This window comes from Pseudomonas sp. HP_14 (assembly GCF_055283875.1).
This window is the reverse complement of record NZ_JBTOQI010000014.1, coordinates 1-84,231: the sequence shown is the minus strand read 5'-3', so window position 1 is coordinate 84,231 and position 84,231 is coordinate 1. Positions and strand designations below refer to the sequence as shown.

Sequence of the window (84,231 nt, the reverse complement as noted above, 5' to 3'; positions counted from 1 at the left end):
CCCTCGTCCTCCTGTTTCCCTTTGCTCGGCCCGGCGGGCGGCCCGCCCGCCCGTTGCGCCTCACCCAGTAGCAACCACCCGACCCCCCCCCCCCCCCCCCCCCCCCCCCCCCCCGCTCCTACCGATAGAAAAACACTGCAGGTCCATCATTGATGTGATGCCCGCCTCGTGCAGCAAGTGGGATATCTAGCCTATCGAGGTCAAGAGACTCGTGACTCCGAGGGTTTATATCTATCGCACGCCGCCCACAAAAAAGCCCCCGGCCACAGGCTTGGGGGCTTTCTCTATGCCTGCACCTTACAGGCTATTTCTCCAACGGCTTACCCGCTGTCTCTCTGGCGCAGATCAGCGCAATCAACGTAATGCTCAGCGCTGCACACACATACAACGAAACAGCCAGTGTCGAGTTGTAAGACTTGTACAGGCTGGCGATGATCAGCGGAGCGAAGCCACCGCCGATGATGCCCGCCAGAGTGTAGGCCAGCGACGAACCGGCGTAGCGCACCCGGGTCGGAAACTGTTCGGTTACGAACGCGGCTTGCGGGCCGTACATCGCGGCGTGAATGACCAGGCCCACGACGACTGCGATGCAAATCGACAGAGGCTCGGCTGTGTTCATCAGTTTGAAGAATACAAAAGCCCAGACCATCGCACACAGCGCGCCGCCGATGTAAACGGGACGGCGGCCGATCTTGTCGGAGAGAATGCCGAACAGCGGCACACAAATCGCGTTCAGCCCCGCGCCAATCATCGTTGCGGTGAGCGCCAGAGGTCGCGGCAAATGCAAAACCGTCGTCACGTAGGTCAGCGTGAACACTACAACCAGTGCGTAAAGAACATCCGACCCGACACGTGCACCGCCTGCCAGCAGGAGTCGACGCCAGTGGTTACTGAAGACTTCCTTGATCGGCGTTTTTGCCGTTGCGTTGTGTGCTTCGATCTCCTTGAAAACCGGGGTTTCTTCCACCCCGCGACGCAGCCAGAGGCCAAAGATCACCAGTGCGACACTGGACAGGAACGGAATGCGCCAGCCCCACGACTGGAAGTCTTCGGGGCTCAGCCCCCAGGAAACCAACGCAATGAAGCCGGTGCCCAGCAACGTACCGCACGAAGGGCCTACCTGCGTAAAGGACGCATTACGACCACGCTGATGCTGCGCACCATGCTCCATGGAGAGCAAAACCGCGCCCGCCCATTCGCCGCCAATCGCCGCGCCCTGCACGAAGCGCAATGCCACCAGCAGAATCGGACTCCAGATCCCCCACGCGGCGTAAGTGGGCAACAAGCCCATCAGGCCTGTGGCCACGCCCATCAATACCAGCGTGGTGACCAGCACAAAACGACGGCCGAGCTTATCGCCCAGATGACCAAAGACAATGCCACCGAGAGGTCGTGAGATGTAACCGACGGCATAGGTTGAAAACGCGAGAATGGTGCCGGTGAGCGGATCGAAAGAGGGAAAGAAGATCGCATTGAAGACCAGCGCCGCCATCAGGTTGTAGACCGTGAAGTCATACCACTCCAGCGTCGTGCCGATCGTACTGGCAGCCGCCAGGCGGCTCATTTTCTTGCCCGAGGCAACAGGCGCTGAAGATGCAACAGGTGCCGAGTCGGACAGCGCCTGTGTAGTTTGCGTCGTACTCATCATGTTCTCCATTGATCAAGAATGAAGAAATGATCCGTCGACACGCCAAGGTGTGACAAACGGGTTTTTTACACCGCAACGATCAGTTTTTCTTGTGCAAAACGACCTGCGCACCAATCAAGTGCCAACGATGATCCACCCTGGCGCAAATGGGCAGATTCCGCGCCTGATCAGACTCATTTCGGCTTCGCGTTGATCCGCACAAGTTCGAGGAAATAATCCAGAACTGCCGACGACTTGCGGGCGTTCCACACTACGGCGATCCCGCTGGACAGCTCGCTCGCCTGATTCTTGAGGGGGCGAAAGACCACACCGCGCCGTGTGACATTCTGGAGTGAGGCGGAAACGAACGCGATGCCCTGCCCCTCGGCAATCAGGCCGAGCAGGATGTGATGGTCGTCGGGTTCAGGAATCGTGCGCGGCTTGAAGTTGTGTCGCTCAAAAACCGCCTGACAATGATCATAAAACCCGGGGTTCAGTCGCCGCTCGAAGCGGAATATCGCCTCGTCAGCCAGGTCTGAAAAGTCCAGCCTGCGCTTGCGGGCAAGGGGGTGGCTGGCGGGCAGTGCAACCACCACTGGCTCTTCCAGCAGTGTCTCGACATTCAGGCCTTTGGTCTCGGTGTGCAAGCCGATGAAAGCCACATCTATTACGCCATTGCTGATGTCCCGCACGAGGCTGATCGAGTGCTTGCCCGCCATGGTCATTCGCACGCCCGGATAGCGCACGTATAGCGGCCCGGACACATCGGGAATGACGCTGCGATCAAACACCGTGGTGTATCCCACCCGCAATTGATCGCACTCATCCTCAATCGTCGCTTGAGCAATCGCCACCGCTTTCGCGGCCTGTGCCAGTGTTCGTTTGGCCTCTGGCACGAACGCCAGGCCCGCCTGGGTCAGGGTGACGCCGGTTGTGGTCCGCACGAACAAATCGACGCCGAGCAGGGTTTCCAGCTGGCGGATTTGTCGACTTAGCGGTGGCTGGGAAATATTCAGGCGCGTCGCGGCACGCCCAAAGTTGAGTTCCTCGCTGAGGGCAAGGAAGTACCGGAACTGCCGCAGATCGATGGCTTCATTCATACCGAAAAGGTATCACCGAAAGAGTATTGGATCAAAAGCCAAGGCCCCGCCTAAGGTGCCAGTCACAGTTCATCTCAGGAGAGACCCATGGAAAACCAACGTTATGTCAGAGGCTTGGCGAAGCTTAAAGAGATCGATGGTCAGGCGGGTGAAAATGTCATTGAGAGCCTGAAGGATATTGCTCCGGATTTCGCACGACTGCTTATCGAGTTTCCGTTTGGCGATATTTACTCAAGGCCAGGTCTGGACCTCAAGACCCGAGAGCTTGCCGTTGTCGCGGCGCTCACGGCATTGGGCAATGCAGCGCCACAGCTCAAGGTACACATCCACGGTGCACGTAATGTTGGCTGCTCCGAGCAGGAGATTGTCGAAATCATCATCCAGATGGCTGTGTATGCAGGTTTCCCCGCCGCGCTTAACGGGCTGTTTGCGGCCAAAGAAGTGTTTTCGCAGATAGCTGAATGATACGTCCATACCTGCGTGCTGTGGCCCGGGAAACCACTGACCTGTAGGCGCTCACCGAGGTTACGAGGCCAGCGATGGCGGTGTATGAGACAGGTCGCCATCGCGGCCTCGCGTTGCTCGTGCGCTCCTACAGGACAAATGTTCGCGTCGCGACGGCGCGGGTTGATCGCCTGGAACATGCACCCCGGTTCAAGGGAGTGCATGTTGTTCGATAGAAGCCATACGCTTCTGGAATTACACAAAACCTAGGACAGGCGCCTCGCCCTTTCGAGGCCATCCACCAATGGACTGCTCTCCGTATTGGGATAAGCCGCCACATTCTCAGGCTGTCTAACAGGCTTCGTGTCCTCGGGTTCACCATTAAGCGCTTTGTTCATCTTCACCGTGTCCAGCGCGCCTACCCATTTGGCGATGGCCATGGTGCCGACGCCGTTGCCAATGGTGTTGGTGATCGCCCGTGCCTCGGACATGAACCGATCAACACCCAGCAACAAGACCATCCCCGCCACCGGAATCGTGCCCAGCGAAGACAGCGTCGCCGCCAAAATGATAAAGCCAGAACCGGTAACGCCCGCAGATCCTTTGGACGTAAACATCAATACGGCCAGGACAATCAACTGGTCGGTCAGCGTCAACGGCGTGTTGGTCGCCTGAGCAATAAAGATCGCCGCGATGGTGTAATAGATCGCCTGTCCATCAGGGTTGAAGGTCAGGCTGGACGGGATAATCATGCCGGCCACGGGTTTCGACACACCGGCTTTTTCCATCTTCGAGATCATCTGCGGCAGCACCGACTCAGACGAACTGGTGCCCAGCACGGTAAACAGCTCCTCCTTGATGAACTTGAGAAACTTCCACAGGCTAAACCCGCTGTAGCGGCAGATAGGCCCCAGCACGAAGATCACGAACACGATGCAGGTCAGGTAAACGCAGGCCATTAATTTGCCCAGCGAAAACAGCGAGCCAAAGCCGTATTTACCAATGGTAAAGGCGATGGCACCAAACGCACCGACAGGCGCCAGACGCATGACCATGTTGACGATGCGAAACATGCCCTGCATCAGGCTGTCGAGCATGTCGACAAAGGGTTTGCCACGCGGCCCGACGTGAGCCAGCGCGACACCCAGCAGTATTGAAAACAGCAGGATTTGCAGCACATTGCCTTTGGCGAAGGCATCGACGATGGTGTCTGGAATGATGTTCATGAAGAAATCCATGAACGTCGTGTGTTTCGCCGCTGTGGTGTAGTTGGCCAGACTGGAGGCATCCAGCGTGGCGACGTCGATGTTCATGCCGGCGCCTGGCTTGAACACATCCACGACCACCAGACCAACCACCAGCGCCAGGGTCGACACCACTTCAAAATAAATAAGGGCGCGAAAACCGACGCGGCCCAGCTCTTTCATGTTTTCCATCTTGGCGATGCCCGTCACTACCGTGAGGAAGATCACCGGAGCCAGGAGCATTTTGATCAGTTTGATGAACGCATCACCCAACGGTTTGAGCGCGGTACCGGTTTCCGGAACCAGCACGCCCACCAGCGCGCCGAGGATGACGGCTATGAGCACTTGCACGTACAGCTTGCCAAATATTCTTTTCATGACAGGGCCCTGATTTTTATTGTTGTCAGGAAATGCCGAGGGGTCAGCTCCAGTGAACTGCCCCTTGGCGTTGTGCCGCAGTACTACTTTGAATCAGCGCTTGATCAGCGCGATCACCGCATCGGTGATCTGCCGGGTAGTGGCGGTGCCGCCGAGGTCTGGAGTGTGCAAGGCACTTTCGGTTACCGCTTCGATGGCCGACATCAATTGCTTGGCGGCTGCGGGCTCACCCAGATGTTCAAGCATCATTGCGGCGGTCCAGAACGTCGCGATCGGATTCGCCACGCCTTTGCCCGTGATGTCGAATGCCGAGCCGTGAATCGGCTCGAACATTGAAGGGAATTTCCGTGATGGGTTGAGGTTCGCAGTCGGTGCAATGCCCAGGCTACCGGACAAGGCAGCGGCAAGGTCCGAGAGAATGTCGGCATGCAGATTGGTGGCGACGATGACGTCCAGCGTCGACGGTTTCAGCACCATTCGCGTGGTCACTGCGTCGACCAGTTCTTTATCGATTTTGACGTCCGGGAAGTCCTTGGCAACTTCATAGAAAATCTCGTCCCAGAGCACCATGCCATGTCGCTGGGCGTTGGACTTGGTGACCATGGTCAGGTGTTTGCGCGGTCGACTTTGCGCCAGCTCGAACGCAAAGCGATGAATGCGCTCTACCCCTGCACGGGTAAATACCGACACTTCAGTGGCGACTTCTTCAGGCAAACCACGGTGAACACGGCCACCGTTACCGGAGTATTCACCCTCCGAGTTTTCCCGCACCACCACCCAGTCGATCTGCTCGCCGTTATGCAGCGGGCTTTTAACCCCCGGCAGCACTCGCGCCGGACGTACGTTGGCGTACTGATCAAAGCCCTGACAGATGGGCAGACGCAGGCCCCAAAGGGAAATATGGTCTGGCACGTTGAGTGCGCCGACCGCACCGAAGAAAATCGCATCGAAGGTTTTCAGCTCTTCCAGGCCGCCCTCGGGAATGTAGTAACCGTTTTTCAGGTAGTTGTCGGAATTCCAGTCGAAGTGTTTGAAAGCCAGTTCGAAGCCGGATTTTTCAGACAGGGCCTGCAGCACTTCAACGCCTGCCGCGATGACTTCCACACCGATGCCGTCACCTGGAACTGCAGCAATTTTGTATGCGCTCATCGTCAACTCCACTCTCGTCACGTTCTTGTTATTCCCGTCGAACCAGACTGTCCAAACGGGGTGTGACCGGAGTATATGTAGTGAATCAAGAGGCATGAGTTACTCCAAATCACTACATAAATAACTTTGAGTTACGAATGAGCCAGACCCTGGATTTGTCTTTTTTCCACTTGTTGGCCAACAAGGGCAGCCTTGCTGCGACAGCGCGTGAGCTGGGCGTTACCCCGCCAGCAGTGAGTAAGCGATTGACCGCACTGGAAGCGCGGCTAGGCATCCGCCTGGTCAACCGTACGACGCGATCAATGAGCCTGACCTCGGAGGGCGAACTGTATTTCTCTCATGCGGCGCGCATCCTGACCCAGATCGACGATCTTGAGCAGTTGATGAGCAGCAGCCGTGCGACGCCTAAAGGCTTGATCCGCGTCAACGCATCCCTGGGCTTCGGCCGTCGGCATGTTGGCCCCGCCCTCGCCGCGTTCTTTGCCCTGTACCCCGAAGTCGAAATCCAGCTGGAAATCAGTGACCATCCTCTGGATCTGGCAGCACACGGTTTCGATTTGGGCATTCGTTTCGGAACCCTGCCGGACGCCGCCTTTCATGCACGAAAGATTGCCTCCAACCGGCGCTTGCTGTGTGCCTCGCCCCTGTACCTCGAGAAATACGGCACACCGCAGAAGCTCAGTGAACTGCAGAACCATAATTGCATTTTCATTCGCCAGAACGAGTCACCTCACGGGGTGTGGAGCTTTACCAATGGCGGGCGCACGGACAACGTGAAGGTGCATGGCGCACTGGGTTGTAATGACGGCGAAGTCGCCCTGAACTGGGCGCTGGAGGGCTTCGGCATACTGCTCAGGGCCGAATGGGACATAGCCCGTTATGTGCGTAGTGGCCGTCTGCGGCTGGTGCTTGAGGACCAGACGCCAACCCGCGCTGACGTGTATGCGGTGTATCCGCAACAACTGCATTTGTCCGCGCGGGTGCGCAGCCTGATCGACTTTCTGATCGAGCGTTTCAAGCACATTGATAACGTCGAGGATAACTAGGGTCTCGTGTGCCCCAGTTGCCAGACGCGGGCGACATCCCTGGCGCTCTGCTGCAACAAGCGCGGGGCGTCCTGACAGGCATCAGTCAGACTCATGGGACCTGAAACCACCGAAAACGCGGCGGTAATGCCGTGCTGATAAAGCGCTTCATAACCTTCACCCAGGGTGCCGGCGAGAATCAGCACCGGAACGTCATGCTTTTGTGCGATCCGGGCGACCCCCATAGGGGTTTTGCCCCTCAGGGTCTGGAAGTCGCAACTGCCCTCCCCACTGACCACAAAGTCTGCGCCCTGGACTTTCTCTGCCAGGCCGACCAACTCGGCAACCACTTCAACACCCGGTCGAAAACCCGCCTTCAGAAACGCTTTTGCGGCAAAGCCCATGCCTCCCGCAGCTCCCGCGCCGGGTTCGTCCCGCACATCGTGCTCAAGCACGGCGGCGCAGCAGTCCGCATAGTGGGCCAGTGCGTGGTCCAGTGATTGTATTTGCTCAGGGCTCGCGCCTTTTTGTCGGCCAAAGGTGAATGACGCACCATGGGGCCCGCACAGCGGGTTATCGACATCAGCGGCAATTTCGAAACTGACGGACTGCAAACGCGGGTCCAGGCCTTTCAGCTCGATGCGCGCCAGACCGGCCAGCGCCAAACCACCGGGCTGCACTTCATTTTCTTGCGCGTCATAAAAACGCACACCCAGCGCAGTGAGCATGCCCGCACCGCCGTCATTGGTTGCGCTGCCGCCGATGGTCAAGACGATTTTCTCAGCGCCAGCATCAAGGGCTTCAACGATCAGCTGGCCGGTACCCACAGTAGAGGTGATACACGCATTCCGTTGCGCCACCGCCACCAGTTGCAAGCCACTGGCCTCGGCCATTTCAATGATTGCGGTACGCGACTCGGGTAACCAGCCCCAGTAGGCCGTAACTTCAGTGCCGAGTGGTCCGGTGACGACAGCCTGACGGCGTTCGCCGTCGAGTACCGCCAGGACTGCATCCACGGTGCCCTCGCCGCCATCGGCCATGGGGCATTGAACAAGTTCGGCCTGGGGAAAGACTTCCGCCAGACCTAGCGCAATCGCTTGAGCAACACCGGCTGCGCTCAGGCTGTCTTTAAACGAATCAGGTGCTATGACAATCTTCATCGACGCTCTCCGGCGATCTATTTGTTGTGTCTTCAGGCTGACAGCCTATGCATCTAATACGCTTCGGTCTTCAGAACAATAAATTAATTGTTTTATTGGTCGCCCGCACAAGCCAGTGAAATTCCCGGAAGCAACTGCACACCGAGGTACAACGTCATCACGTCATCGAGCCTGCTCAGGTCAAGACCGGTGATTTCCGCGATACGGTCCATCCGATAGCGCAGGCTGTTGCGGTGCAAGCCCAGCGCTGCTGCGCACTGTTGAACCTGTCCGCTATGTTCACACCAACTGCGCAGGGTCTGCATCAACTGGCCATTGCTGTCGCTGGCACGGACCTTCTCGATAATCGCCAGTAGTTCGTCCGTCGCGCCCTCTTCCCGATGCGCCCACAACATCACCGGCAAGCGATAGCGGGTCAGGTGCAAAACTTTTTCGTGTGTCATCACCGCCAGGCCATAAGCGGCGAGCGTCTTCACCCGGGTGCAGACTTTGCGCAGTTGCACGATGTCCTGCGCAGGCACTCCGATTGCCAGGCGGTCTGCGAGCCAACCCTGGGTCTGCATTTTCTGCTGGAGCTTTTCCGGGTCGATAACCGCGGTCGAGGGATGGCACCAGAGCAGTGTTCTAGAAGAGTAACTCAGGCACCAACTGTCCGCGGTTCGTCCTTGCAACCATTCACACACTGCTGCAATCGCGTGATCCGAGGCCAGTTCAATCCATATCGGTGTGCGTGCAAGCTGAGGTTTGAGGCCCATTCGTTGCGCCTCATCCAGCAGCCGGGCCGGTTCGCCAGTTTCGCTCAGCAGCAGTGACAGGAGTTCATCAATACGCAGTTTGCGCCACTGGCGCTCATCCTCCCGATGGCGCTGAGCGACGAGCATTTCAGCGGTCATGCGCAACAACTGCGCGTAGGTGCCCAGCGCTTGCGGATCCCCCGTCAGCCCCAGTACGCCAATCAATCGCCCGTCATGCATGAGCGGTACGTTGATACCCGGTTGAACGCCTTTCAGGCCTGACACGTGATGAATGTCGATGGACACGGTTTGCTGAGTGGCCAAAACCTGCTGCGCACCCTCGTGGCGGATATTGATACGCCCGACTTCACCGCTGCCCAGGATCAATCCCTGGCTGTCCATGACGTTGACATTGCACGGCAGGATGGCCATCGCCCGGTCGACTATCTCCTGTGCCAGCGCGTAGTCCAGTTCAAACATCTTGTTGTCCTTTTGCCCTGCGAGTGTGCTTGAAAGTGCTCGGGCCGGATCAACGCCCGCTGATCATCATGAAGGTCACATCATCGGTTTTACAAGCGCGTCCGATGCCGCATTCACTTGTCTGGAAAAATACGATTGGTCAGTCCAATCCAGCTTGTCTTTATATTGGTCTTGCCAATGTAATGTGTGGCGTGTAGTTTTCAGCCGTGATCATCCGAGCGGGCACTTGTCCGACTACAACAAAAAGAGATCCCACTGATGAATAGATTCCCCACCCGCAGCACGTTCGGTGTCCTTCCCTATTACCAAGGAGCATCAGCATGCTGACTGTCATCTGTAACGAACCTGGATCGTTGACCGCCATTGAACGTGACAAACCGGTCCGGCAACCCGGAGAGGTCCTGATCCGTGTCAAACGCGTTGGCGTCTGCGGCACTGACCTGCATATCTACACCGGTAACCAGCCTTACCTCGATTACCCGCGCGTGATGGGCCATGAATTCTCCGGGGTTGTCGAAGACGCTGACGGCACCAGCGGGCTGGCTGTTGGCGATGTGGTTTACGTCATGCCTTACCTTTCCTGCGGGACCTGCATCGCCTGCCGTCAGGGAAAAACCAACTGCTGCACCCGTATCCAGGTGCTGGGGGTTCACTGCGATGGAGCCTTCACCGAATACCTGAGTATCCCGCAGGCGTTCGTGCACAAAGCAATGGGGGTGTCCCTCGATCAGGCCGCCATGATCGAATTCCTGTCGATCGGCGCACACGCGGTGCGGCGCTCAAATGTGCAGGCCGACAAGCGCGTGCTGGTGGTCGGTACCGGCCCGATTGGCATGGCAGCGGCGATCTTCGCCAACCTGCGCGGGGCGCAGGTCACGGTGCTGGACACCCGGGATGATCGACTGGCGTTCTGTTCGCAGCATTTGAATATCCATGCGGCCGTAAAAATCGGCGAAGGCGACAAGCAGGCCCTGTCTGACCTCACAGAGGGTGATTTCTTCGACGTGGTATTCGATGCCACCGGCAATGCCCGGGCCATGGAACGCGGCTTCGAGTTCATCGCGCACGGCGGCACTTACGTGATGATTTCGGTGGTCAGGGATTCCATTACCTTTTCCGACCCTGAGTTTCACAAGCGTGAAGCCACGTTAATGGGCAGCCGTAACGCCACCAAAGAAGACTTTCACTACGTGGAAGAATGCTTGCGCAACGGCTTGATTCCAGACGCAGCGTTGAACACCCACCGGCTGACACTCAAGAATGTGGCCGAGTCGTTCACCACCTTGCTCGACCCGAAACAGGGCGTCGTCAAAGCAATCATCGAGTGCTGAAAAGCCGTTGAAGAGGACGCACCATGAACCAGCCCTCCTTGCTTGTTTTGACACCCGGAGATGATGTCGCTGTGGCCCGGGGCGACATCGCCGAAGGCCAGCCGTTGAGCGCTGACGGCATCCAGCTTATCTCTCGGCAGTCGATTCCGTCTGGCCACAAGATTGCGCTGCGCAGCGTGGCTGTCGGGCAGCAGGTACTCAAATATGGCCAGACTATCGGCCAGGCGACCCAGCGCATCGAGCCCGGCGACTATGTGCACGTGCATAACCTCGCGATGCCGACCGCCACGACCGAACACAGCGTGCAAAACGCTTACGTGCCCACAGCATTGAGCCATGAGCAGGTCACATTCGAAGGTTACCTGCGCGACGATGGACGCGTCGGTACCCGCAATTACATCGGGATTATTTCCAGCGTCAATTGCTCCGCGACTGCCTGCAAACACATCGCCCAGGCGTTCTCTGCCGAACGCCTGAAAGACTTCCCCAATGTCGACGGCGTGGTTGCCATCACCCATGGCAGCGGCTGCGGCATGGGCGCCAAAGGCGAAGGCATCGACATTCTTAAACGGACGCTAAGCGGCTACGCGAATCACGCCAACTTCGCCGGCGTGCTGTTGATTGGACTCGGTTGTGAGGTTAACCAGCTCACGCCGCTACTGAATGAGCTGGATGATCGATCCGCACTGCTCAAGGCCAGTCTGATCATTCAGGACGCGGGCGGCACGCGCGAAACCGTGCAACGCGGCATCGCCCACATAGAAGCGATGTTGCCGGTCATTAACAGCTTCAAGCGCACAACCGTCCCCGCCAGTCATCTGTGCGTTGGTTTGCAATGCGGTGGTTCGGACGGCTACTCGGGGATCACCGCCAACCCGGCACTGGGCGCAGCGGTGGATCTGCTGGCCAAACAAGGCGGCACCGCGATTCTTTCGGAAACCCCGGAGATTTATGGCGCTGAACACCTGCTGACAGCCCGCGCCGCCGCCCCCGACATCGCAGCTAAATTGATGGAGCGGATTCGCTGGTGGGAAGCCTACGTGCAGCACAACGACGGCGACATGAACAACAACCCCTCGCCTGGCAACAAGGCCGGTGGCATCACGACCATTCTGGAAAAATCCCTGGGCGCTGTGGCCAAGGCAGGCGCTACCGGCTTGATGGGGGTTTACCAATACGCGGAAACCATTAAGGCTCGCGGGCTGGTGTTCATGGACACGCCCGGCTACGACCCGGTGTCTGCTACCGGCCAGGTCGCGGGCGGCGCGAACCTGATCTGTTTTACTACCGGCCGGGGTTCGACCTATGGCTGCAAACCTACCCCGTCGCTGAAGATCGCTACCAATACCGGTCTGTTCCAGCGCATGGAACTGGACATGGATTTCAATGCCGGTGGGATTGTCGATGGCCTGGAATCAGTGGCAGAGTCCGGCCGGCGCTTGTTCCAGTTGATGCTCGATACCGCTTCCGGACGGCAAACCTGCAGTGAAGAAAATGGTTTGGGGGATAACGAGTTCTTGCCGTGGCAGATCGGCGCGGTGATGTGATGACGCCCTGAACCTCTATTGCATGGACCGCTTCAGCAGCAGCGCCGTAATCGGTCGCTATGGTAGCCTTCGCCAACTTTCCGATGGACGCCGATGCCATGGTTTCACCGATCAACGCCGCTGACCGAAAGCCGTACCAGAAAATTGCCGATCAACTGCGCAATTACATCGCGCAGGCGGATTTTAAAACCGGCTCAAGGCTGCCTCCCGAACGGGATCTGACACGTCTGCTGGGTGTGTCCAGACCCTCACTACGCGAAGCGCTGATTGCGCTGGAAATCGAAGGCACCGTTGAAATCAAGATGGGCTCCGGCGTTTATGTGCGCGCCAACCCCAAGGACGTTGGCGGTAAGGCTGTCACTTTGGGCGAGAGCCCATCGGAGCTGATGCAGGCCCGTGCGCTGATCGAAGGCGAGAGTGTGATTCTGGCCTGTTTACATGGCAAGAAAAGCGATTACCGTTATTTGCAGGACTGCATCGACGCGATGCGTGAAAGCATTGCCAACGGCCTGCCGCCCCTTGAGCATGACCGTAAGTTTCATCAGCGGCTGGCTAAAATGAGCGGCAACTCGGCCCTGGTGCGGATCATTACGGCGCTGTTTGATGAGCGACATAATCCGATTTCAGCCCACCTCAGCAAGCATTCAGAGAATGCTTCGACCTGGGAGGCCGCGGTCATCGAGCATGAGGCGATTCTGCGCGCGGTTGCCACCAAGGACGTCCTCGGCGCCCAGACATCAATGCGCCAGCATTTGAGCCATTCGGAAGGCCGTTGGCTGCAAGCGCTGGAGCCTGAGGATGCGGGGCGTTAGTGATGGTGGCGCCTGTATCGTCCGGATGCGGCCCAGACCAAGCCCGGCTCCCACATAAGATCGAATTCCCCCTGTGAGAGCGGTGCTTGCCCGCGATATAGGCGCTGAGGTCTTTCAATCCAATTGATGCCGCACAATCAATTCCATACGGTGGATTTCCGCCAAGCCTTGGGTTGACTTGATATATGAGGCGCCTAAATCGCGGGCAAGCCCGGCTCCCACATGAGATCGGGGTCTCATGTGGGAGCCGGGCTTGGTCTGGGCCGCATCCGGACGATCAGGCGCTACGGTCTTTCAGCCCAACTGCTGCCGCACTGCCAACTCCACCCCGCGAATCTCTGCCAGCCCTTTGAGTCGACCAATCAGCGAGTAGCCAGGGTTGCTCTTGCGGTGCTGATCGTCCAGTAATTGGTGACCGTGATCCGGACGCAGTGGCAATCGCGGGCCGCCTTCACGTTCGCGTCTGCGCTCCTCGGTGACCAGTTCACGGATGACGCCGACCATGTCCACGTCACCGTCCAGGTGGTGGGCTTCGTGGAAGCTGCGCGGGTCGGCTTCGCGGCGGGTTGAGCGCAGGTGCGTGAAGTAGATGTACGGCGCAAAGTGCTTCGCCATCGCCACAAGATCGTTATCTTCGCGCACGCCATAGGACCCGGTGCAGAACGTCAATCCATTGGCCTGGCTAGGCGCGGCGTCCAGTAACCACTGAGCATCGGCCGCAGTAGAGAGGATACGCGGCAGACCGAGCAGCGCACGGGGCGGATCGTCCGGATGGATAGCCATGCGCACGCCGACTTCTTCTGCTACGGGAATCAATGCACGCAGGAAGTAGCCCAGATGCTCACGCAATCTGGTTTCGTCGATATCCGCGTAAGTGCGCAGCAAGGCGCGGAAATCTTCCAGCGTGTAATGTTCTTCAGCGCCTGGCAGGCCTGCGATCAGCGTATTGACCAGCGCCTGGGTCTGGCTGTCGCTCAGCCCGTCGAAATAGGCCTTGGCTTGCCGAACATCTTCGTCGCTGTACTCGGCTTGCGCCCCTGGGCGCTTGAGGATGAACAGATCGAACGCGGCAAATGCAGTCTGATCAAAACGCAGCGCCCAGCCTCCATCCGCCAGTTCCCACGCCAGGTCAGTACGCGTCCAGTCCAGCACCGGCATGAAGTTGTAGCAGACGATATCGATGCCGCAGCTGGCCAGGTTACGCACGCTCTGCTGGTAGTTGGCGATGTACTCGTCCCGTCGGCCGCAGCCGCGCTTGATGTCTTCGTGTACCGGGATGCTCTCCACAACCGACCAGGTCAGGCCAGCCGCTTCAATCATCTGTTTACGCGCGGCGATGGCTTCTACTGGCCACACCTCGCCATTAGGAACTTCGTGCAGCGCAGTGACGATGCCGGTCGCGCCAGTTTGCCGGACGTCTGCCAGAGAAATCGGGTCTTTGGGGCCGAACCAGCGCCATGTCTGTTCCATGTGCTTCTCCTTTCTTGTTAGTGATGAGCAGCAAAGCGTTGCAACACGGTGTTTAAGCCGTCGCCTGTCAGCGAGGCATAAGCTTGATGCACGGCGTCGCGAAAGGCCGCGCGCTTCGACAGCACGGTCGGGAAGACTTCATCCAGTGCCAGAAACGCGTCCACCAGTGATGCGCCTTCGTATCGCCCCGCCAGATCAGCAAAGGTGGCGCTCAACGGGTCATCAATCACTTGCCCCGTCGGTTGTGTGCAATAACGAATCCAGGCGGCAATGCCCAGCGCGGAGCTGGAAATGTCGCGACCGTCGTCGAGCAGTTGCTGTGCACCCAGCAACCAGCGTTGCGGCAGTTTCTGCGAACCGTCCATGGCGATCTGTCGCAGCCGATGTTGAAGGCTGTCATTGGCAAAGCGCGCTTTAAGATCGCGGGCATAGAGTGCAAGGTCGATACCCGCTGGCATGTTCAGGGTGGGCGCCGCTTCTTGGGTCATATAGTGCTCGATAAGTCCCGCCAGGCGCGGGTCGCTGACCGCCTCGAATACCGTTTCATGACCTGCCAGCACGCCCACGTAAGCCAACAGCGAATGGCTGCCGTTGAGCATGCGCAGCTTCATCGTTTCGAAGGGTTGCACGTCCTCGACCATCTGCACGCCTTCCACTTCCCAGTCCGGGCGACCCAGCGGAAAGTTGTCCTCGATGACCCACTGGCTAAAGCTTTCACACACAATTGCTGCCGGGTCATGGCAGTCCAGTTGCTGCTCCAGCCGACTGAAAGACTCGGCGGTCATGGCCGGGACAATCCGATCGACCATACAGCTGGGAAACGCTACGTGCTGATCGATCCACTGCGCCAGCTCCTGGTCCTGCTCTGCCGCCAGTCCGCGGACCGCCTGCCGGGTACGCTGGCCGTTATCAGGCATGTTGTCGCAACACAGCACCGTGAACGCCGGAATCCCGGCAGCACGACGGCGGCGCAAGGCTTCGAGGACTATGCCCGGTGCCGAACGTGGCGTTTGCGGATGAGCAATGTCATGGGCAATCGTCGGGTCCTCAAGGCGTAGTAGCCCTGTGGATGGGCTCAGGCAATAACCTTTTTCAGTGATGGTGAGCGTGACAATCCGCGTTTGCGGCGCGGCCATGCGCTGCAACAGCAACTCCAGGTCATCACCGCCCTCACCCGCATATAACGCTTCGCGCAGGACAGCAATTTCACGCAGCGTCACCTGTTCGCGGTCGCTGTACTCGGCAACGTGGTAACGAAAGTCCTGTTCACGCAAAAGATCAACCACTGCACGATTGGAGCGCAGGTTGGCGCTGCACACTCCCCAGTCGCTCTGGCCATGACGATTGAGGTGACGTTGCAGGTAGACCGCCTGATGGGCGCGATGAAACGCCCCCAGGCCCAGATGCACAATTCCAATGACCGCTTCTGGTTCTGACGCAGTGCCGGTAGCGGGCACGCGGTTCACAATAGGCATCGACACACTCCTTATGTTCTGGGATGGCTCAAGGCCGAATCATGTTGCGGTGCCTGCACAGCCGCTTCACCCGTGTCTGCAGCGCTTAGCGGTTTGACGTAGCGCGCCACACAGACCGCGCCGATGACGGTCAACAGCCCTGCCAGCAGGAATGCACTGGTAAACGAACCGGTGAATTGCACCAGAAAACCGGTCAGGGTCGGACCAATGATGCCCGAGGTGTTCGCCAGGAAATGCATGAAGCCGCTGACGCCACCAACCCGGGCAGCAGGCACGGTGTCCTGGATGATCGCCCAGTAGATGGCGCCGGTCAGGTACAGGAAGAACACCGCCAGTGCGACGAGAATGACCGCCGGATAAAGCGTTTTGACGATCCCCGCTACCGCAATGCAGGCTGCACACGCCAATAGGCAGGTCACCAGTACGACTTTGCGCGAGAACATCATCCGCCCGGTCTTCTTGAACACGAAGTCAGAGATGAAACCGCCCAGCGCCAGCCCCAGGAAACCCAGCAGCCACGGAATGACGGTGGCAATGCTCATGTCCTTGACGTTCAAGCCGTGAGCCATGGTCAGGTAGCTTGGGAACCAGGTCAGGAAGAAGAACAGCGTGTAGTTATAGGAAAAGAACGCCAGTGAAGTGAACAACACAGTGGGTTGTTTAAGGTAATAACGCAGCGGATGCACCGGCAACGAAGCCACTTCGCTCGTGCCTTCGGCGCGCTGGATTTCCTCGGCAACCTTGCCTTCAGGTTTGTCCTTGACGAACTTGTACCAGACCGCAGCCCAGATCAGGCCCACGATCATGATGATAATGAATGAGACCTTCCAGCCGTAGCTGATGGCGATAAAGCCCACGACAGGCCCGGAGATCGCACCGCCCAGCGGCGTGCCGGACATCGACGAACCCAGCGCCCGAGCCCGCTGTTTTGGCGTGTACCAGTTGTTGACCATCTTGCTCGTGGTAACGCTCAGTGGTCCTTCACCCATGCCGAACAGAATGCGGATCAGCACCAGAGAAGCAAAGCCTACGGTCAGCACAGTGAGGCCGCTGAACAGAGACCACAGCACCATCGCCAACAGCAGTGTGGTTTTCGCGCCGTAGCGGTCAGCCGCCCAGCCACCAATAAAGTTGAACGCCGCGTAGCCGACGAAAAAACTACTGAAGATCATGCCCATTTCACCCGTCGTCAGACCGTAGTCCTTCTGGATGAAAGGGGCTGCCACGGACAATGCCGAGCGATCCAGGTAGTTAATGACGCCTGCCAGGAACAGCATGATGATAATTAATGTACGACCTTGACCAAACATTGGAACCTCCCGCTTTTTATGTTTATTCGGTGAGGGTGCCCAAAGGGGCACTCGTATCTACATCGGACTAGTGACGCGCTTCACTCAACTGCACAAGCACCTTGCGGGTCTGTTCAGGATGGTTTTCGATCAGGTCGATGGCCGCTGGCATCTCGTCGAAAGACACTTGATGGCTGACCAGTTCCTGCACCTGCAATTTGCCGCTGGCAATCAGTTCGATCACCCTGGGGAACTTGCGGTTGTTCAGGCGCGAGCCCACCAGCGTCAGCTCCTTCTTGATCATTTCCAGTTGCACCAGATCACTCGGCGTTGCATTGAAGCCCAGCAAGCCGATACGTCCGGCTGGTGAGGCCAGCCGGACCATTTGCGGCATCAAGGACGGAATGCACGCGGCGTCGACAATCAGCGGCACACCTTCCCCGTGAGTCAACTTGCGCATCGTGGCTTCAACGTCGACCTCCTGACCATTGAGGGTGCGACTGGCGCCCAGGGCTTTGGCGGTTTCCAGACGCGCATCAATGACATCGGTGACAGTAATGTCGGTCAACCCCAGCGCCCGGGCCATCTGCACCAGGGTCAGGCCAATCACGCCTGCGCCGTAGATCAACAGACTGTCGCCCGGATGAACGTGCATGCGATCCAGCACATTGAGCGCAATCGAGTAAGGTTCCACCAGCGCCGCGTGGCTCAGGGACATTGAGTCAGGCAGCCGATGGGCGTTACTGGCCGGGACGCAGACCTGCTCGCTGAAACCACCGTCACGGTGCACACCAATCACTTGCAGTTTTGTGCAGACGTTGGGGCGATTGATTCTGCACGGGTAGCACGTACCGCAACTGATGACCGGGTCGATGCACACGCGGTCGCCCGCCTTGAGGTGTTCAACGCCCTCGCCCACTTCGCGTACCACGCCGGAGAACTCGTGGCCGGTGACTCGAGGGAAACGCACGAAAGCGTTCTGACCGTGAATGATGTGCATGTCCGAGCCGCAGATACCGGCGTAGGCGACGTCCACCTTGACTTCGCCGGGTGCGACTTGCGGCACCTCGACGTGGGCCAGGCCGAACTCAAAAGGTGCTCTTACTTGAAAGGCTTTCATCGGGTAACTCCTGTCAGGGCGGCCGCCGCCTGATGTTTTTGTTGTGATGATTCGATTGTCTTACCAATGCCAGAGCGTGCCGTCTTCCAGGCGGTTGACCGGCAGGCTGGCGCGTTTGTAGGGGTATTTCGCAGCGAGGTTCTCATCGATGTCGACGCCATGGCCCGGGGTTTCGCCAGGGGTGAAATGGCCGTCTTCAAAGCGATAAGCGTGAGGGAAGACTTCGTCAATACGTTCGTCGTGGGGCATGTGTTCCTGAATACCGAAGTTGGGCACCCAGGTATCGAAATGCAGCGCGGCGCCCATGCACACAGGCGACAGGTCGGTGGCACCGTGAAAGCCGGTGCGCACCTGAAACAGCGCCGCAAAATCGGCAATCCGTCGCACATGGGTAATGCCACCTGCATGCACCAGGGTGGCACGGATGTAGTCGATCAACTGCTCCTGAATCAGCTCGCGGCAGTCATGAATCGAGTTGAACACTTCACCCACCGCCAACGGCGTGGTGGTGTGCTGGCGGATCAGGCGAAACGCCTCCTGATTTTCAGCCGGGGTGCAGTCCTCAAGCCAGAACAGGTTGAAGGGCTCGACGGATTTGCCCAGCCGGCCTGCTTCGATAGGCGTGAGGCGATGATGGACGTCATGAAGGATGTGCAGGTCATCACCAAAGCGCTCGCGAACGGCCGCAAACAGCTTGGGCACGTAGTTGAGGTATTTGGCGGTGTCCCACATGTGCTCGGCAGGCAGATCGCTGTCGGCCGGTTCATACCGCTCGCCGCTGCGCTTGGCCACGCCGTAGGTGGTGGCGATGCCGGGAATCCCGCATTGTACGCGCACCGCCTTGTAACCCAGTTCGACATGGCGGGCGACTTCGTCGAGGCAGCCTTCGATGTCTTTACCCGTAGCATGCCCGTAGACCATCACCCGCTCGCGGCTTTTGCCGCCCAGCAATTGATACAACGGCATGTTGGCCGCCTTGGCTTTTATGTCCCACAACGCGATGTCCACTGCAGCAATCGCGGTCATGGTCACCGGGCCACGGCGCCAGTAAGCCCCGCGGTACAAGTATTGCCAGATGTCTTCGATGCGATGGGCGTCGCGCCCGATCAGCGCGGGCAGCACGTGCTCTTCAAGGTACGCGACCACTGCCAGTTCACGGCCGTTTAAGGTGGCGTCGCCGATGCCGTAAATGCCGGCGTCCGTGACGATTTTAAGGGTGATCAGGTTACGACCCGGGCAGGTCACGATCACGCGGGCTTCAATAATTTTCATCAGTTACGGGCCTCTGCGGCAAAGGAAAACGAGGGCTTGTCCAGGCAAGGCATCGCGGCGCTGGGGATCAATGCCCCACGGTGCTGGACGACTTGAGCGGCCAGTCGATGTCCGCACTGGGCAGCCAGCTCCGGCTCGCCACCTTGTAGGCGACACGAGAGATAACCGGCGCTGAAGGAATCACCCGCCGCTGTGGTGTCGACGATGTTGTGTACTGCTTCGGCCGGGACCTCAAAGCGGTCACCGGCGCAGTCGATCAGGCAAGACGCCGCGCCGCGTTTGAGGACGACTTCGCCCACGCCAAAGCTGGCGTAGGCCCGGAACAAGGCCTCGACATCGGTGTATCCAAACAGGGCTTCGTCGTCTTCCCAGGTAATCAGGGCCAGATCGGTCAGGCGCAGAATGTCGCTATAGGCCTTGCGCGCTGCGTCAGCGTCGGGCCACAGGTGAGGACGGAAGTTGTTATCGAAGACAATCCGGGTACCGGATTCGCGGGCTTGAGCTACAGCCTGCAGCAGGCGCTCGCGGCCTTGAGGCGTGAGGATCGCCAGGCTGATCCCGCTGAGGTAAAGCACATCGTAATTGGCCAGAGCCTGCAGCATTTCATCTGCTTCAGGCCCGTCGAACATGCGCCGCGCTGCAGCCTGAGCGCGCCAATAGACAAAGCGCCGTTCGCCACGGGGATCAGTCTGAATAACGTACAGGCCTGGCAATGCATCCTTGATCACCCGCACATGCTGGTTGCCAACTCTCTCGTCACACCACAACTGGCGCATAGCGTCGCTGAAGCTGTCTGCACCGATGGCGGTCACGTACTCCACCGCAATGCGTGAGACTGGATTCAGCCGGGCCAGGTAGACAGCGGTATTGAGCGTGTCACCGCCAAAGGTCTGACTGAAGTCCGAGGCTGATTCGGCGCGCATCTCGATCATGCACTCACCCACAAGGGCGACCTTGACGGGTTCGTGTGAAACGGATTGCGGCCGTTGTCTTGGAATCACATTCATCATTACGCGCCTTTATTATTTTTAAAACGGCGTTTCATTTGCAGCTTGCGACGGAGTTTTGATCAGATTCTCCAGCTCGTCAAGCAAAATGAAACAGCGTTTTGATCCGCAAGCGTATATCCTTGGGTTTTCCGTTCCCGTTGGAGCCTTCATGGACAACAGCACTCTCCAGAACAATGAACTGGTCTCCGCAGTAGGCCGGACCATGGCGGTACTAGAGGCATTGGCAGAACATCCCGAGGAAAGCGGCGTATCGGAAATCGCGCAGAAACTGGACATGTCCAAAAGCACGGTTTACCGATTTTTGCAGTCGCTCAAGGCCCGCGGCTATGTGGTTCAGGATGCCGAAGACCGCTACCGGCTCAGCGTTCGGCTATTTGAACTGGGCGCACAAGCCCTGCCCCATCTGGACATCGTCCGCGAGGCTGAACCGGGTATGCGCCGTATCAACGAGCTGACCGGTGAGACCGTGCATTTGGGGATTCTTGACGAAGGCAGCATCGTTTACGTGCACAAGATCGACTCCAAATACAACCTGCGCATGTACTCGCGCATCGGTCGACGCGCACCGCTGTATTGCACCGGGATCGGCAAAGTGTTGATGGCCTGGCTGGAGCAGCCTGAGTTGCTCGCGCACTTACAGGAGGAAAGTTTCGAACGCCGCACGGCCAATACCTTGACGACGGTCGACGCTTATTTGCAGGAGCTTCAAGTGGTTCGCGAACAGGGCTACGCCGAAGACCATGAGGAGTTCGAGGACAATATGCGCTGCCTGGCGGCGCCGATTCGCGACCGTTTTGGCCATGTGATCGGCGGGATGAGCGTGTCATTCCCCTGCTTCCGCTTTCGCGAAGAACTCAAGCAGGATTACGTCAAGCAGCTCGTGGCAGCCACCCAGCGTATTTCCAGGCAATTGGGCTGGCACGCCTAATAATCGGGATTAAACCGCCTCTTCGATGACTCGCCGAAACGACTCAAGAAAAACCGTCTCGGCGCGGTTCATGCGTTGATCGCGGTTCCACATCAGGAACATGTCGACATCCACCACACCCTCCGCTGGTGGCAAACGCCAGATCAGACCGTTGTGTAAATCGTTGTCCACCAAGTGTTCTGGCAAACAACCAATACCGTAACCGGCGATGATCAAACGGCGGATCTCTTCGAAACTGGGCGATGAGGCGACGATTTTCCCGGTGAAGCCCTGCTGATCACGGAACACGGTCAAAGGCGAAAGATTGCCGCCGAGCTGGTCGCTGGTGAAGCTGACAAACTTCTCACCCTGCAGTGCATCGAGCGCCAACCCGCGTTTGCCGAACAACCGATGTCGCTTACCGCAGAAAAACGCATAGCGCTGGCGCATCAACAGCACGCGCTCCAGTTTCGCCTGAGGGAAGCGACACAAGCCAATGCCCAGACTGGCTGTTTTCTGGTTCAGAGAGCTCTGAATATCCGAGCTGCGCATGACCTCCAGTTCAAGTTCAACGCGCGGATGCAGCAAATGAAAGTCAGCAAGAAAGTCATCATAGAGCGGGGACTGCACATGGCTGATGGAGAGCACGCGTACTTTACCGACAACCTCCTCCTCGGCGTCTTCAACGGCCGTGCCCAGGCGTGAAACGTTGCCGTACATCTCTTGAGCAATACCAAACACTTCCTCTCCCGCGTGAGTCAGGTCGAAGCGCGGCCCTTTGCGAACGATCAACGCGCAATCGAGCTGTTCTTCAAGGCGTTTGAGTGACTGGCTGACCGCTGATTGCGTGACGAAAAGCCTGGCCGCCGCGCGGCTGATACTGCGTTCTTCTCCAATCGCCAGATAGGTACGCAGCAGATTCCAGTCGAGGCGATCATTCAGGAATCGCCGACCTTGCCATTTGCCTTGAGCCCCGCCCGATTCGATATCGCTCATTCCCACACCATTAGTAGCCTGACTAATACATGAAATAAGTATTAGCAAATTGATTAATTATAGGCTGCGAGCGATAAAGCATGGAAGCGCCCTTAGAGCGCCACGTAATCAGCCTCGACCCCTGCCATAACGCCAAAACCAAAAGGGCCTTGCATGCGAACCTCATCGAACCAGCCTCGCCGGGCGGCTGCCGCCGCATTCGTCGGGACGACCATCGAATTCTACGATTTCTACATCTATGCCACTGCCGCTGCGCTGATCCTTGGCCAGGTGTTTTTCCCTAGCGATACGCCGGGCCTGAGCACCCTCGCAGCGTTTGGCACCTTTGCAGTCGGATTTATCGCGCGGCCTATGGCCGGGATGGTCTTCGGTCACCTCGGTGATCGTCTTGGGCGCAAGAAGATGTTGTTGTTCACCATGCTCTTGATGGGCCTCGCGACGACAGGTATCGGCCTACTGCCGACCTACGCCACTGCCGGTATCTGGGCACCTATCGGCCTGGTAGTGCTGCGTATCGTTCAAGGCATTTCCGTCGGCGGCGAATGGGGCGGCGCGGTACTGATGGCCAGCGAGCACGCACCGAAGGGCCGCAAAACCTTCTATGCCTCCTTCGCCCAGTTAGGTAGCCCGGCGGGTTTGCTGCTGGCGCTGATCGCCTTCAGGCTGGTGACGTCTCTAGAGCCTGCCGAATTCGCCGACTGGGGGTGGCGCCTGCCGTTTCTGGCCAGCGGTGTACTGATGATGATTGGCCTGGCGATCCGCTTTGGTGTTGAAGAGTCGCCGGAATTCAAAGATGTGGCCGCGAAAGGCGAAACCGCCAAGTACCCGGTGCTGGACGTGCTGCGCACCTGCTGGCGGCAGATTTTCTTTGCAGCCTGCGCGGTAACCATCGGCTCGGCAGGCTTCTTTTTCACCAACACCTTTATGATTACTTACGTCACGCAGTACCAAGGCATCTCCCGGGCAACGATTCTGGATTGCCTGTTCATCGTGACCATCCTGCAGTTCATTTCACAACCCATCAGCGCATTGCTGGCCGAGCGCATCGGTGAAGGCCGCTTCCTGATGCTGGCCGCCCTGCTCTCGATGGTCATGCCCTATCCAATGTTTTTGCTGGTCGGCACCCAGAACCTGGCGCTGATGACTCTGGGCATTGCCATGGCCGTGATCACCCTTTCGGCGTTGTACGCGGTCATTGCTGGTTACATGGCGCAAGCCTTCCCGGCGCATCTGCGCTACAGCGGGATTTCCATCGCCTACCAGCTGATTTGCGCGATTGCCGGGGGCAGCACGCCGGTCATCGGCACTTTGCTGGCTACGCACTACGCCGGGCAATGGCTGCCTCTGGCGATTTTCTTCAGCGTACTGGCAGGTATTTCGCTGTTCGGCGTCTGTGGTCTGGCCCGTTTGCGAGGTGACACCAGCGCGGCGGCACAGCCAGCCTTCAACAAGGAGCTTTCATGAACACCCCTTACTCTATCGACGCCGTGGAATGGCAGGCACGCTGCGAGCTGGCGGCTCTGTACCGGCTGATTGCACACTTTCGCATGACCGACTTGATCGACACCCACATCAGCCTGCGCATTCCGGGCCCGGAGCATCACTTCCTGATCAACCGCTACGGCGTGATCTTCGACCGGATGAAAGCCAGTGATCTGGTGCGCATCGATCAGCATGGTCAGGTCGTCAATGGCGACACGGAAAACAGTCGGGTCAATGCTGCCGGGTTCATTGTTCACTCAGCGATCCACATGGCGCGTGAGGACCTCAACTGCGTGATTCACACCCATACGGCAGCCGGTATGGCCGTCGCGGCACAGGAGCACGGTTTGTTGCCGATCACCCAGCATGCGCTGAAGTTCTACGGCAAGCTCGGGTATCACACCTATGAAGGGATCGCCCTGTCGCTGGAAGAACGCAAGCGCCTGGTGGCCGATCTTGGCCCTCATAAAGCGATGATTCTGCGCAATCACGGCTTGTTGGCAGCGGGAGGCAGCGTTGCCCAGGCCTTTCACGAAATTCATTTTCTGGAGCGTGCCTGTCAGGCGCAGATTCAGGCCCTGTCCGGTAACAGCAAGCTGCTGCAACCCAGCGAAGAAGTCTGCCGGCTGACCGCGCAGCAATTTGATCGCGACGAGGCGGCGGAAATTATCCAGCTGAGCTGGAATGCCGCGCTGACCCTGATAGAAGACCAGCGCGAGTCGTACTGCTCATGACCACTGTCGTTCTATTGAGTCGCGACACTGCCCTGCTCGGCCAACTGCAAGCGGCATTTGCCCGTCAGGCTCCGGAGCTACAGGTCGTACTGGCTGACGATCCGGCCGCTGCTCAGGCGCAAGTCGCCGCCTGCTGGTACCCACCCGCCAACAGCATGGCCCGGTTGCACAATCTGCAACTGGTGCACTCGGTGGCTGCGGGCGTCGATCATTTACAGACCGACCCAAGCTGCCCTGACGTGCCTGCTTGCCGGGTGGTCGACCCTGACCATCGTCAGGGGATGACCGAATACGTTCGCTGGGCAGTGCTGCATTTTCACCGGGACTTTGATCGCGTCATCACCCAGCAACGTGAGAATCACTGGTTGCGTCACCCTCAACGGCCTGCCAGTCAGTTCAGGGTCGGTGTGATGGGCCTCGGTTCGCTGGGCGCGGCCATTGCGACGGATCTGACCGAAGCCGGTTACGCGGTACGCGGCTGGGCCCGCAGCCCGCGGCAGTTGCCGGGCGTAACCTGCCATCACGGTAACGAGCAATTCGCTGAATTTCTCGACGGCCTGGACATGCTGATCAACCTGCTGCCACTGACCGACGCCACGCGCGGTATTTTGTGTGCAAACACCTTTGCCGCCCTGGCCCCTGGCGCCGTCATCGTAAACGCGGGTCGCGGCCAGCACTTGCGGGTTGATGACCTGCAGCAGGCACTGGCTTGCGGGCAACTGCGCGGCGCCGTGCTTGATGTATTCGAGCACGAACCGTTAACACGCGATGACCCTCTGTGGCAGATGCCGGGCGTAATCGTCACGCCCCACATGGCGTCCGCCGCCTCTCATGATTGCATCGCGCTACAGGTAGCGGAAAACGCGCGCCGCCTGATCAGTGGTGAACCCCTGAACAATCTGGTGGACCCGACGCTGGGCTACTGAAGAAACACGCAAGAGGTTGGTAATGAAAGTATATCAATGCAACGGCGACCGCCTGTGGGGCAGCCTGATGGACATGGCCAAAATCGGCGCGACGGTCAAAGGTGGCAACTGCCGCCTTGCCTTGTCAGCAGAAGATAAAGCCGGTCGCGAACTGTTCATGAGTTGGTGCCGTGCAGAAGGCATGACCCTGAGCTTCGACGCCATCGGCAACCTGTTTGCACGACGTGCCGGGCTGGATAACAGCCTTGCGCCAGTCGTCATGGGCAGCCATCTGGACACCCAGCCCAAAGGCGGCCGCTTTGATGGGATCTATGGCGTATTAAGCGGACTGGAAGTGGTTCGCTGCCTTAATGAACAGGGTATTCAAAGTCAGCGGCCCGTCGAAATAGCAGTCTGGACCAATGAAGAAGGCGCGCGCTTCACCCCTGCCATGTTCGGTTCGGCGGTGTTTACCGGAAGCCTGGACTTACAAACCGCTCTGGACGCCTGCGATGCAGAGGGTATCAGTGTCGCCCAGGCGCTGGACGCCACCGGGCATGTGGGTGAGCAACCGTTCAAACGCCCTTTCGATGCGTATTTCGAAGCGCACATCGAACAAGGTCCGATTCTCGAAGATAACGGCATTCCGGTGGGCGTCGTGACCGGCGGCCAGGCCATTTGCTGGCTCGATGTGCAGGTCCAGGGCCAGAGCGCACATGCCGGTACAACGCCGATGAAGCTGCGCAAGGACGCCTTGTTCGGCGTGGCGCAGATGGCCGCGCAGCTTGAAGCACTGGCCGAGGAATTCGCCCCTCAGGGTCTGGTGACCATCGGCCAGGTGAGCATCGCCAAATCATCGCGCAACACCATCGCTGGCAACGTGAGCTTCACCGTCGATCTGCGTCACCATCACGACGAGCAGATTGCTCTGATGGAGCAACAGGTACAGCAGCGCTTCGAGCAAATTGCCAATACCCGGGGGCTGACGCTGAACATCCAGCGTCACTGGCTCAGCCCGGCCACGCCGTTCGACAGTAATTGCGTAGCGGCTGTACGGCGCGCGGTCGAGGCACTCGGTTATCCGCATCAGGACATTGTCAGTGGTGCCGGTCACGACGCAATTCTGCTGGCGCGGCACTGCCCAACCACCATGGTATTCATTCCCTGCGTGGGCGGACTGAGCCACAACGAGGCCGAAGATGTCTTCCCTGAAGATGCACGCATGGGGTGTGACGTGTTGCTGAATGCGATTGTTGAACGAATTCAGGCATAGAGGCTTCGGTAAGTCGGCCAGCGCTGAAAAAGTGTCGCCACAGGAAAACTGCGGCGACATCTGGATGTTAACGACCTGTTGGATAGCAGGTTGTCTTTATAAAATAGGCTTGCCACCGGTTACGCCATACCGCGAGCCGGAGATGTAGCTGCCTTCGTCGGAGGCCAGCAGTACGTAAATCGGCGCAACCTCAACAGGTTGCCCGGGGCGACCCAGCGGGGTTTGCGCGCCGAACTCTTTAACCTCCTCCTCGGGCATAGTCGACACGATCAGAGGCGTCCAGATTGGGCCTGGGGCTACGCTGTTCACGCGAATCGCGCGTTCGCCAAGCATTTGAGCCAGTCCCGCCGTAAAGTTGGCAATGGCCCCTTTGGTCGTTGCGTAGGCCAAAAGCGTGGGCTTGGGCATGTCTGAATTCACCGAACTGGTGTTGATGATCGAACTGCCCGCCGCCATGGAAGGCAGAGCCGCCTTGCAGATCCTGAACATGGCCGTGATGTTCAGATCAAAAGTCTTGACCCATTCTTCATCTGAAATCTCTTCCAGCGTCTCCCGGCTCATCTGGAACGCTGCGTTGTTCACCAGGATGTCGATGCGCCCGAACTTTTCGACCGTCTGGTCTACGATCGCGGAGCATTGAGCTTTTTGCGTGAGATCACCCGGCAACAACAGACACTGTCTGCCCGCCTCCTCCACCCAGCGTGCGGTTTCACGCGCGTCTTCATGTTCGTCGAGGTAAGAGATCGCCACATCCGCGCCTTCCCTTGCAAATGCAATGGCGACCGCACGGCCTATACCGCTATCACCGCCAGTAATCAGTGCGATCTTGTTTGCCAAACGTCCCGAACCTTTGTAGCTGATTTCACCACAATCAGGGATTGGCTGCATTTTTTGCTGGCTACCCGGCACGGTTTGCTGCTGGCCCGCAAAAGGTGGCGTTGGATAATCAGTCATTGTGGCCCCTCCAGTATCATTGAACGTTGATGCACTGAGGGTGGACTGCGACCCTTTCCGTGAGTTCGCACTTTCATGACGACCGTTATCGAGGTGGGAATTACTACTTCTGTATCAACTATCGAGTATGGGCCGTCGCCGTTCTGGATTGAGGTGCTTGAACATTCAAACGCCATTAATGCAGACGATACCTGCCCGTCCGAATAATTCTAAAAAATCGACCCCAAAAAAGGCTGAACCTTTAATCAATCGCTTACCTCACAGGTCCAGTAACAGGCGTGACAGTGCCTGGTCATTAAAATAAACAAACGGAATATAAAATGTCTCTATTAGTTCGTAATACTGCACTGGCTATTATCTTGGCGACTTCTAGCCATGGCGCTTTCGCCGCACAGGATAACGACGATTTTGTCGAAGACGCGTCAGCCAAAGGCGTCGCTGAAGTGGAGGCTGGCAAACTTGCTCAGGGAAAAAGCACCTCCGCCGATGTCAAAGCGTTCGCGGACATGATGGTCAAGGATCACACCAAAGCGAATGAAGAACTGGCGAAAATCGCGGCAAGCAAAAAACTTGAAGTGTCCGATCAGGCCATGCTGATGGATAAGGCCAAATCAATGATTCTCGAGCTGCGGGGCGCCAAGTCATTCGATCAGGCCTACGCCAACAATCAGGTCAAGGCACACGAACAGACCATCGAGTTGTTCGAGAAAGAAGCCAGCGATGGCAAAGATGCAGAGTTGAAGGCGTTCGCCAGCAAAACGCTGCCCGTGCTGAAAGAGCACTTGAAGCATGCACAGGCCCTCGCAGAAAAACATGGCGGCGACGCCGCTCACTAACATCGGTTGCTAAAGGGCAGCGCCGCGATACGCGGCGCATCCGCTCTTTCAGCAATCAGGAGATCGATAATGGAGATGTCTCTGTTCTCAATCGGCGCGGTGTTAATTGTCCTGCTGTTAGATGTGTGGGCAATTGTCAGCGTATATCGCAGCACCAAACCTGCGGGCACCAAGTCAGGCTGGGCTATTTTGATTTTGGCATTGCCATTGGTGGGTTTAGTCATCTGGGGCGTTACCGGTCCGCGTGGAGTCGCTAACCCTCCCACCTCCTCGGAACACAGTAAGGGTTGAAAAGCGTCGGTAAGTATCGATCGCCGTGCGTCCATGCCCACGGCGATCAACTTCCGTATGAGCGGCTGCTGTAAAACTACAGTTACACCGTGCGGCTTAATAGCAAGTCACGTTATTAATTCTGCTTAATCAGGGCGGCGCTATGTTATCGACGGTGCTGCACTAGTTGCGTGTGCTATATGAGGACTGCTTTGCATCTTTACAGGTTTTCGGGCGTATTCGCTGGCAGTCGTTGAGTGACCTGCTAGCGTTCTCAGGGTGCCGTCCAACGGCGTGGGCGTAAACGTCGATCAAGGGTCATACCCGCGCAAGGACGTATCGGGGCGCAGTTGTGTTTGCACGTGCAGATATGTCTGTTGAGCCCAAACAGGTTTCCCCAATACGCAGGGATTCACTCAATGAAAACTTCACTACTACAAGTGCTTCTGTGCTGGGCCGCTCTAGGCCTCGCAGGATGCGCCAGTTCGCGGGTCGATCCGAGTCAGTATTCAGGCTTTCTCAAGGACTACAGCCAGCTCAAACCGGCTGAAAGCGCGAGCGGAGCACCGGTCATGCGCTGGATTGACCCGGATATTCAGCTGAACAAATACACTCACGTCTATATCGAGTCCAGCCAGTTCTACCCGAAGCCGCAACCGACAGCGGTGATCAGTACACAGACGTTGCAAGCAATCACGCGTTACTTTGATACAGCGCTGAAACGCGAGCTGGGCAAAAACCTGAGCATCGCTCAGGCGCCCGGGCCCAATACCATTATTGTCCGCCCCGCGATCACCGCCGTATCAACGTCCACCGAAGGCCTCAGGCCTTACGAGATAGTCCCGGTTGCGCTGCTTGCTGCAGCCGTGAATACCGCGGCTGGCGGTCGGGATCAGAACGTTGAAATTGCTACAGAAGCGGCCTTTCTTGATGCGGACAACAACAAAGTGCTCGCCCAGGTCGTGCGTAAAGGCAGCGGCGAGGCGCTGGAAAACGATAAAACCCAATTGACGCTGGACAGCGTGAAACCAGTATTGGACGGCTGGGCCAACGACTTGCGCCTGAGCTATGAGAAACTCAGCGCCTGGAAAAAGTAAGTCTTGGCGCGAATCCCTGCTTCTAGTGTCACGAGGTCACCTTATGAACTCCCATCAAACAAAACACACACACCCAAACTGAAATGCGCCTTCTGTAGGAGCTGCCGAAGGCTGCGAGGCATTTATCCTGACATGCCGCTATCGCAGCCTTCGGCAGCTCCTACAAGTTGTCAGCGCTGGGTCATTTCGTTTTCATCACGCAATTCGAGCACCGGGGCATGCTCTGCCATGAGTTCTGCAACCCAATCGATGAAGACTCTGACCTTGATGCTGACATGCCGGTTCGGTGGAAAGGCCACGTAGAGCGGCATGGATGCCATCCGCCACTCTTCGAACAACGGAACCAGCGCGCCAGCTGCCACATGGTCCTTGGCCATGTAGTCCGGCAGCCATATCACACCTAACCCCGCCAGCCCCGCTGCCAGATAGGCATTGCCATCGTCGACCGCCAGTACGTAGCGCCCGTGGATAAGCAGATTTTCTTCGTTGTTACGCATGGCGTATGGCAACGCTTTGCCGGTACGCGCCCAGAGAAAACCGACGATTCGATGTGACGAGTTTTCCAGATCACGCGGATGCAAGGGCGTGCCGAGGCGCTGCAGATAAGCTGGCGCCGCGTAGATTCCGAGCCGCAAGTCGCCTACCCGACGAGCCATTAACGACTGATCCGTGAGCTCGCCGCCGCGTACCACGCAGTCCACATTCTCACCAATGATGTCGACCACTCGATCGCTGACACCCATATCGATCTGGATATCCGGGTATTGCGCATGAAAGGCGGGCAATGCGGGCATCAGGATCATTCTGGCCAGCGGGCTGGGCACGTCCACTCGCAGCCTGCCTCGCGGCAACGACGCTGCGCTGGACAAGCCGGTTTCAGCGTCATCCAGGTCAGCCAGCAGCCTGATCACCCGCTCGTAATACACGGCGCCATCGGCAGTCACGTTGACCTTGCGCGTGGTGCGGTTAAGCAATTTGACCCGCAGCCTCGCCTCTAGCTGTTGAACTAGTTGGGTGACGGTGGTTTTGCTCATGTGCAGCGTATCGGCAGCTTTGGTGAAGCTGCCCGCCTCCACCACACGGGCAAATGCCAGCATTGCGTCAAAACGGTCCATTTACGCCTCGATTAACCGTTGGATTGTTTGGGATTCGCAAACAGTGCTGGACAAGGTTGCTCGTTTATTGCGTGAGTGCAAGTGCTTAGAGTCAGTCGGGTTCGATATCCAGACAAGGTAACCAAAACATGACCTCACGTGACGTAGTGTTTCCAGCAGGCCGTCAAGCGCTTTACGAACGTAACCGCTACTCCCCGGCTATCCGCTCCAACGGTTTTCTGTTCGTTTCCGGCCAGGTTGGCAGTAACGAAGATGGCTCACCGGAGCCGGACCTCGAAACCCAGACCAGAAAGGCGTTCACCAATCTGACTGCGATTCTCCAGTCAGCAGGCTGTGCATTCGATGATGTGATCGATGTAACAATATTCATTGTTGATCCCGCCTCTCGTTTCGAAACGATCTGGAAGGTCGTGCCCGAGTTCTGGGGTCATGCGCCGCACCCCACGCTGACTGCTGTGGGCGTTACCTGGCTGTACGGCTTTGACTTCGAGATCAAGGTCATCGCAAAACTTCCGGAAGCGTCTGCAAGCTGATCCGACCTGCGAGGACGGGTGTCTACATTCGTCCTCGATTTTTTTTGCGATTTTTTTACCCGACGTTGAGAAAAATCCGCGAGCGTTACGTCTTTGATGATCAGTTTGAGAATTTTTCGCAAACGTAATCAAGACGTATGAAGGATCGTATTGATGTCGCGCCTACCTGCATTGCCGTCGCTCGCCCTGCTCATCATGCTGCCCATGGGGAACAGTTGGGCTGCCGAGGCTCCTGAAAGTCCTCGCACTGCCCGTTACAGCATGAATGCCCAGCCGCTGGCATCGGCGCTGGCACAATTCGCTCGACAGAATCAGTTGCAGTTGAGCTTTGACGCTGCGCTGGCAGCGGGCAAAACCGCACCAGCCCTCAGTGGAGAGCTCAGTGAGCGCGAAGCATTGACGCAGTTGCTCAGGGATTCAGGCCTGGGTTGGTCGCTGACGGATGACCGCACGTTGCTGCTGTTCGCGCAGCCCGCCAGCGGCGCAGTCAATCTCGCCCCTTCTACCATTACTTCCACCAGTTTTGTCGAGCGCGCGGACGGCCCGGTACTGGGTTATCGTGCGACTCGCAGCGCCACGGGCACTAAAACCGACAGCGCCCTGCGTGACATTCCACAATCCATTCAGGTGGTGTCGCGGCAAGTACTGCAGGATCAACAGGTCAATAATCTCGGCGATGCGCTGACCAACGTCAGCAGCGTGCAGCGTGGCAATAGTCACGGTGGCTCTTCAGAGAGCTTCATTATTCGTGGTTTCAAAGCCACGACTTATGCCGTGGACGGCATGCTGATCAACCCGCTGGTGTCGCGCCCCGAAGCGCTGCGTGACCTGGCCAACGTCGAACGTGTCGAGGTGCTCAAGGGTCCGGCCTCGGTGCTGTATGGCCGTGGCAACCCGGGCGGGTTGATCAATCTGGTCACCCGGCAGCCGAGCTTCACGCCCGAAGCGGAAGTCAAGGCGCAGGCCGGTTCCTATGACTTCTATCGCCTTGAGGCCAACGCCAGTGGTCCACTGGACGAAGCGAAGACACTGGCCGGACGCATGACGGTTGCCACGCAGACCGAGCGGGGGTTTCGTGACACTTTTCGCGACAGCAAGCGCACGTATATCGCACCGACATTGCGCTGGGAGCCCAGCGATGTCACCCGCGTGGACGCCGGCCTGGAATACATCAACCAGACCAGCCCGTTCGACCGTGGACTGATACCGGTAAACGGCAAGATCAATATGAGCGCCGACCGTTACTTGCACGAGCCTTGGTCCAGGGACAAAGCCGACAAGTTTTCGGCCTGGTACCGCGCCGAGCACGACGTGAATGACTGGCTGACCCTGCGCCAGATGACTCGCTGGGACGAGTCTCACAAAAACCGTTATGTGGTGGATTTACGCGACCTTGCTGCTGACGGCCGGACCCTGCGCCGCCGGGCGACCGATGGCGATGAGCGTGTCAAGACGCTGGACATGCAGTTCGAAGCCATTGCCCGTTTTGCTACTGGTGGCCTGAACCACACAGCGCTGGCCGGTTTTGAATACATCGACGGCAAGCGCAATGTCGCCAGCGATCGGGCAACACTGGGCTCCATCGATATTTTCAATCCGGTTTACGGCGCCCAGCCAGGCGCGTTCGCCTTCAACGAGGAGACCGATTACAAGGTTGAGTCCTACAGTTTTTATCTTCAGGACCAGATTGACCTGAGCGAACAATGGAAACTGATCGTGGGCGCCCGCTACGACGACACTCGTCAGCGCAACACCACAACCGTTCCCGGTTCCGCTCCGGGCCAGGACCGTGTATCAACCCCGACTAACATGGACCCGACCAAGGTTTCGCCACGCTTGGGTCTGGTGTATCAGCCCGCTCACTGGCTCGCACTCTACGCCAGCTACAGCACCTCGTTTACACCGCAGAGCGATATTCAACGCAGCGGCAGCACGCTGGATCCAGAGGAAGGCGAACAATATGAGGTGGGCGCCAAGTTCGATCTGATCCCTGAGCGCCTCAGTGCAACCCTGTCGATGTTCGAGATCACCCGACAGAACGTGGCTGCGCCCGACCCGACGGATGACAACTACTCCGTACAGACCGGCGAGCAGCGGGTGCGTGGCGTAGAACTGGATGTCAGTGGTACGCCGCTGGAAGGCTGGGAAATCATCGGCAACGTCAGTGTTCTGGACGCCAAAGTCACCAAGGATACCGAAATAGAAACGGGCAACCGTCTGGACGGAGTGCCAATTCTCAGCGGGTCGATCTGGTCCAGCTATCAACTGCAGGATGGGCCGATGAAAGGCCTGGGCTTTGGCGCGGGTGTGATTGCCGTAGGTGAACGCCAGGGTGATATCAACAACAGTTACGACGTGGGTGGCTACGCCCGGGTCGATGCCAGCGTGTTCTACGACATCGACGAAAACATCCGTGTCGCCCTTAACGGCCGCAATCTGACTGACCGCAAGTACATCGAAACCGCAGCCGGTACCGACGGTAATTACGCAGGCGAGCCTGCCTCGTTCGTCGCCAGCGTGAGCGCCAGGTTTTGAGTCGTTCGCAGCCCACGCTGAACGCCGAAACACTGCATGTCGCCTACAGCAGAATCCTGCGTAAACGTCTGTGGATCTGCGCTGTACTGGTGGTGACGTTGCTGGCTTGTCTGGTGGCTGACATCACCCTGGGCACCACGCGCTTTGCCGCGAGCGATGTGCTGCTGGCGATATTTGCCCCCGCCAATACTGACCCGGACACCCAGGTGATTGTCCGTGAGCTGCGCCTGCCGTTCGCGCTGATGGCGGTATTGGTTGGCGCTGCGCTGTCCCTGGCCGGGGCGGAAATGCAGACCATCCTCAACAATCCGCTGGCCAGCCCGTTCACCCTGGGCGTCTCATCGGCAGCCTCCTTCGGTGCGGCACTGGCTATTGTGCTCGACCTGGGTATCCCGGGCGTCCCCGGTAGCTGGCTGATCACCGCCAACGCGTTCATCTTCGCCTTTGCCTCGGTCTTGCTGTTACAGGCGGTCGCGAGCCTCACGGGCGGCGTGCAGTCACTGGTGTTGTTCGGCATCGCGCTGGTCTTCAGCTTCAATGCCATGGTCGCGTTGCTGCAATACCTGGCATCGGCGGATGCCTTGCAGCAATTGGTGTTCTGGAGCATGGGCAGCCTTAGCCGAGCCAGTTGGCCTGCGGTGCAAACGCTGGCCGCGGTGTTCTTTGTGGTATTGCCATTCAGTTTGCGTGCTTCCTGGCAAATGACCACCCTGCGCCTGGGCGACGAGCGTGCTGCAACGCTGGGCATTGACGTCGCTCGTTTGCGTCTGGGCGCCCTGCTGCGCATCAGTCTGCTGGCTGCCACGGCGGTGGCGTTTGTCGGCACGATCGGTTTTATCGGACTGGTAGGCCCACACATCGCCCGCATGCTGATCGGTGAAGATCACCGGTTCTTCCTGCCGGTCAGCGCCTTGATGGGCGCACTGATCATGTCGCTGTCGGCGATTGTCAGCAAACAACTCATACCGGGCGTGGTCTTGCCTATCGGCATCGTGACCGCCGTGGTCGGCGTACCGCTGTTTATGAGCCTGATTCTCAAGCGAGGCCGGACATGAGCCTGTTGCAGGTGCGCAATCTCACCGTCGCCTACAAGCACAGCACCGTCCTGCACGGCATCGATCTGCCCGACGTGGCTCCGGGCCAGGTCGTGGCGCTGGTTGGCCCCAATGGTGCAGGCAAGTCGACCCTGCTGCGCAGTCTTGCCGGGCTGCTGTCTGCCACGGGGGAAATACGCCTGGGAGACCTCGACCTGCTGCGGTGCAAGCGTCGTGAACGTGCCGCCGTGCTGGGTTTCATGCCTCAGACCTTGCCCGACGGTATTGCCTTGAGTGTGCTCGAAACGTTGCTTGGCGCGTTACGCGGTGGTGATTCGCTGGCCATGGTTGGCAGCGCAAGGGACCAACAAGACAAAGCCTGTGCAGTGCTGGAACAACTGGGAATCATGCATCTGGCCCTGCAACCGTTGGAGAGTCTGTCCGGTGGTCAACGCCAGATGGTTAGCCTGGCTCAGGCCGTGATTCGTCAACCGCGCCTGCTGTTGCTCGACGAGCCCACCAGTGCGCTCGATCTGCGTTATCAGAATGACGTCATGAGCATGGTTCGACAGTTGGCCGATCAGGACCGCATCGTAGTCGTTGTGCTCCATGACCTCGGGCTGGCGGCGCGCTGGGCCGACCAGATCATGGTCCTCGAACGCGGACGCCTGAACGCCGCTGGCAGTCCGGCACAGACCCTGACCCCGGCCATGCTGGCACAGGTCTATCGGGTACACGCCCGGGTTGAACGCTGCAGCCAGGGCCGGGTGCAGATTCATGTCGACGGGTCGGTGGCATGAGTTTCTCAGGCAGTACACTGCAAACTGTTGGAGCGAGGCTTGCCCGCGAACCGGTCAAACGGGTACGGCAGGCATACCGCGTCACCGCTCTTCGCGGGCAAGCCTCGCTCCAACGATGGATAACCTGTTTCCTGACTACTCTGGCACTAATGCCCCTGTTTTGCGCAACATCCCAGGCAGAGAATTACCCAATCACGGTCGTCGATCTGGCCGGGCGCAGCGTCACACTGCCCCACGCCCCACAACGTATCGTGCTGCAGGACAGTAACGTGCTGCTGTCATTAGCGTTGCTGGAGCGTGAATCGCCATTGGCCCGGGTCGTTGCGTGGGATAACAATCTGGCCAGTTCCGACCCTGGACTCTGGAAGGTCGTGAGCCAGCGTTGGCCGCAGGCAAAGCAAGTCCAGGACCTGGACTTTCCCGACACCGGCCAGCTGGACATCGAAAGCCTGCTGCGCACCCACCCTGACCTGATCATCGCCCGCCTCAGTGGGCGCGCAGCCATTGAGAATACGGTACTCAACAGCGTGCTTGAGCGGCTGGGAATCCCCCTGATCTATGTCGACAATGAGCTGGATCCCTTGGTTAACGTACCCCGCAGCCTGGAGTTGCTGGGCCAGGTATTGGGCCAGGAAGACAACGCAGCTGCCTACCTGCAGGTCTACCGTCGGCAGTTGGCGCACATCCGCGAGAAAACTGCGGGTTTACCCGGCTCCAAAGTATTTGTCGAGGCGCGGGCCGGACAAGCAGGATCTGGCGGGTGCTGCCACACTCAGGCCCACGCTGGCTGGGGCTTGCTGATTGAAAACCTGGGAGCAATAAACCTGGGCTCGCGCTATCTGCGCAGCGAGTCAGCCGACGTAGCACTGGAAACTCTGATTCTGAGTAAACCCGACGTGTACCTCATGACGGGCACCCAGCGTCAACGCAATGGGGTTACCGCCATCCCTTTTGGCTATGGCGCCGATGCCGAACGTATCAACAGCGAAATGAACCGTTTGATGTCCCGCCCAGGCTTTGCGGCCACTGCGAACTCAGCAGAAAACTGCGTACAGGGCCTCAATCATCAGTTCTATAACAGCGTTTTCAACGTGGTCGGGGCACAATGGCTGGCGAAGATCTTCTGGCCAGAACAGTTCGCTGATCTGGACCCGGACGCCGAGTACCGGATGTTGATCCGGCAGTTCACCGCGTTACCCGACGTGCCTTTTGTTTTCCATCAACAGGCGTGCTTCAAAGACCTGGGCAGCGCTTCCAGATAAGCGCTGCGCAACAGACACAGGAGCCTGAATGAACGGATTTGTCTGGCACCACATTCCATTTTTACAGGGCCCCAACACGCGCCGCCTGACGAGTAGTCACAATGATCAGCAACACCTTAAAACAACTGAAGCTCTGGGCTCGCCGCCTCAAAGCCAATCTGATTCTGCTCTGGTTGTGCTGCCGTCAACCGGACATGCCCTGGCTGCCAAAAGTCATCGCATTAGTGACCGTGGCTTACGCCATCAGCCCGATTGATCTGATTCCCGATTTCATCCCGGTACTGGGCTTCCTGGACGATGTGCTTTTGCTGCCGCTGGGTATCGCCCTCGCCCTGCGTCTCATCCCTGAAACGCTGCAGCAACGTTGTCGTGCTGAAGCACAAGCCATGGCAGGACAGCGAATCAGTCTCAATGGACGCTGGTTGATGGTCGTCTGCATCGTGCTGATCTGGTTATTGATCGCGTGGGCGCTGTGGCGCGCATTGGCAACCTGAGCCCGAACCGGTCAGGCCAGCTCAAACAGCACATCCTGCGCACCTTCCCAAAGGGTCTTAACCCCGAGGGCGCGCAGGTTTTCCTTGCCCTGCACAATGGTCAGGAAGTGATTACCGGCCAATTGCCCCATTTTGCTGGCGAAGCAGCACGAACCATAGGCGATCAGAATCTCGGTCTCGCTGTAAGGTCCGGGGTAGAACAGAATGTCCCCTACCGATGGATGGCTGGTGTGATTTTCAAAGCCGATGGGCTGATCGTTCAACAGCAGTTGGTACTCGCCCAATGGCACCCAGCAAGCCTCACCGCTCCATCGAACGTGAATCGCTTTCTGTCGGTATGGCAACAGCGTGAGAAAAGCCGCAACGGTTTGCGGTGCGTCCGGATGGGTTTCAGCGAGAAACTCGTACCCGCCCGAGGTAATTTTCAGGGTCGTCATTCAGGATCACTCTCAAGATAAACGGGTTAATCACATCGAGACACTGCAAGCACCTGTCTAAGCAGGCTGACTGACAGCGTTCGGTTTCCGGGTACTCTCAGGTTTATCTGCAGAAGCAGCGGCTACCACCAGGCTCACTTCAAAACAGCACCCCTGTGGCACACGGCTTTCAAGATTGACCGACCACCCTTGATGCGTGCAGATGCGCTGCACCAGCGACAGGCCCAGACCGAGGCCTTCCCCTCGCTGCTCATCGCCCCGGACAAAAGGCTGAAACATGGCCTGCTGTTTCTCAATCGGTATACCGATTCCGCTGTCTTCAACCGTAAAGCGGTTACCGTGCAGGTTCAGGCTGATAAAGCCCTCGTCGGTGTAGTGCCAGGCATTGCGCAGCAGGTTACTCATGACCGAATGCAGCAGCGTTGCGTTGTACAGGCGATCCGAACCAACGCCGGGCTCATAGCGCAAGGTCAGGCCTTTTTCTTCGATGGGTTTGCGCCAGATATCCACTAACTCATCCGCCACCGCCGTAAGCGTTGAGCGCGGGCCATGCCCTGGCACCTCGGTGTCGATACGGGCCAGTAGCAGGAAGGTTTCCACCAGTTGGCGCATGCCTTCGCTGGCGCGGGAGATGCGTAATACCTGATTACGTGATCGAGGGTCCACGGCGGGATTTTCCAACAACAACTCACAGGAACTCGCCAGCACCATCAACGGCGTGCGCAGTTCATGACTGACATCACTGGTGAACATCTTCTCGCGACTCAGGGCGGCGCGCAATCGGCCCAGGGTTTCATCGAAAGACACAGCAAGCTCACCCACTTCGTCATGCGCATAATCCGGTGCCAGCGCCGGGGCGGCGTCCATGACCTGATCACGGTGACGCACCTGCCCCGCCAGTTTTACCACGGGCGCCATGACCCGCTGTGCGAGCAGGCGCCCCAGCAACAACGCCAACAGAACGCTGAGCACAAACCCCACCAGAACAATGGCAAACAAGATGCGCTCGCGCTGAATCGTCGCGGACTGGTCCCGCAGCAAGACGTACTGACGACCATCCACTACGTCGACCATCGCGTAGTAACTGATGTTGTCTTTGGTGACTTTGTGAAATCCGGGCCCAAGAGGCTTGAGAACATCAGGCATCGCAAACAGGCCCGACGCATCCTGCACGTAGAAAAACGAGTCTTTTTCCGGTCGATGGCTCCAGTTGGCGACGTCATCCATCAACAGCAGGCGGTGCAGGTCGCCGTTCATTGAAAGTGTGGTCAGCTTTTTACCCACCAGGTGCACAGTGACGACAATGCCTGCTGCAAAAATCAAGGCGACCAGAGTACTCATCAGCGTGAAGACGATGACGATGCGCTGTTTGAGACTGTGTTTGATATCCATGCAGCTTCCGTTGACGTTTACATCCGGACAGTATCAGGCCAGATATGTCGTCATTTCGTCAACGGAGCTACACAGTAGGTGTCGGGGACGGTGTTAAAAACCTGGCAATGCACTGACTACGCGCAACGCCAGGCCCTCGTAGGCGTCGAGAGTAATCGTGAATTCACCCTGGTCTGTCAGGTCGCCCTCGACCCGTTCATTAATGATATCCACCACAGGTCCCGGGGCTATGTCAGCCAGGTGCAGCGTTTCCACCACTGGCTCGTTGCTGAAGTTCAGCGCCGTGATCTGCGTGCCCTTCCCAGCAGGCAACTCGTGCACCATGATCAGCAGTCCTGGATGCTGCACATCCGGAATCAGGATCTGCTTGCTTGCAGCGATGTCGTAGGCACGGCGCACTGCGAGGATTTTCTTCAACTGCGAAGCAAAGGAATCGGGGCGTTGTAGCTGACTGACGAGGCTGCCGTACAACGTTCTGGCGCGGGGCATGTTGCCCGCCGAAAAGTCGGCTTCGGGGTCCAGATCGACCAAGTCGTAAGCGCCGCGATGGATCCAGCGGGTATCACCGTCCTGCATCAGATGTTGAACCTGATCAGCAGGCAATGGCAGCGCGCCGACCAAATCCCAGCCTGACAAGGCAAACACGCCGGGTTGCATGGCGTTGAACATCACCAACAGCAAGTGGATGTGCTGGATTTTCTGAACATCTTCGTCGGTGATCGCGTCCAGATCACGAATGCCCAATGCCGCTGTAATGATGCTTGCGGTGGTGCACGACACGCCATTGGTCACGAACTTCAGGTTATACGGGGCGTGCTCTCCCGCCAGCCGCTCGTACATTTCTTCACGGATATGCTCGCGAAGAATATTGCCGGGCAGCGTCTGGCCTTGATAGTGGTAGGTGTCATGGGCGTGCAGCGTCCAGAAGTGCACCAGCTCAAGGGTTAATTCGTCATGGTTCTGCAGCGCATGAATCAGAGACGCCGGGTCGATGCCAAAAGCATGCACCTGGCGCAGCATCAGCCGCAGAAACTCAGTGGTGCCGGTCAGCAGCGCATGCTGGTAAGCCGGGCGGGAAATGAAGTCGTAAGACAGATCTGCACCGCCATGAGACATCGAGGCGATGTCGTCCAGCGTCAGGTTCAATTCCTGAAAACTGAAGCCGCCTGCCTTGCGGATCGCCCCGCCCAACAACTGGTTGCCGGTGATCGACAGTGGATGACTTTCAGACCAGGCATTGCCTTCAGCCTTGCGCTCGACGCCCAGAAAACCATTGGCATCCAGACGTAAAACCCGCGCGCCCATGACGTCAATGGAATGCAGCGCATCGCCGATGATCATTTGCTGCGCCGCGAAGCTTGGGTCCAGCCAATTCAGGGATGGCTGACCTTCCTTGAAGTAATGCAGGTACACCCAACGCCGGGCCTTGCCGTCTACACCCTGGACAATGCCGGTAGCGCTCCAGTCGGTTTCCTTGACGCCAGGCTCAAAGAAAATTACCCGTTGTAACTGACCGACGATGTAATGCTTGTCCTTCAACGCATCGACTACTTCGGGCATCAGGTTCACGGCGTCGCGTCCAGCCGGAATATCCGGCAGCAGCTGCCAGTCTTCCTCACGGATTTCGACCATGTGATACAGGCCCGGATAATCCTCATAGGCCATTTCGGCCAGTCGGAAGTCGGAACCTTTGCCGGTGTGCGACGGGATCACATCATCAATGACCACTGCGTTGTGCGCAGCAGCGATGCGGCTCAGGCTGAGCAACTGCGCATCGGTGCCCAGCTCAGGGTCGATACCGAAGCTGATCCGGTCAAAGTTACCGTCGATAGTAGGTGTGTGCTGCCGTCCCTGAAGGCCGCCGGAGGTTTTCAGCGGGCCGTTGTGAATCCCTTGAATACCAATCTCGGACATGGCGTGCCAGAGCGTTTCATCGCCCAGCGCTTCAAGGACCGATCCGCCCTGTCGGGTGATGATCGACGCCGGATAAGCAGTAAACCAGACCGATGCAATCGCCGATGCATCTCTGGGTCGGGACTCGGCGAATGGACGTTGCCAAAGCCTGCCTTGCCCTGAGTACAACTTGGCGCGCTGTCGTGCGGCATTGAGCATTGACTGTTCAACCAGCCACTCCACGTACTGCTTTTCCGGTGTCGTCATAAATTCCAGTCATCCGCTTCACGTCAGTCGAGTTGAAACGATCGGATTGATCTGAGCTGTTCCGATTGAGTCTGCGTACCTTTTTCAAGGCCTCACTGGTTTTAAGAGCGTAACGGGCGGCAAACGTTGCATTTATGTTTGATTGGCATACGCCAGACAGCAAAAAACTCCAGCGCTTTGGGCACTGGAGTTCTCTCAACAGCGGTGTTCAGTAAGCCTGTTTTACGCTACCGCAAACAACTCTTCTGCAATCTGCTTTTGCGCCGCAGTCAGCGCATTGGCACGCGGCTCCTCGCCATAAGCCAGGCCGTGAGCGAAGACAAACTTCAAATCGGTCACACCAATGAAACCGAACAGAACCTTGAGGAAATCTTCATGGCCAACGCTGGTCGGTTGACCGACGTGCAAACCACCAGCAGTGGAAACGATGATCACTTGTTTACCGCCAGCCAGGCCTTCCGGGCCTGTTTCGGTGTAACGGAAGGTACGCCCGGCAACAGTAATGCGGTCAATCCAGGCCTTGAGCTGGCTAGGAATAGTGAAGTTATAGACCGGTGCACCAATCACAACCACGTCGGCATCAAGGAACTCCTGCAGGATCTGCTCGTTGGTTGCGACTTCCTGCTTCTGCGCGGCATCACGGCCTTCTTCAGGCGTGCCCGCTGCGGCAAGGGTCGCCGGGGAAAAATGGTTCAGTGATTCGCTGGCCAGATCGCGGTAAGTGACCTGTGCGTTTTGTTCAACAGCAGTAAAGGCTGAAACGACTTCGCGGCTGAGCTGGCGAGACGCAGAGTGATCGCCGAGGATGCTGGAATCGATGTGCAAAAGTTTCATAACGTGCTTCCCAAATGAAAAGTCGCCAGCTGGCGATTAAGCGGGGATAATCCTACAGCGCAATCCAATCGCTGATTAGTCGGCTTAAATGTGATAGTTCGTTCTACACACAGGACAATCGACCCCGGTATGCAAGACCTTAACGACCTTTACTATTTCGCCAAAGTCGTCGAATACGGTGGCTTTGCTGCCGCCGGACGCCTGCTGGGCATTCCCAAGTCGCGTCTGTCACGGCGTATTGCCGAACTTGAAGAGCGTTTGGGCGCGAGCCTGCTGCAACGCACTACGCGCAAACTGGCCCTGACGGCTGTGGGCGAGCGTTATCTGAGCCACTGCCAGGCGATGCTGCTGGAAGCGGAGATGGCCGATGAGGCAGTCGCGTCGTTGACGGCCGAGCCGCGTGGCAGATTGCGAGTGTCGTGCCCGATTGGCATGACGCACTGGAATCTGTCCGAAGTGGTCAACGAATTCCTCATCCGGCATCCGCAGGTGCAACTGGAGCTGATTCTGGTCAATCGTCGGGTCGATCTGGTCAACGAGGGCATCGACGTCGCGTTACGCGTCCGTGACGTTGGCGATGAAGACCCAAGCCTGATCGTGCGTCAATTGTCTCCGGCCCGCGCCGCCATCGTGGCATCGCCGGCCTTGCTGAAAGGACACAACATCACCCGTCCACAAGACTTGGCCGCGTTGCCAGTGCTGGGCGCTGCTGAGGCCGACCGCAAGGTGCACTTTCAACTGCTGCACAGCAATGGCGAACGCTGCGAATTGGCACTCGATCCACGCCTGGTGGTGGATGACTTCCCGATTCGCAAAAATGCCGCTCTGCAAGGGCTAGGCCTGACCATGCTGCCTTTGATGAATTGTCACGAAGAGTTGGCCAATGGTCAGTTGATTCAGTTGTTGCCTGACTGGTCGCTGCCCAGTGGTAACTTGCAAGCGGCCTACACCCAGCGGCGCGGCATGTTGCCCGCCGTGCGCGCGTGGATTGAACATGTAAGCCAGGCGTTCAAACACGAACCCGTTACACCCAAAGCAAGCCATCAGGAGCAGACTCATGGCCATTGAGAAGACGGCTGACCAGCCAATGGATATTGAGCAAGTTGCCGCGTATTGCCTGCAACTGCCGGGAGCCCGTGAGGACTACAAATGGGGCGGTACGCGAGTGTTTTCGATTGCTGGCAACAAGATGTTTGCGGTGATGGATCTGGCAGGCAAAGGCCTGTCTTTCAAAGTAGCGCCCGAATTATTCCTCGGTTATGTCGATCGCCCTGGCGTACGACCCGCACCGTATCTCGCGCGAGCTTACTGGATCAGCGTCGCCACGCCCTACTCCCTGGGTGACGAGGAGTTGCGAGACCTGTTGACCCGTTCGCATCAGCTGGTAGTCAGCAAATTGCCAAAGAAACAGCAGATCGCACTGAAGTTGTGACGGCTTAGTAAAAGTGCCTGCTCAGGTAATTGCCACCCAACAACACACGATCAATCCAGATCACCTCATGCAGCAGCACGATCAGCCAGAACAGCACTTGAAAGGACAGTTTGCGGGTTTTATGACGCAGCACTTGCTGCGCAAGCATCGCGCCCGGCCAGCCACCCAGCAGCTCCACGGCGTGAAGGATTTTCTCCGGGGTCCGCCAGCCGCCAGCTCTGGCCTGGCGTTTGTCGCGCCAGTACAGCAAGAACGCCAGCAGGCTCATTGTCAGGTAGACCGCAGCGGGCAACCAAACGCCGTTGAGCAACAGCGACGTTAGGCCGACTACCGGCAGCAGACAAATGGCCAGGAAGATCGCCAGTTTGACTCTCGCGAAACGTAACGGCTGCTGTTTTGGCGCTGCCGGTTTATTGGGTTTGACGCGTGACTCTGCGCCCATCAGCCTTGCACGCTGGTCCAGTCAATCCAGCCGAATTGCCAGGTCGCCAGAATCAACAGGCCAAAGACAATGCGGTACCAGGCAAATACTGCGTAGCTGTGGCTGGCAATGAACTTGAGCAGCCCGCGCACGGCTATCATGGCGAAGATAAAGGACACAACGAAACCCAGGGCAAACACCGGGAAGTCATCAGGCTGGAACAGGTCGCGGTACTTGTAACCCGAGTAAACAGCAGCGCCGACCATGGTCGGCATGGCCAGAAAGAAGGAGAACTCGGTAGCGGTTTTGCGCGACAAGCCGAACAGCAGCCCACCAATGATCGTCGAGCCAGAACGAGAAGTCCCCGGAATCATCGCCAGACACTGCGCGCAACCGACCTTCAGCGCGTCGCGCCAGGTCATATCATCAACGCTTTCGGCATGAACCACGTGGTCCCGACGCTCGGCCCACAGCATGATCACACCGCCGATGACCAGAGCCGTCGCGACCGTAATCGGGTTGAACAGATACTCGTGGATCAAGTCTGCAAACATCACACCCAGGACAACGGCGGGCAGAAAAGCGATCAGCAGATTGAGCGTAAAGCGTTGCGCCTGACGTTGTTTGGGCAGCCCGACGACGACCTCAAGGATCTTGCGGCGGAACTCCCAGACCACGGCGAGTATCGCGCCAAGCTGAATAATGATGTTGAAGGCCATCGCCCTCTCGCCACCGAAGTCGATCAAGTCCGCGACAATGATCTGGTGCCCGGTGCTGGAAATGGGCAGGAACTCCGTCAGCCCCTCCACAATCCCGAGAATCAATGCCTGAGCGGCGGTCCAAAGATCCATCATTCCCCCAAGTGAAGCATTGCTCGAAGCAAGCCTCTTAAAATTGTCATGTTCAAACAGCGTGCGAATATGCCCGTCAAAAGGTGAAAAGTCCGTTAAAAACGGACGCTTACAGCACCGGACCAAAGCAAGGCGTGGCGATGCTAACAGACCTTGAGGCACGACGCTGCCACTGAAGTCTGCCCCGGGACGTTTGTCGCCCGGACGGAAGTTACAAGCAGGACGCTAGCCGCTGGTTTTTGCTTGGAATGACTGCGCGCAGCTTCATATACGCTTACAATCGTGGCCGTTTCCGCCCTTCCGAGAATTAGCGATGCCTTCACCTTATTGCCTGGCAGCCCCCCGGCGCGCCATCTTAACGTGGTCCACGGCAACCGCTTGATGAAAGTACTCGTACTCACCGGTCCCGAGTCGACTGGCAAAAGCTCGCTGGCAGCAGAAATACAGCGCTGCTTCGGTGGTGTGCTGGTGCGCGAGTATGTACGCAGCTTTATTGAGCAGCACCAGCGGGATACCTGTTACGCGGATATCCCCGCCATCGCTCAGGGCCAACTGGACCGCGAAGATGCTGCCCGCGCCGCCGCGCCCGAGCTGTTAATCCTCGATACTCATCTGTTGAGCAACAAGCTCTGGAGTGAAACGTTATTCGGGGATTGTCCTGCGTGGATTGAGCCCGCATTGCTGGCTCGACACTATGATTTGCATCTGTTGCTTGATCCACGCGATATCGACTGGGTGGGCGACGGTCAGCGGTGCCAACCCGAGCTGGCGTCACGACAGGCTTTCTTCCATGACACTTTGCACTGGCTTGAACAGCATCAGCAGAATTATCTGGTCATCGGCGGCACTTGGGCCCAACGACGCGAACGAGTCTTCGCGGCAGTCGAGCAACTACTCAAGTGCGCCTGAGCGACGGCGCCACTCAACGAATCTGATGTTTGTGCAGTAGACGATAAAACGTGGGCCGGGAAATCCCCAGCACCTTGGCGGCCACACTCAGGTTGTCGCTGTGACGCGTCAACACGTCACACAATGCCTGGCGTTCAGCCCTGGACTTGTAGTCATCCAGAGTCCCCATGCTGCTGACGATATCGTCCTCACCCAGCAGCCCCAGATCAGCCGCTTCAATCTGCCGCCCCTCCGCCAGCACCAATCCACGGCGCACACGATTGGCCAGCTCACGGACGTTACCCGGCCAGTCATGCTTGCCCATTGCGACCAGTGCGTCCTGACTGAAGTTGCGCACACGCCGACCGGTTTCCTGGCTATAGAAGTGCGCGAAGTGATTGGCCAGTAACGCCAGGTCGCCGTGCCGTTCGCGCAGCGGCGCAGTACCGACCTGCAATACGTTCAAGCGGTAATATAAGTCCTCACGAAAGCGTTTCTTGCGGATCGCAGACTCCAGGTCAACGTGGGTAGCGGCCAGCACCCTGACGTCTACACCGATCGCCACTCTCCCGCCAATGCGCTCGATCTGCTTGTCCTGAAGGAAGCGCAGCAGGCTGGCTTGAAGCTCCATGGGCAGGTCACCAATTTCATCGAGAAACAGCGTGCCGCCGTCAGCCGCCTCGATGCTGCCGATTTTCAGTTCGTTTGCGCCTTCGAAAGCGCCCTTCTCATAGCCAAACAGCTCACCCTGAAGCAAATGTTCAGGCGTGGTCGCGCAGTTGATGGCAACGAAAGGTTTGCTTCGCCGGTGTGACTGAGAGTGCAGGTTGCGCGCGATCAGCTCCTTGCCAGTACCCGACTCGCCGCGGATCAACACCGGAGACTCAGTTGGCGCCAGTTTGCTCAGTAGCCTGCGAAGTTCACGAATCGGACGACTTTCGCCCAGCATCTCATGCTCCGGTCCCGACACGTAAGCCGCTCCCTGAGCACGCAACCGAGCCATACCATAGGCGCGACCCAACGTGACCTGCATACGTGCGACATCAAACGGCAAGGTATGAAAATCAAAAAACCACTCGCAGACAAAGTCGCCGATTTTCTCTCGGCGCAAGTCATCCGGACTCAATACCGCGATCCATTCGGTATGGCTGCGCGTAATCAGGTCTTTAACCCCTTCTGGATGCTCAAAGTGATAAGGCATCAGACGAATCAGTCCTACATCGCAAGTGCGAGTGACAGCGGCCTCAATGGTGCTGCTATCGACATCCCAGCCGGCTGCACGCAGGACAGGGACAAGCTGATGACAGTCGTCGCACGGATCAACAATTAACAGGCGTCGCGTGGGTGGTGCCGATTCGTGCATAAAGAAGTCCTTGGCGCCGTCATTGGAATCCAGTCAATAAAATCATTTTATAAACAGTTAGTTGGAGGCGGCGATTTGAACATTAGCAAATATTTGACAGCCGCTTGGACCGATTAACTATAGGGTTCAGATCGAAAAGTAATTAGCGAAATACATGAGGGAATACGCGCCAGGCCGAGCTGCCAGGAGGCATTGAATACCGACGCCCAACCGTTCTGCAGGCCGCTAGAATCGGGCCATGTGTAAAAGAATTGAAAATAATTGATGTGCTATGTGACTCGAATGGCACTCGGGATCATCAACACAAGTAACCAGCTGAACGGTAAGCCCAACCGGCAGCGATTACTTTTGATACGGGCACTTTGAGGAAATGACCATGAACGCCCCATTGCGCTTCAACGATGCACTTTTGATCGCTGGACACGCTTTCGAACCTTTCCAATGCGTAGCCTGGGCACCGCAAGACGGTAACGGCGAGCTGAGCCTGACGGTCATCGACCGCACCAGCAATCGCATTGGCCGCCGCCAGATCGCTCGTAGCACTTACTCGGATGCCAAGCGTCTGGCTAACGAGCTTGAACTGGCCCGCGCTGAAATCAGCAACGAAGGCCACCGCCTTGAGCCGTGGACCATGCCAGCCTGAGGCAATGTAGACGCGGCCCCTGTGGATGCTCACCCGGCAATAACGCGGTGCGCCTTCAGGCGGCGTCTTATGTATCGCGAGCAAGCTCGGCTCCTACAGATATCGGTGACTCCTGTAGGAGCCGAGCTTGCTCGCGATAAACGATGACACGACAGCCCGCCTTGTCTAGCGAACCTCCAGTTGATCAATGTGCTGATAGTCGATCCCCAGACTCAACGCCATCTGTTGCGCCCTGCCCAACCGGATCGGGCCGCTTTCAATATCGATCAACAGGCCCGGACAGTTGAATACCGGCAACGCGCTTGAATCCTTCACTCGGCCATCGGTCAGGACCAACAGACGCTGCTGTTCGGCTGGATGCTGTTTGTGACGTTTATCCAGCCATTGGCGGGCAAGATCAAACGCGGCTGTCAATGGTGTCCCACCTCCAGCACCCAGCTGATCCAGCCACGGTTGCAGCGCGCTGGAGGCCTTGAGACCCTGATGCTGCCAGCGCGGCGTGTTGCCATTGGCCGTCAGCAGCGCCAAACGCACACGGCGGCGATAAGCGTCATCAAACAATTCAGCCAATAGCCCTTTGGCCTGACTCAGGGCCTGATAGCGCCTTGTGGAAGCGGACGCGTCGACGATCACCAGCCATAACTCGGTAGCCTTTTGGCTGCGAGGCTTACGGATCAGATCAGCCCGGACCTTTGGTTTCCCGCACAACAGTGTCGGCAGCCAGGCAATTGCGCCATCAGCACCACTGCGCAGAGCGCCAGTGCGGCCACCGGCAACTTTGCCTGGCCGGGGCCTGGCATCCGCCCCCGGAAAACAACGAGGACGGATGCCTAAGGCTTTTTTGGCCAGCTCGGCACTTCGCGACGTACGCCTGTAGATATTGCCTGGGCGGGCAACTCGCCCCAACTGCCCTGACCCTGATCTGTGCCTGACGCGTCTAGATGCGGCGCAGGCTGCTGCGGCGGTCGCTCCCGAGGTGACTGCTCCTGAGTTAGAGAGTCACGACGCCGGTGGCGCAAGGCAAACTCTGCGACGGCATCGATATCCTGCATTTCAATCGCAGACGCGCCACGCCAGGCCGCATGGGCGCGGGCAGCACGCAGCCAGACCAGATCAGCGCGCATGCCGTCGACGCCTGCGGCAAAACAACGCTCGGTAATAATGCTGAGAGACGTATCATCCAGCGCGATATTAACGAGCGCGATGCGTGCCTGTTCGCAGCGTTGCTTGAGTGACTGCTGCTCGCCTTCCCACTGCTGGCAAAAAGAACGCGGATCGCTATCGAAATCCAGACGCCGACGAATGATCTGCCCGCGCTCTGCGGGCAATGTTTGACCACTCAGCACCACGTTCAGGCCGAAACGGTCCAGCAACTGCGGCCGCAACTCGCCTTCTTCAGGGTTCATGGTGCCAATCAGCACGAAACGCGCCTGATGGCGATGAGAAATGCCGTCGCGCTCCACCAGATTGACGCCGCTGGCAGCGACGTCCAGCAACAGGTCGACCAGGTGATCAGCCAGTAGGTTGACTTCATCGACATACAAAACGCCGCCGTCTGCCTTGGCCAATACACCCGGAGAAAACTGCGCCCGGCCTTCGCCGAGGGCCGCGTCCAGATCAAGGGTACCGACCAGCCGCTCTTCGGTGGCCCCCAATGGCAGCGTGATGAACTGCCCGCTGGCCAGCAAGTCCGCCAAACCACGAGCCAGCGTTGATTTGGCCATTCCCCTTGGCCCCTCGATCAGTACACCACCGATCTTCGGGTCTATAGCGCTCAGGCACAGCGCCAGTTTCAGCTCATCGGCGCCCACTACGGCCGCCAGAGGGAAGTGTGGGGTATCGCTCAAGGTCATATCGCGCAACGTCATCAGCTCTCTTCTATGTCCAGCAACAGGCTTTCCAGCGCGTTACGGTAATTGCCCGGTTCCTGCCATAACCCACGCTGCTGCGCTTCAAGCATGCGCTCAGCCATATCCCGCAGGGCATCGGGGTTGTGCTGCTGAATGAATTCACGGGTCGATGGATCAAGCAGATAAGCATCGGCCAGCAGCGCATATTGGTGATCGTCGATCAGTTCGGTGGTGGCGTCGAAGGCGAACAGAAAGTCCACGGTCGCGGCCATCTCGAATGCGCCTTTATAACCATGGCGCTTAACGCCGTCGATCCATTTCGGGTTAGCGGCGCGTGAACGGATAACCCGGTTCAATTCTTCCTTGAGGGTGCGGATTTTTGGCAAATCCGGCTGGCTGTGATCGCCGTGATAGCTCGCGGTCTTCTGGCCACTCAAGCTTTCAGCTGCCGCCAGCATGCCGCCCTGAAACTGGTAGTAGTCGTTGGAGTCGAGCAAGTCGTGCTCTCGGTTGTCCTGATTCTGTACCACAGCCTGAACCTGGGACAGGCGACGGGCAAAACGCTCCCGGGCGGGCGTGCCTTCATCCGCCGCGCCATAAGCGTAGCCGCCCCAGTTCAGATAGACCTCGGCCAGGTCATCACGGCTTTGCCAGAGTCGACCGTCAATAGCGCCCTGCACACCGGCACCATACGCGCCGGGCTTGGCCCCAAAGATACGCCAGCCGGCTTGACGTGCCGCCTCGTCATCAGCAACACCGTTCTCCAGCAACGCCGCGCGCTCTTCGCGAACTTTGGCGGCCAGCGGGTTCAGATCATCTGGCTCGTCCAGTGCGGCCACGGCCTGCACCGCAGCGTCAAACAAACGAATCAGATTGGCGAAGGCGTCGCGGAAGAAGCCGGACACTCGCAGCGTCACGTCAACCCGAGGCCGGTCCAGCAAACTCAACGGCAGGATTTCAAAGTCATCGACCCGCTGACTGCCTGTTGCCCACACCGGCCGAACGCCCATCAGCGCCATGGCTTGAGCAATGTCATCACCGCCGGTGCGCATTGTGGCGGTGCCCCACACCGACAAACCCAGTTGACGTAAATGATCACCATGATCTTGTAAGTGCCTCTCCAGCAACAAATTTGCTGATTGGAAGCCGATCCGCCAAGCGGTTGTGGTGGGCAGGTTTCGCACGTCCACAGAGAAGAAGTTTCGTCCGGTAGGCAGTACGTCTATGCGACCGCGGCTGGGCGCCCCGCTAGGACCTGCCGGTACGAACCGACCGCTCAAGGCATCCAGCAATCCTTGAATCTCCGCTGGGCCACAGGCGTCAAGGCGCGGCGCTACAACTTCTTTCAGATTGTTAACTATTTCACGCAGGTCATTGTTTTCAAAGGGGATTTCATATTTCTCATTATTAACAACGTGCTCAATAAGCCAGGCTGCGTACAGCTCAAGGCGCTCACGGGTGTCGCCCGCCGTACGCCAGGGGTCGCTACTGATCGCGGCCAGCGCTGACGGCTTTTTCGCCAGCCAGGGCTGCGCAAGGTCGCAGTCCAGCGGATCGAAATTCAATTCGAACGCTTTGCTCAAGGCCCGTAACAGGCTCGATTGCGCCCCACGACCGTCGCCGCGAGGAATGCGCAGCAACGCCAACAAGGTATCTATACGCAGGCGGCCGGATGGAGATTCACCAAAAATATGCAAGCCATCGCGAATCTGTGACTCTTTCAAATCGCACAGGTACGTGTCGAGCCTCGGTAACCAGATCGCTGCATTGTCGTCTTTCAGAGAGGCATCCAGTGCCAGTTCCTGATCAATATTGGTTTCCCGGACCAGCTTGAGAATGTCCCGCTGCAGTTCCAGCGCGCGACGTGGGTCCAGCAACTGCGCTTCGTAATACTCGTCCGCGAGCAACTCCAGGTTGCGCAACGGGCCGTAGGTTTCAGCACGCGTCAGTGGCGGCATCAGGTGATCGATAATCACCGCCTGGGTCCGGCGTTTGGCCTGAGCACCCTCGCCTGGGTCGTTGACGATAAAGGGATAGATGTTCGGCATTGCACCGAGAATTGCGTCTGGCCAGCAATTCTCCGACAACCCGACGCCCTTGCCCGGCAGCCACTCCAGATTGCCGTGTTTGCCGACGTGCACCACCGCGTGGGCGCCATAGGCTTTACGCAACCAGAAATAAAACGCCAGGTAGCCATGAGGCGGCACCAGGTCCGGATCGTGATAGACGGCGCTGGCGTCCACTTGATAACCACGCGCAGGCTGGATACCGACAAAGGTCAGGCCGAATCTGATTCCGGCGACCATCATTCGTCCGCTGCGAAACATCGGGTCGTTATGAGGCGCGCCCCAGCGCGCAATGACCGCTTCACGGTTGGCCAGAGGCAAGTTTTCAAAGGCAGCGGTGTATTCGTCCAGCGCCATGCTTTGTTGGCAAGGCCGCATATCGATGCTGTCGAGATCGTTGGTGACACCGCCAAGCAACTGCTGAATCAGGTCGGTACCGGTTTCCGGCAGCTCAGCAACCGGATAGCCCTCATGCTGCATGGCACGGAGGATATTCAGCGCTGCTGCCGGGGTATCCAGACCGACCCCGTTGCCAATGCGCCCGTCGCGCGTGGGGTAATTGGCCAGAATCAACGCCACGCGTTTGTCGGCATTGGGCAGGCGTGCAAGCAGAACCCAGCGGCGTGCCAGCTCGGCGACGAAATCCATGCGCTCAGGTTGCGGGCGATAGCAGACCACATCCGATTGACTGCGCTCGCTGCGCCAGGCCAGATCCTTGAAGCTGATCGGCCGACTGATGATTCTGCCGTCCAGTTCGGGCAAGGCAATGTGCATGGCCAGATCCCGGGCACCGAGGCCTTGCTCACTGGCGCGCCAGCCCGGCTCGTTATCCTGCGCGCAAATCGCCTGAATAACCGGGATATTGCGGCGAAACGGACGCACATGCGGCGCTTCAGGACTGGACTGAGCGAACCCGGTGGTATTGAGGATCAGTTCAGCGCCGACCTCGTCCAGCCAGTCCTCGACCACCGTCATACAGCCCGCTTCCTTCAGGCTGGCTACGGCGATGGGCAAAGGGTTCAAGCCTTGCGCCTGCAGACGAGCGCAAAACACATCGATGAACGCGGTATTGGCGGCCTGCAAGTGGGAGCGATAGAACAGCAGCGCCACGACCGGTTGATTCGGCAACCATTCGGCGAACCAGCTTTCAGGGTTAGCGCTGACGCCCTGCGGATGATAAACCGCGGTGCGCGGCAAGGCCTGTGGCTCGGACCATGGATAGTCCCGACCGAGCAGGCGAGTCGCGAGGCAACGGTAGAAATCCAGCGCGTTATGCATACCGCCCTGACGCAGAAACTGCCATAACCGATGGCAGTCATCAGCGGGAGCGGTGCTGCGCTCCGTCAACTCGGGATCATGGCGGTCACACCCCGGAACCATGATCACTTGCACACCGCGTGCAGCAAGCTCCATGAGGCGCTCGACGCCATAACGCCAATAGCCGATCCCGCCGTGCAGGGAGATCAGAATCACCTTGGCGTGACGCAGGACCTCATCGAAATAAAGGTCCACTGACGCGTGGTTCTGGACCTGCATCGGGTTAGCCAGACGCAAGGTCGGATAATCCTCAGGGAGTTGCTGCGCCGCTTCGGCGAGCAACGCCAGGCTTGAATCACCGCTGCAGAGAATGACCAGCTCGGCGGGCGTTTGCCCGAGGTCGGCAATGCTGTCATCCGGTACAAAACCACCGGGCTGGGTTCTCAGCAGGTGCATGCATCAACCCGCGAGCGCAGTGCGCAGTTGAGCTTCGAGTGCGGCAGCATCAAGCTTCTGACCAATCAGGACCAATTGGGTCGCGCGTTCTTCCTCTGCGCCCCAGGCACGGTCAAAGTGCTTGTCGAAACGCGTACCGACGCCCTGAATCAACAAGCGCATCGGCTTGCCCGGAATCGCCGCGAACCCCTTGACGCGCAGAATCCCGTGTTGCACGACTAGTTGGGTCAGCGCGTCGAGCAACAGGCTTTCATCAGCTTGAGGCAACTTGATCGAGATGGAATCGAACGCGTCGTGATCGTGGTCATCATGATCATCGCCCTCGTGGTGATCGTGATGGGTCTTGCGACCATCGATGTGCTGCTCCGATTCGGCCCCCAGCCCCAACAGGACATTGATCGGCAGACGACCGCTGCTCGCTTCGATCACCTTGACCGCTGGCGGTAGTTCTTCAGACACCTCTGCACGCACCGATGCCAGACCTGCGGCGTCGATCATGTCAGCTTTGTTGAGGATTACCAGATCGGCGCTGGCCAGTTGATCAGCGAACAGTTCGTGCAACGGCGACTCGTGATCGAGGTTCGGGTCCAGCTTGCGCTGAGCGTCTACCTGATCAGGGAATGCGGCGAAGGTGCCTGCCAGTACTGCCGGGCTGTCTACCACGGTGATGACCGCATCGACCGTGCAGGCATTACGGATTTCGGGCCACTGGAAAGCTTGTACGAGCGGTTTTGGCAGAGCCAGGCCGGATGTTTCGATAAGGATGTGGTCCAGATCGCCGCGGCGCGCAACCAGTTCGCGCATCACCGGGAAAAACTCCTCCTGAACGGTGCAGCACAAGCAACCATTGGCCAGCTCATAGACACGGCCGGTCGCTTCTTCTTCGGTACAGCCAATGGTGCACTGCTTGAGGATTTCGCCGTCGATGCCCAGCTCGCCGAATTCATTGACGATCACGGCAATGCGTCGCCCTTCGGCGTTATCGAGCATGTGGCGCAGCAAGGTGGTTTTACCCGAGCCAAGAAAGCCGGTAACGATAGTGACGGGAAGTTTGGCCAGTGTTTTCATCGGATGCCCTTTGGCAATACGGCGGGCAAACAGGACGAAAACCCTGTGTGGTCACAAGTATGTAACCACAGAGATACGATTCGCCACCGGATCACCCCGCCCGGTTGTAGTGAGAATTCGTCGGGCTCAAGGCCCGAATCGAGGCAGGTCTCCTGGCTTGCGGCGCACCCCGAAGATATCCGGGCAGTCATTGCGCCTTCCCGCGTGAAGCAGTGGCTATGCAATGGCTCTGCAGTAAATCATGACCGCTTACAGTTGCGGGGGCAGCCGCGGCATCGACCGCGTTCCCGTCTTAGCTCCCTGTCGAACCCATGCCGGATCCAGCGGGAGAACCTCGAACCCGCAAGGCTACGCAGTGACCGCGGGCAGGTCAATCAACTGATTGACGTTCCACGCTGGCGCATGCTCTCCTACACGCCTTGTTACGGGTGCCCCTCACGGGGTGAAACGGGAAACCGGTGCGTTCAAGCCTTAGGGCTTGTGCAAGTCCGGCGCTGCCCCCGCAACGGTAAGCAAGTGAAGAATCAGATCCACTGTGCAAGTAACGGCATGGGAAGGCGATTCTTGCAGGTTGAGCGGCGCATAGCCGTACAGCCCCTTGCAAGCCCGGAGACCGGCCCGACATGAAATCAATAACGAACCCGCGGTGGGCGGGCGCAGTTGCACTCCCCTGGCGATCGTCAGCGGGATTTTGCTGCGCATGCCTGCTTGCCGACATACAAGAGGGAAGCGCCATGTCGATCAGTACAACCAGCCAATCCGCCAGCAGCACAGCCACCCAGAGCCAACGCCTGACCGCCGCGATCAGCGCAGCAATCCTCGGGGCCTGCCTGGTTTACTTCGCAGGCTTCTCGCACATCGAAGCGGTACACAACGCCGCTCACGACACTCGCCACAGCGCTGCCTTCCCCTGCCACTGAGACCTGACGCCATGTTCAAGCGAATTGCTCAAACGGCAGGATTCACCGGCTTGCTCGCCGCCCTGCTGCTGACCCTGCTGCAAAGCTTCTGGATCACTCCGTTGATTCTGCAGGCCGAAACCTACGAGAACGCGCCAGCCGAGCAGGTTCATGAACATGCCCACGGTGAGGCCGCACCGGCCGGACATAGTCATGACGAAGAAGCCTGGTCGCCGGAAGATGGCTGGCAGCGAATTGTTTCTACCACCGGCGGCAATCTGGTGGTTGCGGTAGGTTTCGCTTTGATGCTGGCCGCCCTGTACACCTTGAAGGCACCGGGCAAGACGTCCCAAGGCGTGTTTTGGGGGCTCGCGGGCTTTGCGGTGTTTACCCTCGCCCCGACATTGGGCCTGCCACCCGAGCTGCCGGGTACTGCCGCGGCGGACCTTAACCAGCGGCAACTATGGTGGATTGGCACGGCGGCCTCCACTGCTGTCGCCCTGGCGTTGATCGTCTTTTCCCGCAGTTGGCTGCTGAAAGCCTTGGGCGTAGCGATTCTGGTCGTGCCTCACGTGATTGGCGCACCGCAGCCCGAAGTCCACGAGAGCCTTGCTCCAGAGGCGCTGGAATCGCAATTCGTGATTGCCTCGCTGCTGACCAATGCGCTGTTCTGGGTGGCGCTGGGCCTGATCAGCACCTGGCTGTTCCGTCGCAACAATTCCGCTCTTGATCAGGCCGTCTGATCAGATAAGGCCGACCCTGGTGGTCGGCCTTGGTTGCCAGCGCGGCTGTTCTACAGGCGCATTGCTGGAACTGATCGAACGCAGCCTTGACCGTCAGAACCTGCGCATCGAAGCCATCAGCGCCCTCGCCTCCATTGACCTGAAGAGCCGCGAACCCGGCCTGTTGGAGGTGGCGAAGCAGCTTGATCTGCCTCTGCACTTCTTCTCGGCCACTCAACTGAGCGTCCATGAGTCGCAGCTCAGTCATCGATCACAGATCGCTTTCGAGCACACCGGTTGTTATGGAGTAGCAGAAAGTGCCGCCTTGGCATCGGCGAGCCAATCGGGTCCGGCCGAATTGCTCATCACTCGCCAGAAAACCTCGCAAGCCACTTTTGCCTTGGCCATTGCCCAACAGGTTAGCGGATAATCCACATTTTCCACCCTTTGACCTGGAGTCTCCATGACGGTCTTTTTCATCGGCGCAGGCCCCGGCGATCCTGAGCTGATCACAGTCAAAGGCCAGCGACTGATCCGCAGCTGCCCGGTGATCATCTACGCAGGCTCACTGGTGCCTGCCGCCGTTCTGGAAGGCCATCAGGCCGTTCAGGTGAGTAACAGTGCCGAGTTACACCTGGAACAAATCATCGCCTTGATGAAATCTGCTCATGAACAAGGCCAGGATGTGGCTCGCGTACATTCTGGTGATCCGAGCCTTTATGGCGCCATCGGTGAGCAGATCCGCCACTTGCGCGAGCTGGGCATTCCATTCGAGATCATCCCGGGCGTGACAGCCACCGCGGCTTGCGCTGCGCTGCTGGAGTCCGAACTGACCCTACCGGATATATCCCAAACGGTGATCCTGACCCGTTATGCGGACAAGACGTCGATGCCGGAAGGTGAAGCCCTGGCCGACTTGGCGCGTCACCAGGCGACCATGGCGATTCATCTGGGCGTTAATAATCTACCAAAAATCGTCGCCGAACTGACGCCGCATTACGGTCCGGACTGCCCGACTGCCGTGGTTCATCGCGCCAGTTGGCCCGATCAGGACTGGGTCACAGGCACTCTGGCGGATATCGAAGCTAAAGTTGCGGAGAAGGGATTTCGCCGGACAGCACTGATCCTGGTCGGCCGTGTGTTATCCAGTGATGCATTCAGCGAGTCATCCCTGTACCGCGCGGGGCATGCGCATTTGTTCAGGAAGTAAGAGGGCGCGCGGTAAGCACAATTAGTGTGGGAGCCGGGCTTGCCCCTAAAGTTAATCAACCTCATCGCGGGCAAGCCCGGCTCCCACAGAGTATTAGCATTCCAGCTTATAAGCGCGGGATGCTCAGGTATCCAGATCACACAAAAAACCCCGAACACGTCGGGGTTTTTTAACACGGCACAGCAAACAGCTTAGTAGTAAGCGTTTTCTTTCTGCGTGTGGTCAGTCACATCACGTACGCCATTCAGCTCGGGAATGCGCTCAAGCAGGGTGCGCTCGATGCCTTCTTTCAGCGTCACGTCAGCCTGACCGCAACCCTGGCAACCACCGCCAAACTGCAACACAGCAATATGTTGTTCCTGCTCTTCAACCACATCGATCAGGGTGACCTGACCGCCGTGGCTGGCCAGCCCCGGGTTGATCTCGGTTTGCAGGTAATAGTTGATACGGTCATTGATCGGACTGTCCGCACTGACCGTCGGCACTTTTGCGTTTGGTGCCTTGATCGTCAGTTGGCCGCCCATGCGGTCAGTCGCGTAATCGACAACGGCATCATCCAGAAATGCTTCGCTGAAACCATCAATCCAGGCGGTGAAGCTTTTCAGGCCAATGGCCTTGTCTTCTGGTTTCTCTTCGCCGGGCTTGCAGTAGGCAATGCAGGTTTCAGCGTACTGGGTGCCAGGCTGGGTAATAAACACGCGGATGCCAATGCCCGGGGTATTCTGCTTTTCCAGCAGATCGGCCAGGTAATCGTGGGCAGCATCGGTAATTGTAATAGCGGTCATGAAAATTCCTCGCAGACGTGCTGGCAGTTTACGCCAATCCCCGGCTTCGTACAAAGTCCTAGTATTTTTGTCAGGAAAGCGCCTGAGAAGCATTTCTGGCCCTTCGCTCGTCCAGCCAGCCCTTCATGCGACGATACAGGCCCTTCTCCAGCCACTCGTAACTGATCCATGCACCCAGCGCGATGACCGGCACACAAATCGCGAAGACCAGATAAGGGTTGAGGTTGTAATGCTGCGAGGCGAGCCAGCCGCCATACAGAACCAGAACGTGCAACAGATAAACCGAATAAGAACAATCGCCCAACACTTTGAGCAACTTGTTGCCCCGGAAAACCGGCTCCATGGCAATGCACGACAACACTATCAGCGCACTTGGAAGCCCCCAGTTAAGCAGGCGATCCTGATCGGCGCCCAAGTGATAGATAACGACCAGCCCCGTAGCGATCCCCAGTAACGGCAACCAGAAGCCCTCCTTGATCCAGCCCCGGCGGTAAATGATGCCGATGCCGATGCCGAGCAAGAACTCGTAGATGATGTCGTTACCATAAAACCGGCTGATCAGCCCCGAGCGCGCCAGCACTTCACAGACCGCGAACAATGCGGCTGCGACGATCAAGGGGCGGTGGCGCTGCTTGAACAGGAATACCGTGGAAAACAGCAGATAGAAGAACATTTCGTAGTTAAGAGTCCAGCCCACATTCAAGGTGGGGTACAGCCCATAACCACCCGGGTTCTCCGCCGGGATGAAAAACAGCGACAGCATGAACGTCTGCCAGTTGATGACCTGATGCGGCAGCAATGGCGCCGCGAACACCAGCAACAAGCCCATCGCTGCGGTATAGAACCAGTAGGCAGGAACAATGCGGATAATGCGGTTCAGCATGAATCGTCTGGCGGGCATTTCGCTGTTCTGCGTGGACAGGAAAATCACCAGACCGCTGATCACGAAAAAGATATCAACGCCGACAGCACCCTTCGTCACGAAGAAGTCGCCAACAGGGCCACTGGCGTTAAAGTTGAAAAAAATCTGCATAAAGTGGTGACACACTACGACCCACGCGGCGAGTGCCCGCAGGGCTTGAACCGAAATCAACATCACGAACCTCATAGCACCTTTTGAACAACAATCCAGGGCTGCGAGAACAACGGCAGGCCCAAGGACACTCACGGGGTCGGACCGTGAGAGTTCACAAAAGGTCATGAAAAAATGACTTTTCCGGTCAGCGGTAGATGGCCGCAGGCCATATGGGATATGGGTCGGCCGGACTTTAAGGCACTGAATTCGCGTACACCGTGCCGATGACCCGAACGGATTTTCGTCGTGGGAGCGGTGCTTGCCCGCGAATCGGCCAATCAGATTATTCAGCTATACCGCGTATTCGTTCTTCGCGGGCAAGCCTCGCTCCCACAGGGGATCTCGACCTCATGTGGGAGCGGTGCTTGCCCGCGATATGGGCGACGCAAATCTACAGATTTTCATACCGATTCATATCCATCACCCCCGCCTCAACAGGATCGGTTTCCTGAATGTACCGGGTCAGGTCATGGAAGTACGTCCAGAACTGCGGATTGCTGCGGCGCACACCCCAACGTTCGACAATCTTCTCAAACTCTGGCTGATGCCTGGCCTGCTGCATCATCTGAACGAACTCGGGCACGTCGTTCGCTGGCACGTTGAACATGAAGTTCGGGTAACTCGCTAACACACCCGGATAAATCGTCAGCGTATCCAGCCCAGGCTCGTAGCGATAAGACTCACCCAGCAAAAACGCGACATTCGTATGCGCCCGGTTACGCAACATGCTGTACATCATCCGCTTGCCCGTACCGTCCTCGATACGCAACATGGTCGCCTCGGGCAAATAATCGATCACCTTCAGGCCCGCTGCAGGCCTCGCCGTCAGATGGCTAAGCGACTGCTCAACCTGAGCAAAGCTGTTACTGATACCGGCTCGTGAACAGTAAGCACCCGAACAGCGATTGATCGGATCCGGGGCTGCATTCAGCGTACCGGCGCGCTCTACCAGCTTCAGAGCGAAATCACGCTTCGGATCCTTTTCATCCAGCTTCATGCCGCTCGGCGTGTCATTGTCGATGCTCTGATAATCCAGCCACATCTTGACTTTGCCGCCGTTGCGATACCAGTCGCTCAACAGATCATCGCGTTTGTCTGCGGGCATCAGGCGCAGGAAGTTAACCTCGGCGCCATTACGGATGAGATCAAAATACAAGCGTGTCTGAACCTGATGCGACAAGTTACCGTAAACGTCGAAATTCACTGCCAACTGGTAATAGGTGCGTTCCAGCAACGGATAGTCAAATAGCCAAAGGGTCTGGGGTACCTCTCCAATCAGGCCTTTATTCACCGAGGCGCTGTCAAAGTGACGAAAAACGGTCAGCAGCGCATTATCGTTACCCGCCCACAAGGTTGCCCAGCCCGGTGGCGGCGTGTGGGCATAGCTGTCGCGGCGCAGGTCTTCATATTCGTTGCGCTTGTCGCGATAGCTGCGCCATAAACTCAGCACACTGCCCACGTCATCGTTTTGCCCTGGCATCGCCAGCAGCGGCGTTGCCAGACCGCGATATCGGGCATCGACGACGTAGCGATCAAAAGCGGGCTCCTGAAACATCACCCAGAACTGGTCACGAATCACATCAGTGGCGATCTGGCCGCGGCATACCGGTCCGCGAATGAACGTACGGACGAAGTACTCGGCGTTATCCAGCATGAATTGATAGCGGGCTACTGCGGGAATCGCTTCAAAGGTTTCAAACGGATTGGCCCGACGCCCCGGCCCATAGCCGGGCAGTGAATCGACATGCCACTGATTGCCGTAGAACAGCTGCTTGACCCGCGCCATCTTCTGCGGACCGAGCGCATAGGTGATATGAGTCTTGTGGACGATCACGCCTTTGACTTGCTCAAGGCGGTAGTAAAAATCACTGCCCGGATCGTCGTTCGGCCTGCGCGTTGCTATCACGTCGATCGGCTGACCGCTCGGCGTACGCGAGCGCACCCAGTGAAAGAAGTGCCCTGGCTCACCACCAACAAAGTAGATGTGCGCGAGGAATAAATGCTCGTACAGCCACCGGCCCACCAGCGCTTGAGTAGACCCACGCTGGTTGAGTAACGCTTCCCACTCGGCAATCTGTGATATTTCGCTGATAGACGGATTCAGCGCCTTGTCGTCCGTAGGCGCGCCCGCTGCGAACCAGCGTTGCAAGGTCTGATACTCAGCGTCGGTAAGCCCGGCGACAGCCAGCGGCATGCCTTCCTTGGGGTGCGCCTGAGCGTAAGCATTGAACTCGCCGGGTTGAGCACAAAGATTCTCGCGATTGAGCCCCAGTGCGATCTCAGGTGGAATCTTCGCATTGGGCTCCAGTGGCGCGTTACGCCCCAGGTCCAGCATTCTGCTCATCAACGCGGCCTGACTGCCCTCAGCGTCGAGCACCGAATAAAAACCCTTGCTCTCCCAGGCTTTCGGCCCGCTGGCATCGATGAACAAGCGAGTGGGTGCCTGGGCGACACTGCGATCCCCTTCATACACCGGGATTTTGCTGGCCCCACGGGCGACGCCCTCTCCGGCACCCAGATTCAGCTGACACGGCGCGTCGTTACAGGCATGGCAGGCGACGCACTTTTCGGTAAGGATCGGCTGGATATCCCGTACATAGGAAATATTCGGCTGCACAGGCTGATCGCCCGCCTGAGCCTGAAACATGCCGACCATCCACAACATAACGATGCTTATAAAGAAGCGATACGGCATATCCAGCGTCCAAAAGGTCTGAAAAGGTGAAAAAACGCAGCAATTCTACAGAGGATATCGCACAGCAACATGAGCGATATTCATACCAAAGTGTTATCAACACTAAAACCGTTCGGGTTTGCTATCATTTCGACCTTTCTGTATCGATCTTTTCCAGGTAACCCTATGTCTGATCGCAGCGCCCGTCTTCATGCTCTCCAGCAAGCTCTCCAGCAGAGGATCCTGATCCTCGACGGCGGCATGGGCACCATGATCCAGAGCTATCGACTTGAGGAAGAAGACTATCGCGGCAAGCGCTTTGCCGATTGGCCAAGTGACGTCAAGGGCAACAACGATTTGCTGGTGCTGACGCGCCCGGACGTGATCGGCGCCATCGAGAAAGCTTATCTGGACGCTGGCGCTGACATTCTTGAAACCAACACCTTCAACGCCACACAGGTTTCCCAGGCTGATTACGGCATGGAAGAGATCGTCTATGAGCTGAACGTGGAAGGTGCTCGACTGGCTCGCAAAGTCGCTGACGCCAAGACGCTGGAAACCCCTGACAAGCCGCGCTTCGTTGCCGGTGTTCTCGGCCCGACCAGCCGTACCTGCTCACTGTCGCCAGACGTGAACAACCCCGGCTATCGCAACGTGACGTTCGATGAGCTGGTAGAAAACTACACGGAAGCGACTCGCGGTCTGATTGAAGGCGGCGCAGACCTGATCCTGATCGAAACCATTTTCGACACCCTCAATGCCAAGGCGGCGATCTTTGCCGTGCAGGGCGTCTTCGAAGAGATCGGTTTTGAATTGCCGATCATGATTTCCGGGACCATCACCGACGCCTCCGGCCGCACCCTCTCCGGCCAGACCACTGAAGCGTTCTGGAACTCGGTCAGCCACGCCAAGCCCATCTCGGTCGGTTTGAACTGCGCGCTGGGTGCCAGTGATCTGCGCCCGTACCTGCAAGAGCTGTCGAACAAGGCCAGCACTTACGTCTCCGCGCACCCTAACGCGGGCTTGCCGAACGAGTTTGGCGAATACGACGAACTGCCGAGCCAGACCGCAAAAATCATCGAGGAATTCGCCCAAAGCGGCTTCCTGAACATCGTCGGCGGCTGCTGCGGCACGACGCCGGGCCACATCAAGGCAATCGCTGAGGCAGTCGCCGGTTATGCCCCACGGCAAATTCCGGATATCCCGAAAGCCTGTCGTCTGTCCGGCCTTGAGCCGTTCACCATTGATCGCAACTCGCTGTTCGTCAACGTCGGCGAGCGAACCAACATCACCGGTTCCGCCCGCTTTGCCCGTCTGATCCGTGAAGATAACTACACCGAAGCCCTGGAAGTCGCCCTGCAACAGGTCGAAGCCGGTGCCCAGGTGATCGACATCAACATGGACGAAGGGATGCTGGACTCGAAGAAGGCCATGGTGACCTTCCTCAACCTGATCGCAGGCGAGCCGGATATCTCCCGGGTGCCGATCATGATCGACTCCTCAAAGTGGGAAGTGATTGAAGCGGGCCTCAAGTGCATTCAGGGCAAAGGCATCGTCAACTCGATCAGCATGAAGGAAGGCGTCGAGCAGTTCATCCATCATGCAAAACTCTGCAAGCGTTACGGCGCCGCAGTTGTGGTGATGGCGTTCGACGAAGACGGCCAGGCCGACACGGAAGCGCGCAAAAAAGAAATCTGTAAACGCTCTTACGACATTCTGGTCAATGAGGTCGGCTTCCCGCCGGAAGACATCATTTTCGACCCGAACATCTTCGCCATTGCCACCGGCATCGAAGAGCACAACAACTATGCAGTCGACTTCATTAACGCCTGTGCCTACATCCGCGACGAACTGCCTTACGCGTTGACGTCGGGTGGTGTGTCCAACGTCTCGTTCTCGTTCCGGGGCAACAACCCGGTGCGCGAGGCGATTCACTCGGTGTTTTTGCTGTATGCGATCCGCAATGGCCTGAGCATGGGTATCGTCAACGCCGGTCAGTTGGAGATCTACGACCAGATCCCGGCCGAGCTGCGCGACTGCGTGGAAGATGTGGTGCTCAACCGAACGGCAGAAGGCACCGATGCGTTGCTGGCGATTGCTGACAAGTTCAAGGGCGACGGCAGCGTCAAAGAAGCGGAAACCGAAGAATGGCGCGGCTGGCCGGTGAACAAGCGCCTGGAACATGCGCTGGTCAAAGGTATTACCACGCACATCGTTGAAGACACCGAAGAGTCCCGTCAGTCATTCGCCCGCCCGATCGAAGTGATCGAAGGCCCGTTGATGTCCGGCATGAACATCGTCGGCGACCTGTTCGGCTCGGGCAAAATGTTCCTCCCGCAAGTGGTCAAGTCCGCTCGCGTAATGAAGCAGGCCGTTGCCCACCTGATCCCGTTCATCGAACTGGAAAAAGGTGACAAGCCAGAAGCCAAGGGCAAGATCCTCATGGCCACGGTCAAGGGCGACGTGCACGATATCGGCAAAAACATTGTGGGTGTCGTGCTGGGTTGCAACGGCTATGACATCGTTGACTTGGGCGTGATGGTCCCTGCAGAGAAGATCCTGCAAGTCGCCAAAGAGCAGAAGTGCGACATCATCGGCCTGTCTGGCCTGATTACTCCGTCGCTGGATGAAATGGTCCACGTAGCCCGGGAAATGCAGCGCCAGGACTTTCATCTGCCACTGATGATCGGCGGCGCGACCACCTCCAAGGCACACACGGCGGTGAAGATCGAACCCAAGTACAGCAACGATGCGGTGATCTACGTGACTGACGCCTCGCGCGCAGTGGGCGTGGCCACGCAGTTGCTGTCCAAGGAACTGAAACCGGCGTTCATCGAGAAGACCCGTCTCGAATACATTGAAGTCCGCGAACGTACTTCTGCTCGTAGCGCGCGTACCGAGCGCCTGAGCTATGGCGCTGCGGTAGCCAAGAAGCCGCAGTTTGACTGGGCGACCTACACGCCGGTGAAACCGACGTTTACGGGCGCCAAGGTGCTGGAAAACATCGATCTGGACGTGCTTGCCGAGTACATCGACTGGACGCCGTTCTTTATTTCCTGGGATCTGGCGGGCAAATATCCGCGCATTCTCACTGACGAAGTAGTTGGCGAAGCCGCGACATCACTGTTCGCCGATGCTCAGCAACTGCTGCGCAAGTTGATTGATGAAAAACTGATCAGCGCCCGCGCCGTGTTTGGTTTCTGGCCTGCCAATCAGGTGAATGACGACGATCTGGAAGTCTACGGCGACGATGGCCAGCCGCTGGCGAAGCTGCATCACCTGCGTCAGCAGATCATCAAGACCGATGGCAAACCAAACTTCTCGCTGGCTGACTTTGTTGCACCTAAAGACAGCGGCGTCACTGACTATATCGGCGGCTTCATTACTACCGCAGGTATCGGCGCCGAAGAGGTTTCCAAGGCTTATCAGGACGCGGGCGACGACTACAACGCGATTATGGTGAAAGCCTTGGCCGACCGCCTCGCGGAAGCCTGCGCCGAGTGGCTGCACCAACAAGTGCGTAAAGAGCACTGGGGCTATGCCAAGGATGAGCAACTGGACAATGACGCGCTGATCAAAGAGCAATACGCGGGTATCCGCCCTGCTCCCGGCTATCCAGCGTGCCCGGATCACACCGAGAAAGGCACGCTGTTTGAACTGCTGGACCCGATGCCGGACGGCAAACCGGGCAAGAGCGGCGTGTTCCTCACCGAACACTACGCCATGTTCCCGGCGGCGGCGGTCAGCGGCTGGTACTTCGCCCACCCACAGGCGCAATACTTCGCCGTGGGCAAGGTCGACAAGGATCAGGTGGAAAGTTACACCGCGCGTAAAGGTCAGGACTTGAGTGTGACCGAGCGCTGGCTGGCGCCGAATCTGGGGTATGACGAGTAAGCTGCAGCTTCATATTGGAGGTTTCATCCTGTAGGAGCAGACCTTGCTCGCGATGCAGTCGCACTGGTTTTTCAGGGCCACCGTGTCATCGTTCATCGCGAGCAAGCTCGACTCCTACAGGCGTGATCTCAGTATGTGTGCAATTCTGTGGTACCAGCTTTAGCCAGGAACATTCACTGCCAACGCGCAAATCCTGTGGGAGCAGAGCTTGCTCGCGATAATGTAAACCCGGTTAGTCAGGGCCACCGTGTCATCGTTCATCGCGAGCAAGCTCGACTCCTACAGAACTACTCGCCCCGTCCCGCATTATCATGTTGATTCGCTCCAACAAGCCGCATTCCAGCGTCCTGAAAGCTTCAACGTCGCAGCATTTCCTTCGGCACATACTTGCCAATCTCGAACTTGCCTATCGCTGCCCGGTGAACTTCATCCGGGCCGTCGGCCAGGCGCAGCGTGCGCTGCATGGCATACATGTAGGCCAGCGGGAAGTCATTGGAAACCCCTGCGCCGCCATGAATCTGGATAGCGCGGTCGATCACCTTCAACGCGACGTTGGGCGCAACCACCTTGATCTGGGCGATTTCACTTTTCGCGACTTTGTTGCCCACCGTGTCCATCATGTAGGCCGCTTTCAACGTCAGCAGCCGCGCCATGTCTATCTCCATTCGCGAGTCGGCAATCTTGTCGACGTTACCGCCCAATCGCGCCAATGGTCGCCCGAATGCCTCGCGGCTGATCGCTCGTTTGCACATCAATTCCAGCGCACGCTCGGCCATGCCTATCGAACGCATGCAGTGATGAATGCGCCCCGGCCCTAAACGCCCCTGGGCGATTTCAAAGCCACGGCCCTCACCAAGCAGCACATTCTCGTATGGCACCCGCACATTCTCGAAGACAACCTCTGCGTGCCCGTGTGGGGCATCGTCATAGCCAAAAACCGGCAATGCACGGACGATTTTCACTCCAGGAGTGCCTGTCGGCACCAGTATCATCGAATGTTGCCCATGACGCGGCCCGTCAGGATTGCTCAGGCCCATGAAGATCAAAATCTTGCAGCGTGGATCGCAAGCACCTGAAGTCCACCACTTGCGCCCGTTGATGACCCACTCGTCACCTTGACGCTCGGCACGGGCAGCCATGTTGGTGGCATCGGAGGATGCAACATCGGGCTCGGTCATGGCGAAAGCCGAGCGAATCTCGCCGCGCAGTAACGGTTCGAGCCACTGTTTCTTCTGCTCCTCACTGGCGTAGCGCACCAGAACTTCCATGTTGCCCGTGTCAGGCGCCGAGCAATTGAACGGCTCAGGCCCAAGCAGCGAACGGCCCATGATCTCCGCCAGCGGCGCGTACTCCAGATTGGTCAGCCCGGCACCCAGTTCGGACTCAGGCAGGAAAAGATTCCATAGGCCTTCAGCTTTGGCCCTGGACTTGAGCTCATCCATGATCGCCGTAGGCTGCCAGCGATCCCCCTCAGCGACCTGCCGCTCGAACACCGGTTCAGCGGGATAAACATAGTTATCCATGAACGCCGTCACGCGCTCGCGCAGTTCCTGAACCTTCGGGGAGTAAGCAAAATCCATGGGCAGCTACCTTCTGAGTGAGGTTTGTAAGGTCATGTGACGATGCTAGGCCTCCACCCAACATTTATCTAACCTATTCTCAGCGTGTATTAACATTCATAACCGATATATGATCGGGCCACGCTTCGTCCAGGAAGCGATAAAACAAGAACAGCACACGAGGCGCACTGAATGAACCTGAGCAAGGTCGATCTCAACCTTTTCATTGTCTTCGACGCGATCTACACCGAAGCCAATCTGACTCGCGCCGGACAGATTGTCGGCATCACCCAGCCCGCTGTGTCCAATGCGTTGGCGCGGCTACGTGAGACCTTCAACGATCCTTTGTTCGTGCGCACAGCTCAAGGCATGGTGCCTACGCCCATGGCGCAGAATATTATCGGGCCGGTACGCAATGCACTGGCGCTGTTACGGGTTTCTGTACAGGAAAGCCGGATCTTCACGCCGCTCCAGGCCGTCAAGAATTACCGGATCAGCATGACCGACCTGACGGAAGCGGTGGTCCTGCCAGCCCTGTTTCAACGCCTGCGTCGCCTGGCCCCGCAGGTCACCATCGAAAGCTTTCTGTCAAAACGCCGCGAGATGACCAAGGAACTGGCCGCCGGACGCCTGGACTTTGCCGTGGACGCGCCGCTCAATACCGATCCGCAAGTACGTCACGTCAAGCTGATGGCCGACAAATACGTCTGCGCCATGCGTAAGGGTCATCCCCTTGCGACGAGAGAGGTCTTTAAGCTGGAAGACTATCTGGCCCTGTCGCATATCCATATTTCCAGCCGTCGCAGCGGCCTGGGCTATGTCGACCTCGCACTGGGCAAAATGGGCATTCAGCGAAAGGTTGCCTTGCGCTCGCAACATTACCTGATGGCCTCACAAGTCCTGCAGCAGACCGACATGGTCATGACCGTGCCGGAACGCTTTGCTAAACGCCACGAGCTGCGCTATTTCCCCCTACCTGTGCATGATGTTCCGGCAGTCGAAACTCACCTGTACTGGCACGAAAGCACCGATCAGGACCCGGCTAACCGCTGGATGCGTGAGCAGATAATCGAGCTGTGTCAGCAAGTGACTGCGCAGGAAAGCAAGCTAGAAGTAGCTTGAATATAGAACCTCAACTCATTGTTATTAATATAGTTATAAGACATAGACCATCTACTGTGGGAGCTGGGCTTGCCCACGATGGGGGTAACTCTGCACCACGGTCAGATCGTGGTTTACGCATCGCGGGCAGGCCCGGCTCCCACATAATCCGATTTCAGGTGATCAAGCTGAGTCAGCCCGGCAGCAGTTGCTGCTTGACGTGAACGTAAAGGTAACCTTAGGTTAAGCCTTTGCTTCCTTTGCCGAGCGCGTTCATGACCAGCCAGACCTACAGCATCTCCGACCTCGCCCGCGAGCTGGATATCACCACGCGGGCGATCCGTTTCTACGAAGAGCAAGGCATGCTAGCCCCCGAAAGACGTGGCCTGGAGCGTATCTACTCGGCAAGAGACAAGGTCACCCTCAAGCTCATTTTGCGGGGTAAGCGCATCGGTTTTTCTCTCGCCGAATGCCGCGAGTTGATCGAGCTTTATGACCCCTCCGGCGGTAATCACAAACAGCTCCATACCATGCTCGGCAAAATCGGTGAGCGCCGCGCCCAGCTAGAACAGCAACTGCTGGACATCCAGCAGATGCAGCTGGAACTGGACAGCGCGGAAGAACGCTGCAAGCTTGAGCTAAATAAAACTATAAATATCAATTGATTGCTGAATCATTCTCGAATTTTTCGAGAAGGAGCCGGACATGCCTTTACCCGAAAAAGTACGCCTGGTTGAAGTAGGTCCCCGTGACGGTCTGCAAAACGAAGCACGGCCTATCAGCGTTCTGGACAAAGTGAATCTCGTCGACGAGCTTTCAGCAACCGGTCTCAGCCATATCGAAGTTGGCAGCTTTGTATCGCCCAAATGGGTGCCGCAAATGGCAGGGTCGGCAGACGTCTTTGCCCGGATCCAGCGCAGGGATCACGTCACCTACGCCGCACTGACGCCGAATCTTCGTGGCTTTGAAGACGCATTGGTCGCAGGGGTGAAAGAGGTGGCGGTTTTCGCCTCGGCATCCGAGACCTTTTCGCAACGCAATATCAACTGCTCAATCAGTGAAAGCCTTGAACGCTTCGCCCCTGTTTTGCAGGCCGCCCGCCTGCATGGCGTTCAGGTCCGCGGTTATGTGTCTTGCGTATTGGGTTGTCCTTACGAAGGTCACATCAAGCCTGCGCAGGTTGCGGCTGTGGCCAACGAGCTACTTGCCATGGGCTGTTACGAGGTTTCACTGGGAGACACGATTGGCACGGGCACACCTGGCCAGACCCGCGAACTGTTCGAGGTGGTCACTGGACGTATCGCCCGAAGCAAGCTCGCCGGCCATTTCCATGACACCTACGGCCAGGCGCTGGCCAACATCTACGCCAGCCTGCTGGAGGGCATTCATGTGTTCGACAGCTCAGTGGCCGGGCTCGGTGGCTGCCCTTATGCCAAAGGTGCCAGTGGTAATGTTGCCAGCGAGGATGTGCTCTACATGCTCAACGGGCTGGGCATCAATACCGGGGTGGATCTGGATCGGCTTATAGCTGCCGGTCAGCAGATTTGCGATGTGCTGGGCAAGCCCAATGGCTCTCGCGTGGCAAGGGCTCGTTTGTCGGCCTGAGGTGCGACATGTTGCCGCAGAGTGTTACCCTGCCCGCATCAGGCAGGAAAAAACGGGTAACACGGAAACAGCTGACAGCGTGCTTTATTGACTCCTGAGCTGAGCACGTCTCTCAAACCCCCGGTTTATAAGGCTTTTCAAAAACTGGCACGGCTCCTGCTATATCTTAAGTACAACAAAAATAAAAAATGCAGTAACCCAATAAAAACAAGACGTATCGGCTCTGACATAACAAGAACAACACGGACAGAGGCGCAGCTAACAGATTTTTTTGGAGTGGATAGCTTTTCGGAGGTTCTTGAAAGAACTCCTCGCAACCGGACAGAGAACAATAAAACTACCGTCAGGTAGCGCCCGACCTGGTTGGATCGACGAGATAAAAGCCGCATCAGCGCTCAAAAAAATACGTTTGCTCTTGATCCTGAATGGGGATCGCTAAAAACAGCAGTAAGGGTACGGCCAACAAAAACAACAACAGGCCGCCCAACAATAAAAAAGAGCATCGAGAAATACCTTGAAGGGGAGCCCAGGCTCCCCTTCGTGCTGTCTGGGGTTTGATTATGTATTTGCGGCGTCGCTGAGTTCGGTTCCGTCCTGTCGGCCGGGTCACTTTTGTTTCGACAAAAGTAACCAAAACCATTTGCGCTGACGTCCGGCCCCTGCTTCGCAGGGGTACCTTCGACTCCGGAGCTGTGGTGCGGGCACGCACCGACGCTATTCTCGTGGTGTACATAAGATTCGTGCATGACCGCAACTTGCTGAATCAGAAGCAAAAGCAAAGCACTTCTTGCGCCTGACTGACGCACTTACGAGATTGCATTGACACACCTCTGCCAACAGGCTTACGTTAACGTAAAGGTCATAGCGACTCATCCAAAAATAAAAAGGAACGCTAACCATGAGTTACCCCAGCCTCAATTTCGCTCTGGGCGAGACAATCGACATATTGCGTGATCAGGTTCAGTCATTTGTCGCGGCTGAAATCGCCCCTCGTGCCGCTCAGATCGACAAAGACAACCTGTTCCCCGCCGACCTGTGGCGCAAGTTTGGCGACATGGGTTTGCTGGGTATTACCGTCGATGAAGAGTATGGCGGCGCAGGCCTTGGTTACCTGGCGCATGCAGTGGCAATGGAGGAAATCAGTCGCGGCTCGGCTTCCGTTGCGTTGTCCTATGGCGCGCACTCGAACCTGTGCGTGAACCAGATCAATCGCAACGGTAACCCGGCCCAGAAAGCCAGGTACCTGCCCTCTCTCATCAGCGGTGAACAGGTGGGCGCACTGGCCATGAGCGAGCCAAACGCTGGCTCCGATGTTGTGTCCATGAAGCTGCGCGCCGAGAAACGTGGCGACCGCTTTGTCCTGAATGGCAGCAAAACCTGGATCACTAACGGCCCCGACGCCAACACCTATGTCATCTACGCAAAGACCGACCTGCAAAAGGCGGCTCATGGCATCAGCGCGTTCATCGTCGAACGGGACTGGAAAGGTTTCTCCCGTGGCAACAAGTTCGACAAGCTGGGTATGCGTGGCTCCAACACCTGCGAGTTGTTTTTCGACGACGTGGAAGTCCCGGAAGAGAACCTGCTCGGGGAGCTGGATGGCGGCGTGAAGGTGTTGATGAGCGGCCTGGACTATGAGCGCGTCGTCCTCTCCGGTGGCCCCACCGGGATCATGCAGGCCTGCATGGACGTGGTAGTGCCCTATATCCATGATCGCAAGCAGTTTGGCCAGAGCATCGGCGAGTTCCAGCTGATACAGGGCAAGATCGCTGACATGTACACCCAACTGAATGCCAGCCGCGCCTATTTATATGCGGTTGCCCAGGCCTGCGAACGCGGCGAAACAACGCGCAAGGACGCCGCCGGGATCATTTTGTACAGCGCTGAGCGGGCCACACAAATGGCGCTGGAAACGATCCAGATTCTGGGCGGTAACGGCTATATCAACGAATTCCCTGCTGGCCGCTTGTTGCGCGACGCCAAACTCTACGAGATCGGCGCAGGCACGAGTGAAATCCGGCGGATGTTGATCGGGCGCGAATTGTTTAATGAATCCCGGTGAACTGATCCGTTGATCGACTTGAACTGAAATGCGATCTCCTGTGGGAGCGGTGCTTGCCCGCGATACATGAGACGCGTTTTGAAGGTGCACCGCGTTATCGTTTATCGCGGGCAAGCACCGCTCCCACAGAGCCCGGAGTAACCATGGCCACCCTCCAGTCCCGTATCAACACACGATCCCCGGAATTCACCAGCAACAGTGCCAACCTGCTGGAGCAGGTTCACGCGCTGCGCACCCTGCTTGCAGACATTCAGCAAGGCGGTGGTACAAAAGCTCAGGAGCGGCATACCTCCCGAGGCAAACTGCTGCCCCGCGAGCGCATCAACCGCTTGCTCGATACAGGCTCGCCCTTTCTGGAAATTGGCCAGCTGGCCGCTCTGCAGGTTTACGACGAAGAGGTACCCGCCGCAGGTGTGATCGCCGGGATCGGTCGTGTTGAAGGTGTGGAATGCATGATCATCGCCAATGACGCGACGGTCAAAGGCGGCTCCTACTATCCACTCACCGTGAAAAAGCACCTGCGTGCGCAAGCCATTGCCCAGCAGAACCGGCTGCCGTGCATCTACCTGGTGGACTCAGGGGGCGCCAATCTGCCGCGACAGGACGAGGTGTTCCCGGACCGCGAGCATTTCGGACGGATCTTCTTCAATCAAGCCAACATGAGCGCTCAAGGCATCCCGCAGATCGCAGTGGTCATGGGTTCATGCACGGCCGGCGGCGCTTATGTACCTGCCATGGCGGACGAAGCGATCATGGTTCGCCAGCAGGCGACGATCTTTCTTGCCGGGCCGCCGCTGGTCAAAGCTGCGACCGGTGAAGTGGTCACTGCCGAAGACCTGGGCGGCGCGGATGTTCACTGTCGCACCTCCGGCGTTGCCGACCACTACGCCGATAACGATGAACACGCGCTGGCGCTCGCCCGGCGCAGCGTGGCCAACCTCAACTGGCTCAAGCTCGGCCAACTCAACAGCGTCACCCCCGTTGCTCCGCTGTACGCTGCCGAAGAGCTGTACGGGATTATCCCTGCCGATGCCAAACAGCCTTTCGATGTTCGCGAAGTCATTGCTCGCCTGGTAGATGGTTCGGTTTTCGACGAATTCAAAGCGTTGTTTGGCACCACGCTGGTCTGCGGGTTCGCGAGGCTGCATGGCTACCCCGTCGCAATTCTCGCCAACAACGGCATTCTCTTTGCGGAAGCCGCGCAGAAAGGCGCCCACTTTATCGAACTGGCCTGCCAGCGCGGCGTTCCGCTGCTGTTCCTGCAAAACATCACGGGGTTCATGGTCGGCCAGAAATACGAGGCGGGAGGCATCGCCAAGCACGGTGCAAAGCTGGTCACGGCTGTGGCGTGCGCCAAAGTTCCGAAATTTACCGTGATCATCGGTGGCAGCTTCGGTGCCGGTAACTATGGGATGTGCGGCCGCGCCTACGACCCCAGATTCCTGTGGATGTGGCCTAACGCCCGAATCGGCGTGATGGGTGGCGAACAAGCCGCAGGCGTACTGGCCCAGGTGAAACGTGAACAGGCCGAGCGCAGTGGCGAGCCATTCAGCGCACTTCAGGAAACGGCCATCAAGCAACCCATCCTTGATCAGTATGAACACCAGGGACATCCGTACTACTCCAGCGCACGCCTCTGGGATGACGGCGTTATCGACCCGGCGCAAACCCGGGAGATTCTGGCCTTGGCCCTCTCCGCCTCACTGAACGCGCCCATTGAGCCGACGACTTTCGGCCTGTTTCGGATGTGACCAGGAAATGCCCATGACTGATTTTCAAACCGTAGAACTGCTCCGTGACCCTCGGGGCTACGCGACCCTTTGGCTGAACCGGCCCGAGAAGAACAACGCGTTCAATGCGCAGATGATCCGTGAACTGATTCTCGCACTGGATGCGGTTCAGGCTGATGCCAGCTTGCGTTTCCTGATCATTCGCGGACGCGGCAAACACTTCAGCGCAGGAGCGGATCTGGCCTGGATGCAGCAGTCAGCCCATCTGGACTACAACACCAATCTGGATGATGCCCGCGAACTGGCGGAGCTGATGTACAACCTCGCCAAGCTGAAAATTCCAACGCTTGCCGTAGTGCAAGGCGCAGCGTTCGGAGGGGCGCTGGGACTGATCAGTTGCTGTGATATGGCCATCGGCAGCGTGGACGCGCAGTTCTGCCTGTCCGAAGTGCGCATTGGTCTGGCGCCCGCGGTGATCAGCCCGTTTGTGGTTCAGGCTATAGGCGAGCGAGCGGCACGTCGCTACGCGCTGACTGCGGAACGCTTCGACGGTGCGCGCGCCCAGGAAATTGGTTTGATCGCCGAGCACTATCCTGCGCAACAGCTGGAGCAACAGGTATCCGAGTGGACCGATAACTTGCTGCTGAACAGCCCGCAAGCCATGCGTACCAGCAAAGACCTACTGCGAGAGGTCGGCAATGGTGCGCTGACTCCGGCATTGCGCCGATATTGCGAAAACAGTATTGCGCGGATTCGCACCAGCGCCGAGGGCCAGGAGGGTTTGCGCGCGTTTCTGGAAAAACGTCAACCCGCCTGGCAGATCGAACAGCCCAAGGAGTCCCGTTCATGAGCGCCCCGACACTGACGAGCGTGCTGATCGCCAACCGTGGCGAAATTGCCTGCCGCATCATGCGTACCGCGAAAAGTCTCGGCCTGACCACTGTCGCGGTCCACAGCGCCATGGATAAAGATGCTCGTCACACCCGCGAAGCCGATGTCAAAGTCGATTTAGGGGGCAGTAAGGCTTCAGACAGTTATTTGCGAATCGACAAGGTAATAGCGGCTGCGCAGGCCAGTGGCGCGCAGGCCATCCATCCCGGCTACGGCTTTCTCTCTGAAAACGCAGAGTTTGCTCGTGCCATCGAAAACGCCGGTCTGATTTTCATCGGCCCGCCCGCCTCCGCCATTGATGCCATGGGCAGCAAGTCCGCCGCCAAGTCGCTGATGGAAAGTGCTGGCGTACCATTAGTGCCGGGTTACCACGGCGACGCTCAGGATTTGACGACCTTTAGCGATGCAGCCGAGCGGATTGGTTATCCAGTACTGCTCAAGGCCACTGCGGGCGGCGGCGGTAAAGGCATGAAAGTCGTGGAGCGCGCTGAGGATCTCGCCGAGGCGCTGGCATCAGCGCAGCGTGAAGCCGCATCATCCTTCGGCGACTCACGCATGCTGGTGGAGAAATACCTGCTCAAGCCTCGCCACGTGGAAATCCAGGTGTTCGCCGACCAGCACGGTCATTGCCTGTATCTCAACGAGCGCGACTGCTCGATCCAGCGTCGCCATCAAAAAGTCGTCGAAGAAGCACCTGCTCCGGGCCTCACTACACAATTGCGCAAAGCCATGGGCGAAGCCGCCGTTAAGGCAGCGCAAAGTATTGGGTACGTGGGTGCGGGCACCGTAGAGTTTTTGCTCGACGCACGGGGCGATTTCTTCTTCATGGAGATGAACACGCGGCTGCAGGTAGAGCATCCCGTCACCGAGGCGATTACCGGCCTCGACCTGGTTGAATGGCAATTACGGGTCGCCCGGGGCGAAGCGCTACCGCTGACTCAGGCGCAAGTCCCGCTGCTCGGCCACGCCATCGAAGTACGCCTCTATGCTGAAGACCCCAACAACGAATTCCTGCCCGCCACTGGCACTCTGGAGCTTTATCGAGAGTGCACAGCCAATACCGGGCGCAGGGTTGACAGCGGCGTGGCTGAGGGCGGCAGCATCTCGCCGTTTTACGACCCCATGCTCGGCAAGTTGATAGCCTGGGGTGAGGACCGCGAACAGGCCCGCCTGAGGCTACTGGCAATGCTCGATGAGTTCGTGGTCGGCGGGGTCAGGACCAACCTGCCGTTTCTGCGACGCATCATTGCCCATCCGGCATTTGCAGCGGCAGAGCTGGACACCGACTTCATCCCCAGGCATCAGGCGCAACTACTGCCACAAGCGGCTCGGTTGTCGAATGATTTCTGGCAAGCCGCCGCTGCCGCATTCAGCCAGAGTGAACCTGCCCGGGTTCGTCAGGATGATGTGCATTCACCCTGGTCGTCGACGTTTGGCACGCGCTTTGGATGCGTGGATGAAGTCGACCTGCATCTCGTTTGTGACGGCCAGGAACAGGTAATGAAGCTTGCCGGTGATAACCCGGCATCCTATCAACTGAAGGGTGATCGGCTGCTGGTCACACAGAACGGAGTGCAGCAACAGCACCTCGCTCTGCGCCGAGATAACACTTTGTTCCTCAAATGGGCTGGCGATCTGCATGGGATCAGGTGCTTCGACCCGATGACCGCATCAGACACCAGCAACGCCTCGCAAGGCGGCCTGACTGCGCCCATGAACGGCAGCGTGGTACGGGTGCTGGTTGAAGTCGGTCAGAGTGTCGAAGCGGGTACGCAGTTGGTGGTGCTGGAAGCGATGAAAATGGAACACAGCATCCGCGCGGACAGCGCTGGCGTGGTCACTGTGGTGCATTGCAGCGAGGGGGAGATGGTCAGTGAGGGCGCGGTGCTGGTGGAGATTGAACCGGCTGGCTGAGTTGCAGTGAGCCGAACGCCAGACTTGAACCACCGCGTCAGCCCCTCTCGGCAACAAGTTACCTCCTACCCTCGCACGGTACTAACCGGTAGGAGCGAACTTGTTCGCGAGGTGGCCGGCCTGATTCACCGCGTTAAACCCTCTCGGCAACAAGTTACCTCCTACCCTGGCACGGTACTAACCGGTAGGAGCGAACTTGTTCGCGAGGTGTGCAGGCCTGATTCAACGCGTTAAAACCTTTCGGCAAAAAGTTACCTCCTACCCTGGCACGGTACTAACCGGTAGGAGCGAACTTGTTCGCGAGGTGGCCGGTCTGATTCAACGCGTTAAACCCTCTCGGCAACAAGTTACCTCCTACCCCTGGCACGGTACTAACCGGTAGGAGCGAACTTGTTCGCGAGGTGGCCGGCCTGATTCAACGCGTTAAACCTTCTCCCCAACAAGTTGCCTCTTACCTGAGACTGAGCTGACGCAGCTTGCTAGATAATCCCGAGCTTCAGTGCCGTCGGCTGAAGCTCAAACAGCCACCTCAAACAGCTTCGGTGGCACGACCTCTCCCGTTACCAGGCTATGGCGTACACGCTCAGCATGCAGGCCCGCAGCTTTCATGGCGCGCTCCTTGACGTGGCCATATCCCCTGATCTTCTCTGGCAAGCGAGCCAACTCCAATGCGGTGTGCCGATTCATCGCGTTGAGGTTCAGCAGGATCAGCTCAATGTCGTTGATGTACGCCTCGATCAGCTCCCGCTCCTGCTTGCGCTCCAGGCTGCGGCCGAACGGGTCAAATGCGGTGCCGCGCAGGAACTTGAGGTTCGCCAGCGCACCAAACGCCTTCATCATCCACGGACCGAAACTGCGCTTGCGCGGCTCCCCTGTCTGCTTGTCACGTCTGGCCAGCCACGACGGTGCCAGGTGGAATTCCAGCCGGTAATCCCCCTCGAACTGCGCCTGTAACTGCCGTTTAAAGTCGCCATTGCTGTACAGCCTCGCAACCTCGTACTCATCCTTGTATGCCAGCACCTTGAACAGACTGAAGGCCACAGCTTCAGTCAGCACCGCCAATTGCCCCGGGAACAAACGCGCTTCGGTCTGGCGCACGTTTTCAACCAGACGACTATAACGTTCGGCATAAGCAGCATTCTGATACTCGGTCAGCGCCACAACGCTGGCTTTGATGCGCTGCGCAAGTTCGACAGGCTGAGGCTCTTCAAAGACCTGCTCTTGAGGGTAAGCAATCGATTGCACTGCACCCAGATCATGCGCCGCACGCCGCCCCCAGAGAAACGCTTGCTGATTGAGTGTCACCGCCACGCCATTGAGTTCGATGGCTTTTTCGATCGCCGCCGAGCTTAACGGGATGAAACCCAGCTGGAAGGCGTAGCCCAACATGAACAGGTTGCTGGCAATGGTATCCCCAAGCAGGCGAATCGCCAGGTCTGTGGCCTCGACAAAGTGAGTTTTTTCCGCGCCGACCGCATCACGAATGGTCTGCTTCATCGCTTCACCGGGGAACACGGCATCCGGGTTGCGGGTGAACTCAGCCGTCGGCGTCTGTTGGCTATTAACCACCGCGTGAGAAAAGGTTGAGTTGAGTTTCGCGATGGCATCCGGGCCTGCCGCCACCAGTAAATCGCAACCCAACAGCAGGTTGGCTTCGCCCGCCGGGATGCGTACCGCAAACAACGCGTCCTGACGCGCCGCGATGCGGATGTGGCTGACCACAGGGCCGAATTTCTGTGCGAGCCCGGCCTGATCGAGCACGCTACAGCCCTTGCCTTCCAGGTTTGCGGCGAAGCCCAGCATCGCACCGACAGTCGTCACACCCGTACCACCAACACCAGACAGCAAAATGTTGAAGGGTTTGTCCAGGCTTTGCAGGTGCGGCTCCGGCAAGGTCACGAAGCGCTGGAGCTGCGTCGGCGGCGCAGGCTTGCGCAGTTTGCCGCCATGCACGGTGACAAAGCTCGGGCAGAAACCTTCGACGCAGCTGAAGTCCTTGTTGCAGGCGTTCTGGTCAATCTCGCGCTTGCGGCCTTGAGCGGTCTCTTTGGGCAACACGGAAAGACAGCCTGACTTGACGCCGCAGTCACCACATCCTTCGCAAACGGCTGTATTGATCAGCGCGCGTTTTTCCAGATCCTTCATGGTGCCGCGTTTACGCCGACGGCGCTTTTCCGTTGCGCAGGTCTGGTCATAAATGATCACCGAAACGCCTTTGAACTCGCGCAACTCGCGCTGCACGCTGTCCAGGTCCCGTCGATGATGAAAGGTGGTGATCGGAGCAAAGCCATCACGGCTTGGGTACTTATCAGGCTCATCCGACACCAAAGCGATACGCAGCACGCCTTCGTTGAAAACCTGACGGCTGAGCTGGTCGACGCGCAATACACCGTCGATGGGCTGACCGCCTGTCATCGCTACCGCATCGTTGTAGAGAATCTTGTAGGTAATGTTGACGCCGGATGCCACCGCAGCGCGCAGTGCCAGGTGACCCGAGTGGAAATAAGTACCGTCGCCGAGGTTCTGGAACACATGGGGGGTATTGGTAAAAGGTGCCTGACCAATCCAGGTGACGCCCTCGCCACCCATTTGGGTGAAGGTTTCCGTGGCCCGATCCATCCAGATAGTCATGTAATGGCAGCCAATACCTGCCAGCGCGCGGCTGCCTTCAGGGACGCGGGTTGAGGTGTTGTGCGGGCAGCCAGAACAGAAATGAGGGGTCCGCTGAGTGTTGAACAGTGGCGCTTGCAGCGCTTGCTCCTTGTCTGCCAGAAACTGCAAGCGCGCTTCGATTTGCGGGCTGCTGTAGAACGGCGCAAGGCGTTTGGCAATGACGCGGGCAATCATCGCAGGCGTCAGTTCGCTGAGGTTGGGCAGCAACGACTCGCCCTGTTCGTCGAACTCACCAACCACCACAGGACGCCGCTCCACCGGCCAGTTGTAAAGCTGACCGGTTAACTGATCCTCGATCACACTGCGTTTTTCTTCGACCACCAGGATCTCGTCGAGACCTTCGGCGAAACCATGCACTGAAACCGGCTCCAGCGGCCAGCTCATGCCGACCTTGAGCACGCGAATACCCACTTGGGCGCACAGCGCTTCGTCAATGCCCAGCTCTTCCAGGGCCTGACGTACGTCCAGATAGGATTTACCAGTGGTGACGATGCCCAGCCGCGGTTGGGGCGAATCAAGGACCACTTTGTTGAGGTGGTTCGCTCTCGCAAATGCGCGCGCTGCATAGATTTTGTAGGTGTTGAGCCGTGCTTCCTGGGCCAGCGGCGGATCCGGCCAGCGAATGTGCAGGCCGCCTTCGGGGATCTCGAAGTCCTCTGGAATCTGCGTGGTCACACGCAGCGGATCGACCTCGACAACAGCGGAAGAGTCGACGTTCTCGGCAATGGTTTTCATCGCCACCCAGCACCCGCTGTAACGTGACAACTCCCAGCCAATGATGCCGTAATCAAGGATTTCCTGGACGTTGCTGGGGTTAAGCACCGGAATCATTGAGGCAATGAACGCATGTTCACTCTGGTGGGCGATGGTCGACGATTTGCAGCCATGGTCGTCACCCGCCAATACCAGTACCCCGCCATTGGCAGCGACACCGGCCGAGTTTGCGTGCTTGAACACGTCGCCGCAGCGATCGACACCGGGGCCTTTGCCATACCAGAGCGCAAACACGCCGTCGTACTTGCCCTCGGGAAACAGATTGACCTGCTGGCTGCCCCATACCGCTGTCGCCGCCAACTCTTCGTTGACGCCCGGCTGGAAATGGATGGCGTTCTGTTTAAGGTAGTCCTTGGCGTCCCACAGGCTTTTGTCGAGATTGCCCAATGGCGAGCCGCGATAACCGGAAATGAAACCGGCCGTGTTCAGCCCTCGGGCCTCATCACGCTGTTTTTGCAGCATGGGCAAGCGGGTCAAGGCCTGGGTGCCGGTCAGATACAGATTGCCGGTCGCGAGCCGGTATTTATCGTCCAGACGAATATCAGCCAAAGACATTCAGGTGCTCCTTTTATTTTTATGAGCAGTTTATGGCGGCTAATCCGGGTCGCCATGCAGGCGCCCTGCATGCTGAGCGGCTTCTGCTCAGCATTCACAAGTAAAATACTGCCTGTAGCAAAGAGGCTTTTTCTTTCTAATTTGCCGTTTATCTGCTGAACTTCTGCATGTTCGTTTCGATAAAAATAAAAAAAAGGGTCAATTCATGCAGAACAAATTAAGCCCCATCGACCGCAGGATCCTGCGCCTGCTGCAACACAACGCCGACCTCTCGGCGGCCGAAATCGCTGAACGCGTCGAGTTGTCACAGTCGCCATGCTGGCGGCGCATCAACCGGCTTCAGGAAGAAGGCTTCATCGAGCGCAAAGTCGCCCTGCTCAACCCGCAAAAGCTCGGACTGACCACTACCGTTTTTGTTGACGTAAAGTTATCGGGCCACGGCCGACGCTTTCTGGCCGAGTTTGAAGAAGCAATCACTGGCTACCCGGAGGTACTGGAGTGCTACACGATGGCGGGCGATATGGATTTCTTGCTCAAGGTGGTCGCTCAGGACATCACCAGCTACGAGCGCTTCCTGCGTGACCATTTGCTGCAGCAGCCACACGTTCAGGAAGCACACTCAAACATCGCCATGAGCGAAGTGAAGCGCACGACAGAACTGCCGCTGGACTGAGGATTGTCAGGCGGAATCTGAATTTTTTTAATGGGGGCGATAAAAAGGTTTGACTTGCAAATGATAATGATTATTATTGCAAGCAACTGGCCGCAAGGTCAGTTGGATAACTCAGAAGTCTTAGGTCGGCTTCTGGATTATCTCCTCATCAGGCTAATCACGGTTTTTGACCCGGATTTTTTCCGGGTCTTTTTTTTAGTGTTGCGGTTCTATTTTTTTGTGTTGCAAGGTTCGGTGCTGCGTTCTTCAGGCTAATGAAGAGGGTGTCGTTTCTACGATGGCGCGGATCATAGCAAAAAGATTGCGGAACGGGCCCCTGAAGTTTGCTTTCAAAGGCTCTGTACGGAAGATAATTGGTAACTGAGCTGGCTTATCACTTGAGAATTACTCTCATCCCAGTCACTCTGCGAGCGTCAGGATGACGCCCCTCTTGAATCAAGAGAGCGATCAAGGAAGGCATATCATGAATATCAAGCGAGGCAATCGATCATGAGTATTCAACTCTCGTCCTTTCCCGCTCTGCCCGCACGGCAGCCGGATGCCCCATTAAGCCCGCAAGGCGAAAGCATGCGCCGTGGCCTGGTCAAGCTTTCCCGTCGTGCACAGCAGGTGTTTCTCCTCAGTCGACTTGACGGTTTCTCCTACTCCCACATTGCCAGCTTGCTGGATATAGAGGTAACGCTGGTCGAGCAGGCAATGGTTCGAGTGCTTCAGAACAGTCGGCGGCAAATAGCGGGTGATGAGAGCCCTGTTGTCGACCCTGTCGGTGAGCAGGCCAGCCGCTGGTATGTCCACCTCCAGAGCCCGCACGCTACAGCCAGCCAGCGCATTGAATTTCGTCACTGGCTGGATGCGGACAGTAGCCATCTTGCCGCCTTCGAAGGAACTGAACGCCTATGGCGACAACTTCAAGCCCCTGCCGCCGTTTTGGGTGCCAGCGGCTGGCACCGGCGTAAACGACGCAGTTATCTGCTCTGGTGCATGGCGACAGCCTTCCTGTGCAGCTTGCTGATGACCGCAGAGGCGTTCGCGCTGTTCGGCCATTTTTGAGTCAAACATGGCCGATTCGCACACATTCACGTCGCAGCAACGCGCGTTGCTCAAGGCAGGTTCCGTGTAAAGTAGCGCCATAACTGGCACTAACGTACACAGGAACCGACCGTGACCTCTCTCCAAATCAGCGCAGATTTCGATAGTGGCAATATCGAAGTGATCGACGCGAGCAACCCCGCACACATTCAGTTGGCTATTCGCCCGGATACTCGCAGCCCACATTTTCAGTGGTTTCACTTCAAGGTCGACGGTCTGCAGACGGGGCAGACGCATCGATTCAGCCTGACCAACGCGGGTCAGTCCAGCTATAAGAATGCCTGGACGGGCTACAACGCAGTTGCGTCCTACGATCACCAGACCTGGTTTCGCGTGCCCTCCACGTTCGATCACGGTGCCCTGAACTTCAGCCTCACACCGACCGAACCGCAGGTCTGGTTTGCCTATTTCGAACCGTACAGCCGCGAACGCCATGCCTGGCTCATTGAACAAGCCCTGGAAAAAGCGGGCGTGCAACTGCTGGCGACCGGCAAAAGCGTCGAAGGCCGCGACATTCCTCTGCTGCGTCGGGGTAACGGCGATGAGCAAAAGCTCAAAATCTGGATTATTGCTCAGCAACACCCCGGCGAGCACATGGCCGAATGGTTCATGGAAGGCGTGATCGAGCGCTTGCAACAGCAGGATGATCAGGTACTGAATGCCCTGCTGGAAGTTGCCGATCTGTATCTCGTCCCGCACATGAACCCTGATGGTTCATTCCACGGCCATTTGCGGACCAATGCCAACGGCAAGGACCTCAATCGCGCCTGGCAGGACTCCACTCAGGAGGCCAGCCCGGAAGTATTTTTCGTCAAGGAACAGATGGAAAAGTATGGAGTGGACATGTTTCTGGACGTCCATGGCGACGAAGAAATCCCTTATGTGTTCACCGCCGCGTGCGAAGGCAACCCCGGCTACACGCCAAAACAAGAGCAACTGGAAGCCCACTTCCGCAGCCGCTTGAGTGAAATCACCCGTGACTTCCAGACTCGCTATGGCTATCCCCGCTCACAGCCCGGCAAGGCCAACATGAACCTGGCCTGCAACAGTGTCGGCGAGAAATACAAATGCCTGTCACTGACCCTGGAAATGCCCTTCAAGGATAACGACGATGCGCCGGACCTGATAACCGGCTGGGATGGCAAGCGGTCGAAGCAATTGGCCAAGGATGTCTTGACCACTTTGTCGGAGATGGCTCCGGCCCTGCGCTGACAATGGTTCCCTGTAGGAGCGGGCGCGGAGGGCGGCACAGATATGTTTTTGGGAGCAGGTGTTGCGGGCAAGGGGACGGGGCCAAGGGGGCTGGAATGTCAAAGCGTGGTGGTGGCAGGGAA

General features: G+C 57.9%; 69 protein-coding genes and 2 riboswitches. Of the genes, 38 read left to right on the top strand and 31 right to left on the bottom strand.

Annotated elements, in window-relative coordinates; genetic code table 11:
• Positions 1–304: 304 nt before the first annotated feature.
• Positions 305–1,645: an MFS transporter gene (locus ACYASS_RS12585; RefSeq protein ID WP_122664441.1), complete on the bottom strand. Its 1,341-nt coding sequence runs from the start codon at positions 1,643–1,645 to the stop codon at positions 305–307.
• Between the two features lie 176 nt (positions 1,646–1,821).
• Positions 1,822–2,727: a LysR family transcriptional regulator gene (locus tag ACYASS_RS12580; protein WP_463586365.1), complete on the bottom strand. Its 906-nt coding sequence runs from the start codon at positions 2,725–2,727 to the stop codon at positions 1,822–1,824.
• Between the two features lie 87 nt (positions 2,728–2,814).
• Between ACYASS_RS12580 and ACYASS_RS12575 the strand changes: the two genes are divergently transcribed.
• Complete coding sequence (locus ACYASS_RS12575; RefSeq protein WP_463586364.1) at positions 2,815–3,192, top strand: carboxymuconolactone decarboxylase family protein; 378 nt, start codon at positions 2,815–2,817, stop codon at positions 3,190–3,192.
• A 245-nt stretch (positions 3,193–3,437) separates the two neighbouring features.
• Here ACYASS_RS12575 and ACYASS_RS12570 read toward each other — a convergent pair whose 3' ends face one another.
• Together ACYASS_RS12570 and ACYASS_RS12565 are read right to left on the bottom strand one after the other, a co-directional pair.
• The gene (locus tag ACYASS_RS12570) at positions 3,438–4,793 is read right to left on the bottom strand and encodes a dicarboxylate/amino acid:cation symporter (RefSeq protein ID WP_463586363.1); all 1,356 of its coding nucleotides are present in this window, start codon (positions 4,791–4,793) and stop codon (positions 3,438–3,440) included.
• 93 nt (positions 4,794–4,886) lie between these two features.
• The gene (locus ACYASS_RS12565; protein ID WP_463586362.1) at positions 4,887–5,942 is read right to left on the bottom strand and encodes a tartrate dehydrogenase; all 1,056 of its coding nucleotides are present in this window, start codon (positions 5,940–5,942) and stop codon (positions 4,887–4,889) included.
• A gap of 137 nt (positions 5,943–6,079) precedes the next feature.
• On the opposite strand from ACYASS_RS12565, the gene ACYASS_RS12560 reads away from it, so the two are divergent.
• A complete protein-coding gene (locus ACYASS_RS12560) occupies positions 6,080–6,988 on the top strand; it encodes a LysR family transcriptional regulator (RefSeq protein WP_463586361.1) in 909 nt (302 codons plus the stop codon).
• On the opposite strand, the gene ACYASS_RS12555 is transcribed toward ACYASS_RS12560, so the two are convergent.
• Together ACYASS_RS12555 and ACYASS_RS12550 are read right to left on the bottom strand one after the other, a co-directional pair.
• Positions 6,985–8,127 (bottom strand): glycerate kinase, encoded by a 1,143-nt coding sequence (locus ACYASS_RS12555; protein WP_463586360.1) that lies wholly within the window; start codon positions 8,125–8,127, stop codon positions 6,985–6,987. The two genes, ACYASS_RS12560 and ACYASS_RS12555, sit on opposite strands and share 4 nt — an antisense overlap.
• A gap of 92 nt (positions 8,128–8,219) precedes the next feature.
• Positions 8,220–9,341, bottom strand: coding sequence for a sugar diacid recognition domain-containing protein (locus ACYASS_RS12550; RefSeq protein WP_463586359.1), 1,122 nt, complete (start codon positions 9,339–9,341; stop codon positions 8,220–8,222).
• Positions 9,342–9,661: 320 nt separating this feature from the next.
• On the opposite strand from ACYASS_RS12550, the gene ACYASS_RS12545 reads away from it, so the two are divergent.
• The 3 genes from ACYASS_RS12545 (at position 9,662) to ACYASS_RS12535 (ending at position 13,031) form a co-directional block, all read left to right on the top strand.
• Positions 9,662–10,672: a zinc-binding alcohol dehydrogenase family protein gene (locus ACYASS_RS12545; RefSeq protein WP_463586358.1), complete on the top strand. Its 1,011-nt coding sequence runs from the start codon at positions 9,662–9,664 to the stop codon at positions 10,670–10,672.
• Between the two features lie 23 nt (positions 10,673–10,695).
• Complete coding sequence (locus ACYASS_RS12540; protein ID WP_463586357.1) at positions 10,696–12,219, top strand: UxaA family hydrolase; 1,524 nt, start codon at positions 10,696–10,698, stop codon at positions 12,217–12,219.
• Between the two features lie 98 nt (positions 12,220–12,317).
• A complete protein-coding gene (locus ACYASS_RS12535; RefSeq protein ID WP_463586356.1) occupies positions 12,318–13,031 on the top strand; it encodes a FadR/GntR family transcriptional regulator in 714 nt (237 codons plus the stop codon).
• Between the two features lie 294 nt (positions 13,032–13,325).
• Here the strand turns inward: ACYASS_RS12535 and uxuA are convergent, their stop codons facing one another.
• The 6 genes from uxuA to kdgK form a co-directional block, all read right to left on the bottom strand.
• Entirely contained in the window at positions 13,326–14,501 is a 1,176-nt protein-coding gene (gene uxuA, locus ACYASS_RS12530) for a mannonate dehydratase (protein WP_463586355.1), read from the bottom strand.
• 17 nt (positions 14,502–14,518) lie between these two features.
• Positions 14,519–15,976, bottom strand: a complete 1,458-nt coding sequence (locus ACYASS_RS12525; protein ID WP_463586354.1) for a mannitol dehydrogenase family protein — start codon at positions 15,974–15,976, stop codon at positions 14,519–14,521.
• Positions 15,977–15,987: 11 nt separating this feature from the next.
• Positions 15,988–17,286 (bottom strand): MFS transporter, encoded by a 1,299-nt coding sequence (locus ACYASS_RS12520; protein ID WP_243247489.1) that lies wholly within the window; start codon positions 17,284–17,286, stop codon positions 15,988–15,990.
• A gap of 67 nt (positions 17,287–17,353) precedes the next feature.
• Positions 17,354–18,385 (bottom strand): Zn-dependent oxidoreductase, encoded by a 1,032-nt coding sequence (locus ACYASS_RS12515; protein ID WP_463586353.1) that lies wholly within the window; start codon positions 18,383–18,385, stop codon positions 17,354–17,356.
• 60 nt (positions 18,386–18,445) lie between these two features.
• Positions 18,446–19,657, bottom strand: coding sequence for a D-mannonate dehydratase ManD (gene manD / locus ACYASS_RS12510; protein WP_463586352.1), 1,212 nt, complete (start codon positions 19,655–19,657; stop codon positions 18,446–18,448).
• Positions 19,657–20,664, bottom strand: coding sequence for a 2-dehydro-3-deoxygluconokinase (gene kdgK, locus ACYASS_RS12505; protein ID WP_463586351.1), 1,008 nt, complete (start codon positions 20,662–20,664; stop codon positions 19,657–19,659). The genes manD and kdgK overlap by 1 nt, the downstream gene beginning before the upstream one ends.
• Positions 20,665–20,815: 151 nt before the next feature.
• On the opposite strand from kdgK, the gene kdgR reads away from it, so the two are divergent.
• Positions 20,816–21,595 carry a DNA-binding transcriptional regulator KdgR gene (gene kdgR / locus ACYASS_RS12500; RefSeq protein ID WP_463586350.1) on the top strand — a complete coding sequence of 260 codons (780 nt, stop codon included), beginning with the start codon at positions 20,816–20,818 and terminating at the stop codon, positions 21,593–21,595.
• Positions 21,596–21,604: 9 nt separating this feature from the next.
• On the opposite strand, the gene ACYASS_RS12495 is transcribed toward kdgR, so the two are convergent.
• Positions 21,605–22,570: a LysR family transcriptional regulator gene (locus tag ACYASS_RS12495; RefSeq protein ID WP_463586349.1), complete on the bottom strand. Its 966-nt coding sequence runs from the start codon at positions 22,568–22,570 to the stop codon at positions 21,605–21,607.
• A gap of 153 nt (positions 22,571–22,723) precedes the next feature.
• Between ACYASS_RS12495 and ACYASS_RS12490 the strand changes: the two genes are divergently transcribed.
• From ACYASS_RS12490 to ACYASS_RS12475, 4 genes are read left to right on the top strand one after another with little or no spacing between them, the layout of a single operon-like run.
• On the top strand, positions 22,724–24,034 hold the full coding sequence (locus ACYASS_RS12490; protein ID WP_463586348.1) for an MFS transporter: 1,311 nt from the start codon (positions 22,724–22,726) through the stop codon (positions 24,032–24,034).
• The gene (locus ACYASS_RS12485; RefSeq protein WP_463586347.1) at positions 24,031–24,786 is read left to right on the top strand and encodes a class II aldolase/adducin family protein; all 756 of its coding nucleotides are present in this window, start codon (positions 24,031–24,033) and stop codon (positions 24,784–24,786) included. The genes ACYASS_RS12490 and ACYASS_RS12485 overlap by 4 nt, the downstream gene beginning before the upstream one ends.
• The gene (locus ACYASS_RS12480; protein WP_463586346.1) at positions 24,783–25,712 is read left to right on the top strand and encodes a 2-hydroxyacid dehydrogenase; all 930 of its coding nucleotides are present in this window, start codon (positions 24,783–24,785) and stop codon (positions 25,710–25,712) included. Before ACYASS_RS12485 ends, ACYASS_RS12480 begins: the two co-directional genes overlap by 4 nt.
• Positions 25,713–25,734: 22 nt before the next feature.
• Positions 25,735–26,964, top strand: a complete 1,230-nt coding sequence (locus tag ACYASS_RS12475; RefSeq protein ID WP_463586345.1) for a Zn-dependent hydrolase — start codon at positions 25,735–25,737, stop codon at positions 26,962–26,964.
• A 96-nt stretch (positions 26,965–27,060) separates the two neighbouring features.
• Here ACYASS_RS12475 and ACYASS_RS12470 read toward each other — a convergent pair whose 3' ends face one another.
• Positions 27,061–27,918, bottom strand: a complete 858-nt coding sequence (locus ACYASS_RS12470; protein WP_463586344.1) for an SDR family oxidoreductase — start codon at positions 27,916–27,918, stop codon at positions 27,061–27,063.
• A 320-nt stretch (positions 27,919–28,238) separates the two neighbouring features.
• On the opposite strand from ACYASS_RS12470, the gene ACYASS_RS12465 reads away from it, so the two are divergent.
• From ACYASS_RS12465 to ACYASS_RS12455, 3 genes are all read left to right on the top strand, one after another.
• Positions 28,239–28,754: a DUF4142 domain-containing protein gene (locus tag ACYASS_RS12465; RefSeq protein ID WP_463586343.1), complete on the top strand. Its 516-nt coding sequence runs from the start codon at positions 28,239–28,241 to the stop codon at positions 28,752–28,754.
• A gap of 69 nt (positions 28,755–28,823) precedes the next feature.
• Positions 28,824–29,045: a PLD nuclease N-terminal domain-containing protein gene (locus tag ACYASS_RS12460; RefSeq protein WP_243247478.1), complete on the top strand. Its 222-nt coding sequence runs from the start codon at positions 28,824–28,826 to the stop codon at positions 29,043–29,045.
• Positions 29,046–29,443: 398 nt separating this feature from the next.
• Positions 29,444–30,121 (top strand): DUF3313 domain-containing protein, encoded by a 678-nt coding sequence (locus ACYASS_RS12455; protein ID WP_463586342.1) that lies wholly within the window; start codon positions 29,444–29,446, stop codon positions 30,119–30,121.
• Positions 30,122–30,291: 170 nt separating this feature from the next.
• Here the strand turns inward: ACYASS_RS12455 and ACYASS_RS12450 are convergent, their stop codons facing one another.
• Complete coding sequence (locus ACYASS_RS12450; RefSeq protein WP_463586341.1) at positions 30,292–31,236, bottom strand: LysR family transcriptional regulator; 945 nt, start codon at positions 31,234–31,236, stop codon at positions 30,292–30,294.
• A 128-nt stretch (positions 31,237–31,364) separates the two neighbouring features.
• Here ACYASS_RS12450 and ACYASS_RS12445 point away from each other — a divergent pair, with 128 nt between their 5' ends.
• The 6 genes from ACYASS_RS12445 to ACYASS_RS12420 all read left to right on the top strand — a co-directional run bounded on the left by ACYASS_RS12445 (position 31,365) and on the right by ACYASS_RS12420 (position 37,894).
• Positions 31,365–31,769 carry a RidA family protein gene (locus ACYASS_RS12445; protein ID WP_463586340.1) on the top strand — a complete coding sequence of 135 codons (405 nt, stop codon included), beginning with the start codon at positions 31,365–31,367 and terminating at the stop codon, positions 31,767–31,769.
• Positions 31,770–31,922: 153 nt separating this feature from the next.
• Positions 31,923–34,304, top strand: coding sequence for a TonB-dependent siderophore receptor (locus ACYASS_RS12440; RefSeq protein ID WP_463586339.1), 2,382 nt, complete (start codon positions 31,923–31,925; stop codon positions 34,302–34,304).
• The gene (locus ACYASS_RS12435) at positions 34,301–35,359 is read left to right on the top strand and encodes a FecCD family ABC transporter permease (protein WP_463586338.1); all 1,059 of its coding nucleotides are present in this window, start codon (positions 34,301–34,303) and stop codon (positions 35,357–35,359) included. The genes ACYASS_RS12440 and ACYASS_RS12435 overlap by 4 nt, the downstream gene beginning before the upstream one ends.
• A complete protein-coding gene (locus ACYASS_RS12430; protein ID WP_463586337.1) occupies positions 35,356–36,138 on the top strand; it encodes an ABC transporter ATP-binding protein in 783 nt (260 codons plus the stop codon). Before ACYASS_RS12435 ends, ACYASS_RS12430 begins: the two co-directional genes overlap by 4 nt.
• 149 nt (positions 36,139–36,287) lie before the next feature.
• Complete coding sequence (locus ACYASS_RS12425; protein WP_463586336.1) at positions 36,288–37,400, top strand: ABC transporter substrate-binding protein; 1,113 nt, start codon at positions 36,288–36,290, stop codon at positions 37,398–37,400.
• A 101-nt stretch (positions 37,401–37,501) separates the two neighbouring features.
• Positions 37,502–37,894, top strand: coding sequence for a YkvA family protein (locus tag ACYASS_RS12420; RefSeq protein ID WP_463586335.1), 393 nt, complete (start codon positions 37,502–37,504; stop codon positions 37,892–37,894).
• Positions 37,895–37,905: 11 nt separating this feature from the next.
• Here ACYASS_RS12420 and ACYASS_RS12415 read toward each other — a convergent pair whose 3' ends face one another.
• The 4 genes from ACYASS_RS12415 to ACYASS_RS12400 form a co-directional block, all read right to left on the bottom strand.
• Entirely contained in the window at positions 37,906–38,331 is a 426-nt protein-coding gene (locus tag ACYASS_RS12415; protein ID WP_463586334.1) for a DUF3830 family protein, read from the bottom strand.
• A gap of 57 nt (positions 38,332–38,388) precedes the next feature.
• Positions 38,389–39,723: a sensor histidine kinase gene (locus tag ACYASS_RS12410; RefSeq protein WP_463586333.1), complete on the bottom strand. Its 1,335-nt coding sequence runs from the start codon at positions 39,721–39,723 to the stop codon at positions 38,389–38,391.
• 93 nt (positions 39,724–39,816) lie between these two features.
• Entirely contained in the window at positions 39,817–41,883 is a 2,067-nt protein-coding gene (gene treS, locus ACYASS_RS12405) for a maltose alpha-D-glucosyltransferase (RefSeq protein WP_243247462.1), read from the bottom strand.
• A 222-nt stretch (positions 41,884–42,105) separates the two neighbouring features.
• The gene (locus ACYASS_RS12400; RefSeq protein ID WP_463586332.1) at positions 42,106–42,717 is read right to left on the bottom strand and encodes an FMN-dependent NADH-azoreductase; all 612 of its coding nucleotides are present in this window, start codon (positions 42,715–42,717) and stop codon (positions 42,106–42,108) included.
• Positions 42,718–42,846: 129 nt separating this feature from the next.
• Here ACYASS_RS12400 and ACYASS_RS12395 point away from each other — a divergent pair, with 129 nt between their 5' ends.
• Together ACYASS_RS12395 and ACYASS_RS12390 are read left to right on the top strand one after the other, a co-directional pair.
• The gene (locus ACYASS_RS12395) at positions 42,847–43,785 is read left to right on the top strand and encodes a LysR substrate-binding domain-containing protein (protein WP_463586331.1); all 939 of its coding nucleotides are present in this window, start codon (positions 42,847–42,849) and stop codon (positions 43,783–43,785) included.
• Between the two features lie 19 nt (positions 43,786–43,804).
• Positions 43,805–44,149 carry an MmcQ/YjbR family DNA-binding protein gene (locus tag ACYASS_RS12390; RefSeq protein ID WP_463586370.1) on the top strand — a complete coding sequence of 115 codons (345 nt, stop codon included), beginning with the start codon at positions 43,805–43,807 and terminating at the stop codon, positions 44,147–44,149.
• Positions 44,150–44,153: 4 nt separating this feature from the next.
• On the opposite strand, the gene ACYASS_RS12385 is transcribed toward ACYASS_RS12390, so the two are convergent.
• Positions 44,154–44,591, bottom strand: coding sequence for a DUF1294 domain-containing protein (locus ACYASS_RS12385; RefSeq protein WP_463586330.1), 438 nt, complete (start codon positions 44,589–44,591; stop codon positions 44,154–44,156).
• Positions 44,591–45,421 carry an undecaprenyl-diphosphate phosphatase gene (locus ACYASS_RS12380; RefSeq protein ID WP_122664484.1) on the bottom strand — a complete coding sequence of 277 codons (831 nt, stop codon included), beginning with the start codon at positions 45,419–45,421 and terminating at the stop codon, positions 44,591–44,593. Before ACYASS_RS12380 ends, ACYASS_RS12385 begins: the two co-directional genes overlap by 1 nt.
• Positions 45,422–45,802: 381 nt before the next feature.
• Here ACYASS_RS12380 and ACYASS_RS12375 point away from each other — a divergent pair, with 381 nt between their 5' ends.
• Entirely contained in the window at positions 45,803–46,330 is a 528-nt protein-coding gene (locus ACYASS_RS12375; RefSeq protein ID WP_463586329.1) for an AAA family ATPase, read from the top strand.
• A gap of 13 nt (positions 46,331–46,343) precedes the next feature.
• On the opposite strand, the gene ACYASS_RS12370 is transcribed toward ACYASS_RS12375, so the two are convergent.
• Entirely contained in the window at positions 46,344–47,672 is a 1,329-nt protein-coding gene (locus ACYASS_RS12370; protein ID WP_463586328.1) for a sigma-54 dependent transcriptional regulator, read from the bottom strand.
• Between the two features lie 376 nt (positions 47,673–48,048).
• Between ACYASS_RS12370 and ACYASS_RS12365 the strand changes: the two genes are divergently transcribed.
• Positions 48,049–48,315 (top strand): hypothetical protein, encoded by a 267-nt coding sequence (locus ACYASS_RS12365; RefSeq protein WP_027901210.1) that lies wholly within the window; start codon positions 48,049–48,051, stop codon positions 48,313–48,315.
• 165 nt (positions 48,316–48,480) lie between these two features.
• Here the strand turns inward: ACYASS_RS12365 and ACYASS_RS12360 are convergent, their stop codons facing one another.
• Genes ACYASS_RS12360 through cobW form a run of 4 tightly spaced genes read right to left on the bottom strand, consistent with a single transcriptional unit; the run spans position 48,481 to position 55,012 of the window.
• The gene (locus tag ACYASS_RS12360) at positions 48,481–49,143 is read right to left on the bottom strand and encodes a vWA domain-containing protein (protein ID WP_463586369.1); all 663 of its coding nucleotides are present in this window, start codon (positions 49,141–49,143) and stop codon (positions 48,481–48,483) included.
• Positions 49,144–49,145: 2 nt separating this feature from the next.
• Entirely contained in the window at positions 49,146–50,162 is a 1,017-nt protein-coding gene (locus tag ACYASS_RS12355; RefSeq protein WP_463586368.1) for an ATP-binding protein, read from the bottom strand.
• 20 nt (positions 50,163–50,182) lie between these two features.
• Positions 50,183–53,944, bottom strand: a complete 3,762-nt coding sequence (cobN, locus tag ACYASS_RS12350) for a cobaltochelatase subunit CobN (protein ID WP_463586327.1) — start codon at positions 53,942–53,944, stop codon at positions 50,183–50,185.
• A 3-nt stretch (positions 53,945–53,947) separates the two neighbouring features.
• Positions 53,948–55,012: a cobalamin biosynthesis protein CobW gene (cobW, locus tag ACYASS_RS12345; RefSeq protein WP_463586326.1), complete on the bottom strand. Its 1,065-nt coding sequence runs from the start codon at positions 55,010–55,012 to the stop codon at positions 53,948–53,950.
• 125 nt (positions 55,013–55,137) lie between these two features.
• A riboswitch (cobalamin riboswitch) is annotated at positions 55,138–55,364 on the bottom strand.
• A gap of 57 nt (positions 55,365–55,421) precedes the next feature.
• Positions 55,422–55,648, top strand: a riboswitch (cobalamin riboswitch).
• 98 nt (positions 55,649–55,746) lie between these two features.
• Here cobW and ACYASS_RS12340 point away from each other — a divergent pair.
• From ACYASS_RS12340 to cobM, 4 genes are read left to right on the top strand one after another with little or no spacing between them, the layout of a single operon-like run.
• A complete protein-coding gene (locus ACYASS_RS12340; protein WP_463586325.1) occupies positions 55,747–55,932 on the top strand; it encodes a CbtB domain-containing protein in 186 nt (61 codons plus the stop codon).
• Between the two features lie 11 nt (positions 55,933–55,943).
• Entirely contained in the window at positions 55,944–56,654 is a 711-nt protein-coding gene (locus tag ACYASS_RS12335; protein WP_463586324.1) for a CbtA family protein, read from the top strand.
• Positions 56,629–57,063 (top strand): cobalamin biosynthesis protein, encoded by a 435-nt coding sequence (locus ACYASS_RS12330; RefSeq protein ID WP_463586367.1) that lies wholly within the window; start codon positions 56,629–56,631, stop codon positions 57,061–57,063. The genes ACYASS_RS12335 and ACYASS_RS12330 overlap by 26 nt, the downstream gene beginning before the upstream one ends.
• Before the next feature lie 33 nt (positions 57,064–57,096).
• Positions 57,097–57,843: a precorrin-4 C(11)-methyltransferase gene (gene cobM / locus ACYASS_RS12325; RefSeq protein ID WP_463586323.1), complete on the top strand. Its 747-nt coding sequence runs from the start codon at positions 57,097–57,099 to the stop codon at positions 57,841–57,843.
• 191 nt (positions 57,844–58,034) lie between these two features.
• Here the strand turns inward: cobM and nfuA are convergent, their stop codons facing one another.
• The 3 genes from nfuA to ACYASS_RS12310 form a co-directional block, all read right to left on the bottom strand.
• Positions 58,035–58,628, bottom strand: a complete 594-nt coding sequence (nfuA, locus tag ACYASS_RS12320) for a Fe-S biogenesis protein NfuA (protein ID WP_243247449.1) — start codon at positions 58,626–58,628, stop codon at positions 58,035–58,037.
• Between the two features lie 70 nt (positions 58,629–58,698).
• Positions 58,699–59,724 carry an acyltransferase family protein gene (locus ACYASS_RS12315; protein WP_340163301.1) on the bottom strand — a complete coding sequence of 342 codons (1,026 nt, stop codon included), beginning with the start codon at positions 59,722–59,724 and terminating at the stop codon, positions 58,699–58,701.
• 370 nt (positions 59,725–60,094) lie between these two features.
• Positions 60,095–62,359: a fatty acid cis/trans isomerase gene (locus ACYASS_RS12310; protein ID WP_463586366.1), complete on the bottom strand. Its 2,265-nt coding sequence runs from the start codon at positions 62,357–62,359 to the stop codon at positions 60,095–60,097.
• A 204-nt stretch (positions 62,360–62,563) separates the two neighbouring features.
• On the opposite strand from ACYASS_RS12310, the gene metH reads away from it, so the two are divergent.
• Positions 62,564–66,271, top strand: coding sequence for a methionine synthase (metH, locus tag ACYASS_RS12305; protein ID WP_463586322.1), 3,708 nt, complete (start codon positions 62,564–62,566; stop codon positions 66,269–66,271).
• A 356-nt stretch (positions 66,272–66,627) separates the two neighbouring features.
• Here the strand turns inward: metH and ACYASS_RS12300 are convergent, their stop codons facing one another.
• Positions 66,628–67,851: an acyl-CoA dehydrogenase gene (locus tag ACYASS_RS12300; RefSeq protein ID WP_463586321.1), complete on the bottom strand. Its 1,224-nt coding sequence runs from the start codon at positions 67,849–67,851 to the stop codon at positions 66,628–66,630.
• A gap of 171 nt (positions 67,852–68,022) precedes the next feature.
• Between ACYASS_RS12300 and ACYASS_RS12295 the strand changes: the two genes are divergently transcribed.
• The 7 genes from ACYASS_RS12295 (at position 68,023) to ACYASS_RS12265 (ending at position 77,133) form a co-directional block, all read left to right on the top strand.
• Positions 68,023–68,952 carry a LysR family transcriptional regulator gene (locus ACYASS_RS12295; protein WP_463586320.1) on the top strand — a complete coding sequence of 310 codons (930 nt, stop codon included), beginning with the start codon at positions 68,023–68,025 and terminating at the stop codon, positions 68,950–68,952.
• 254 nt (positions 68,953–69,206) lie between these two features.
• On the top strand, positions 69,207–69,596 hold the full coding sequence (locus ACYASS_RS12290) for a MerR family transcriptional regulator (protein ID WP_243248736.1): 390 nt from the start codon (positions 69,207–69,209) through the stop codon (positions 69,594–69,596).
• A gap of 40 nt (positions 69,597–69,636) precedes the next feature.
• Positions 69,637–70,536, top strand: a complete 900-nt coding sequence (locus ACYASS_RS12285) for a hydroxymethylglutaryl-CoA lyase (protein WP_463586319.1) — start codon at positions 69,637–69,639, stop codon at positions 70,534–70,536.
• 898 nt (positions 70,537–71,434) lie between these two features.
• Positions 71,435–72,598, top strand: coding sequence for an isovaleryl-CoA dehydrogenase (locus tag ACYASS_RS12280; protein WP_463586318.1), 1,164 nt, complete (start codon positions 71,435–71,437; stop codon positions 72,596–72,598).
• A 143-nt stretch (positions 72,599–72,741) separates the two neighbouring features.
• Positions 72,742–74,349, top strand: coding sequence for a carboxyl transferase domain-containing protein (locus tag ACYASS_RS12275; RefSeq protein ID WP_463586317.1), 1,608 nt, complete (start codon positions 72,742–72,744; stop codon positions 74,347–74,349).
• Between the two features lie 13 nt (positions 74,350–74,362).
• Positions 74,363–75,178 carry a gamma-carboxygeranoyl-CoA hydratase gene (locus tag ACYASS_RS12270; RefSeq protein ID WP_463586316.1) on the top strand — a complete coding sequence of 272 codons (816 nt, stop codon included), beginning with the start codon at positions 74,363–74,365 and terminating at the stop codon, positions 75,176–75,178.
• On the top strand, positions 75,175–77,133 hold the full coding sequence (locus ACYASS_RS12265; protein WP_463586315.1) for an acetyl/propionyl/methylcrotonyl-CoA carboxylase subunit alpha: 1,959 nt from the start codon (positions 75,175–75,177) through the stop codon (positions 77,131–77,133). The genes ACYASS_RS12270 and ACYASS_RS12265 overlap by 4 nt, the downstream gene beginning before the upstream one ends.
• A gap of 516 nt (positions 77,134–77,649) precedes the next feature.
• Here ACYASS_RS12265 and ACYASS_RS12260 read toward each other — a convergent pair.
• A complete protein-coding gene (locus ACYASS_RS12260) occupies positions 77,650–81,135 on the bottom strand; it encodes an indolepyruvate ferredoxin oxidoreductase family protein (RefSeq protein WP_463586314.1) in 3,486 nt (1,161 codons plus the stop codon).
• Between the two features lie 205 nt (positions 81,136–81,340).
• On the opposite strand from ACYASS_RS12260, the gene ACYASS_RS12255 reads away from it, so the two are divergent.
• From ACYASS_RS12255 to ACYASS_RS12245, 3 genes are all read left to right on the top strand, one after another.
• The gene (locus ACYASS_RS12255) at positions 81,341–81,808 is read left to right on the top strand and encodes an Lrp/AsnC family transcriptional regulator (RefSeq protein ID WP_122664378.1); all 468 of its coding nucleotides are present in this window, start codon (positions 81,341–81,343) and stop codon (positions 81,806–81,808) included.
• A gap of 489 nt (positions 81,809–82,297) precedes the next feature.
• Positions 82,298–82,858, top strand: a complete 561-nt coding sequence (locus ACYASS_RS12250; protein ID WP_463586313.1) for a DUF4880 domain-containing protein — start codon at positions 82,298–82,300, stop codon at positions 82,856–82,858.
• Positions 82,859–82,969: 111 nt separating this feature from the next.
• Positions 82,970–84,109 carry a M14 family metallopeptidase gene (locus tag ACYASS_RS12245; protein ID WP_463586312.1) on the top strand — a complete coding sequence of 380 codons (1,140 nt, stop codon included), beginning with the start codon at positions 82,970–82,972 and terminating at the stop codon, positions 84,107–84,109.
• Positions 84,110–84,231 lie beyond the last annotated feature (122 nt).

What these genes read in the sequence shown, in the direction of transcription:
- ACYASS_RS12585 (WP_122664441.1), bottom strand. Translation starts at nt 1,645, where the DNA reads ATGAGTACGACGCAAACTACACAGGCGCTGTCCGACTCGGCACCTGTT.
- ACYASS_RS12580 (WP_463586365.1), bottom strand. Translation starts at nt 2,727, where the DNA reads ATGAATGAAGCCATCGATCTGCGGCAGTTCCGGTACTTCCTTGCCCTC.
- ACYASS_RS12575 (WP_463586364.1), top strand. Translation starts at nt 2,815, where the DNA reads ATGGAAAACCAACGTTATGTCAGAGGCTTGGCGAAGCTTAAAGAGATC.
- ACYASS_RS12570 (WP_463586363.1), bottom strand. Translation starts at nt 4,793, where the DNA reads ATGAAAAGAATATTTGGCAAGCTGTACGTGCAAGTGCTCATAGCCGTC.
- ACYASS_RS12565 (WP_463586362.1), bottom strand. Translation starts at nt 5,942, where the DNA reads ATGAGCGCATACAAAATTGCTGCAGTTCCAGGTGACGGCATCGGTGTG.
- ACYASS_RS12560 (WP_463586361.1), top strand. Translation starts at nt 6,080, where the DNA reads ATGAGCCAGACCCTGGATTTGTCTTTTTTCCACTTGTTGGCCAACAAG.
- ACYASS_RS12555 (WP_463586360.1), bottom strand. Translation starts at nt 8,127, where the DNA reads ATGAAGATTGTCATAGCACCTGATTCGTTTAAAGACAGCCTGAGCGCA.
- ACYASS_RS12550 (WP_463586359.1), bottom strand. Translation starts at nt 9,341, where the DNA reads ATGTTTGAACTGGACTACGCGCTGGCACAGGAGATAGTCGACCGGGCG.
- ACYASS_RS12545 (WP_463586358.1), top strand. Translation starts at nt 9,662, where the DNA reads ATGCTGACTGTCATCTGTAACGAACCTGGATCGTTGACCGCCATTGAA.
- ACYASS_RS12540 (WP_463586357.1), top strand. Translation starts at nt 10,696, where the DNA reads ATGAACCAGCCCTCCTTGCTTGTTTTGACACCCGGAGATGATGTCGCT.
- ACYASS_RS12535 (WP_463586356.1), top strand. Translation starts at nt 12,318, where the DNA reads ATGGTTTCACCGATCAACGCCGCTGACCGAAAGCCGTACCAGAAAATT.
- uxuA (WP_463586355.1), bottom strand. Translation starts at nt 14,501, where the DNA reads ATGGAACAGACATGGCGCTGGTTCGGCCCCAAAGACCCGATTTCTCTG.
- ACYASS_RS12525 (WP_463586354.1), bottom strand. Translation starts at nt 15,976, where the DNA reads ATGCCTATTGTGAACCGCGTGCCCGCTACCGGCACTGCGTCAGAACCA.
- ACYASS_RS12520 (WP_243247489.1), bottom strand. Translation starts at nt 17,286, where the DNA reads ATGTTTGGTCAAGGTCGTACATTAATTATCATCATGCTGTTCCTGGCA.
- ACYASS_RS12515 (WP_463586353.1), bottom strand. Translation starts at nt 18,385, where the DNA reads ATGAAAGCCTTTCAAGTAAGAGCACCTTTTGAGTTCGGCCTGGCCCAC.
- manD (WP_463586352.1), bottom strand. Translation starts at nt 19,657, where the DNA reads ATGAAAATTATTGAAGCCCGCGTGATCGTGACCTGCCCGGGTCGTAAC.
- kdgK (WP_463586351.1), bottom strand. Translation starts at nt 20,664, where the DNA reads ATGAATGTGATTCCAAGACAACGGCCGCAATCCGTTTCACACGAACCC.
- kdgR (WP_463586350.1), top strand. Translation starts at nt 20,816, where the DNA reads ATGGACAACAGCACTCTCCAGAACAATGAACTGGTCTCCGCAGTAGGC.
- ACYASS_RS12495 (WP_463586349.1), bottom strand. Translation starts at nt 22,570, where the DNA reads ATGAGCGATATCGAATCGGGCGGGGCTCAAGGCAAATGGCAAGGTCGG.
- ACYASS_RS12490 (WP_463586348.1), top strand. Translation starts at nt 22,724, where the DNA reads ATGCGAACCTCATCGAACCAGCCTCGCCGGGCGGCTGCCGCCGCATTC.
- ACYASS_RS12485 (WP_463586347.1), top strand. Translation starts at nt 24,031, where the DNA reads ATGAACACCCCTTACTCTATCGACGCCGTGGAATGGCAGGCACGCTGC.
- ACYASS_RS12480 (WP_463586346.1), top strand. Translation starts at nt 24,783, where the DNA reads ATGACCACTGTCGTTCTATTGAGTCGCGACACTGCCCTGCTCGGCCAA.
- ACYASS_RS12475 (WP_463586345.1), top strand. Translation starts at nt 25,735, where the DNA reads ATGAAAGTATATCAATGCAACGGCGACCGCCTGTGGGGCAGCCTGATG.
- ACYASS_RS12470 (WP_463586344.1), bottom strand. Translation starts at nt 27,918, where the DNA reads ATGACTGATTATCCAACGCCACCTTTTGCGGGCCAGCAGCAAACCGTG.
- ACYASS_RS12465 (WP_463586343.1), top strand. Translation starts at nt 28,239, where the DNA reads ATGTCTCTATTAGTTCGTAATACTGCACTGGCTATTATCTTGGCGACT.
- ACYASS_RS12460 (WP_243247478.1), top strand. Translation starts at nt 28,824, where the DNA reads ATGGAGATGTCTCTGTTCTCAATCGGCGCGGTGTTAATTGTCCTGCTG.
- ACYASS_RS12455 (WP_463586342.1), top strand. Translation starts at nt 29,444, where the DNA reads ATGAAAACTTCACTACTACAAGTGCTTCTGTGCTGGGCCGCTCTAGGC.
- ACYASS_RS12450 (WP_463586341.1), bottom strand. Translation starts at nt 31,236, where the DNA reads ATGGACCGTTTTGACGCAATGCTGGCATTTGCCCGTGTGGTGGAGGCG.
- ACYASS_RS12445 (WP_463586340.1), top strand. Translation starts at nt 31,365, where the DNA reads ATGACCTCACGTGACGTAGTGTTTCCAGCAGGCCGTCAAGCGCTTTAC.
- ACYASS_RS12440 (WP_463586339.1), top strand. Translation starts at nt 31,923, where the DNA reads ATGTCGCGCCTACCTGCATTGCCGTCGCTCGCCCTGCTCATCATGCTG.
- ACYASS_RS12430 (WP_463586337.1), top strand. Translation starts at nt 35,356, where the DNA reads ATGAGCCTGTTGCAGGTGCGCAATCTCACCGTCGCCTACAAGCACAGC.
- ACYASS_RS12425 (WP_463586336.1), top strand. Translation starts at nt 36,288, where the DNA reads ATGCCCCTGTTTTGCGCAACATCCCAGGCAGAGAATTACCCAATCACG.
- ACYASS_RS12420 (WP_463586335.1), top strand. Translation starts at nt 37,502, where the DNA reads ATGATCAGCAACACCTTAAAACAACTGAAGCTCTGGGCTCGCCGCCTC.
- ACYASS_RS12415 (WP_463586334.1), bottom strand. Translation starts at nt 38,331, where the DNA reads ATGACGACCCTGAAAATTACCTCGGGCGGGTACGAGTTTCTCGCTGAA.
- ACYASS_RS12410 (WP_463586333.1), bottom strand. Translation starts at nt 39,723, where the DNA reads ATGGATATCAAACACAGTCTCAAACAGCGCATCGTCATCGTCTTCACG.
- treS (WP_243247462.1), bottom strand. Translation starts at nt 41,883, where the DNA reads ATGACGACACCGGAAAAGCAGTACGTGGAGTGGCTGGTTGAACAGTCA.
- ACYASS_RS12400 (WP_463586332.1), bottom strand. Translation starts at nt 42,717, where the DNA reads ATGAAACTTTTGCACATCGATTCCAGCATCCTCGGCGATCACTCTGCG.
- ACYASS_RS12395 (WP_463586331.1), top strand. Translation starts at nt 42,847, where the DNA reads ATGCAAGACCTTAACGACCTTTACTATTTCGCCAAAGTCGTCGAATAC.
- ACYASS_RS12390 (WP_463586370.1), top strand. Translation starts at nt 43,805, where the DNA reads ATGGATATTGAGCAAGTTGCCGCGTATTGCCTGCAACTGCCGGGAGCC.
- ACYASS_RS12385 (WP_463586330.1), bottom strand. Translation starts at nt 44,591, where the DNA reads ATGGGCGCAGAGTCACGCGTCAAACCCAATAAACCGGCAGCGCCAAAA.
- ACYASS_RS12380 (WP_122664484.1), bottom strand. Translation starts at nt 45,421, where the DNA reads ATGGATCTTTGGACCGCCGCTCAGGCATTGATTCTCGGGATTGTGGAG.
- ACYASS_RS12375 (WP_463586329.1), top strand. Translation starts at nt 45,803, where the DNA reads ATGAAAGTACTCGTACTCACCGGTCCCGAGTCGACTGGCAAAAGCTCG.
- ACYASS_RS12370 (WP_463586328.1), bottom strand. Translation starts at nt 47,672, where the DNA reads ATGCACGAATCGGCACCACCCACGCGACGCCTGTTAATTGTTGATCCG.
- ACYASS_RS12365 (WP_027901210.1), top strand. Translation starts at nt 48,049, where the DNA reads ATGAACGCCCCATTGCGCTTCAACGATGCACTTTTGATCGCTGGACAC.
- cobN (WP_463586327.1), bottom strand. Translation starts at nt 53,944, where the DNA reads ATGCACCTGCTGAGAACCCAGCCCGGTGGTTTTGTACCGGATGACAGC.
- cobW (WP_463586326.1), bottom strand. Translation starts at nt 55,012, where the DNA reads ATGAAAACACTGGCCAAACTTCCCGTCACTATCGTTACCGGCTTTCTT.
- ACYASS_RS12340 (WP_463586325.1), top strand. Translation starts at nt 55,747, where the DNA reads ATGTCGATCAGTACAACCAGCCAATCCGCCAGCAGCACAGCCACCCAG.
- ACYASS_RS12335 (WP_463586324.1), top strand. Translation starts at nt 55,944, where the DNA reads ATGTTCAAGCGAATTGCTCAAACGGCAGGATTCACCGGCTTGCTCGCC.
- cobM (WP_463586323.1), top strand. Translation starts at nt 57,097, where the DNA reads ATGACGGTCTTTTTCATCGGCGCAGGCCCCGGCGATCCTGAGCTGATC.
- nfuA (WP_243247449.1), bottom strand. Translation starts at nt 58,628, where the DNA reads ATGACCGCTATTACAATTACCGATGCTGCCCACGATTACCTGGCCGAT.
- ACYASS_RS12315 (WP_340163301.1), bottom strand. Translation starts at nt 59,724, where the DNA reads ATGTTGATTTCGGTTCAAGCCCTGCGGGCACTCGCCGCGTGGGTCGTA.
- ACYASS_RS12310 (WP_463586366.1), bottom strand. Translation starts at nt 62,359, where the DNA reads ATGGTCGGCATGTTTCAGGCTCAGGCGGGCGATCAGCCTGTGCAGCCG.
- metH (WP_463586322.1), top strand. Translation starts at nt 62,564, where the DNA reads ATGTCTGATCGCAGCGCCCGTCTTCATGCTCTCCAGCAAGCTCTCCAG.
- ACYASS_RS12300 (WP_463586321.1), bottom strand. Translation starts at nt 67,851, where the DNA reads ATGGATTTTGCTTACTCCCCGAAGGTTCAGGAACTGCGCGAGCGCGTG.
- ACYASS_RS12295 (WP_463586320.1), top strand. Translation starts at nt 68,023, where the DNA reads ATGAACCTGAGCAAGGTCGATCTCAACCTTTTCATTGTCTTCGACGCG.
- ACYASS_RS12290 (WP_243248736.1), top strand. Translation starts at nt 69,207, where the DNA reads ATGACCAGCCAGACCTACAGCATCTCCGACCTCGCCCGCGAGCTGGAT.
- ACYASS_RS12285 (WP_463586319.1), top strand. Translation starts at nt 69,637, where the DNA reads ATGCCTTTACCCGAAAAAGTACGCCTGGTTGAAGTAGGTCCCCGTGAC.
- ACYASS_RS12280 (WP_463586318.1), top strand. Translation starts at nt 71,435, where the DNA reads ATGAGTTACCCCAGCCTCAATTTCGCTCTGGGCGAGACAATCGACATA.
- ACYASS_RS12275 (WP_463586317.1), top strand. Translation starts at nt 72,742, where the DNA reads ATGGCCACCCTCCAGTCCCGTATCAACACACGATCCCCGGAATTCACC.
- ACYASS_RS12270 (WP_463586316.1), top strand. Translation starts at nt 74,363, where the DNA reads ATGACTGATTTTCAAACCGTAGAACTGCTCCGTGACCCTCGGGGCTAC.
- ACYASS_RS12265 (WP_463586315.1), top strand. Translation starts at nt 75,175, where the DNA reads ATGAGCGCCCCGACACTGACGAGCGTGCTGATCGCCAACCGTGGCGAA.
- ACYASS_RS12260 (WP_463586314.1), bottom strand. Translation starts at nt 81,135, where the DNA reads ATGTCTTTGGCTGATATTCGTCTGGACGATAAATACCGGCTCGCGACC.
- ACYASS_RS12255 (WP_122664378.1), top strand. Translation starts at nt 81,341, where the DNA reads ATGCAGAACAAATTAAGCCCCATCGACCGCAGGATCCTGCGCCTGCTG.
- ACYASS_RS12250 (WP_463586313.1), top strand. Translation starts at nt 82,298, where the DNA reads ATGAGTATTCAACTCTCGTCCTTTCCCGCTCTGCCCGCACGGCAGCCG.